The 85,068-nt window shown below is 70.7% G+C and carries 78 protein-coding genes and 1 tRNA gene (2 of these 79 running past the window's edge); 45 read left to right on the forward strand and 34 right to left on the reverse strand.

Features of this window, described 5'->3' with window-relative positions:
• Positions 1 to 23, forward strand: a tRNA-Leu gene (locus tag OG584_RS21615) (it extends 60 nt beyond the left edge of the window).
• 131 nt (positions 24 to 154) lie between these two features.
• Entirely contained in the window at positions 155 to 1,024 is an 870-nt protein-coding gene (locus OG584_RS21620) for a Bax inhibitor-1/YccA family protein (RefSeq protein WP_405780157.1), read from the forward strand.
• A 148-nt stretch (positions 1,025 to 1,172) separates the two neighbouring features.
• On the opposite strand, the gene OG584_RS21625 is transcribed toward OG584_RS21620, so the two are convergent.
• On the reverse strand, positions 1,173 to 1,403 hold the full coding sequence (locus OG584_RS21625) for a DUF4287 domain-containing protein (protein ID WP_405780159.1): 231 nt from the start codon (positions 1,401 to 1,403) through the stop codon (positions 1,173 to 1,175).
• 138 nt (positions 1,404 to 1,541) lie between these two features.
• Here OG584_RS21625 and OG584_RS21630 point away from each other — a divergent pair, with 138 nt between their 5' ends.
• Positions 1,542 to 1,859, forward strand: a complete 318-nt coding sequence (locus OG584_RS21630) for a hypothetical protein (protein ID WP_405780160.1) — start codon at positions 1,542 to 1,544, stop codon at positions 1,857 to 1,859.
• 27 nt (positions 1,860 to 1,886) lie between these two features.
• Here the strand turns inward: OG584_RS21630 and OG584_RS21635 are convergent, their stop codons facing one another.
• From OG584_RS21635 to OG584_RS21645, 3 genes are all read right to left on the reverse strand, one after another.
• Complete coding sequence (locus tag OG584_RS21635; protein WP_405784210.1) at positions 1,887 to 2,726, reverse strand: hypothetical protein; 840 nt, start codon at positions 2,724 to 2,726, stop codon at positions 1,887 to 1,889.
• A 387-nt stretch (positions 2,727 to 3,113) separates the two neighbouring features.
• Complete coding sequence (locus OG584_RS21640; protein WP_405780162.1) at positions 3,114 to 4,334, reverse strand: acetyl-CoA C-acetyltransferase; 1,221 nt, start codon at positions 4,332 to 4,334, stop codon at positions 3,114 to 3,116.
• A gap of 378 nt (positions 4,335 to 4,712) precedes the next feature.
• A complete protein-coding gene (locus OG584_RS21645) occupies positions 4,713 to 5,714 on the reverse strand; it encodes an SGNH/GDSL hydrolase family protein (protein ID WP_405784211.1) in 1,002 nt (333 codons plus the stop codon).
• A 187-nt stretch (positions 5,715 to 5,901) separates the two neighbouring features.
• On the opposite strand from OG584_RS21645, the gene OG584_RS21650 reads away from it, so the two are divergent.
• Entirely contained in the window at positions 5,902 to 7,284 is a 1,383-nt protein-coding gene (locus OG584_RS21650; protein WP_405784213.1) for a cystathionine beta-synthase, read from the forward strand.
• A 467-nt stretch (positions 7,285 to 7,751) separates the two neighbouring features.
• On the opposite strand, the gene OG584_RS21655 is transcribed toward OG584_RS21650, so the two are convergent.
• The 4 genes from OG584_RS21655 to OG584_RS21670 form a co-directional block, all read right to left on the reverse strand.
• Positions 7,752 to 8,186 (reverse strand): hypothetical protein, encoded by a 435-nt coding sequence (locus OG584_RS21655; protein ID WP_405780164.1) that lies wholly within the window; start codon positions 8,184 to 8,186, stop codon positions 7,752 to 7,754.
• Between the two features lie 128 nt (positions 8,187 to 8,314).
• Positions 8,315 to 9,745: a purine-cytosine permease family protein gene (locus OG584_RS21660; RefSeq protein WP_405780165.1), complete on the reverse strand. Its 1,431-nt coding sequence runs from the start codon at positions 9,743 to 9,745 to the stop codon at positions 8,315 to 8,317.
• 132 nt (positions 9,746 to 9,877) lie between these two features.
• On the reverse strand, positions 9,878 to 10,381 hold the full coding sequence (locus OG584_RS21665) for a cysteine dioxygenase (RefSeq protein WP_405780166.1): 504 nt from the start codon (positions 10,379 to 10,381) through the stop codon (positions 9,878 to 9,880).
• Positions 10,378 to 11,292, reverse strand: coding sequence for an amidohydrolase (locus OG584_RS21670; RefSeq protein ID WP_405780167.1), 915 nt, complete (start codon positions 11,290 to 11,292; stop codon positions 10,378 to 10,380). Before OG584_RS21670 ends, OG584_RS21665 begins: the two co-directional genes overlap by 4 nt.
• A gap of 168 nt (positions 11,293 to 11,460) precedes the next feature.
• Between OG584_RS21670 and OG584_RS21675 the strand changes: the two genes are divergently transcribed.
• On the forward strand, positions 11,461 to 12,498 hold the full coding sequence (locus tag OG584_RS21675; RefSeq protein WP_405780169.1) for a LacI family DNA-binding transcriptional regulator: 1,038 nt from the start codon (positions 11,461 to 11,463) through the stop codon (positions 12,496 to 12,498).
• Positions 12,499 to 12,550: 52 nt separating this feature from the next.
• On the opposite strand, the gene OG584_RS21680 is transcribed toward OG584_RS21675, so the two are convergent.
• From OG584_RS21680 to OG584_RS21695, 4 genes are read right to left on the reverse strand one after another with little or no spacing between them, the layout of a single operon-like run.
• Complete coding sequence (locus tag OG584_RS21680; RefSeq protein WP_405780170.1) at positions 12,551 to 13,480, reverse strand: ABC transporter substrate-binding protein; 930 nt, start codon at positions 13,478 to 13,480, stop codon at positions 12,551 to 12,553.
• 16 nt (positions 13,481 to 13,496) lie between these two features.
• A complete protein-coding gene (locus OG584_RS21685) occupies positions 13,497 to 14,168 on the reverse strand; it encodes an ABC transporter permease (protein WP_405780172.1) in 672 nt (223 codons plus the stop codon).
• A gap of 3 nt (positions 14,169 to 14,171) precedes the next feature.
• Positions 14,172 to 14,831, reverse strand: coding sequence for an ABC transporter permease (locus OG584_RS21690; RefSeq protein WP_405780174.1), 660 nt, complete (start codon positions 14,829 to 14,831; stop codon positions 14,172 to 14,174).
• The gene (locus OG584_RS21695) at positions 14,828 to 15,970 is read right to left on the reverse strand and encodes an ABC transporter ATP-binding protein (protein WP_405780176.1); all 1,143 of its coding nucleotides are present in this window, start codon (positions 15,968 to 15,970) and stop codon (positions 14,828 to 14,830) included. The genes OG584_RS21690 and OG584_RS21695 overlap by 4 nt, the downstream gene beginning before the upstream one ends.
• 141 nt (positions 15,971 to 16,111) lie before the next feature.
• On the opposite strand from OG584_RS21695, the gene OG584_RS21700 reads away from it, so the two are divergent.
• From OG584_RS21700 to OG584_RS21710, 3 genes are all read left to right on the forward strand, one after another.
• Positions 16,112 to 17,590 carry an aromatic amino acid ammonia-lyase gene (locus OG584_RS21700; RefSeq protein ID WP_405780178.1) on the forward strand — a complete coding sequence of 493 codons (1,479 nt, stop codon included), beginning with the start codon at positions 16,112 to 16,114 and terminating at the stop codon, positions 17,588 to 17,590.
• Between the two features lie 93 nt (positions 17,591 to 17,683).
• Entirely contained in the window at positions 17,684 to 18,520 is an 837-nt protein-coding gene (locus tag OG584_RS21705) for a MurR/RpiR family transcriptional regulator (protein WP_405780180.1), read from the forward strand.
• 225 nt (positions 18,521 to 18,745) lie between these two features.
• Positions 18,746 to 19,399 carry a hypothetical protein gene (locus OG584_RS21710; RefSeq protein WP_405780182.1) on the forward strand — a complete coding sequence of 218 codons (654 nt, stop codon included), beginning with the start codon at positions 18,746 to 18,748 and terminating at the stop codon, positions 19,397 to 19,399.
• A 36-nt stretch (positions 19,400 to 19,435) separates the two neighbouring features.
• Here OG584_RS21710 and OG584_RS21715 read toward each other — a convergent pair whose 3' ends face one another.
• The 5 genes from OG584_RS21715 to OG584_RS21735 form a co-directional block, all read right to left on the reverse strand.
• Positions 19,436 to 19,810, reverse strand: a complete 375-nt coding sequence (locus OG584_RS21715) for a hypothetical protein (protein WP_405780184.1) — start codon at positions 19,808 to 19,810, stop codon at positions 19,436 to 19,438.
• 143 nt (positions 19,811 to 19,953) lie between these two features.
• The gene (locus OG584_RS21720) at positions 19,954 to 20,346 is read right to left on the reverse strand and encodes a roadblock/LC7 domain-containing protein (RefSeq protein WP_405780186.1); all 393 of its coding nucleotides are present in this window, start codon (positions 20,344 to 20,346) and stop codon (positions 19,954 to 19,956) included.
• A gap of 38 nt (positions 20,347 to 20,384) precedes the next feature.
• Positions 20,385 to 21,173, reverse strand: coding sequence for a transcriptional regulator (locus tag OG584_RS21725; protein ID WP_405780187.1), 789 nt, complete (start codon positions 21,171 to 21,173; stop codon positions 20,385 to 20,387).
• A complete protein-coding gene (locus OG584_RS21730) occupies positions 21,173 to 21,595 on the reverse strand; it encodes a hypothetical protein (protein WP_405780189.1) in 423 nt (140 codons plus the stop codon). Before OG584_RS21730 ends, OG584_RS21725 begins: the two co-directional genes overlap by 1 nt.
• Positions 21,596 to 21,913: 318 nt before the next feature.
• Entirely contained in the window at positions 21,914 to 23,305 is a 1,392-nt protein-coding gene (locus OG584_RS21735; RefSeq protein WP_405780190.1) for a diaminopimelate decarboxylase, read from the reverse strand.
• Between the two features lie 120 nt (positions 23,306 to 23,425).
• On the opposite strand from OG584_RS21735, the gene hutU reads away from it, so the two are divergent.
• Genes hutU through hutI form a run of 4 tightly spaced genes read left to right on the forward strand, consistent with a single transcriptional unit; the run spans position 23,426 to position 28,894 of the window.
• Positions 23,426 to 25,126, forward strand: a complete 1,701-nt coding sequence (gene hutU, locus OG584_RS21740; RefSeq protein WP_405780192.1) for a urocanate hydratase — start codon at positions 23,426 to 23,428, stop codon at positions 25,124 to 25,126.
• 17 nt (positions 25,127 to 25,143) lie between these two features.
• Complete coding sequence (locus OG584_RS21745; protein ID WP_405784215.1) at positions 25,144 to 26,343, forward strand: allantoate amidohydrolase; 1,200 nt, start codon at positions 25,144 to 25,146, stop codon at positions 26,341 to 26,343.
• Positions 26,334 to 27,683, forward strand: coding sequence for a formimidoylglutamate deiminase (locus tag OG584_RS21750; protein WP_405780194.1), 1,350 nt, complete (start codon positions 26,334 to 26,336; stop codon positions 27,681 to 27,683). Before OG584_RS21745 ends, OG584_RS21750 begins: the two co-directional genes overlap by 10 nt.
• A gap of 32 nt (positions 27,684 to 27,715) precedes the next feature.
• Positions 27,716 to 28,894, forward strand: coding sequence for an imidazolonepropionase (gene hutI / locus OG584_RS21755; RefSeq protein ID WP_405780196.1), 1,179 nt, complete (start codon positions 27,716 to 27,718; stop codon positions 28,892 to 28,894).
• 152 nt (positions 28,895 to 29,046) lie between these two features.
• On the opposite strand, the gene OG584_RS21760 is transcribed toward hutI, so the two are convergent.
• Complete coding sequence (locus tag OG584_RS21760; RefSeq protein WP_405784217.1) at positions 29,047 to 29,928, reverse strand: RNA polymerase sigma factor SigF; 882 nt, start codon at positions 29,926 to 29,928, stop codon at positions 29,047 to 29,049.
• 247 nt (positions 29,929 to 30,175) lie between these two features.
• On the opposite strand from OG584_RS21760, the gene OG584_RS21765 reads away from it, so the two are divergent.
• The 6 genes from OG584_RS21765 (at position 30,176) to OG584_RS21790 (ending at position 35,847) form a co-directional block, all read left to right on the forward strand.
• Positions 30,176 to 30,544, forward strand: coding sequence for an STAS domain-containing protein (locus tag OG584_RS21765; protein ID WP_405780198.1), 369 nt, complete (start codon positions 30,176 to 30,178; stop codon positions 30,542 to 30,544).
• 117 nt (positions 30,545 to 30,661) lie between these two features.
• The gene (locus OG584_RS21770) at positions 30,662 to 31,153 is read left to right on the forward strand and encodes an ATP-binding protein (protein WP_405780200.1); all 492 of its coding nucleotides are present in this window, start codon (positions 30,662 to 30,664) and stop codon (positions 31,151 to 31,153) included.
• A gap of 326 nt (positions 31,154 to 31,479) precedes the next feature.
• Complete coding sequence (locus OG584_RS21775; RefSeq protein WP_405780201.1) at positions 31,480 to 32,211, forward strand: peptidase; 732 nt, start codon at positions 31,480 to 31,482, stop codon at positions 32,209 to 32,211.
• A 107-nt stretch (positions 32,212 to 32,318) separates the two neighbouring features.
• Positions 32,319 to 33,320 carry a hypothetical protein gene (locus OG584_RS21780; protein WP_405780203.1) on the forward strand — a complete coding sequence of 334 codons (1,002 nt, stop codon included), beginning with the start codon at positions 32,319 to 32,321 and terminating at the stop codon, positions 33,318 to 33,320.
• Complete coding sequence (locus OG584_RS21785; protein WP_405780205.1) at positions 33,317 to 34,426, forward strand: hypothetical protein; 1,110 nt, start codon at positions 33,317 to 33,319, stop codon at positions 34,424 to 34,426. Before OG584_RS21780 ends, OG584_RS21785 begins: the two co-directional genes overlap by 4 nt.
• A 14-nt stretch (positions 34,427 to 34,440) precedes the next feature.
• Entirely contained in the window at positions 34,441 to 35,847 is a 1,407-nt protein-coding gene (locus tag OG584_RS21790) for a hypothetical protein (RefSeq protein ID WP_405780207.1), read from the forward strand.
• Positions 35,848 to 36,011: 164 nt separating this feature from the next.
• Here OG584_RS21790 and OG584_RS21795 read toward each other — a convergent pair whose 3' ends face one another.
• The gene (locus tag OG584_RS21795; protein WP_405780209.1) at positions 36,012 to 37,493 is read right to left on the reverse strand and encodes a peptide MFS transporter; all 1,482 of its coding nucleotides are present in this window, start codon (positions 37,491 to 37,493) and stop codon (positions 36,012 to 36,014) included.
• Between the two features lie 462 nt (positions 37,494 to 37,955).
• Here OG584_RS21795 and OG584_RS21800 point away from each other — a divergent pair, with 462 nt between their 5' ends.
• Both OG584_RS21800 and OG584_RS21805 read left to right on the forward strand, forming a co-directional pair.
• On the forward strand, positions 37,956 to 38,633 hold the full coding sequence (locus OG584_RS21800) for a response regulator transcription factor (protein ID WP_405780211.1): 678 nt from the start codon (positions 37,956 to 37,958) through the stop codon (positions 38,631 to 38,633).
• 46 nt (positions 38,634 to 38,679) lie between these two features.
• Positions 38,680 to 39,972 (forward strand): ATP-binding protein, encoded by a 1,293-nt coding sequence (locus tag OG584_RS21805; protein ID WP_405780213.1) that lies wholly within the window; start codon positions 38,680 to 38,682, stop codon positions 39,970 to 39,972.
• A 31-nt stretch (positions 39,973 to 40,003) separates the two neighbouring features.
• On the opposite strand, the gene OG584_RS21810 is transcribed toward OG584_RS21805, so the two are convergent.
• A complete protein-coding gene (locus OG584_RS21810; protein ID WP_405780215.1) occupies positions 40,004 to 40,492 on the reverse strand; it encodes a GtrA family protein in 489 nt (162 codons plus the stop codon).
• Between the two features lie 129 nt (positions 40,493 to 40,621).
• Here OG584_RS21810 and OG584_RS21815 point away from each other — a divergent pair, with 129 nt between their 5' ends.
• The 3 genes from OG584_RS21815 to OG584_RS21825 are packed head-to-tail and all read left to right on the forward strand — an operon-like array spanning position 40,622 to position 43,527.
• Complete coding sequence (locus OG584_RS21815) at positions 40,622 to 41,773, forward strand: 5-(carboxyamino)imidazole ribonucleotide synthase (protein WP_405780217.1); 1,152 nt, start codon at positions 40,622 to 40,624, stop codon at positions 41,771 to 41,773.
• The gene (gene purE, locus OG584_RS21820) at positions 41,770 to 42,330 is read left to right on the forward strand and encodes a 5-(carboxyamino)imidazole ribonucleotide mutase (RefSeq protein WP_405780219.1); all 561 of its coding nucleotides are present in this window, start codon (positions 41,770 to 41,772) and stop codon (positions 42,328 to 42,330) included. The genes OG584_RS21815 and purE overlap by 4 nt, the downstream gene beginning before the upstream one ends.
• Positions 42,331 to 42,339: 9 nt before the next feature.
• Entirely contained in the window at positions 42,340 to 43,527 is a 1,188-nt protein-coding gene (locus OG584_RS21825; RefSeq protein ID WP_405780220.1) for a dipeptidase, read from the forward strand.
• Between the two features lie 99 nt (positions 43,528 to 43,626).
• On the opposite strand, the gene OG584_RS21830 is transcribed toward OG584_RS21825, so the two are convergent.
• Positions 43,627 to 44,610, reverse strand: a complete 984-nt coding sequence (locus tag OG584_RS21830) for an SDR family NAD(P)-dependent oxidoreductase (RefSeq protein ID WP_405780222.1) — start codon at positions 44,608 to 44,610, stop codon at positions 43,627 to 43,629.
• Positions 44,611 to 44,673: 63 nt separating this feature from the next.
• Between OG584_RS21830 and OG584_RS21835 the strand changes: the two genes are divergently transcribed.
• Positions 44,674 to 45,246: a TetR/AcrR family transcriptional regulator gene (locus tag OG584_RS21835; protein WP_405780224.1), complete on the forward strand. Its 573-nt coding sequence runs from the start codon at positions 44,674 to 44,676 to the stop codon at positions 45,244 to 45,246.
• A 102-nt stretch (positions 45,247 to 45,348) separates the two neighbouring features.
• On the opposite strand, the gene OG584_RS21840 is transcribed toward OG584_RS21835, so the two are convergent.
• Complete coding sequence (locus tag OG584_RS21840) at positions 45,349 to 46,692, reverse strand: UDP-glucose dehydrogenase family protein (protein WP_405780225.1); 1,344 nt, start codon at positions 46,690 to 46,692, stop codon at positions 45,349 to 45,351.
• Between the two features lie 166 nt (positions 46,693 to 46,858).
• Between OG584_RS21840 and OG584_RS21845 the strand changes: the two genes are divergently transcribed.
• Positions 46,859 to 48,016, forward strand: a complete 1,158-nt coding sequence (locus tag OG584_RS21845; RefSeq protein WP_405780227.1) for an acyl-CoA dehydrogenase family protein — start codon at positions 46,859 to 46,861, stop codon at positions 48,014 to 48,016.
• A 464-nt stretch (positions 48,017 to 48,480) separates the two neighbouring features.
• Here the strand turns inward: OG584_RS21845 and OG584_RS21850 are convergent, their stop codons facing one another.
• Positions 48,481 to 48,714: a hypothetical protein gene (locus tag OG584_RS21850; RefSeq protein WP_405780229.1), complete on the reverse strand. Its 234-nt coding sequence runs from the start codon at positions 48,712 to 48,714 to the stop codon at positions 48,481 to 48,483.
• A 33-nt stretch (positions 48,715 to 48,747) separates the two neighbouring features.
• A complete protein-coding gene (locus OG584_RS21855) occupies positions 48,748 to 49,218 on the reverse strand; it encodes a glycine-rich domain-containing protein (protein WP_405780231.1) in 471 nt (156 codons plus the stop codon).
• 697 nt (positions 49,219 to 49,915) lie between these two features.
• Between OG584_RS21855 and OG584_RS21860 the strand changes: the two genes are divergently transcribed.
• From OG584_RS21860 to OG584_RS21875, 4 genes are all read left to right on the forward strand, one after another.
• Entirely contained in the window at positions 49,916 to 50,170 is a 255-nt protein-coding gene (locus tag OG584_RS21860; protein ID WP_405780233.1) for a hypothetical protein, read from the forward strand.
• A complete protein-coding gene (locus OG584_RS21865; protein WP_405780234.1) occupies positions 50,142 to 50,657 on the forward strand; it encodes a DUF6879 family protein in 516 nt (171 codons plus the stop codon). The genes OG584_RS21860 and OG584_RS21865 overlap by 29 nt, the downstream gene beginning before the upstream one ends.
• A gap of 14 nt (positions 50,658 to 50,671) precedes the next feature.
• Positions 50,672 to 51,547, forward strand: coding sequence for a helix-turn-helix domain-containing protein (locus OG584_RS21870; RefSeq protein ID WP_405784219.1), 876 nt, complete (start codon positions 50,672 to 50,674; stop codon positions 51,545 to 51,547).
• Positions 51,548 to 51,664: 117 nt separating this feature from the next.
• A complete protein-coding gene (locus OG584_RS21875; protein WP_405780236.1) occupies positions 51,665 to 52,261 on the forward strand; it encodes a GrpB family protein in 597 nt (198 codons plus the stop codon).
• Positions 52,262 to 52,334: 73 nt separating this feature from the next.
• Here OG584_RS21875 and OG584_RS21880 read toward each other — a convergent pair whose 3' ends face one another.
• A complete protein-coding gene (locus tag OG584_RS21880) occupies positions 52,335 to 53,600 on the reverse strand; it encodes an LCP family protein (RefSeq protein ID WP_405780237.1) in 1,266 nt (421 codons plus the stop codon).
• Positions 53,601 to 53,676: 76 nt separating this feature from the next.
• On the opposite strand from OG584_RS21880, the gene OG584_RS21885 reads away from it, so the two are divergent.
• Positions 53,677 to 54,243 (forward strand): acyl-CoA thioesterase, encoded by a 567-nt coding sequence (locus tag OG584_RS21885; protein ID WP_405780239.1) that lies wholly within the window; start codon positions 53,677 to 53,679, stop codon positions 54,241 to 54,243.
• Between the two features lie 58 nt (positions 54,244 to 54,301).
• Here the strand turns inward: OG584_RS21885 and OG584_RS21890 are convergent, their stop codons facing one another.
• A complete protein-coding gene (locus OG584_RS21890) occupies positions 54,302 to 55,672 on the reverse strand; it encodes an LCP family protein (RefSeq protein ID WP_405780241.1) in 1,371 nt (456 codons plus the stop codon).
• 191 nt (positions 55,673 to 55,863) lie between these two features.
• Between OG584_RS21890 and OG584_RS21895 the strand changes: the two genes are divergently transcribed.
• A complete protein-coding gene (locus OG584_RS21895; RefSeq protein WP_405780242.1) occupies positions 55,864 to 56,886 on the forward strand; it encodes a glycosyltransferase family 2 protein in 1,023 nt (340 codons plus the stop codon).
• A gap of 74 nt (positions 56,887 to 56,960) precedes the next feature.
• Here the strand turns inward: OG584_RS21895 and OG584_RS21900 are convergent, their stop codons facing one another.
• The 4 genes from OG584_RS21900 to OG584_RS21915 all read right to left on the reverse strand — a co-directional run bounded on the left by OG584_RS21900 (position 56,961) and on the right by OG584_RS21915 (position 62,789).
• Entirely contained in the window at positions 56,961 to 58,625 is a 1,665-nt protein-coding gene (locus OG584_RS21900; protein ID WP_405780244.1) for an LCP family protein, read from the reverse strand.
• A gap of 48 nt (positions 58,626 to 58,673) precedes the next feature.
• Complete coding sequence (locus OG584_RS21905) at positions 58,674 to 60,437, reverse strand: LCP family protein (protein ID WP_405780246.1); 1,764 nt, start codon at positions 60,435 to 60,437, stop codon at positions 58,674 to 58,676.
• 220 nt (positions 60,438 to 60,657) lie between these two features.
• Complete coding sequence (locus tag OG584_RS21910) at positions 60,658 to 61,884, reverse strand: LCP family protein (protein WP_405780248.1); 1,227 nt, start codon at positions 61,882 to 61,884, stop codon at positions 60,658 to 60,660.
• 149 nt (positions 61,885 to 62,033) lie between these two features.
• Positions 62,034 to 62,789 (reverse strand): TIGR03089 family protein, encoded by a 756-nt coding sequence (locus OG584_RS21915; protein ID WP_405780249.1) that lies wholly within the window; start codon positions 62,787 to 62,789, stop codon positions 62,034 to 62,036.
• Positions 62,790 to 62,937: 148 nt separating this feature from the next.
• On the opposite strand from OG584_RS21915, the gene OG584_RS21920 reads away from it, so the two are divergent.
• The 3 genes from OG584_RS21920 to OG584_RS21930 all read left to right on the forward strand — a co-directional run bounded on the left by OG584_RS21920 (position 62,938) and on the right by OG584_RS21930 (position 66,439).
• Positions 62,938 to 64,347 carry an N-acetylmuramoyl-L-alanine amidase gene (locus OG584_RS21920; RefSeq protein WP_405780251.1) on the forward strand — a complete coding sequence of 470 codons (1,410 nt, stop codon included), beginning with the start codon at positions 62,938 to 62,940 and terminating at the stop codon, positions 64,345 to 64,347.
• Between the two features lie 105 nt (positions 64,348 to 64,452).
• The gene (locus OG584_RS21925) at positions 64,453 to 65,535 is read left to right on the forward strand and encodes a sugar phosphate nucleotidyltransferase (RefSeq protein WP_405780252.1); all 1,083 of its coding nucleotides are present in this window, start codon (positions 64,453 to 64,455) and stop codon (positions 65,533 to 65,535) included.
• Between the two features lie 10 nt (positions 65,536 to 65,545).
• Positions 65,546 to 66,439, forward strand: a complete 894-nt coding sequence (locus OG584_RS21930; RefSeq protein WP_405780253.1) for a DNA-3-methyladenine glycosylase family protein — start codon at positions 65,546 to 65,548, stop codon at positions 66,437 to 66,439.
• A gap of 39 nt (positions 66,440 to 66,478) precedes the next feature.
• On the opposite strand, the gene OG584_RS21935 is transcribed toward OG584_RS21930, so the two are convergent.
• From OG584_RS21935 to OG584_RS21945, 3 genes are all read right to left on the reverse strand, one after another.
• A complete protein-coding gene (locus OG584_RS21935; protein ID WP_405780255.1) occupies positions 66,479 to 67,789 on the reverse strand; it encodes a coenzyme F420-0:L-glutamate ligase in 1,311 nt (436 codons plus the stop codon).
• Positions 67,786 to 68,742 carry a 2-phospho-L-lactate transferase gene (gene cofD, locus OG584_RS21940; protein WP_405780257.1) on the reverse strand — a complete coding sequence of 319 codons (957 nt, stop codon included), beginning with the start codon at positions 68,740 to 68,742 and terminating at the stop codon, positions 67,786 to 67,788. The genes OG584_RS21935 and cofD overlap by 4 nt, the downstream gene beginning before the upstream one ends.
• A 112-nt stretch (positions 68,743 to 68,854) precedes the next feature.
• Positions 68,855 to 69,397 (reverse strand): cysteine dioxygenase, encoded by a 543-nt coding sequence (locus OG584_RS21945; protein ID WP_405780259.1) that lies wholly within the window; start codon positions 69,395 to 69,397, stop codon positions 68,855 to 68,857.
• A 664-nt stretch (positions 69,398 to 70,061) separates the two neighbouring features.
• Between OG584_RS21945 and OG584_RS21950 the strand changes: the two genes are divergently transcribed.
• The 3 genes from OG584_RS21950 (at position 70,062) to OG584_RS21960 (ending at position 75,965) form a co-directional block, all read left to right on the forward strand.
• A complete protein-coding gene (locus OG584_RS21950; RefSeq protein WP_405780260.1) occupies positions 70,062 to 70,325 on the forward strand; it encodes a WhiB family transcriptional regulator in 264 nt (87 codons plus the stop codon).
• A 244-nt stretch (positions 70,326 to 70,569) separates the two neighbouring features.
• Positions 70,570 to 74,424, forward strand: coding sequence for a glycosyltransferase (locus tag OG584_RS21955; protein ID WP_405780262.1), 3,855 nt, complete (start codon positions 70,570 to 70,572; stop codon positions 74,422 to 74,424).
• Entirely contained in the window at positions 74,421 to 75,965 is a 1,545-nt protein-coding gene (locus OG584_RS21960) for a DUF5719 family protein (protein WP_405780264.1), read from the forward strand. The genes OG584_RS21955 and OG584_RS21960 overlap by 4 nt, the downstream gene beginning before the upstream one ends.
• Before the next feature lie 83 nt (positions 75,966 to 76,048).
• On the opposite strand, the gene OG584_RS21965 is transcribed toward OG584_RS21960, so the two are convergent.
• Positions 76,049 to 76,507 (reverse strand): metallopeptidase family protein, encoded by a 459-nt coding sequence (locus tag OG584_RS21965; protein ID WP_405780266.1) that lies wholly within the window; start codon positions 76,505 to 76,507, stop codon positions 76,049 to 76,051.
• A gap of 319 nt (positions 76,508 to 76,826) precedes the next feature.
• Between OG584_RS21965 and OG584_RS21970 the strand changes: the two genes are divergently transcribed.
• The 8 genes from OG584_RS21970 to ahcY all read left to right on the forward strand — a co-directional run.
• Positions 76,827 to 77,198, forward strand: coding sequence for a DUF3499 domain-containing protein (locus tag OG584_RS21970; protein ID WP_405780267.1), 372 nt, complete (start codon positions 76,827 to 76,829; stop codon positions 77,196 to 77,198).
• Between the two features lie 197 nt (positions 77,199 to 77,395).
• Entirely contained in the window at positions 77,396 to 79,012 is a 1,617-nt protein-coding gene (locus OG584_RS21975) for an L-lactate permease (RefSeq protein ID WP_405780269.1), read from the forward strand.
• Between the two features lie 145 nt (positions 79,013 to 79,157).
• Positions 79,158 to 80,531 carry a phosphomannomutase/phosphoglucomutase gene (locus OG584_RS21980; protein ID WP_405780271.1) on the forward strand — a complete coding sequence of 458 codons (1,374 nt, stop codon included), beginning with the start codon at positions 79,158 to 79,160 and terminating at the stop codon, positions 80,529 to 80,531.
• A gap of 113 nt (positions 80,532 to 80,644) precedes the next feature.
• A complete protein-coding gene (locus OG584_RS21985; protein ID WP_405780273.1) occupies positions 80,645 to 80,830 on the forward strand; it encodes a Trm112 family protein in 186 nt (61 codons plus the stop codon).
• Positions 80,831 to 80,942: 112 nt separating this feature from the next.
• Positions 80,943 to 82,073, forward strand: coding sequence for an SIS domain-containing protein (locus OG584_RS21990; RefSeq protein ID WP_405780275.1), 1,131 nt, complete (start codon positions 80,943 to 80,945; stop codon positions 82,071 to 82,073).
• Between the two features lie 135 nt (positions 82,074 to 82,208).
• Positions 82,209 to 83,372, forward strand: a complete 1,164-nt coding sequence (manA, locus tag OG584_RS21995) for a mannose-6-phosphate isomerase, class I (RefSeq protein WP_405780276.1) — start codon at positions 82,209 to 82,211, stop codon at positions 83,370 to 83,372.
• Positions 83,373 to 83,438: 66 nt separating this feature from the next.
• The gene (locus tag OG584_RS22000) at positions 83,439 to 84,416 is read left to right on the forward strand and encodes a cation diffusion facilitator family transporter (protein WP_405780277.1); all 978 of its coding nucleotides are present in this window, start codon (positions 83,439 to 83,441) and stop codon (positions 84,414 to 84,416) included.
• Between the two features lie 295 nt (positions 84,417 to 84,711).
• Positions 84,712 to 85,068: the start of an adenosylhomocysteinase gene (gene ahcY, locus OG584_RS22005; RefSeq protein ID WP_405780279.1), read on the forward strand. 1,101 nt of this gene lie beyond the right edge of the window; 357 of the gene's 1,458 nt are visible here — the first part of the coding sequence; it begins with the start codon at positions 84,712 to 84,714; the stop codon falls past the right edge of the window.

The raw sequence follows: 85,068 nt of genomic DNA on the forward strand, positions 1-85,068 counted from the left end.
CGGTTCAAGTCCGGTTCCGGGCACCTCGGGCCCCGGCTGTCCCCTGTGTCCGTCGACAGGATCGCGAAAGATCCTTCCCAGGCACTACGGCCTTCTCTTTGCTGTCCCATTACTCTGGTGACGAGGCCACGCACCGTGGCCACTGAGGAGTGAGATGAGGAGCAGCAACCCGGTCTTCTCGCGACGGGGCTTCAGCCGCGACAACGGCTACGCGGGATTCAACGCGGCGCCGCAGGCCGGGGGCCAGGCGGTAGGGGCCAACCCGTACGCGCAGAGCCCGTCCGGTCAGAACCCGTACGCGGCCAACCCGTACTCGACCGACCCCTACGGGCCGCAGGCGCCCGCCCGTGCCAACGCGATGACCATGGACGACGTCGTCTCGCGCACGGCCATCACCCTTGGCACCGTCGCCGTCGGGGCGGCCCTGGCCTGGGTGCTGCTGCCGGTCTCCACGACCAGCTACGGGCTGGCCTTCGGCTCCGCGCTGGTGGCGTTCGTGCTGGCGATGGTGCAGTCCTTCAAGCGGACACCGGCGCCCGCCCTGATCCTCGGCTACGCGTTCTTCGAGGGCATCTTCCTCGGCGTGATCAGCGAGATGTACAACAGCCAGTGGTCGGGCGCGCCCTTCCAGGCCGTGCTCGGCACCATGGCGGTGTCGGCCGCCACCTTGGTGGCGTACAAGCAGCGCTGGATCCGTGTCACCGCGCGATACGCCCGGATCGGCATGACCATCGCCATGGCGTTCCTCATGGTGATGGTGGTCAATCTGCTGCTGGTCGCCTTCGGCGTCGCCGGTGACGGCGGGCTGCGCGACTTCGGCCCGCTCGGTGCGCTCGTCGGGGTGCTGGCGATCCTGATCGGCTGCTTCTTCCTGACGCTGGACTTCAAGCAGATCGAGGACGGCATCACCTACGGCGCTCCGCGTGAGGAGTCGTGGCTGGCGGCGTTCGGTCTGACGATGTCGCTCGTCTGGATCTACCTGGAGATGCTGCGGCTGGTCGCGATCTTCAGCGGCAACGACTGAGCCCGGCCGTCCCGCCATCAGCGAGGGGCCCGTCCGGACGCCTGTCCGGACGGGCCCCTTCGCGTTCCCCGGCCAGGTACTCCGGAGGGGGATGCGGATGCGGATGAGGGAAGCGGGGCGCGGATGGGGGTGGGCGCCGGGGGCGGGCCTAGAGCAGCCGCCGCGCGGCTCGTCTCAGGTCGTACTCGTGGATGATCGCCTTGGCGTGGCCGTAGGCGAGGTGGTGTTCGGTCCTGAGCCAGCTGACCTTCTCGTCGAAACGGACGAGTGCGGGCCCTTCGTCGACGGCGCGGAGCCAGTCGGACACTTCACGCCCCGTGCACTCGGGGATGCGTGAGAGCAGATTGCGATGGGTCTCTTCGGAGAAGACTTGGGACATCGGCGCCTCCGGAGGCATTGCGCAGAGTCGGTCCTGGGAGCCTCGCCCTGCGGGCGGACTCCTTCTGTGCCTTCACTGCACCGTGCCTCAGCGTCGGCCCGTTGGCAACAGTCCGGGAAGGGCGCGTAGGGTCGCGGCGTGCTCGATACGACGCCCCTCACCGCCGCGGCCGACCGCTTCGCCGGACGGCTGCGCTCCGCCCCGCAGAGCCGGCTCGGGCGCGGCGCCGCGGCCGCCGGGCTGGCGCTGGCCAGGGAACTGTCGTCGCGTGCCCAGCGCCTGGAGAATCCGGCCGCCGCCGTACGGGTCATGCCGGACGCCGGGATGTTCGTGGTGGCTGATCAACTCTCCGTCGCTGCCCACGATTTGGCCGAAGAGCTGCGAACGGCCCCGTCCGCTGAGCTGGACGAGGCCGTGAAGTCGGTGGAAGCGGCCGAGGCCGGGTCGGGGCTGTGAGGACCGGGGCTGTGAGGACCGGAACCGTCAGAGCGACGCTATGACCCGGTCGGCGAGGATGTAGACGTTCTCCTCGCCGCAGGTGAAGGTCAGCGCGTAGGCGCCGGAGACTCCTGAGCCGCCGAGCAGAAACGGGTTGTCGCCCGCGCGCAGGGCCTCGGAGAGCCGCTCGGCGGTCTCACGGTGGCCCGGCGTCATACAGAGCGTGGTGCCGTCCGCGAAGACGTAGACATCGAGTGTGCCGAGCGGACCCGGGCGGACGTCCGAGAGCGCGGTGCGGGTCTCGGCGAGCTCTTCGAGGCGCGTCACCATGCGCTCGTGCTCGGTCACCACCGGTGTCTGCACCGGGACGAAGTCGGGGTGCGAGGGGTGCCGGCGGCGGGCCGCGGCCAGTTCTGCGCTGTCGGGCGCGTACTCGTCGATGCCCGGCTCGTCGTCCGCGTCGACGACCGATTCCACAGCCGGTTCCAGCTCGGGTCCGAAAGCGGTCTCGAAGGCCGGGTCGATACCGGTGAAGTCGGTCTGTCGGGGCAGGAAGAACGCGGCGTCCTCGCCGAGCCCGGCAAGACCGCCCAGCATGGACGGGGCGTCCGCCGCGTCGCGCGATTCCTGCGCGGCCCAGAAGGCGCGGGCCTCGGCCAGTTCACGTTCACGTTCCTCGGCCAGCGCTTCCGCGACGGCCGCTCGTATCTCGGCCGCCGGCGTCTCGCGGGCGGCCGGGACGGTGGCGCCCCGGGTGCCGCGGTCCGTACCGGCGAGGTCGTCGCGCAGGGCGGCGACCTGGCGGCGCAGGCCGTGTGCGGCATGCAGGGACGCAGCGCCGACGGCCGTGGCGGTGGCCGTCGTCAGCAGCAGGGCAATCGACATAGTGCTCACTGACTTACTCCCGGATTCAATCGGTCCCCCCGACTTCCTACATCAGCTTGTCGTGAGAGAGCTCCCGCTGTCAGTGCATTACGTCATGAATTGGACAGGTCTTTGGGCCCTGGTTTTCTTGCTGATGCGGCTGTGACCTGCGGGAATGAAGTTCCCCCAGGAGATAGGTCACATCCTGGGGGAGATTCGGTCACGACTGAGCGGCGAGACGGGCGCCGGAGGCCAAGTTGTGACAGGGGCGGTATCGACCGTACCTGTGGGTAACGGATTCGGGAACGCCCCGGCCCCTCCGGTGGAGGGGCCGGGGCGTTCCGGCCGACGCGCGGTGATCGGCCCGATCCGCAGCGTGCCTGCCCTTTGCGGTGCTGGGGCCCGAGGTCAGCTGAGGCGCTCGATGACCATGGCCATGCCCTGGCCGCCGCCCACGCACATCGTCTCCAGGCCGAACTGCTTGTCGTGGAACTGCAGGCTGTTGATCAGCGTGCCGGTGATGCGCGCACCCGTCATGCCGAAGGGGTGGCCGACGGCGATGGCGCCGCCGTTGACGTTCACCTTGTCCAGGTCCAGGCCGAGATCCTGGTAGGACGGGATGACCTGGGCGGCGAACGCCTCGTTCAGCTCGGCCAGGTCGATGTCACCGATCGTCAGGCCGGCCCGCTTCAGCGCCTGCTTCGACGCCTCGACGGGGCCGTATCCCATGATCTCCGGGGAGAGGCCGGTGACGCCGGTGGAGACGATCCGGGCCAGCGGGGTCAGACCCAGCTCGCGAGCCTTGGTGTCGCTCATGATGACCAGGGCCGCGGCGCCGTCGTTGAGCGGGCAGCAGTTGCCCGCGGTGACGCGGCCGTCGGGTCGGAAGACCGGCTTCAGGCCCTGTACGCCTTCGAGGGTCACGCCCGCACGCGGGCCGTCGTCCGCGGAGACGACCGTGCCGTCCGGGAGCGTCACAGGGGTGATCTCGCGGGCCCAGAAGCCGTTCTTGATCGCTTCCTCGGCGAGGTTCTGCGACCGCACGCCGAACTCGTCCATGTCCTGACGGCTGATGCCCTTGATGCCGGCCAGGTTCTCCGCGGTCTGGCCCATCGAGATGTACGCGTCCGGGACAAGACCGTCCTCGCGGGGGTCGTGCCAGGAGGCGCCCTCGCTCTTCGCGACGGCCTCGGTGCGCGCCTCGGCATCGGCGAAGAGCGGGTTGTGCGTGTCGGGAAGGCTGTCGGAGTTGCCCTTCGTGAACCGCGACACCATCTCGACACCGGCCGAGATGAAGACGTCGCCCTCACCGGCCTTGATGGCGTGCAGCGCCATCCGCGAGGTCTGCAGGGAGGACGAGCAGTAGCGGGTGACCGTACAGCCGGGGAGGTGGTCCATCCCCATCGCCACGGCGACGATGCGGCCCAGGTTGTTGCCCTGCTCCCCGCCGGGCAGCCCGCAGCCGAGCATCAGATCGTCGATGTCCCGGGGGTCCAGCTCGGGGACCTTGGCGAGGGCGGCCTGGATGATGGTGGCGGTGAGGTCGTCGGCGCGCAGGTCCTTCAGCGAGCCCTTGAAGGCGCGGCCGATGGGGGAGCGGGCGGTCGAGACGATGACGGCTTCGGGCATCACGGCTCCAGAGGGGTGAGGTCGGGCGTGTCGGGGTCGGACGTCGGGGGTGTCGGCATGACGGGGCGGGAGGGGTGGTGCGCAGCGCCTCAGTGAGGGGCGGTGGTCGGGTGACGGGGTGGGAGGGGTGGTGCGCAGCGCCTCGGTGGGGGGTGGTGGTCGGGTGACGGTCGGGAGGGGTGGTGCGCAGCGCCTCGGTGAGGGGTGGTGGTCGGGCGACGGGCGGGCAGGGCTGATTGGAAGTTACCCGTACGTACCGCCGAGGTCACCGGGGTCGGCATGTGATGCGGGACTCTTTTCTAAGCGACCGCTCAGGATGGCCGGCCCGGAGCGGTGTTGCACCGCTCCGGGCCCCGGTCTTCCCCGGCCGTGCGCTTCCTATCCCGGTGGCGCGGTGTCCGCCGGCTCCGGTGACTCTGGCGACTCCGGCAGCCGGCGGCGGCGCCGGTGTTTCAGCAGCGCCCAGGGCGCGCGGGCACCCGTGACCTCGGTGCCCGCCTCCGACGCCGCGGCGGACGCGGCCTTGGCCACCGGCAGGATGTCCTCGTCGCGGGCGGCGTCCAGGCGGTCGGTCTCCGGCCACAGGCCCAGCACCGCGCAGAGCGTGGGCAGTACCGCCATCGCGGCCGTCGCGTAACCCTCGGCCGACGGGTGGTAGTTGTCCGGGCCGAACAGCTCGCGGGGGTTCGCCGCGAACTCCGGGCCGAGCATCTCGCCCAGCGACACCGTCCGCCCGCCCTGCTCGATCACCCCGATCGTCTGAGCCGCGGCCAGCTGCCGGGAGACCCGCCGGGCCAGCCACCGGAGCGGCTGGTAGACGGGCTCGACCGTGCCGAGGTCGGGGCAGGTCCCGACGACGACCTCGGCCCCGGCCGTACGCAGTCTGCGGACGGTGGTGGCCAGGTGGCGTACGGACTGCGTGGCGGGCATCCGGTGGGTCACATCGTTCGCGCCGATCATGATCACGCAGACCTCGGGCAGCCGGCCGGGGTCGGCGAGCACCAGCTCCACCTGCCGGTCCAGATCGTCCGACATCGCGCCGGGCAGCGCGACATTGCGCAGGTCGACCGGTCGCTCCGCCACTGCGGCGAGCCCGGATGCGAGCAGCGCCGCCGGTGTCTCTCCTGCCCGCCGTACGCCCTGGCCCGCCGCCGTCGAGTCGCCGAGCATGGCGAGACGTAACGGCTCCAGATGACCCGTACGGCCCGCGAATGCCAGCCCGTACCGCCCGTCCGCGCTCGGCGCCTGAGGGGCCCGCCCACCTCCCACGGAATGTTTCGCCAGCTGTACCTCCGCCAGCAGCACACCCACCGCGGCCGCCCCGACCAGCCCGATGCTGCCGCCTCCGTACGCCGCGCCCGCAGCGATCCGTCGCGCCACCCTCGCCCTCGACACTGCCACCTCCTCATAGCCGTGCACCCGCTGGGCGGTGTCCGGCCGACCGGGCCGCACACCACCGGCGGGCGGTGTCCGGCCTGCCGGGCCGTACACCACCTACAAGCCGTACATCACCTAACTGCCCGGAGACCGGTGCCGCTCAATCTTGTCCAATACGCTGACCGCCATGGTGCACTTCCACGACTCGATGATCAGCCTCGTAGGCAACACCCCGCTGGTGAGGCTCAACAATGTGACCGCAGGTATCAGGGCGACCGTCCTGGCCAAGGTCGAATACTTCAACCCGGGCGGCTCCGTGAAGGACCGTATCGCCGTCCGCATGATCGAGGCGGCCGAGCAGAGCGGCGAGCTGCTGCCCGGCGGCACGATCGTGGAGCCGACCAGTGGGAACACTGGTGTCGGACTGGCGATCGTGGCCCAGCAGAAGGGCTACAAGTGCATCTTCGTCTGCCCGGACAAGGTGTCCACGGACAAGATCAACGTGCTCCGGGCGTACGGAGCCGACGTCGTCGTCTGCCCCACGGCCGTCGACCCCGACCACCCCGACTCGTACTACAACGTCTCCGACCGCCTGGTCAGGGAGACGCCGGGCGCGTGGAAGCCCGACCAGTACAGCAACCCGAACAACCCGCGCTCGCACTACGAGACCACCGGCCCCGAGCTGTGGGAGCAGACGGACGGGCGGATCACCCACTTCGTCGCGGGTGTCGGCACCGGTGGCACGATCAGCGGGACCGGGCGGTATCTCAAGGACATGTCCGACGGCCGGGTCCAGGTCATCGGCGCCGACCCGGAAGGCTCCGTGTACTCGGGCGGGTCGGGGCGGCCCTACCTCGTCGAAGGCGTCGGTGAGGACTTCTGGCCGTCCGCGTACGACAGGACCGTCACCGACGGGATCGTCGCCGTGTCCGACAAGGACTCCTTCCAGATGACGCGCAGGCTCGCCAAGGAGGAGGGCCTGCTTGTCGGCGGCTCCTGCGGCATGGCGGTCGTGGCGGCGCTGCGCGTGGCCGAGGACCTCGGGCCGGACGACATCGTGGTCGTGCTGCTGCCGGACAGCGGGCGCGGGTACCTTTCAAAGATTTTCAATGACGAGTGGATGAACGACTACGGGTTCCTGGAGCAGCCCGGCACCGCACCGCGCGTGTCCGACGTGCTGCTGGGGAAGGCGGACGGTATGCCCCATCTGGTGCACATGCATCCGGAGGAGACCGTCGGTGACGCGATCGCCGTGCTGCGCGAGTACGGCGTGTCCCAGATGCCCATCGTGAAGCCGGGGGCCGGTCACCCGGACGTGATGGCCGCCGAGGTCATCGGTTCGGTGGTGGAGCGCGAACTGCTCGACGCGCTCTTCACCCAGCGGGCCTCCCTGGGGGACGCGCTGGAGAAGCACATGTCGTCACCGCTGCCGCTGGTCGGCTCGGGCGAGCCGGTCGCGGACCTGATGGCCGTACTCGGCAAGGCGGACGCGGCGATCGTGCTGGTGGAGGGGAAGCCGACGGGCGTGGTCAGCCGGCAGGACCTGCTGTCGTATCTGGCGCGCACCGCTTAGGGGTCCTTGCGCTGTGCCTGCCCGGGTCGCGTTCTCCGGGAGCACGTCTCGCGGCGTTCGGTGACCCGTCGGCCTGAGGGCCCGTGCCGGGGCGGGGTCGCGGGGTACGGGCCCGCCGGCAGGCGTCGCCCAAGTGGTACGCAGGTGACACGCGGACGCAGCACCGTCTTAACACGGCTGCGGCAGATTGGTGGGTGCCGGAAGGGAAACCCTCCGGCACCACGGACGGCGTCAAGGAACTCCGGAGCGGCTCCCGGCCTCCAGGACGCCACGGACGCGGCACCCCGGCCCTGACCCGGGCCCGCGTCCCTCGCGGGGACCGCCGTCGTCCCGCCCCCCGGTTCGCCGGGGGTGCGGCGGTCCCCGCGATCACCGTGCCGCGCGTCGGCCCTGGCGGTGAGGTCCCGCACAGGGTAGGAGGCCCGCGGCCGGTCCCTGCTCCAGCCGTCCCGGTCCCCCGGGTCCTCTCAGTCCTCCCAGCCGGAATCCGACGAGGACTTCGCGCGTGAGCGCAGGTGCTGGAACAGGCCGCCGTCGCGAGCGGCGTGCACCATGTTGACCCCCACGATCCCGCCCCACGTGACGATGAGACCGGCGAGGCCCGCGTTGATCACGCCGATCGCCGACAGCGGGACGGCGAGGATCATCGTGACGATCCCGAACCCGAACCGCTCGCCGAACCCGCTCTCCGGCTGCTGCGGGCGGCTGCTGCCCCGGGCGACGACCATCTGCTGCTCGGCCATCTGCCGGCGCACCCGCCGGTCCACGGTGCCGTCGAGACGCTGTTCGACCTTCTCCAGGAACGACTCGACCAGGGCCGAGTCGTAGTCCTCGCCGAGCTCCCTGCGGGCGTGCAGGGCGGCGTCCAGTTCCTTCTTCAGCTCTTGGTCGCTGGCTTCCATGGTGTACACGGTACGAATTCACGGACCGCGGAGCAGTGGGGCTAACCCCCCAATCCGATGGGGGGCTTCCGGCTCCCGGCTCCCGGACGGCCCGTAGCCGGACCGCACCCCGCGACGGGCCCCAAGTCCTACGCGGACGTCACCTGCTGCGGTACGGGCTGCTCGGTGGTGCCGGAGGCGCTGAGGATGGTGGCCGCCGGGATGTGCGAGGTGTTCCGCCGGGCCAGTGTCCAGTACAGCGCCGCCGGGACGACGAGACCCACGATCCAGGAGATGTCGGCGCCGCCGAGCGGAGCGACCAGTGGTCCGGTGTAGAAGGACGTGGCCAGGAAGGGGAACTGGGCCACAAGGCCGATTCCGTAGACCAGCAGGGCGTCCCAGCGCCAGGCGCCGTAGCGGCCCGCCGGATCGGAGAGGGCGGGGATGTCGTAGCGCTCGCGGGAGATCAGGTAGTAGTCGACCAGGTTGATCGCCGACCACGGGGTGAAGAAGGCCAGCAGGAAGAGCAGGAAGTCCTTGAACGAGTCGAGGAAGCTGTCCTTGCCCGCGAGGGCCACCACCGTGCCGGCCACCATGATGACCAGGATGTAGAGGGTGCGGCCGCGTGCGGTGAGGGTTTTCTGGCCGCGGAAGCCGCTGATGCTCGTCACCATCGACATGAAGCCGCCGTAGGTGTTGAGCACGTTGATCGTGAGCTTGCCCAGCGCGATGACGAAGTAGAGCACCGAGGCCATCAGTCCGGTGCCGCCGAGCCCGACCACGTAGCCGACCTGGCTGTTCAGGAAGGCGTCGCCCGCCGTGGCCGCCACCAGGACACCGAAGGTCATCGACCACTGCGAGCCCAGCGCCGTGCCGCCGAGCGTCCACCAGAAGGTGGCGCGGCCGCTGGTCGTACGGGGCAGGTAGCGCGAGTAGTCCGCCACGTACGGGCCGAACGCCAGCTGCCAGGAGGCCGAGAGCGAGACCGCGAGCAGGAACAGCGGGAAGGAGAAGGCGTGGTCGTGCAGGACGGTGCCCAGGTCGATCCGGTCGAGCAGCCGGATCCCGAGGTAGATGAAGGCGACGGCGCAGATGACGCTCGCCACCCGGCCGAGCGTGTGGATGACCCGGTATCCGATCACGGCCACCGCAGCGGTGATCACGGCGAAGACGATGATGCCCGTGGTGTCGCCGAGGTGGGTCAGCTTGCCCACCGCCTGGCCCGCCAGGACGGTGCCGCTGGCGAAGAACCCGACGTACATCAGGATCACCAGGGCCAGCGGGACCACCGCGCCCTTGACCCCGAACTGGGCGCGGGACGAGATCATCTGGGGCAGCCCGAGCCGCGGGCCCTGTGCGGAGTGGAGCGCCATCACCGTCCCGCCCAGCAGGTTGCCGAGCAGCAGGCCCACGATCGACCAGAGCGCGCCGCCGCCGAAGACCACGGCGAGCGCGCCCGTCACGACCGCCGTGATGTGGAGGTTGGCGCCCACCCAGAGCGTGAACTGGGAGAAGGCGCTGCCGTGGCGCTCCTCGTCGGGGACTACATCGATCGACCGTTGTTCCACCAGGCCTGCCACTGGACGGCCTCCCTCTCACGCTGCGCTGCCATCACCGGCACGGCGGGCGGGCCGACCGGCGATGTATCGATCTATGCAGAGTGTGCCGTGATGAATGGAAGGTCAATAGGGGCAGGTTGATTTGCTGCTTCTTCAGGCCGCCGAGCTGTCCATTGGGCGAAGTTCATCCGCATATGAGACGGAAATCCGGCGCATCAGGCCGTCATCGCTGATGTCGTACTGGCCGAGCCGCCAGAGCGGCGGTGAGTACGCGTGGATCGAGACCGCGTCGTCCGTCGCCCCGGTCAGGCGGTGGATGTGGTCCGGGCCGAAGCAGAAGGAGGTCTCCGCGCCCACGGCCGTCGCGAGGTGCCGGCCGCCGATGCGCGGATTCGACTCGGTCAGCACGCCCTGCACCACCCTGACCGCGCCGGACGAGATGTCGTGGTCGTGCCAGCCGGTGTCGTTCTGCCGGGTCCAGCAGAGCAGCCAGATGTCGACGTACTCGTCGCGGTGCAGTGAGGCGTAGTGGCGGTCGGTGTCCGAGAAGGCGACATCGGAGCGCCAGAGCTCCGGTCGTGCGGCCAAGTCGTCGACCAGCGACTGGAGTTCACGCTTGTCGAGGTTGCGGTCGGGCAGCGCGGCGTCGTACGTCACGGGGTTGCTCCTTCCAGGGGGCGGACGGGTTTCAGGAGGCGGGCGGGGTTGGTGGCGCGCAGCGCGTGGACGGCCGCTTCGGCGCCGAGGTCGGGGATGGCGGGCAGGGCGTACGGGCGGTCGCTGCCGGTCACGACCACGTCGATGCCGACCGCGCGGACCAGGGCGTCCACGGCCCTGGTGCCGTACGAGGAGGTCTCGTAGAAGACGTCGGAATCGACCGTGCCCCGGCCGCCGCCGCGGGCCGCGAGCCGCTCGCCGTGCAGCGGGGCGAGCCCCGCGAGGGCGGCGAAGCAGACCCGCAGCCGGGGGTGGCGGGAGCGGCCGAACGCCCGGAAGGCGAACCAGGAGGCATGCAGCTGCTGGACGTACGGCACCAGCGCGGGCCACCACGGCGGCGTGCCCGGACCGGCGGGCGGGGCCGCGCCGGGATGGACGAAGAGCGGCTTGTCCGCGCGGGCGAGGGCGTCGATCAGCGGTGCGCAGTGGGTCCAGCCCGCCTCGTCGAGCAGTGCGGTGGCGGGCAGTTGGAGCCCCGCGCACCCCTGGTCCAGGGCGTGGGTCAGCGCTGCCGGGTCCGGTGCGGCGAGCCCCGCCGACGCCCAGGCGCCGAAGGGGGCGGGAAGCGCCAGCGCGCCTTCGTGGAAGGCGTCGAGGAGGGGGGCCGCTTCGTCCGGCGGCAGGTACTCGATGCCCAGTGGGCTGGAGAGCGAGACGAGCGCCAGGTCCAGTCCGTCGGTGCGGGCCAGCGCGGTGCGGGCCTCGATGTCGTGATCGGCCGGGTCGACCGCGTACGGCGGCTCTCCGTGCAGGTGGAGCGTCCAGCCGTCGAGGTGCGGGGCGGAGGTGCGGGCGCGCAGCAGCTCGGTGAAGGCCGGCGGCCAGAGGTGCTGGTGGACGTCTGCGAGCAAGATTCACCTTGATGTCGGGCGGGATGCCGGGCGTGGTGCAGGGTGATGCCCGATGGCTGGTTAAGCGATTAACTGACGCGCTTAAGTGAAGCGGTTAACCGAGTTGGCTGTCAAGGCTGAGGGGAAGAGCCCGGGTCGCGGGGCCGGGTGGCCGGTAGGCTTTCCGCCATGGCCAGGCCGAGCAAGCGCACCACCCTCCGCGAGGTGGCAGAGGCCACCGGCCTCTCCACTGCCGCCGTCTCGTACGCTCTGCGCGGCAAGCAGGTCTCCAAGGAGACCGAGGAGCGGGTCCGCAGGGCCGCGGCGGAGCTGGGCTACGAGGCGGACCCCATCGCCCGCGCTCTGGCCAGTGGGCGTACGAGCATGGTCGGCGTCCTCGCGGGTGACCTCCAGGACCTCTGGCAGCAGCAGTTGATGGCGGCCATAGGGCGCGAGCTCCTGGCCGGAGACCGGTATGCGCTGATCCTCGACGCGGGAGGTGACCCCGCACGGGAACTCGCCCTCGCCAAGCAGCTCCGCGACCAGCGCGTGGACGGGCTCCTGGTCTCGCCCGTCGACCCGTCGGCCGAGGGCTGGGCGAAGATCGCCGACGCGGTGCCCGTGGTCTCCATCGGCGACTCGCTCCAGCAGGCCAGGACCGCCGGGGAGGTGCTCTTCGACAACCGGGCCGGCATCGACGCGGTGCTCGCCTATCTGGCGGGGCTCGGCCACCGGCGCGTGACCGTGCTGACCCCGACGGGTCCGAGCACCCCCGACCGGCCCGCCGACGTCTATGTGCGTGAGGCTGCCGACCGGCTCGGTCTCGATGTCGAAGTGGTGCCTTGCGCACAGGAGTTGGGCGAGGCGACCGCGGTGGCGCGCGGGGTGGTGGGCGGCCGTTCGACCGCGGTCTTCTGCTTCTCGGACTCGATCGCGTACGGGGTGTACGCGGCGGCCGCGGAGGCGGGCCTGACGATCGGCCGCGACCTGTCGGTGGTCGGCTTCGACGACCACCCGGTCTCCCGGGTCCTGACACCGGCGCTGACGACCCTGGACTGGGGGCTCGCGGAGATCGCCGCCGAGGCTGCACGGCTGGCCGTGGCGGCGATCGAGGGGCGGCGGGTGCGGCGCAAGCGGATTCTCTGTGCGCCGCGGCTGGTGGAGCGCGGGTCGGCGGCGGCTGCGCTGCCGCCCGGCCCCGGCTCTCCGGGCCCCGGACGGGCTTGAGGACCAAGCCCGTCCGGCGCTTGAGGGCACCGGGACCCAGGCGGCAGCCCCGCTACGCGGTCACCTTGTGCTGCTTCAGCCAGGCGTCCGCGACCCGGTCCGGGTCCTTCTTGTCCTTGTCGACCAGGCGGTTCAGCTTCGTCAGCTCCTCCGTCGACAGCACGTTGCCCAGCAGGGCCAGGGCCTTGCGGACCTTGCCGTCGGCCTTGCGTGCGGCGATCAGCGGGACGATGTGCTGCGCGGGCACCAGGTTCTTCGGGTCCTCGAGCACGACCCACTTGTTCGCCGCGACATCCACATCCGTGGTGAAGACGTTGGCGACATCCACATCGCCCTTCTTCAGTGCACCCTTGACCAGGGGACCCGACGAGTCGAGCGCCTTGAACTCCTTGAACTCCACGCCGTACACGTTCTTCAGGCCGACCACTCCGACGACCCGCTTCTTCATCTCGGCAGCGGCGCCGAACACCAGCTTTCCGTTGGCCTTCTTCAGGTCGGCGAGGGTCTTCAGGCCGTACTTGTCGGCGGTCTCGCGGGTCACGGCGAAGCTGTCGCGGTCCTCGGCCGCCGCGTACGGCAGCACCTCCAGGCTCGCGGGCAGCACGGCGGCCAGCGCGTTCTGCATCGCGCCCGCCTCCGTCTCGGTGGCCTTCTGGTTCAGGTAGAGCAGCAGGCTGCCCTGATACTCCGGGAGCAGATCGATGTCGCCCCCCTTCAGCGCGGGGACGATGATCTCGCGGGAGCCCAGGTTGGGCTTGACGGTGGCCTTGATACCGGCGGCCTTGAGCGCCCCCGCGTAGAGGTAGCCGAGTATCTGGTTCTCGGTGAAGTTGGCGGTGCCGATGACCAGGCCGCCGGAGCTGCTCCCGGCGTCGCCGCCGGAGCCGCCCCCGTTGAGGGACGTGATGCCGGACGAGCAGGCGGCGAGGACGGGCGCCGATGCGCCGGCCAGCAGGGCGGTGAGTGCGGTACGTCGGTTCATCTCGGGTCTCCAGAAGTCATCGGGCGGTGTCGGGCCGGCCGCGCAGCAGCAGCCGCTGCACCCCGCCCAGCGCCAGGTCGGCGAGTACGGCGAGGACGGCGACGAGCACCGCGCCGCCGAGCACCTGTACCAGGTCGCGCTGGGCGAGCCCGTCGAATACGTACCGGCCCAGACCGCCGAAGCTGACGTAGGCGGCGATGGTGGCGGTGGCCACGACCTGCACGGTCGCCAGCCGGATGCCCGTCATGATCAGGGGCAGTGCGAGGGGGAGTTCGACCTGCCAGAGGACCTGGTGGCCGCGGAGCCCCACGCCCTTCGCCGCGTCCTTGACCTCGGGGTCGACGGCGGCCATGCCGGCGTAGGTGTTGGTGATGATCACCGGCACGGCGAGTGCGACCAGTGAGACGTACACCGGCCAGATGGACAGCCCGCCCGCGAGGAAGACCAGGGTCACCAGTCCGACGGTGGGCAGCGCGCGGCCGAAGGACGCCAGGTTGACCGCGATGAACGCGCCGCGCCCGGTGTGGCCGATGAGCATCCCGATGGGGAGCGCGATGACGGCCGCGACAAGGGTCGCGAGCAGCGAGTACTGCACGTGCTCGACGAGCCGGTGCGCGATGCCGTCCGGGCCGGACCACTGGGCGGAGCTGGTCAGCCAGGAAGCGAGGTTCTTGAGGAGTTCCAGCATGGGTCAGGCGCCCCTCTTCATGGAATGGCGCTGCCTGGTCCAGGGCGTGCACAGCCACTGGACGGTGACGAGCAGCGCGTCCGCCACCAGGGCGAGCAGCAGGGTCAGGATCACACCGGCGACGACCGGGGTGGGGTAGTTGCGCTGGAAGCCGTCGGTGAAGAGCTGGCCGAGGCCGCCGTAACCGATGTAGCTGGCGACGCTCACCAGCGAGATCGACATGACGGTGGAGACCCGCACACCGGCCATGATCACCGGGAGCGCGAGCGGCAGTTCGACGGTGAGCAGGGTGCGCAGCGGCCGGGTGCCCATGGCGGTGGACGCCTCGCGCACCTTGGCGGGCACCGCGTCCAGGCCCTCGACGGTGTTCCGTACGAGGACGACGAGGGTGTACGCGGTCAGACCGGTGATCGCCGTCGTCCGGGTCAGGCCTGTGATGGGCAGCAGCAGGACGAAGAAGGCAAGCGACGGGATTGTGTAGAGGATGTTGGAGAGCCCGAGGACGAAGCCGCGAAGCGGCCGTACCCGGTGGGCGAGGACCGCGAGGGGGAGCGCGATCAGCAGGCCGAGCAGGACGGCGGGCACCGCGGTGGACAGGTGGTCCGCGGTGAGATGTGCCATCTCCCCGGTGTGGTCGGGGAACCAGCCCCAGTCGACGGTCATGCGGCGGTGCCGGTCTCGGCGCCGGACTTCGCGGGGGTGGTGGCTCCCGCGCTCGTGTGGGCCTCGCCCGCACGGTCGTGGATGGCGTCGCGCGATGTGACGCCGGTCAGTACACCGTCGGCGTCCACCCGGGCCACCAGGCCGGCCGGGGACGCGACCGACTCGTTGAGCGCGGAGAGCAGCGAGTCGGTGTCGCGCAGTGCCCGCACGGGCAGGAGCGGGGCGTCGCCCGCGGTCCCGTCCGCCGGGGCGGAGCCGGTGTCGAGCCAGCCGAGCGGTCTGTTGTCGGCCGATGCCACCAGCTGCCAGCGGCTCGCGGGGGCTTTCGCCGCGGATATCTTCGCGTCGGCGCGTATGAGCGGGGCGGGCGTCTGCGGGATGCCGGCGAGCGTGGAGAGGGACAGCAGCTTCAGCCCGCGCTCCGCGCCCAGGAAGTCCGCCACGAAGTCGTCGGAAGGCCGGGCGAGCAGTTCAGCCGGCTCGGCGCACTGGACGAGGTGGCCGCCGGTACGGAAGACCGCGATGCGGTCGCCGAGCCGGACGGCCTCGTCTATGTCGTGGGTGACGAAGACGATGGTCTTGTTGAGGTCCTTCTGCAGCCGCAGCAGTTCGTCCTGGAGCTGGGTGCGGACCACCGGGTCCACCGCGCCGAACGGCTCGTCCATCAGGAGCACCGGCGGATCGGCCGCGAGCGCGCGGGCCACCCCGACGCGCTGCTGCTGGCCGCCGGAGAGCTGGTGCGGGTAGCGCTTGGCGGTCTCGCTGGTGAGTCCGACCGTCTCCAGGAGCTCCGCCGCGCGGGCACGGGCCTTCTTGCGGCCCCAGCCGAGGAGCAGCGGGACGGTCGCCACGTTGTCCAGGATCGTCCGGTGCGGGAAGAGCCCGGACTGCTGGATGACGTACCCGATGCCGCGCCGCAGCTCAGCGGCGTCCGCTTCGAGGATGTCCTTGCCCGCGAGGCGGATGGTGCCGGACGACGGGTCGACCATGCGGTTGATCATCCGGAGGGTGGTGGTCTTGCCGCACCCCGAGGAGCCGACGAGGACCGTGATCTGCCCCTCCGGCATGTCCAGAGTGAGGTCGTGGACCGCTGTGGTGCCGTTCGGGAAGCGTTTGTGCACGGCGTCGAATTTGATCATCGGTCATCCCTTGCCCGGCTGCATATGGTCATGCAGAGTTCTTGTTGTCTGAATAATTTGTCAATGGGCTGCGGTAAAACACTGGTGACGCCGGTCCATCAGGCAAGACCGAATGTCGGAAAAAGGAGGCGTTCGCGCATAATGTCGTACCGCACTGTGGACACCCAGACCGGCATCGTGGTCCTCGACGGTGAGTCCCTTCCGGTCGCCGATGTGGTCCGGCTCGCCCGCGGTACGGCCAGGCCCGTACCCGGAACCGAGGCGATGAAGCGTGCCGAACAGTCGTGGGACGCGGCGCGGGAGCTCGCCGCGTCGGGCCGCGTGTACGGCCGCTCCACCGGTGTCGGCGCCAACCGTAACGAGTCGGTGCCCTCCGGCGCAGCCGCCGACCACGGACTGCGGCTGCTGCGCTCGCACGCCGGGGCCATCGGCGACCCACTCCCGGCCCACGAGGTCAGGGCCATGCTCGCAGTACGCGCCAACCAGCTGCTCGCCGGAGGTGCCGGACTGCGGCCCACCGTCGTCACCGCGCTCTGCGAAGCCCTGGCGTCGGGCGCCCACCCCGTCGTCAACGCGTTCGGCTCGGTCGGTACGGGCGACATCGCCGCCCTTGCCCAGATGGGGCTCGCGCTGGCCGGCGAACACCCCTGGCGGGGCGGCGAGCCGCCCGAGGCGCTGCGCCTCGACAACAACGACGCACTCGCCCTGATCAGCAGCAACGCCCTCACTCTCGGCCAGGCCGCGCTCGCGCTCGACGAGCTGCGCGGGCTGGTCGACGCGACCCAGGTGGTCGCCGCGCTGTCGCTGCTCGCCGTGGACGGGTCGTTCGAGGCGTACGCGGAGCCGGTGCACGCCGCCCGACCGCACCCCGGCTCGTACGCCGTCGCGGCCCGCAGCCGCCGCCTCCTCGGCGCTGCCGAGCGGCCCACCCCGCCGCTGGGCCGCATCCAGGACCCGTACGGCTTCCGCTGTGTCCCGCAGATCCACGGACCCGCGCAGGACGCGGCCGACCTGCTGGAGCGCACCATCGCCGTCGAGATCAACGCCGCGGCCGAGAATCCTCTGATCCGCGCGGACGACATGGCGGCCTACCACCACGGCGGTTTCTACATGGCCCAGGTGGTCCTCGCACTCGACCACTTCCGGCTGGCCCTCACCCAGACCGCCCGGCTCTCCACCTCCCGGCTCTCCGCGCTGAACGAACCCGGATTCACCCGGCTCAGGCCGTTCCTCGCCGATGGTGAGGCCGCTTCGTCGGGCGTGATGATCCTGGAGTACGCGGCCGGGGCGGCACTCGGCGAGCTGAGCGCCCTCTCCGCGCCCGCCTCCCTCGGACACGCCGTACTCTCCCGTGGCGTCGAGGAACAGGCGAGCTTCGCCTCGCTGGCTGCCCGGCAGGCGCTGCGGGCCGGACGCGCTTACCGCTACGTCGTCGGATGTGAACTCGTCGCCTCCATCAGGGCGTTGCGCCAGCGCGAACTGCGGATCGACCCGGATCTGCCGGTGGGCCGCGCCTTCGCCCTGGCGGACGAGGCCCTCGACCCGGATGTCGCGGACCGGCCGCTCACCGACGACGTGGAGACGGCAGCCGCGCTGCTCGACCGGTTCAATGACCTCTGAGACGGGCGGCCCCGGGGACGCGGCGAGTGCCTCCCCGATGCGGGCGGTTGAATGAACTCCGATGTGGATGTGGAACTTGAGGGGGACGACGGCATGAGTGACAGCCCGGCCGCACGACTGCAACAGCTCTTCGAAGGGCACCGGCTGACACCGACCCAGCGGCGGATCGCGCACTGCATGGTGCGCCAGGCCGCCGAGGCGCCCTTCCTCTCCTCCGTCGAGCTGGCCGAGCTCGCCGGGGTCAGCCAGCCGTCGGTCACGCGTTTCGCGGTGGCGCTCGGCTTCGACGGCTACCCCGCGCTGCGCAGGCACCTGCGGGAGGTGGCCCCGGCCGGGCGCGAGGCGGACGACGACAGCCTCAACGAGTACCAGCAGGCCGTGCAGGCCGAGATGGAGAATCTGCGCCGGCTCGCCGAAGTGCTGGCCGACCCCTCACTGGTGGAGCGCGCGGGACGGCTGCTCGCGGAGTCGCCGGCCCTGCCGGTGCTGGGGCTGCGGGCCGCCTCGTCGCAGGCCAGGGGCTTCGCGTACTTCGCCGCGAAGGTCCACCGCGATGTCCGGCTGCTCGACGAGGGCGGCACGATGCTGGCCGACCGTATCGACGCCTCCGTACGGGCGGGCGCCACGGTGCTCCTCTGTTTCGCGCTGCCCCGCCACCCGCGTGAGGTGGTCGAGGCGCTCGCCTACGCGCAGTCGGCCGGGCTGACCGTGGTGACGGTCGCCGACTCCGCGTTCGCACCGGTCGCCCGGCACAGCGACATCCTGATCCCCGCCGCTGTCGGCACCGGGCTGGCTTTCGACACGGCGTGCGGGCCGATGCTGCTGGGGCGGGTGCTGCTCGAAGCGATGTGCGACGACCTGCCGCAAGCGCAGTCGCGCCTGGAGGAGTTCGACGCACGGGCCGCGGCGCGGGGGCTGTTCGTGGAGTAGCCGCCGGGAGCGGTCCACACGCCTCCCGTCGTTTCCGTCCCCTGTCCTTTCCGTCCTCGTCGCATACGGCCGTGTCGCGTCCGCGGCTCGGCGGCTTCTCACGGCGTACTCAGAATCCGTCGCTAATCTCCGCCCGGTCCGGAGCAGGTGCGCGGAGGGAGCAGGGACGTGGGGCGCGGCAGAGCGCATACGCAGCAGACACAGCGGCAGACACCGGGGACAGGGATGCAGCAGACGCAGCGGACCCAGACGCGGGAGCAGCGGAAGGTCCGGGACCCGCGGTCGGAGCGGTCGGACCGGCCCGGGAAGGAGCGGCCGGGGAAGGACCGGCCGCGGACCGTGGCGAGGGTCGCGGTGCTGGTACGGGCCGGGGCCGCTCCGCTGTGGTGGCTCGGTGTGGTGGCCGCGGCGGCCGGTGCGGCGCTGCCCGGACCGGCCGGGCGCAGGATCGGCCTCCTGGCGGGTGCGGCGCTCTTCCTGATCACCTGCGCGGCAGTGGTACTGGTCCGCAGGCGCAGGTTCGTCCATCTGTCGAAGACGCCTTCGCGGGCGGGCCGGGCCGACTTCCTCCAGGACCGGGCCGTGACGGTACGGAACTGGCGCCGGGCCCACCGCTGGTGGCTGACGGCAGCCTTCGCCGCGGCGCTCGGCTCGTCCTTCGCCGTTCCCGCCGCGGGCGGGCTGGCCCTCGCAGGGGCGGGCGCCGGACTCTGGCTCAAGGCGGTACGGCTCGGCCGCCGCGAACACGCGGAGGACCAGCTCTTCTGGGTCCGTACCGACTGGATCGGCCGGGGCCCCGCCGGGAAGCCGGTCAAGGGCTACCGCTCCACGGGGGTACTCGCGGGCGACGCCGCGCCCGGCGGGGCGCGGCGTCGCTGACGGGGGCCGGGGCCGTGCGGTGCGGGCCCGGCCGGCTCACACCTCCAGCTCGGTCTCCACTCTCTTCAGCTGGTGACGGGCCATCGCGAGGTTCGCCCGTGACTTGTCCAGCGCCAGATAGAGGAACAGGCCGTTGTTCCCGCGCCCCTTGAGCAGCCGGATCAGGTGGTACTGCTCGCCCAGGGTGATCAGGATGTCCTCGATCTCGTCCTTCAGGCCGAGGTGTTCCATGGTCCGCACCTTGGCGCGCACCACGTCCGTGTTCCCGGCGGCGGCGACCGCCAGATCGAGGTCCTTGCCGCCGCCGAGCGTGCCGAGGGCCATGCCGCTGGTGTAGTCGACCAGAGCCACGCCGATGGCGCCCTCGATCGAGGCCATCGCGTCCTTGAGTGCGGTTTCGGTGTTCGCCATGGGAGGTGCACTTCCTTTCTTCCGGGTGGTGCCAGACGGGGTGGTGCGGGTGGTGCTGGAGCGGGTGGTGTCGGGGCCGGGTGTTTCCGGTGCCGTGCGGCTGCGGGCGGCCCGGGAGTGGGCGCCGTGCGAAGGGGGGTTGGTCATGGGCTCTCCGGACGGTCGAGGGCGCCGTCGACCAGCTCGCCGATCCGGGTGCTCGACCGGCGGGCCTCCAGATGGAGTCGGCCCACATTGATGCGCGGCTGGGCGAGCAGGGTGAGCACGGCGGACGGGCCCGCCGCGTACGTCGCCACATAGCCGTGCTCGCCCCGGACCAGCAGTTCGCGGAAGGCGCCCTGTCCCGTTGTCTCGGTCAGCCGCTGCGCGACGCCGAGGGCCGCCGCGGTGAGCGCGGCGACGGACTCGCCCTCGGCCGATGTGGTGTCCTGCGCCAGTACCAGGCCGTCGGCGCTGGCCGCCAGCGCCCCGCTGATCTGCGGCACGCGGGCTCTCAACCGTCTCAGCTCGTCGAGCACTTCGGCCTCCGCGGACATCAGTAGTCTCCTCTCGGCGCGCTGCCGCAGAGCGCGGATCACAGCGTGGCCTCCAATGCGTCGCGCAGCCGGCGGAGCAGGGCGACATCCGGGTCGGGTGACACGTCGGCGACCGCCTCGGCGAACCGGGCGGGGATCGCGGACCTCTGCGGTGCGGGGGTGTGCGGGTTCTCGACGGCACCGGCGGCTGCCAGCCTGCGTACGTCGATGAGGGTGTGGAAGGCCGGGCGGCCCAGGACCCGGGCGATGCCGGGCGGGGTGAGTTCCCCGTCCGCCAGGTCGAGCACCGCCCGCTGCCTCGGGGTGACCGGGATGTCCGGCCGGCTCGGGGCCCGCACCACCGGCGCCGTGTCGACGTCCGGGTACGGCCAGAGCCGGTCGAGCAGTTCCCGGCGGCGGGCGGCCTCCCGCTCCACCGCGTCGGCCGGAACCGGGAGCACGGTGCCGATCCAGTGCGCCACGCCGTAGCGGAAGCGGGTGGGGCCGCTGCTGGGCGCCAGGGCGAAGTACGCCGCGTCGTGCAGGGCACCGAGATGGCAGATCTCCAGTTCGCCGTCCGCCACCTGGCCGCTCTCGACGAGGAACCGGCCGACGCGGCCATGGGCCCCGGCCCGGTCCAGAGCCTGCTGCCAGCCTTCGGGGCGCAGCCGCCCCGAGGCGGTCAGCAGGATGTCTATCCCGGGCGCCGCCGGGCTCTCGGCGTGCACCACCTGGCCGTCGACCAGATAGAGCGTGCCGCGGTCACGCAGCAGGGCTCCGGTGGCGCGTTCACCGGCGAGGCGGACGAGCATGGGGGAGACGCCCGAGGGTCTCGCCGCTGTGGTCATCACAGCACCAGTCGTTCGGCGATGTCCCGCAGCCGTAATCGGGCGAGCGCCAGATTGCCCTCGTCGCGGTCGAGCCAGAGGTGCAGGAAGACGCTGCTGTCGAAGGTCGTCTCGACGAAGCGCAGGACGTGGTAGCCGGTGCGGGTGGTGACGATGACGTCCTCCACCGGAAGTCCCTTCGGGGGAGCGGCCGTTGACGCTCCGGCCTGCTTGCCCGCGCCCGGTTCCGACGGGGCGAACGCGGGGTGTTCGGCAGCCATCCGGGCCAGCTCCGCGGTCTCGGCCGCGGTCGCCTCGTGGTCGTTGTTCGGCGAGTCGCCGATGGTGCCGAGTGCGAGGCCGCTGGTCCAGTCGACCACGGCCGCACCGAGGGAGCCGGGCAGCCGCATGGCTTCCAGCAGACACTCGTCGATTCCGGGCACGCGGAACTCCCCTCCCAGCGTGGTGCGCCTGGCCGCGGGGGCGGCCGTGCTGCAGTGACCGCCAAGTTACGCAACGCTCCCTCTGCTGGTGGGAGTTCTGGCATTTTCCAGCGGAACATGCGCGACGGGTCTAGGGTCTGCGTTCTGCCCGTGTCCCGGGCCGTGACCGTGCCTGTGCACGCACCTCCGGACGGCCGGGACGGCCGGGGTGCCCGCGGGCCGGATGATCAGCTGGTGCTGGTGCTGGTGCTGGTGCTGGTGGCTGAGGCTCGCGGCGGTGTCTCGTGATCCGTGTCCGGCGCCCGGGTCCCGCAGCCGTCAGAGCAGTGCGTCCGCGTGGGACCCGCCCGCCTCGGCCACGATCTCCCGCACGCTCTGCGCGTCCCGTACGGTCGCGAACCTGACCCCTCGCCCGTCGGGTGCCGGACCCTGCCCGGCGCCTTCCGTGAACCCGTAAACGGCCGGCCTGGCAAGGCTGTTGTACGCGTAGTGGTGCGCGAAGTAGTACGCACCGGTGTCCAGTACCGCCACGTAGTCGCCCTGGCCGAGCCGCGGCAGCTCGCGGTTCTCCGCCAGCAGGTCGCCCGCGAAGCAGGCGGGGCCCGCGATGTCCTGGGCGACGACGGGGGCCGTGCTGGGGCGGCCTTCCCCGTCGTACGCGGCGATCCGCAGCGGCCAGGACGCGGGCGCGTACACCGTGCGGGTCGCCACCTGCACCCCGGCGTGAGTGACCGCGATGGCCCGGCCGCCCGCCGACTTGGCGTACTCGACGCGGGCCAGGATCGTGCCGTGCTTGGCGAGCAGCGAGCGGCCGAATTCGGTGACCAGGCCGTAGCGGCCGTCGAACAGGCCCGGCGCCGCCGACTTCAGGAGCCGCGCGTACTCGGCGTACGTGGGTGTCTCGTCGTCCGACGAGAAGTTGACCGGCAGCCCGCCGCCGATGTCGACGGTGTCGATCTGCTGACGGCCGGCCGCCGCGTTGATCTCCTCGGCGAGTTCGTACACGGCCCGTACGCCGTCCGCCATCAGCGCCAGCGGGACACCCTGCGAGCCCGAGTGGGTGTGCAGCCTGTTCAGCCACGGGCGGTCCAGGAAGGCGCGGACGACCCAGGCGCGGGCGCCCTCGTCGCGCAGCGCCACCCCGAACTTCGAGGTCGCGGTGGCTGTCGACAGCGCGCCGATGGAGCCGCCGCCGATCTGCGGATTGACCCGCAGGCCCAGGGGGGAGGAGGTCGGGGCCGACCGGACCAGGGCGTCGAGCCGTGTCAGCTCCTGCGGATTGTCGGCGTTCACCGCGATCCCGATGGCGAGCGCCTCGCGCAGCTCGGCGGGCGTCTTGGCGGGGGAGTCCAGGACGGTGTGCGCCGGGCTCACACCCGCGGCGCGGGCCAGCGCGAGCTCGCCGGGGCTCGCGACCTCCGCGCCGATGCCCTCCGTGGCGAGCAGCCGTAGGACGGGCACGAGCGGGGCAGCCTTCACGGCGAAAGCGTGCAGAACGGGCGTACCCGGCGGAGTGACCTCCTCGAACGCGGCCCGCAGTGCGGCGGCACCGCCGCGGATGCCGTGGATGTCCAGCAGCCCGACGACGGGGGACTCCGGGCCGGTGAGCCCGGTGGCCACCGCGGCCCGTACTGCCTGCTCGCGCCGCGTGGCGGCGGCCGTCTCGGAACCCGTGCCGTAGACCGTTCCAGAACCCGTTTCAGAAGCCATGTGATCCAGCCAATCATCCGCCGGGACGAGGTGGGGTTGCCGCAGTGTATTGACTAGTTCTATTCAGCTCGTCAAGATGTGAATAGTTCATGTAACAGTGTGGGATCGAGGAGGCAGACCATGTCAGGACCCCGGCCGGTACGGGCCCCCCGCGGTACGGAGCTGAGCGCCCTGGGGTGGCAGCAGGAGGCCGCCCTGCGCATGCTCCAGAACAACCTGGACCCCGAGGTCGCCGAGCACCCCGACAAGCTCGTCGTCTACGGCGGCACCGGTAAGGCCGCCCGCGACTGGCGCTCCTTCGACGCGATGGTGCGCACGCTGCAGACCCTCAAGCAGGACGAGACGATGCTCGTCCAGTCGGGCCGCCCGGTCGGCGTGATGCAGACCCACGAGTGGGCGCCGCGCGTGCTGATCGCCAACTCCAACCTGGTGGGCGACTGGGCCAACTGGGAGGAGTTCCGGCGGCTCGAATCGCTCGGGCTCACCATGTACGGCCAGATGACGGCCGGCTCCTGGATCTACATCGGCACCCAGGGCATCCTCCAGGGCACCTACGAGACCTTCGCCGCTGTCGCCGCCAAGCGCTTCGACGGCACGCTCGCCGGGACGATCACGCTCACCGCCGGACTCGGCGGCATGGGCGGCGCCCAGCCGCTCGCGGTGACGATGAACGACGGTGTCGCGATCTGTATCGACGTCGACCCGCGCGCCATCGAGCGCCGTATCGAGCACCGCTACCTGGACGTCCGGGCGAACTCGCTGGAGCACGCGCTGCAGCTCGCCACCGAGGCGCGCGACGCCCGCAAGCCGCTCTCCATCGGCCTCCTGGGCAACGCCGCCGAGCTGCTGCCCCGGATGCTCGCCGAGGGCGCGCCGATCGACATCGTGACGGACCAGACGTCCGCGCACGACCCGCTCGCCTACCTGCCGCTCGGTATCGACTTCGACGACATGGCCGCGTACGCCGCCGAGAAGCCCGCCGACTTCACGGTGCGCGCCCGTGAGTCCATGGCCCGGCACGTCGAGGCCATGGTCGGCTTCATGGACGCGGGGGCCGAGGTCTTCGACTACGGCAACTCCATCCGCGGTGAGGCCCAGTTGGCCGGATACAGCCGGGCGTTCGACTTCCCCGGCTTCGTGCCCGCCTATATCCGCCCGCTCTTCTGCGAGGGCAAGGGCCCGTTCCGCTGGGCCGCGCTCTCCGGAGAGGCCGCGGACATCCACAAGACCGACAAGGCGCTCCTGAAGCTCTTCCCGGAGAACGAGTCGCTGCACCGCTGGATCAAGATGGCCGGTGAGCGCGTCCACTTCCAGGGCCTGCCCGCCCGGATCTGCTGGCTGGGCCAGGGCGAGCGCGACAAGGCCGGCGCCCTCTTCAACGACATGGTCGCGGACGGCACGCTCGCCGCCCCGCTCGTCATCGGCCGCGACCACCTCGACTGCGGTTCGGTCGCCTCTCCGTACCGCGAGACGGAGGCCATGCTCGACGGCTCCGACGCCATCGCCGACTGGCCGCTCCTCAACGCCATGGTCAATGTCGCGTCCGGTGCGTCCTGGGTCTCCATCCACCACGGCGGCGGGGTCGGCATGGGCCGCTCCATCCACGCCGGACAGGTGTCGGTGGCCGACGGCACTCCGCTCGCGGGCGAGAAGATCCGCCGGGTGCTCACCAACGACCCCGGCATGGGCGTCATCCGGCACGTCGACGCCGGGTACGACATCGCCGAGCGGGTCGCCGACGAGCGCGGCGTCCGGGTGCCGATGCGTGAGGGCGACGACGCCACCGCGGCCACCACCGGCGGCGAGGGCGATCCCAAGTGACCACCTCGTTCCACGAGATGTGGGCGGAGCTGCTGCCGGTCGGCCGCAGCTCCGCCTCCGGCGGGTACCGCAGGTACGCCTGGACCGCCGCCGACGCCGACTGCCGCGCCTGGTTCAAGGACCAGGCGCTGGCCCGCGGCCTCACGTACGAGCTCGACCGCAACGGCAACCAGTGGGCGTGGCTGGGTGATCCGCTGGGTACCGACGCGGTCGTCACGGGCTCGCACCTGGACTCCGTACCGGACGGCGGCGCCTTCGACGGGCCCCTCGGCGTGGTCTCCTCCTTCGCCGCCCTCGATGAACTCCGCGGCAGAGGGGCCGAGTTCACCAGGCCGCTCGCGATCAGCAACTTCGGGGACGAGGAAGGCGCCCGCTTCGGGCTCGCCTGCGTCGGCTCCCGGCTCGCTGCCGGACAGCTCACCGTCGACAAGGCCCGGCTGCTCCGTGACGGCGACGGTGTCGCACTGCCCGACGCCATGGAGCAGGCCGGGTACGACCCCGCCACCATCGGCCCGGACCCGCAGCGGCTCGCCAGGATCGGCGCGTTCGTCGAGCTCCACGTGGAGCAGGGGCGCGCCCTCGACCTCAGCGGCGACCCGGTCGGTATCGCCTCCGCGATCTGGCCGCACGGCCGTTGGCGGTACGACTTCCACGGCGAGGCGAACCACGCGGGGACCACCCGTCTCGTGGACCGCCGCGACCCGATGCTGACGTACGCCGAGACGGTCATCGCCGCCCGGCGCGAGGCGGAACTCGCGGGCGCGGTGGCCACCTTCGGCAAGATCTCCGTCGAGCCGAACGGCGTCAACGCGATCCCCTCGCTGGTCCGTGGCTGGCTCGACTCGCGCGCAGCCGACCAGGCCACCCTGGACACCGTCATCGCGGGTATCGAACGGGCGGCGAGGGAACGGGGCGAGCGGGACGGCGTGGACGTCCGCGTCACCCGGGAGTCCTTCACCCCCGTCGTCGAGTTCGAGCACGCCCTGCGTGACGAGCTCCGCAAGATCCTCGGCGGCGACGGGACCGGTGTGCCCGTTCTCGGAACGGGCGCGGGACACGACGCCGGGATCCTCTCCGCGTCGGTCCCGACCGCCATGCTGTTCGTACGCAACCCCACAGGTGTCTCGCACTCACCGGCGGAGACCGCCGGTGAGGACGACTGCCTGGCCGGGGTGACCGCACTCGCCGACGTACTGGAGGGCCTGGCGTGCAGGTGACCTACTGGCTGGAACACGCCTGGCTCGACACCCATGTCGAGCCGGGCGTCGTCCTGGAGACCGACCGGGGCCGGATCACGGCCGTCCGCAAGGAGGTGCCGGCGCCGCCGCCCGGTGCGACGGCCCTGCGCGGACTGACCGTCCCGGGCCTGGCCAACGCCCACAGCCACGCCTTCCACCGCGCCCTGCGCTCCACCGCCCAGGTCGGCTCCGGCACCTTCTGGACCTGGCGCGACGTCATGTACGGCGTCGCTACCCGGCTCACGCCGGACTCCTACCACGCGCTCGCCCGCGCGGTGTACGCGGAGATGGCGCTGGCCGGGATCACCGTGGTCGGTGAGTTCCACTACGTGCATCACGCCCCGGGCGGGACGCCCTACGACGACCCGAACGCGATGGGCGAGGCGCTGATCGCGGCGGCCGCCGACGCGGGCATCCGCATCACGCTCCTGGACACCGCCTACCTGGCGTCCGGCATGATCGACAGATACCGCAGCGCGGAGCCGGAGAAGCACCAGCGGCGCTTCTCCGACGGATCGGCGCAGAGCTGGGCCGAGCGGGCCTCCCTGCTGAAGGACCGCGAGCACGCCCGGATCGGAGCGGCCGTCCACTCCGTGCGCGCCGTCCCCGCGGGGCAGCTCGCCACCGTGGCCGAATGGGCCGAGGCCCGCCGGGCCCCGCTCCATGTGCATCTCTCCGAGCAGACCGCCGAGAACGAGTCCTGTCTGACGGCGCACGGCTGCACGCCGACCCGGCTCCTCGCCGACCACGGCATCCTGGGCCCCCGCACCACGGGCGTCCACAACACCCACCTCACCGACGAGGACATCAGCCTCCTCGGCTCCACGGCTACCGGCACCTGTATGTGCCCCACCACCGAACGCGACCTGGCCGACGGCATCGGCCCCGCCGTCCGGCTCCAGCACGCGGGCAGCCCGCTCTCGCTGGGCAGCGACAGCCACGCCGTGATCGACATCCTCGAAGAGGCGCGCGCCCTGGAGCTGAACGAACGGCTGCGCTCGCGCACCCGCGGCCACTGGACGGCAGCGGCCCTGCTGCGCGCCGCCACCGCAGGGGGGCACCACGCGCTCGGCTGGCCCGAAGGAGGCGTCATCGAGAGCGGCGCGCTCGCCGATCTCACCACCATCGCCCTCGACTCGGTCAGAACAGCGGGTCCGGTACCGCGCCTCGGAGCGGAGACCGCGGTATTCGCCGCATCCGCCGCTGACGTGCGCCATACGGTCGTGGGCGGCCGCCATGTCGTACGCGACGGGGTCCATGCCCTGGTCCCGGACGTCCCGCAGGCGCTGGCCGAGACGATCGCGGCGCTGCGACCCTGATCCCGTACCCGTATCCGTAGGAGCACACCGCGATGACGAACGCCGCCACCGCCCTCACCCACATCGGCAGTCTGGTCACCAACGACCCCTCCCTCGGGGACGGATCCCCGCTCGGTCTGATCCAGGACGCGGCGCTCGTCATCGACGGCGACCGCATCGCCTGGGTCGGTGAATCCAGCAAAGCACCCGCCACTGACAACGCGGTCGACGCGGGCGGCCGGGCGGTGATCCCGGGGTTCGTCGACTCGCACTCGCACCTGGTCTTCGCGGGCGACCGGACGGCCGAGTTCAACGCGCGCATGTCAGGCCGCAGTTACTCGGCCGGCGGTATCCGCACCACGGTCGCTGCGACCCGCACGGCCACCGACGAGGAACTCTCGGCGAACGTCGCGGCGTACCTCCACGAGGCGCTCCGCCAGGGCACCACCACGCTGGAGACGAAGTCCGGCTACGGGCTGACCGTCCACGACGAGGCACGGGCCCTGCGCGTCGCGGCGGCCCACACCGAAGAGGTCACCTACCTGGGTGCCCACATCGTCGCGCCCGAGTACGCCGACGACCCCGCCGGGTACGTCGCCCTGGTGACCGGCGAGATGCTGGACGCCTGCGCGCCGCACGCCCGCTGGATCGACGTGTTCTGCGAGAAGGGCGCCTTCGACGGCGACCAGGCCCGCGCGATCCTCACCGCGGGGCGGGCCAGGGGTCTGCATCCGCGCGTCCACGCCAATCAGCTGAGCTACGGTCCGGGCGTCCAGCTCGCCGTCGAACTGGACGCCGCCTCCGCCGACCACTGCACCCATCTCACCGACGAGGACGTCACAGCCCTGGCCGACGGCGACACCGTCGCCACCCTGCTGCCGGGGGCCGAGTTCTCCACCCGTGCCACCTGGCCGGACGCCCGCCGCCTCCTCGACGCGGGCGCCACGGTCGCGCTCTCCACCGACTGCAACCCGGGCTCGTCGTTCACGTCGTCCATGCCGTTCTGCATCGCCCTGGCGGTGCGGGACATGGGGATGAGCCCGGACGAGGCGCTCTGGTCCGCCACAGCGGGCGGGGCGCGGGCGCTGCGCCGCACGGACATCGGCCGTCTCGCACCGGGCGCCAGGGCCGACCTGGCCCTCCTCGAAGCGCCGTCCCACGTCCACCTCGCCTACCGTCCCGGCGTCCCGCTGGTCTCGGGGGTGTGGCAGCGCGGAGTCCGCGTGCTCTGAGGGGCATCGCGTGACGTACGGCGCGCACGGGGCTGCGGGAATGTGCCCGCGGTCCCGCGCACGCTGAAGAGCCGGTCCCGGCGGGCGGGACCGGCTCTTCCGCCGAGGTGCGGTCCGGCCGGTGTGCCGGGCGGACGCTCCTCGTGGCGGTCTCACTGCTCCAGGGTCAGCCCCTTACGGAGCTTCACCAGGGTGCGCGACAGCAGCCGCGACACGTGCATCTGCGAGATGCCCAGCTCTTCGCCGATCTCCGACTGCGTCATATTGGCGACGAAGCGCAGGGACAGGATCTGCCGGTCGCGCGAGGGGAGCCCGGCGATCAGGGGCTTCAGCGACTCGATGTACTCGACGCCTTCGAGGTCGTGGTCCTCGTAGCCGATCCGGTCGGCCAGCGCGCCCTCGGAGTCGTCCTCCTCGGGCTGGGCGTCCAGCGAGCTCGCGGTGTACGCGTTGCTCGCCGCCATCCCTTCGACGACCTCTTCCTTGGTCAGGTCGAGGCGCGCTGCGAGTTCCGCCACGGTCGGGGCGCGGTCGAGCTGCTGAGCGAGCTCGTCGCCCGCCTTGGCGAGGTCGAGACGGAGCTCCTGGAGCCGGCGCGGGACCCGCACCGACCAGGACGTGTCACGGAAGAAGCGCTTGACCTCACCGATGATCGTCGGCATGGCGAACGTGGGGAATTCGACGCCCCTGCTGAGCTCGAAGCGGTCGATCGCCTTGATCAGGCCGATCGTGCCGACCTGGATGATGTCTTCCATCGGTTCGCTGCGGGAGCGGAACCGGGAGGCGGCGAACTTGACCAGGGCCAGGTTGAGCTCGACAAGCGTGTTGCGTACGTAGGCGTGCTCGTGCGTGCCCTCTTCAAGGGACTCCAGCCGCGCGAAGAGCGTCTTCGACAGGGCCCTGGCGTCCAGCGGCCCCACTTCGTCGTACGGCGGAATCTCAGGAAAGTCCTCGATTCCGGAGTCGATCCGGTCGGGCGGGGTAGGCCGTGCAGTCGACGCATCGCTGCGAGATTCGTCGAGCCGGGGTGACATGGTGTCCTCCATGGTTCTCGGCATATGGCTGCCGATGCCTGTGTCAGCGGTGTAGCGGCGCCTCCGAAGCCGGCCGTGTTCGAATGCTGTCGCTACTACCCCTATCGGCTCGGGATGGACAAGCGCAAGTGTTAAATGTCCGTATTGCTACGTTTCGTTGGGGTTGTTCGGGTACCGGTCGGCGTGTGGAAGGCGTAGTCTTCGTCGCACGTCAGCCACATCTCCAACACGGCGAAGAGGGACGGACATGGACCGCGGGACGGTCGGCAGTGCGAACCGGGGTCGGCTTCTGGTCGAAGTCAGGTCCGCGGGCCGGAGTGAGGTCGTGACTCCAGCAGGTGAGCTCGATCACCACACTGCCGAATTGCTGAGCGAGCCGTTGGACAAGGCTCTGGAGCGGGGCCGGTCGAGGCTGGTCATCGACTGCTCCCGGCTGGAATTCTGCGACTCCACCGGACTGAACGTGCTGCTCGGGGCCCGCCTCAAGGCGGAGGCCGCGGGGGGCGGGGTGCATCTCGCGGGGATGCTCCCCGTGGTGGCCAGGGTGTTTGAGATCACAGGCGCCGAGGCCGTCTTCACCGTGCACGATTGCCTGGAAGATGCGCTGCGCGACTGATCGGCACACTCTGTTGAAAGAAAATGAGTGTTGTCACCATTAGGCAGGGCAGGAGTCCCTCCGCAATCTCTGTACCGCTGACTTTTTGAACTGGTGAATCGGTGAGGTGAAGCGCTGATGAGCACCACCCGGCAGCAGCCGCCGGGGGACCTCGGCCCCGAGCGCGACGGCGCCGGACCAGCCTTTACCGTGTCCGCCGAAGGCCGCAGTCGCACGCTCTCCCTGTTGAGCGCGAGCGGCATTGTCCCGCTGGCGCGTGATTTCACGCGTCAGGCACTGTACGACTGGGCCTGGCTGCCGGCGGAGAGCGCCGACCGGCGCGCCGCGGCGGAGGATGTCCTGCTGGTCGTGTCCGAGCTGGTCACCAACGCGTGCCTGCACGCCGAGGGCCCCGAGGAGCTGCGCGTCTCGTACGGGCAGAAAGTGCTCCGTCTTGAGGTCGCCGACCGCGGTGCGGGACAGCCCGCGCCGCGCAGCCCGCACCGGGCCGGCCGGCCCGGTGGGCACGGCATGTTCATCGTGGAGCGGCTCTGCCTCGACTGGGGTGTGGTCCGTACGCCGGGCAGTCCCGGCAAGATGGTCTGGGCCGAGCTGGCCGCGCCCGCATAGCGGGACGGCCCGTCGGCGCCGGCCCGCCCGGTCCCCGTGGGCGGTTTCTGCCGGACGGGGGCCCGGCCTGCCGGGCGCGGTCCGCACGGCATGGGACGGCCCGTCCGTCCTGCCCCCGGTCCGGGGCGGTAGGGCCCGGCAGGCGTTGGCGGCGCACTGGCTGCCCCTCGCGCCACTCCTCTCTCCTCTTTCTCCTGTTCCCCCTGAGCGCACCGATCCGGTGCGCTCTTTGTCTTCCCTCGGCAAGGGCTCCGGCGTACCTTGAGCGCCAAATCTGATGTGTCGTCAGTAACTTAGCGGCGGCATCCGGCATAAGGGGTTTCGAGGTGTCGTACCAGAAGCGGACAGCGTTTGCGCTGGCGGCGGCCGTCGCGGGCTCGGTGGTGCTGATGACCGCACCGGCGGCCCAGGCCGACGTCGTGGACGTCAACTACCAGTGCAAGACGCCGATCGGGAGCAAGGGAGCCGTCTCGCCCATCGACATCAAGGGCGTCAAGAGCGGCAGCGGCTACACCCTCACCATGTCCTTCCAGAAGGGCGTCTCGTCCAGCCCGGTCGAACTGGGCAAGGGGGCCATGAAGCCCAGTGCGCTCATCAGGCTGGGAGGCGCCGAGAGCGGTACGGTCCCCGTTTCGGGGGCGACCAACTCGGCCGCGATACCCGCCAATTCACCCATCAAGATCAGTGACCTGTCGGGCACCTACACGCCCAAGAAGACCGGCAAGGTCACCTTTACCGCGTCGACGCTGACCATCAAGGCGCTCGGCACGACCACCACCTGCACTCCGTCCAACAGCCCCAAGCCCTCACTGGAGCTGACGGTCGCGGGATCGGGCGGCGGCGGTACGAGCGGGGGCAGTGGCTCCACGGGCGGCTCCACCGGCTCCACCGGCAGTACCGGCGGCTCCGGCACGTCGCAGAGCACGTCGGGCGGCAGCCTGCCGAAGACCGGGCCGCTCGACTCCACGATGGCGCTCGGCACGCTCGGCGGGACGGTGCTGCTGAGCGGGGCCGCCGGAGTGCTGTGGCTGACCCGGCGGGGCCAGCGGTCCGCGTAGGCCGTGTCCGCAGCACCGGCCGGGCCGGACCGTCAGGCCGGGCGGGAAGTGAGGCGGGCCGGGACATGAGGCAGAGCTGGGACGTAGGACAGACCGGGAGTTGTTCCATGCGCACGCGCATCATCCGTTCCGTCGTGCTCACGGCAGGCGTGCTGCTCTGCGCCGCCGTACCCGCGCTCGTACCCGCGTCCGCTGCGGAACCGGCGGCCGGCGGGCCCGGCTGGACGGCGGCACCCGCGAGCGGCGGGGGCACCAGGCCCAGCACGGCCGGCCGGCCGTACTTCTACCTGGAGGGCGCGCCCGGGACCGTGCTGGAGGACACCCTGGCGCTGACCAATCCGGGGAAGAACGCGCTCACGGTACGACTGGGCGGCGCCGAGGCGTACAACACGGCCTCGGGCGGGTTCGCTCTGCGCACCACGGGCAACAGCTGGATCACCCCGGCCGCCCGCACGGTGAAGGTCCCGGCGCGTACCAGCGCCCGTGTCCCCTTCAGCGTCACGGTCCCGGCCGACGCCGAGCCGGGTGACCACCCGGCTGCGATCGTGGCGGCGGCCGGAGGGCACCGGACCGGAGTGCGCGTGCAGTTGAGGGTGAGCGGACCGACGCTCTCGGCGCTGACCGTCGAGGACGTCCGCGCCGACAAGGGTGCGGGGCTGATCCGCTACACGGTCGTGAACCGCGGCAACACCTCACTCACCCCGCACCTCGATGTCCGGGTCTCCGGGCTCATCGGCGGTGGTCACCGCATCGCCGGGCGCACGCTGCCGGTCGATGTACTGCCCGGACGGCGCGTACGGCTCACGGCGGAGTGGCCGCATCCGCCGGTGCTCGGTCCGGCAGCCGTCCACCTCGTGGTGACGGCCGGGGGCGGGGCCCGCGGGGCGGGAAGCGCCTCGGCTGTGTTCCTCCCGTGGTGGTCCGTGGCGGGGCTCGCGTCTCTGGCGGCGGCCGGCGCGGGCGGGTGGTTCGTCGTACGGCGCAGACGCGCGTCGGCGACGGGGCCCGGACCGTACGCGAGGAGCAGCCCCGGCGCCGGCCCCGGCGGCAGTACCGGACCCGACAGTGAATCCGACAGTGAACCGGCGACGGCGGGAGCGGCAACGTGAAGACTGAACCCGGCCGTTGGCTGTGGCCCTTCGGCGTCTGGGGGGCCGCCCTGGCCTTCCTCGCCGCCCTGGTCCTGTCCCCGGCCGCCGGCGCCGCGGCGGCGGACAAGCCCGGCGCCACACTCTCCCAGCAACAGGGCGGCAAGGGCGGCGACATCACCGTCACGGGCACGGGCTGGCGCCCCGACGCGCTGCTCATGATGCTGATCTGCGGTCAGGCCTCGCCGGCCCGCGGCGTGATCGGCGGCACCAACTCCTGTGCCAACGCCGACGGACGCGCCGTCACCACCGGTTCCAAGGGCACCTTCAGCAAGAAGCTGCCGGTCGCCGAGCCGCCCCAACCCTGCCCCTGCGTGGTGCACATCGCCACAGTGACCGGCGAACAGGCCACCGCCGACGTCGTGTTCAAGGTGGCGGGCCATCCGGTCGCGGCGCTGCCGAAGCCCGCGCCCGGCGGACGCCTCGCGGTCCTGTCCGGCGCCCGCCTCGAGGGATCCAGCGGCGTCCTCACCTGGTTCGGGGCGCCGCCCAGCCGGAAGATCGTCTTCACCGTGGGCAATCTCGGCTCGACGCCCGTCAAGGACCCGCTCTTCTCCCTCGGCACGGCGCACGGTGTGTTCGCCCCGCAGTGGGAGGACCGGCAGTGGCACGGCACGGTCGCACCCGGCAGGAAGGCGCGGATCAAGCTGGACGCCGAACTGTCGGCGGGCGCCCACGGCGACTACCAGGTCGCGGTGAAGTACGCGGGCAAGACGCTGATCGAGCAGCCCTGGGGGGTGGGGCGCCCGTGGGGTGTCACGTTCTTCTGGCTGCTGCTGTGCGTGGTCGTACCGGCCGCGGTGTTCCGTATCGGCATGGCCGTCGTCGACAAGGTCAGGCCGCGTACCGCGCGCGCTACGGGCGTCGGGGCCGGGCGCCACCGGAACACGCTGCTGCTGGGACTCACCGCGAGGACGTCCGCGCTCCGCAGGCCCGACCGGGCGGCCGGGCCGCCCGGTGACGGGCCCCCACCTACGGCCACGGTTCTGCCGTGGTTCACCCCGGACACCGCACCGTCTGAGAACCACCCGGCCGAGAAGCACCCGACGACGAAGGGAAACTCGTGATCAGACAACGGAGGATGAGCGCGGCAGGATTCGCGCTGATGCTCGGCGGTGCGGGGATCATGCTGGCGGCGGGCCCCGCCCAGGCCGCTGACGTCTCGTACAAGACCGAGTGCATACCGCCCGCGATCTCAGGTCTGCCGCCCATCGAGGGCACGACCCAGGTGGCTATCACGGCGCCCGCCACCGCGAAGGTGGGCGACGAGGTCGACGTGGTGTGGAAGACGGTCTCGGCCGCCTCCAAGAACCCCGACATCCTCGACCTGGACTCCAACACCGTGCAGCCCACCGGCACGGTCAAGGTCGGCGGGGCGCAGACCGCGGATCTCGCCGTGCAGGGGCCCCGGACGAATCCGCCCATCCCCAAGGGCGCCCCGATGGTCCTCTCCGACATGACGGCCAAACTGAAGCTGACCAAGGCCGGGGACGTCACGCTCACGGCCGACAAGTACAGCATCAACGTAAGCAAGCCGATCTCCACCGACACCAAGTGCTCGCCCAAGGAGACGGTGAAGTCGTCGGCCACCATCAAGGTCACGGACGGCAGCGGCACGACGACCGGCGGCACCACCACGGGCGGCACCACCACCGGCGGCACCACCACGGGCGGCACCACCACCGGCGGCACCACCACCGGTGGCACGACCGCGGGTACGACCACGGGCGGCACCACCACGGGCGGGGCGACCACCGGTGGTACGGCGACGGGTGGCACGACGGCGGGTACGACGACCGGCGGGACCACCACATCAGGGGGTACCGGCGGAGGCTCGACCGACTTCCCGGGCAAGGAGGTCTCCGTCGCCTACGCCTGCAAGACGCCCATCGGCAACAAGAGCGCCACTTCGCCGGTGAAGATCAGCGCGAAGAAGAGCGGTGGGGACTACGGCCTCACCGTCAAGTTCAGCAAGTCCGTGATGGACAGCCCGGCCGACATCCCGGCCGGTTCCGTCGTGCCGTCCATGGACGTCAAGCTCGGTGGCGCGGACAAGGGCACGGTCCATGTGGCGGGCCCGGCCAACAAGTCGGCCATCAAGTCGGGCGCCCCCATCGAGATCCCCGACCTCTCCGGTACGTACAAGCCGGGGGCCGACGGCAAGACGACGCTCAGCCCCGGCGTGCTGACGGTCAAGGCGCTCGGCACGACCACGACCTGCACCCCGCCGGCGAACGTCGCCGTCTCGCTGGAGCTCGACACGTCCGCCCAGCCGGGCGGCGCTGCGGGCGGCACATCGACCGGCGGCACCACCGGGGGCACCGCGACGGGCGGCTCGGCCACCGGCACCAGCGGCGGCCTCGCCGAAACCGGTGCGAGCGACAACGGCGGCCTGCGGGCGCTCGGTCTGGTGGCCGGCACGGTGATCCTGCTGGGCGGCGCGGTGTTCACCTTCACCCCGTGGAGGAGGCTGCGCGGCACCCGCTGACCCCGGGCGTACGGCTCCTCCCCAGCATCAGCATCAGCACCGGCACCGGGGAGGGGTTCCCGTGCACGACGAAGCCCCCGCCGCACCTGACCTTCGGTGCGGCGGGGGCTTCGTACCGGACCGGACAGGCCCGGCGGTACAGCTGCGGAGCGGTGCGGACAGCGTCAGCGGACGTCGCCCATGAGCTCCTTGACCTTGCCGCGGTACATCCAGACCGCTATCGCCGCGACCACCGCGAGCGCCGCTTCAAGGCCGACCATGCCGGACTTGTTGAGGTTCACACCGGAGAGCGACAACAGGCTGGTGACGCAGTCGCCTGCCGTGACGGCGAGGAACCACACACCCATCATCTGGCTGGCGTACTTCGCCGGAGCCATCTTCGTGGTCACCGAGAGGCCGACGGGGGAGAGGCACAGCTCACCGACGGTCTGGACGAAGTAGATCGCCACCAGCCACATCGGGCTGACCTTGGAGCCGTCCGTCGTCGACATCAGCGGCAGCATGAACACGAAGAAGGAGACGCCGACCAGGAAGAGACCCGAGACGAACTTGACGACCGTGCTCGGCTCCTTGCCCCTCTTGTTGAGGGCCAGCCAGATCCAGGCGACGACCGGGGCCAGCGCCATGACGAACACCGGGTTCACCGACTGGTACCAGGACGTCGGGAAGTGGAAGCCGAGCAGGCTGTTCGTCGTGGAGTTCTCGCCGAAGAGCGACATCGTGGAGCCGCCCTGGTCGTAGATCATCCAGAAGATGGCAGCGGCCACGAAGAACCAGATGTACCCGGAGATCTTCTTCTGCTCCAGGCCGGACAGCTCCCGGTCGCGCTTCATGCGCACCAGGACGCCGATCGGGATCAGCAGGCCGAGCACGGTGATCGGGTAGAGCGCCCAGTTCTCCGTGAAGAGACCGCCGAAGACCACGATGCCGTAGAAGACCGCGGCGATGATCAGGCAGATCACGCCCTTGGTCAGGACGGAGCTGCGCTCCTGCGCCGACAGGGGCTTCGGGACGATGGAGCTGCGCTCGTTCAGGTGGCGCGTGCCGAGGAGGAACTGGAGCAGACCCAGGCCCATGCCGACGGCCGCGAGGGCGAAGCCGAGGTGCCAGTTGACGTTCTCGCCGACGGTGCCGATGACCAGCGGGGCGAAGAACGACCCGATGTTGATGCCCATGTAGAAGACGGTGAAGCCACCGTCCCGGCGGGGGTCGTCGGGGCCCTTGTACAGGTGCCCGACCATGGTGGAGATGTTGGCCTTCAGCAGTCCGGAACCGAACGCGACGAGTGCCAGACCAGCGAAGAACGTGCCCGTGCCGGGCAGCGCCAGAACGAGATGCCCGACCATGATGACCGAGGCCGCGATGGTGACCGTCTTGCGGGCCCCCCAGACGCGGTCACCGAACCAGCCGCCCGGCATGGTGAGCAGATAGACCATCGCCAGGTAGATCGAGTAGATCGCCGTGGCGGTGGCCGCGCTCAGATGCGGGCCGGTGCTGGACACCAGGTACAGCGGGAGCAGCGCCCTCATGCCGTAGAAGCTGAAACGCTCCCACATCTCCGTCATGAAGAGCGGTGCCAGGCCGCGGGGGTGGCCGAAGAAGGTCTTTTCCGGGGTGGCCGGATCCTTCGTCAGGCTTGACGCCATGGTCGTTCCTTGCTTTTCGGGACGCGTCCGGGATCGGTGACGCGCCCGGTGGGGGGTGGCCGGCACCGGCGTGGTCCGTCCCCGCCCCACGCCTGAGGGGCCAGCCGGATGGTTTCCGGACCGAGGGGGGAGACCACACCGGGATCCACGCTCCGTGCGCTGTGTCGCGCACGGGGCCCGGTCGCTAGGTCATTCACTGTTCGCGCGGCCGGGAGGACCGCGCACAGAGTAAGAGGGTCTTTGCCGCACCATGGCAGGCCAAAGAGCCCCAAGTACTGCTACAGGCGTATCGCCACCATAAAGAGCCAGCTGCGGCATTTGAAAGGGCTTGAGACATGGATCACAGGTGAACGCCGGAACCGGGCAACGTATTCGAAGGTAGCAATCCGTATGGGTGCCCATACCCGCAGCCCTTGGCGATCACCTCACGAGCACGACCCGTCGCGGTCTACCATCACCTTCATGACCCGTGTACTGCTCGCCGAGGACGACGCATCCATCTCGGAGCCGCTGGCCCGCGCACTGCGTCGGGAGGGTTACGAGGTCGAGGTGCGGGAAGACGGCCCGACCGCGCTCGACGCCGGCCTCCAAGGAGGGATCGACCTGGTCGTCCTGGACCTGGGCCTGCCAGGCATGGACGGCCTCGAGGTGGCCAGGCGGCTGCGCGCCGACGGGCACACCGTGCCCGTCCTGGTGCTCACCGCCCGCGCCGACGAGGTCGACACGGTGGTCGGTCTGGACGCCGGCGCCGACGACTACGTCACCAAGCCCTTCCGGCTCGCCGAACTGCTGGCGCGCGTACGGGCGCTGCTGCGGCGCGGCGCCACCGACACCGCCCCGCAGCCCGCCACCCACGGCGTACGGATCGACGTCGAGTCGCACCGCGCCTGGATGGGGGACGAGGAACTCCAGCTCACGGCAAAGGAGTTCGACCTGCTGCGGGTGCTGGTGAGGGACGCGGGCCGGGTCGTCACCCGGGACCAGCTGATGCGCGAGGTCTGGGACACCACCTGGTGGTCCTCCACCAAGACGCTCGACATGCACATCTCCTGGCTGCGCAAGAAGCTCGGTGACGACGCGGCGAACCCGCGCTACATCGCCACCGTGCGGGGCGTCGGCTTCCGCTTCGAGAAGAGCTGAGCAGCACAGTCCCGTCCCCGCACGCGCCGACTGCGACACTTGCGGCATGCGCCGCCGACTCATCAACTCCACGCTCGCCGTCGTGCTCGTCGTGATCGCCGTCTTCGGCGTCTCGCTGGTCATCGTCGAGACGCGCACCATCAGCAGCAGCGCCCAGGAGAGCGTGGACTCCGAGGCGCTGCGCCTCGCGAGCATCGTCGAGAGCCGCATCGTCGGGGACGAGCGGGTCACCACGGCGATCCTGCACGACCAGGTGGACGCCGACCGCTACGCGGTGATCAGGGTCCCCGGCCGGGACACCATCAGGCTCGGCACCGAGCCCGACGGCGGAGTCATCCGGTCCACGGCGACCGGCGCCCACGGCGAGCGGGTCTCGGTCGAGGAGGCGGGCTCCACCGTCACCCGCGAGGTCGGCAGGACGCTGCTGATCATCGGGGCTGTGGCCCTCCTCGCGATCGTCTCGGCCGTGCTGCTGGCCGTACGCCAGGCCAACAAACTCGCCTCGCCGCTCACCGACCTGGCCGAGACCGCGGAACGCCTCGGCTCCGGTGACCCGCGCCCCCGGCACAAGCGGTACGCGGTGCCGGAGCTGGACCGGGTCGCCGATGTGCTGGACTCGTCGGCCGAGCGGATCACCAGGATGCTGACCGCCGAGCGGCGGCTGGCCGCGGACGCCTCGCACCAGCTCCGTACGCCGCTGACCGCGCTGTCCATGCGGCTGGAGGAGATCACCCTCACCGGGGACCTGGACACGGTGAAGGAGGAGGCGACCATCGCACTGACCCAGGTCGAACGGCTTACGGACGTGGTGGAGCGGCTGCTCACGAACTCCCGCGACCCGCGCACCGGCTCGGCCGTCACCTTCGACCTGGACGAGGTGGTCACCCAGCAGCTCCAGGAGTGGCGCCCGGCCTACCGCAGCGCGGGGCGCGCGATCGTGCGGTCGGGGAAGCGCGGGCTGCGGGCCATCGGCACGCCCGGTGCGGTGGCCCAGGTGATGGCCGCCCTGATCGAGAACTCGCTGATGCACGGAGGCGGCACCGTCGCGCTCCGTACGAGGGTCACCGGCACCCAGACAGTCGTCGAGGTGACGGACGAGGGACCCGGAGTGCCGCCCGACCTCGGGGCGCGCATCTTCGAGCGGACCATCAGCGGCCGTAACTCCACCGGCATCGGTCTGGCCGTGGCCCGTGACCTCGCCGAGGCGGACGGCGGACGGCTCGAAATGCTCCAGCAGCACCCGCCGGTATTCGCTCTCTTCCTGAGCCGGGTGTCGAAGGACCCGGCGAAGCAGGACATGCTCCCGGACCCCGGGGGCCCGGAACCGACGATCAGGTGACGGGAGGGCTGTCAGGTCCCTGGGCGCGCCGTCAGTCCCGGCGGGCCTTCACCAGGGACGAGGGGGCCGGGGCGCGCTCCGGCGGGGCCGGCAGCGTGCGGAACACCCAGGTGCGGTACGACCAGAAGCGGAAGAGCGTCGCGACGGCAATACCGAAGAACTTGAAGAAGTTGCTCTCCAGGGACGAGTTCCAGCCGGCGCCGTAGGTCGCCGCGTAGAGGATCCCGTTCTCGATGACCGCTCCGACCAGGCTGAACAGCAGGAACAGACCCATCTCCCGGGCCCGGCCGCTCTTCTCGCGGTCCCGGTAGGCGAAGTACCGCAGACCGATGTAGTTGAAGACCACCGCTATGACGGTCGCCAGCACACTGGCCCGTACCACCGGCAGTGAGGTCGAGTGGCGGAGCAGATTGAACGCCACCATGTTGACCAGCAGACCCAGCCCGCCGACCACCCCGAACTTGGCGACCTCGCGCCACAGGCGCTGCACCCGCGTCCGCATCCCGCCGGAATCGCTCATGGTGGTCGCAGGCCCCGTTCGGTCGATTGTGTCAACGCGACCATGCTAACCAGTGGGCCGTTCGGGTGCCTGCTCAAGGCTGTGACGTGCTGGCATGCGGGCCATGGGCCTGCGGATACCCTGGTGTACGTGACGTTCCCCGTAGTCGGCATGGTCGGTGGCGGACAGCTCGCCCGGATGACCCACGAGGCGGGTATCCCCCTCGGCCTCAGATTCAAGCTGCTCAGTGACACCCCGCAGGACTCGGCGGCCCAGGTGGTCAGCGAAGTCGTCATCGGCGACTACCGCGACCTGGACACGCTGCGCGACTTCGCGCGCGGCTGCGATGTGATCACCTTCGACCACGAACATGTGCCCACCGCGCATCTGCGGGCCCTGGAGGCGGACGGCATCCCCGTCCGGCCCGGCCCCGACGCGCTGGTGCACGCCCAGGACAAGGGGGTGATGCGCGAGAGGCTCACCGCGATCGGCGCCCCCTGCCCCCGCCACCGCATCGTCTCCGACCCGGCCGACGCGGTCGCCTTCGCGGACGAGGTGGGTGGCTTCCCCGTGATCCTAAAGACGGTCCGGGGCGGCTACGACGGCAAGGGTGTCTGGTTCGTACGCTCCCTCGCGGACGCCGAAGCGCCCTTCAGGGCGGGCGTCCCGGTCCTGGCCGAGGAGAAGGTCGACTTCGTACGGGAGCTCGCGGCGAACGTCGTGCGCTCCCCGCACGGGCAGGCGGTGGCCTACCCGGTGGTCGAGTCCCAGCAGGTCGACGGGGTCTGCGACACGGTGATCGCCCCCGCGCCCGGCATCGACGAGGAGCTGGCGGGCACAGCCCAGCAGCTCGCCCTGCGGATCGCCGCCGAGCTGGACGTGACGGGACACCTCGCGGTCGAGCTCTTCGAGACCCGCGGCCCCGACGGCACCCCGGGCATCCTCGTCAACGAGCTGGCGATGCGCCCGCACAACTCCGGCCACTGGACCCAGGACGGCGCGATCACCTCGCAGTTCGCCAACCATGTGCGCGCGGTCCTCGACCTCCCACTGGGCGACCCGCGCCCGCGGGCCGGCTGGACGGTCATGTGCAACGTCCTGGGCGGCGACTTCCCCGACATGTACCAGGCGTATCTGCACTGCATGGCCCGCGATCCACAGCTCAAGATCCACATGTACGGCAAGGACGTGAAGCCGGGGCGCAAGGTCGGCCACGTCAACACCTACGGCGACGACCTCGACGACGTGCTGGACCGCGCCCGTCACGCCGCCGGATATCTGCGAGGGACGATCACCGAATGACCTCTCCGTCAGCTCCTGAGGCATCTGTTCCTTCCGGGTCTCCCCTCATCGGCATCGTGATGGGTTCGGACTCCGACTGGCCCGTCATGGAGGCGGCGGCCAAGGTCCTCGACGAGTTCGGTGTGGCGTACGAGGCGGATGTCGTCTCCGCGCACCGGATGCCGCGCGAGATGATCTCGTACGGCGAACAGGCCGCGGACCGCGGGCTCAAGGCGGTCATCGCGGGCGCCGGGGGAGCGGCCCACCTGCCGGGCATGCTGGCATCGGTCACCCCGCTGCCGGTCATCGGTGTCCCGGTACCGCTCAAGTACCTGGACGGCATGGACTCGCTGCTCTCCATCGTGCAGATGCCCGCCGGTGTCCCCGTGGCGACGGTCTCGGTGGCCGGCGCGCGCAACGCGGGACTGCTCGCCGTCCGCATCCTGGCCGCGTCCGACGCCGGGCTCCAGGCGAAGATGCGGAAGTTCCAGCAGGAACTGAACGACGAGGCGACGGAGAAGGGGACCCGGCTGCGCGCCAAGGTGGCGGGCGCGGGCTCCTTCGGATTCGGAAAGTAGAGGCCTCCCATGAGCAAGCACCTCACCGAAGCGCTGGATCTGCTCGCCGAGTACCCGGTCGTGGACGGCCACAACGACCTGCCCTGGGCGCTGCGCGAGAACGTCCGGTACGACCTCGACGCGCTCGACATCGCCCGCGACCAGACGGGCCATCTGCACACCGACATCCACCGGCTGCGCAAGGGCGGCGTCGGCGCGCAGTTCTGGTCGGTCTACGTCCGCAGTGACATGGCGGGTGAGGACGCGGTCAGCGCGACGCTGGAGCAGATCGACGTGGTGGACCAGCTGCTCACCCGCTACCCGAACGACCTGGTCCGGGCGCTGACCGCCGACGACATGGAGAAGGCCAGGAGCCAGGGCCGCATCGGCTCGCTGATGGGGGCCGAGGGCGGGCACTCCATCAACAACTCGCTCGGCACGCTGCGCGCCCTGCACGCGCTGGGCGTGCGCTACATGACGCTCACGCACAACGACAACATCGCCTGGGCGGACTCGGCGACCGACGTCGTGAAGGCCCGGGGGCTGACCGCCTTCGGCCACGAGGTCGTCCGCGAGATGAACCGCACCGGCATGCTGGTGGACCTCTCGCACGTGGCGGCATCCACGATGCGCGACGCGCTGGCGACCTCGACCGCGCCCGTGATCTTCTCGCACTCCTCGTCCCGCGCGGTCTGTGACCACCCGCGCAACATCCCGGACGACGTCCTCGCGCAGCTCCCGGCCAACGGCGGCATCGCGATGGCCACGTTCGTGCCGAAGTTCATCCTCCCCGAGGCGGTCGCCTGGACCGCCCGCGCGGACGAGAACATGCGCACTCACGGGCTGCACCACCTGAACACCACCCCTGCCGGGCTGAAGGTCCAGCGCGCCTTCGAGGAGGCGCACCCGCGTCCGATGGCCACGGCGTCGACGGTCGCCGACCACCTCGACCACATGCGCGAGGTCGCCGGGGTCGACCACATCGGCATCGGCGGCGACTACGACGGCACGGCCTTCACCCCGGCGGGCCTGGAGGACGTGGCGGGCTACCCGAACCTGATCGGTGAGCTGATCGGGCGCGGCTGGTCGAAGCCCGACCTGGCCAAGCTGACCTGGCTCAACGCCGTACGGGTGCTGCGCGCGGCGGAGGACGTGGCCCGCGGGCTCCAGGCCGAGCGCGGTCCGTCCAACGCGACCCTGGCCGAGCTCGACGGCTGAGGCGCACCCCGCCGCGCACCCCCGTTCCGGGCCTTCCGCGCCCCGCAGGCGCAGAGGGCCCGGAACGGGGGTGCGCCGCCAGGGATTACGGAGCAGCCCTCAAGCGCGCAGCAGATCGGTCGAGACTGCCCAGAGGCGCTCGGCGAGGGCGGGATCGAGCGCCCATTCCTTGACACCGTGGGGATGCTGCGCGAGGTCGGCGTCGTTCGGGACGGTGTATGCCTCTTGCGCGTCATCGAGGTAATGGCCGCCCGAGTGGGCGAGGGCGGGGAAGACGGCCGCGACGATGCTGGTCGCGGCCCCCTGCTCGACCGTCTTGTACGTGAAGACGCCCGCGGCCTCGGCCGCGTCGAGCGACTGCCTCTGCTGCGCGGTGAAGTTCCGTTGCAGCCCCGTGGCGACGCCGCCGGGGTTCACGGTATTGGTCACGATCCCATCCGGTGCCCACAGACGGGTGGCCTCCACCGCGAACAGGGAATTCGCTGTCTTCGACTGCGCGTAGGCGATCTGCGGGTCGTAGCCGCGGCGCTCGAGGTGAAGGTCTCCGAAGTCGATGCCGGAACGCATGTGCGCCGTCGAACTCACCGAGACGATCCGGGATCCGGCGCCGTCGGACGCTCCCCGGGCCAGGGCGCCGTGCAGGCCGGTGGCGAGGGCGAAATGGCCGAGATGGTTGGTCGCGAACTGCAGCTCCCAGCCCTCAGGGGTCCGTTCGAGGCCGCCGGTGACCACGCCTGCGTTGTTGATCAGCAGGTGCAGCGGGCCACGCCACGCGTCGGTGAACCGCGCGACGGCCGTCCTGTCCGCGAGGTCGAGCCGGGCGACTCGGGGCCGGGCTCTCCCGGTGGACTTCCCGATTGCCTCGGCGACAGCGTTGCCCGCCGTGGTGTTCCGGACGGCGAGGGTGACCTCGGACCCGGCAGCGGTCAACGCCCGAGCGGTCTCGGCGCCGATACCTGAGGAGCCTCCCGTCACGATCGTGCGGAGGCCGGTCAGGTCGAGGCCCCGGAGTACGTCGTCGGCGGTGCTGGCGGCGGTGAAGGGAGTGGAGACGGGCGGGGGGACGGGCGCGGGCTCAGCCATGACCGGCACTATACGCAGTAGACGGTATTTGTATAGTTCGAAGGCTTCTCCTACGCTCGGCCCATGAGCAGTCCTGATGTCGGCCGCCCTTCCTCCGCGGTCGTCGATACCAGTCGGCGGACCGCGGTCCTGGACGCGGCCCTGACCACGTTCGCGCGATTCGGTTACCGGAAGACCTCGATGGAGGAGGTGGCACAGGCGGCGCGAATCTCCCGGCCGGGGCTCTACTTCCTCTTCTCCTCGAAAGAGCTCCTGTTCCGTGCCGCGGTCACCCAGGCCCTGGAACATGACATCGGGGCGGTCGAAGACGTCCTGGCCGACACCGCGCGTCCCCTGCCGGAGCGTCTCGTCGAGGCGTTCGACCGGTGGGCGGGCCGGTACATCGGCCCGCTGACCCGCGACGTCACGGCGGTCATCGAAGCCAACCCGGAGCTTCTCGGTGAGCTGACCGAGACCGCGCCGCGGCGTTTCGAGGAGCTGATCACCGACGCCATCGCCGTGGAGTCAGGGCGCGGGGAGCCGCTCGCTGTCGCGCGGACGATGATCAGCGCGTCGATCGGCCTCAAGCATCAGGCACCGTCACGGGAGTTCTTCCTCGGACGGCTGGAAGTCGCTGTCGATCTCCTGATGCGCTGAGTGGGGGCCCGCCTGCCGGTCGCACTGTGATGTGAAGGGCGAACTCCCCGAGGGCCGTCCCGTAACCCTGGCGGGCGTGGGGGGTTACGGGACGGACGCCCCTCAGGCCCGGGGCCGCCCCATCGCCCGGTACGTCCACCCGGCCTCCCGCCACGCCACCGCGTCCAGTGCGTTGCGGCCGTCCAGCAGTATCCGCTCGGATGCCACCGCGCCCAGCGCGGCCGGGTCCAGCTCGCGGAACTCGCGCCACTCGGTGAGGTGCAGGACGACGTCCGCCCCGCGCACCGCGTCCAGCGCCGTCTCCGCGTAGCCGAGCGTCGGGAAGAGGCGGCGGGCGTTCTCCATGCCCTTGGGGTCGTAGACCGTGACCTGGCCGCCCTGGAGGTGGATCTGGCCCGCGACGTTCAAGGCGGGGGAGTCCCGTACGTCGTCGGAGTCCGGCTTGAAGGTCGCGCCGAGCACCGCCACCCGCTTGCCCAGGAACGAGCCGCCGCCCACGGCCTCCCGCGCCAGCTCCACCATGTGTCCGCGGCGCCGCATGTTGATCGAGTCGACCTCGCGGAGGAAGGTCAGCGCCTGGTCGGCGCCGAGCTCACCCGCGCGGGCCATGAAGGCCCTGATGTCCTTGGGCAGGCAGCCGCCGCCGAAGCCGATCCCGGCCCGCAGGAACTTGTTGCCGATGCGCTCGTCGTGCCCGAGTGCTTCGGCGAGCTTCGCGACGTCGCCGTCGGCGGCCTCGCAGACCTCGGCCATCGCGTTGATGAAGGAGATCTTCGTGGCGAGGAAGGAGTTCGCCGCGGTCTTGACCAGCTCGGCCGTGGGGAAGTCGGTCACCACGAACGGCGACCCCTCGCCCACCGGCCCCGCGTACACCTCGCGCAGCAGCTTCTCGGCCCTCTCGCTCTCCACGCCGACGACGATCCGGTCGGGGTGCAGAGTGTCCTTGACGGCGAAGCCCTCGCGCAGGAATTCCGGGTTCCAGGCCAGCTCCACACTGTCCCCGGCGGGCGCCAGCTCCCGCAGCACCCCGGCGAGCCTGGCCGCACTGCCGACCGGCACGGTCGACTTGCCGACGACCAGTGCTTCCCGCTTCAGGTGCGGGGCGAGCCAGCGGAAAGCGTTGTCGACGTACGACATGTCGCAGGCGTACTCGCCGTGCTTCTGCGGGGTGTTGCAGCACACGAAGTGGACATCGCCGAACTCGCCGGCCTCCTCCCACGACGTGGTGAAGCGCAGCCGTCCGGTCGACCCCTCGATCCCCGCGACGTGGCGCTGCAGGATCTCTTCGAGACCGGGCTCGTACATGGGGACGCGGCCCTGCGAGAGCATCTCGATCTTCTCGGGGACGATGTCGAGCCCGAGCACCTCGAATCCCAGCTCAGCCATGGCCGCGGCGTGGGTGGCACCGAGATAGCCGGTACCGATCACGGTGATTTTCAGGGCCATCGATTAGCTCCAGGAGGCGTACGGGATCGGGTGCGCGCCCGAGCATAGTCGGGCTGTTCGACCCCCTGCTTTACCCCTGTCGCCAACCTCACGTATCCCTGGGCGCGGGCAGCCCCTAAAATTGGGTTACTTAACGGTAGTTAGCATCCTTGGGGAGTGAGTGACCTTGGCAGGTTCGCCCGATTTCGACCTGTACCGCCCGGCCGAAGAGCACGACATGCTCCGCGACTCGGTCCGCGCCCTGGCCGAGGCGAAGATCGCACCCTTCGCCGCCGCGGTCGATGAGGAGGCCCGCTTCCCGCAGGAGGCGCTGGACGCGCTGACCGCCGCCGACCTGCACGCCGTCCACGTGCCCGAGGAGTACGGCGGCGCCGGGGCCGACGCGCTCGCCATGGTCATCGTCATCGAGGAGGTGGCCCGCGTCTGCGCGTCCTCCTCCCTCATCCCGGCCGTGAACAAGCTGGGCTCGCTCCCGGTGATCCTCTCGGGCTCCGAGGACCTCAAGAAGAAGTACATGAGCCGCCTCGCCAAGGGCGACGGCATGTTCTCGTACTGCCTGAGCGAGCCCGACGCGGGTTCGGACGCGGCCGGCATGAAGACCAGGGCCGTGCGCGACGGTGACTTCTGGGTGCTCAACGGCGTGAAGCGCTGGATCACCAACGCCGGTGTCTCCGAGTACTACACGGTCATGGCCGTCACCGACCCCGCCAAGCGCTCGAAGGGCATCAGCGCCTTCGTGGTCGAGAAGTCCGACGAGGGCGTCTCCTTCGGTGCCCCCGAGAAGAAGCTCGGCATCAAGGGCTCCCCGACGCGCGAGGTCTACCTGGACAACGTCCGGATCCCCGCCGACCGCATGATCGGCGAGGAGGGCACCGGCTTCGCCACGGCGATGAAGACCCTGGACCACACCCGCATCACGATCGCCGCCCAGGCCATCGGCATCGCGCAGGGCGCACTCGACTACGCCAAGGGCTACGTCCAGGAGCGCAAGCAGTTCGGCAAGCCGATCGGCGACTTCCAGGGCATCCAGTTCATGCTCGCGGACATGGCGATGAAGCTCGAAGCGGCCCGCCAGCTCACCTACTCGGCCGCCGCGAAGTCGGAGCGCCTCGACGGCGACCTGACCTTCTTCGGCGCGGCTGCCAAGTGCTTCGCGTCCGACGTCGCCATGGAGGTCACGACGGACGCAGTCCAGCTCCTCGGCGGATACGGCTACACGCGCGACTACCCGGTGGAGCGCATGATGCGCGACGCGAAGATCACGCAGATTTATGAGGGTACGAATCAGGTGCAGCGGATCGTGATGGCGCGCAACCTGCCGTAGCAAGGTTTCCGCAGACCGGCGGCTGTTTGCGATGGCTCGCGGGCAGCGGTCCGGGCGGGTCCGTTTCGGGCTGATCATAGGCATCATGCTGGGCGAATCCTGGGCCGGTACCGGGCTCCGGACCGCTTCTGGACTGCACAAACACGACGGCCCCCGGCATCATGCCGGGGGCCGCTCGCATGCCTCTGTCAGGCGACTTCGTATGGCGCTCCGTGCAGGACGCTCTTCGGATCCCCAAGTGCGCCAACGCACCCGGGGCGAAGCCTCAGCCGCTCAGCCTCGTGGACAAGGTTCGGGCTCGAACCGAGAGGCACGGCGGTCGTGCCACGTCCTCTCAGGTGCAACCCGTTCCGTACACTGCTCCGAACCCCTCGAACAAACCAAAGAACGCCCCTGCTGATTAATACAGGGGCGTTCGGTTGCCGGTCCCACATCATTCCAAGCCGTTCAGGCGGTCTGCCCTCTCAGGGCGGGATGATGAACCCGCGCGTCGGACTGGTTCCGGGTTTGTCGTCAGGGAACTTGGCGGCCACAGCCGCCAGCGTGTCAGCAGTCACGTCCCTGCGTGAATCGAGGTCGTCCTTGTCATACACACGCCATGCCCCCGCCGTGCGTTCCGGGGCCTCCGGAGCGACCACGCCGAGAACGCCCAATCGCCGCAACAGAGCGTCAACTTGTCGGGCCTGCTCTGAATCCACGCGTCCACCTTCCCTCTTCTCGGGCCGGCGTAGCTACCCGCCGGATGCGCACTTGCCAGGATTGATCGGGCCGCAGCCGCCGGGCTTTGGCGTGTGGGAGCAGCTGGCCGCCACCGGGACCAGGGCCTTGGCCGGGCCCGTCCACAGTCCGCCGTCCACGGTGTGCCCGGCCTGCTCGACGACAGCCACGGTCCGCGTGAGCGCGTGTTCATCGTGCCGTCCGGCGTCGGGCCGCTCCGGCCAGTGATGCACGAACCGGCCCAGGCGTTCACACAGCTTCTCGTACAGGTTCGTGTGCAAGACCAGGGCATGCCATCCCTCGTCCACGACGTTGGACGGCGTGATCTTGACGCTGGGGAACTGCGCGGCAGCATCCACGAACTTGAGTGCTTCCGTGACGATCCGCTCCGCCGTAGCCTCGTCCAAGTCGGGGTTGTTGTCGATGACTGTTGCGACGACACCGTCGAACGCGGCAGGGGTGAGTAATGCGCGTACATCGTGCATGTTCGTTTCCTCCTTGTTGTGGCACTTCACAGCCCACCCCGGTAGCTCGACTGTCCAAGGTTTTCGCTACCGGGGTGGTGTCTCTACTCGGCGCGGACCACCATCGCGAACGACGTACGAATACGCCGGAAACCTGTGTGGCCTGACCGGCCCGTGTGGCTCAGGCACTCCGTGTCGACGGGCGACGAGTCATCGGCCGGCGCAGCTTTCCAGTTGCAGTGCAGGCACTCGGCCCCGAAGGCCACGTCAGTATCCGGGTGGGTATCCGGGTGCTCCGTGATGCGGTGCTGCACATAGCGCAGGACAGGCCGCGTCATCTCCGCCCTCGCGTCCTGTGCGGGTGATTTCTGATCTCCGCATCGGCATCCGCCGCCGCCGACAGGTCGCCCCTGTCCCGTGCCGTCTGGCGTTGCGAGACCAGCGCCCCACAAACCCCACACCCCGGCGCAGGCTTCGGGAACGGTAGGGGAGGAGCCAGATGTACCGGACCGCTCAAAATTCTCGGACAGCTCACGTTGCCGCCTCCCTGTCGAACCGCGTCGATGTGGTGACTGTAGGGAGCAGAGGGGAACGGTCTCCACGAACTTGCATGAGCTTGCACGGGAATTGGCATGGCTTGATGGGGTATTGACGCTCTTCCCGCAGTTCAAAGATGCTGGTGCAAGTCCGAGCAAGTACCTGGAACCGGGAGCCTGTCATGGCCGTAGAGTTCATTGGGATCGACCCCAACACCGACCGGGACCACTGCCCTACCGTGTGGGCTGACCCGGAGGCGCAGGAGGTTTTGTTCCAGGGGTGGAAGCCGAGCCCCATGACTCAGGCGGCGTGCGAAGGAAGTAGCCCCGCGAATGGGCCGATGCCCGACAGCGAGGGCATCGTCAGGATTCCGGCCCGGATGATTTCGATGGTCAGGGAGGCTTGTGATGCCGTCGAGCGTGCCCAGCTTCGCTGAGCTGCTTGGCCAGTGTGAGCGGTCCGCCGTCCATCTGGAATTGCGCGACTCATACGCTGCCACCGCGCGTTTCGAGGCCTGGAAGCGTGGAGAGCGAATCAACTGGGAGACCCGCGAATCCTGGTGGCATCCGTATGACCAATTGATCGCTGACACGGTGGCGAGGGGTGTGGTGATCCAAAGGGCGCGCGTGGTCTCCGAACCGGTATCGGAGTACATCCGCTGGGAGCACTACGTCACCCATGCCAACGTTACGGCGGGGGAGCAGGTCCGCTGGTTGCCCCGGCGACAGGCCACGACTATCCCCCTGCCGGGCAATGACTTCTGGCTCTTCGATGATGCGTTGCTCCGGGTCCATCACTTCTCAGGTGATGGCGCGGTTGTGGATGATGAGATCACGGACGATCCGGAGACGGTGAAACTGTGCTCCGCTGCGTTTGCAGGAGTTTGGGACAGAGCGATCCCGCACCACCAGTACAAGGTCTGACGAAAGCCGGCTCAGTGTCCCCACACCCTTCCTCACGCGTGCAGAGAGTTCGCGAAGTCCTGGCCGGCCGTCTTCGTGACATCCGGAAAGACGCGGGGATCAGCGGGCGGGAGCTGGCTGTCAGGTGCGGTTGGTCCGAGTCGAAGTCGTCCCGCATCGAGAATGCCAGGACTCCTCCGTCCGATGCCGATATACGGGCGTGGTGCCGGGCCTGTGCCGTTGAGGACCAGGCCCCGGACCTGATCGCAGCCAATCGGCAGTCCGCCGAAGCGCATGTGGAGTGGAAGCGGCTCCAGCGGACCGGCCTCCGGAGACTCCAAGAGAGCACCGGCGACCTGTACCAGCGAACCAAGACCTTTCGCGTCTATGTATCCGACGTGATCCCTGGTTTCCTTCAGACAGCGGCGTACGCCTCCGCCCTCCTGTCCTCCATTGCGGACTTCCGAGGGACACCGGACGACGTGAGCGACGCCGTGGCGGCCCGAATGAGGCGAAACGGGGTGCTCCACAAGGGCGGGCGCCGGTTCTCGTTCGTGTTGGAGGAGTCAGTGTTGCGCTATCGGCTGTGCAGCTCCGAGGCAATGGCGGCGCAGCTCGGCCACCTGCTCGGGGTCATGGAGCTTCAGAACGTCGCAGTGGGCGTTGTCCCGTTCTTGGAGCAACGGGTCGTGTGGCCCATGCCCACCTTCACGATCTTCGATGACAGAAGGGTGCACGCCGACACCCTGGACGCCGCCTCCACGCTCACCCAGCCCGGCCAGGTCGAGCTGTACGCCCGCGCCTTTGAACGTCTCTCGCAGCAGGCCGTACGGGGAGCATCGGCCCGGTCCCTCATCGCGGGTTCGGTTGCGTCCCTGGGCTGGCCAGCGACGCCGATGCCTTACGCGTGATGGCGCGCCCCCGTAGCCACCCCGGTTATCGCATGGCCCGGCGGGGGGAGCCCCGGCACGGCGCCGGGGCCTCCTCCGGCTTCACCGCACGGCCGCGCGGTCCGTACACTCGGCCGGATGGTCCATGACGCCACCACCGCATCCGACCGGCCGGTCGTACTCCCGCCGGATCCCGCCTGGCAGTCACGTGGCCCCGCCATCGCCGCCGAACTGTCCGAAGCGCTCGGCCCCTCGGCGCTGCGCGTCGAGCACATCGGCTCCACCGCGATCCCCGGCATGGCGGCGAAACCGGTCTTCGACCTCCAGGTGAGTGTCGACGACCTGGCGGCGGCGGCCGACGCGTTCGCCGGGCCGCTGGCGGACCGGGGCTTCCGGCGCTCCCCGTACGAACGCGACCACGTCCCGGCCGGTTCCGGCGACGATCCCGCCCGCTGGGGGAAGCGGATGTGGTGGCTGCGTCCGGTGGGTGGCGCCGATGCGGACGTCAACCTCCATGTACGGGTGGCCGGTTCGCCCAATGAGCGGCTGGCGCTGCTGTTCCGCGACTGGTTCCGGGCGCATCCCGGCGCGGTGCCCGGATACGCCGCGTTCAAGCGGACGCTGGCCGGCGCGGTCCCGGACGTGGGGACGTACGCGGATGTGAAGGACCCGGTGGTCGACCTGATCGTCGCGGTCGCGGAGCCCTGGGCGGCGGAGACCGGCTGGCGGCCGTAGAGAGCCACGCAACAGGCCCCCCGGAGCTGCGCGTTCGCGCGTTCCGGGGGGCCTGTTGCAGGACGAGGGGGTCTCAGTTGCCCGAGACCGTCACCGTGTCGTCGTCCTTCAGCTCCTGCACCAGCTGCTTGACCTTGGTCTTGTCCCAGACCAGGTTGCCGCCGGTGGAGCCCGAGATGGGCATGTTCATCTGCTTGCCGTCGCCGCCCGACACACCCTTCATCGCCCAGAACATGGACGCCAGGTTCCACAGGCTCATGTCCTTGTCCACGATCACCGTGTCCAGGCCGGCGCCCATCACCGGGTAGAGCTTGAAGGGGTTCAGAACGGTGGACGGGGTGGCTGTCTGGGAGGCCAGGGCCGCGAGGAACTTCTGCTGGTTCTTCGTGCGCTGCAGGTCGCTGGCCGCGAACGCGTGCCGGGTGCGGACGAAGGCGAGGGCCTGGCCGCCGTTGAGGGTCTGCTTGCCCGCCGGGAAGTCGGCGCCCGAGTCCTTGTCCTTGAACGCCTGCGGGATGTCCAGCTGCACACCGCCGACCGCGTCCACGATGCTCGCGAAGCCGTCGAAGCCGATCTCCGCGTAGTGGTCGATGTGCAGACCGGTGTTGTACTCGATGGTGCGCACCAGCAGCTCCGGGCCGTCCTCCGCGTACGCGGCGTTCAGCTTCGTCTGGCGGCCCGTGTTCGGGTAGAGCTTGCCGGACTGGGACCCCTTGTAGGACGGGATCGTGACGTTCGAGTCGCGGGGCAGCGAGACCATCGTGTTCCCGTTGTCACCGACGTGCAGAATGATCATGGAGTCGGTGCGCTTGCCCTCGGCGGAGCCGGTGTGCAGCTTCTGCTTGTCGGCCGCCGACATGCCGTCGCGGCTGTCGGAGCCCACGATCAGGTAGTTCGTGCCCTTGCCCGTGTCCGGCCTGTCGATGACCTTGGACAGGTCGACCTCGCGCCGCAGCTTCCCGTCGGCCCAGAAGTACGTGCCGATGGAGACGCCGAGGATCGCGACGACCAGGACGAGCGCACCGATCTTGATGCGGCGGCGCCAGTTCGGCGGGGTGCCCGGACGCGCTGCGGGACGCGGGCCTCCGGTGCCCTGGCCGCCCCCCTGGCCGCCACCGCGGCTGCCGGGTCCGCTGGGGCCGCCCTGCCCGTAGACCTGGCCCGTGTTGTAGCCGCTGTCGTACGGGGTGTCGTAGCCGTCGTCGTATCCCTGGTCCTGCTGCTGCCCGCCGTACTGCCGCTGGGCAGGTGGCGTCGAACGCTGCACGTGCCGCATGACCCGAGCGCCCTCGGGCTGCACGTTCTCGCTGCCGCGTCCGTAGCGGTCCCTGTCGTCCATGCAGACCAGTGTGCCGTCACGGTGCGTATGTATCACAGGGCGGGTATGGAATCGGGGCAGTGCTGTTGCAGAGCTGATGCAAAGTGCCGGCGCGCGCGCCCCGCATAAGCTGGCACGTATGACAGATCTTCCGGGCAAGCCCACCTCGGCCTCTCGTACCACCCTGAGTCACATCATGACGGGCAACGACACCAATCTCCTCGGTACGGTGCACGGTGGCGTGATCATGAAACTGGTGGACGACGCGGCGGGCGCCGTGGCGGGCCGGCACTCCGGCGGGCCCGCGGTCACCGCGTCGATGGACGAGATGGTCTTCCTGGAGCCGGTCCGCGTCGGTGACCTGGTGCATGTGAAGGCCCAGGTGAACTGGACGGGCCGGTCCTCCATGGAGGTCGGCGTGCGGGTCCTGGCCGAGCGGTGGAACGAGTCGTCACCGGCCCAGCAGGTCGGCAGCGCGTACCTCGTCTTCGCCGCGGTCGACGCGGACGGCAAGCCCCGCGTCGTACCGCCGGTGATCCCCGGGAGCGAGCGCGACAACCGCCGCTACCAGGAGGCGCAGATCCGGCGCACCCACCGGCTGGCCAGGCGTCGCGCGATCAAGGAGCTCAGGGAGCAGCGCATCGCCGACGGCATCGACGACTGAGCGCCTGAGGCCTGCGCGGAGGCGCCGGGAAGCACCCGGCGGACCGGACCGGGCCGGCCTACTTGCAGACGACCTGGTCGCCCGTGACCGCGGCGAACTTGCCCGGATCGGGCTCGTCCGCCCGTACCGGTGTCACCTTCTTGAAGTCCCGGCCGAGCGTCACCTTCAGCGTGGAGCCGAGCCCCGCCACCGACCGCAGCTCCGCGTGCGGCAGCGCCGCGGCCAGCGAACGCACCGACCGGTTCCAGCGAGGGTCGTACTCGATGACCGTGCGCGCCGTGTTCGTGGCCACCGGCCGGCCGAGGACGTCGGGGGCCACCGCCGAGAGGAAGCCGGTGGCGCGCAGGCCCTTGTCCGCGCGGGCTGCCAGACCAGTGGTCGATGTGCCGTTGGCGACCTGCACCCGGATCTGGTTCGGGGGCACGTCGACCTTCGCGGCCTGCGTCGCGGACAACCGGTGCTCCGCGATCGGTACGTCCTCGCGGATCGCCCTGAAGAGCTTCCCGGCCTTCGCCGGGTCCCATTTCACCGTCGAGCCGATGCCCTTGACCTGGTAGTTCATCTGCCCGAGGGGCACGGAGGTGAACTCCGACGACGCCGGGGTGAATCCCCGCATCGCCTGTCCCAGGGAGAGCATCTCGTCCGGCCCGAAGCCCTTGTCCGCGCGGACGGCGCTGAAGACCGTGGACGCGACGTCGCGGAACTTGACCGGGTTCAGCAGGACACCGCTGCTGGTCGCCTTGGAGATGAGCGACGCCATGAACCGCTGCTGGCGCTGCATCCGTCCCAGGTCGGACGCCGCGTCGAGGTGCCGGGAGCGTACGTACTGGAGTGCCTGCCCGCCGTTGAGCTTGCTGGTCCCCACCGGCAGGTCGAGCCCGGTGTAGGAGTCCTTCAGCGGGCGCGCGGTGCAGATGTCGACCCCGCCGAGCACGTCCACCGTCTTCATGAAGCTCGTGAAGTCGACTTCCAGGTAGTGGTTGATCTGCACACCGGTCATGTTCTCCACGGTCTGCACCGTGAGCTGGGGGCCGCCCTGGGCGTACGCCGCGTTGAGCCGCACCGGGTGGGCGCTGAAGCGCTTCCTGGTGGCGGGATCGGTGCGCGCGGGCACGACCGCGTAACTGTCCCGCGGCAGACTCACGACGCTCACCCGCGAACGGTCCGCCGAGACGTGAACGAGCATGACGGTGTCGGTGCAGTGACAGGGGGCGCCGCCCAGGTGGTACTTCTTCTTCTCCGCCGGTGTGATCTTGTCGCGGCCGTCGGTACCGACGAGGAGCACGTTCATGCCGCGGCCGGGTGCCGGACGGTTCTTCATGTCCTTGAACGGATCGACGCGGCCGATGCCGTCCAGCTCGCCGAGGAGCGCGTGACCGATTCCACCGGCGCCCAGCACCAGGACGGACACGGTGGTGGTGATACGCATACCCCAGCGGGGTTTGGGCGGACGGGGTGGCGGCCTTCTGCGGCGGGGCGGCGGGGGCACGGGGGAAACTGGGACACCTCCGTGAGCGACTTGGGCGAAGCGACCACGGTAGGCCGCTGTGATCAACATCCCGGGTACGCCACCCGGCCGCCGCGCCCGGCGTCCCCCGTTCGCGGTAACGTGACCGTCCTATGGACGCCACGCACGCCACGCCCGCCGTTTCCGTGATCATGCCGGTCCTCAATGAGGAGCGGCACCTGCGCAACTCGGTCCGCCACATCCTGGAGCAGGAGTACGACGGCGAGATGGAGGTGGTGATCGCCATCGGTCCCTCGTCGGACCGCACCGAGGAGATCGCCGCCGAACTCGTGCGGGAGGACCCCCGGGTCCACACCGTCGCCAACCCCACCGGCCGTACGCCCGCGGCGCTCAACGCCGCCATCAAGGCGTCCAGCCACCCCGTCGTGGTGCGGGTCGACGGGCACGGCATGCTCTCGCCGAACTACATCGCCACCGCGGTCCGCCTCCTCGAGGAGACCGGCGCGATGAACGTCGGCGGGATCATGCACGCCGAGGGCGAGAACGCCTGGGAGGACGCGGTCGCCGCCGCGATGACCTCCAAGATCGGTGTCGGCAACGCGGCGTTCCACACCGGCGGCAAGGCGGCCCCCGCCGAGACCGTCTACCTGGGTGTCTTCCGGCGTGAGGCGCTGGAGCGGCAGGGCGGGTACAACGAGGAGTTCATCCGCGCCCAGGACTGGGAGCTGAACTTCCGGATCCGCGAGGCCGGCGGCCTGATCTGGTTCTCGCCCGAGCTGCGCGTCCAGTACCGCCCCCGCCCCTCCGTCCGGGCGCTCGCCAAGCAGTACAAGGACTACGGCCGCTGGCGCCACGTCGTCGCCCGCTACCACGAGGGCTCGATCAACCTGCGCTACCTCGCTCCGCCGACCGCGGTCTGCGCGATAGCGGCCGGCATCGTGGTCGGCGCCGCCGTCACCCCGTGGGCCTTCCTGGTTCCGGCCGGTTACGCCGCGGCCATCGTGGCGGGGTCGCTGCCGGCCGGCAAGGGGCTGTCGGCGAAGGCCCGGATGCAGATCCCGGTGGCCCTGGCCACCATGCACATGTGCTGGGGCTTCGGCTTCCTGACCAGCCCGCGCGCGCTGGCCCGCAAGGTCATCGCCAGCCGGCGCCCGGCGGTCCGCACCGCCGTCTGAGGTTCGTGGAAGGGCCGGACCCGGCTGCCGTGAGGCGACCGGGTCCGGCCCTTCTCCGTGTGCCGTGCGTGAACCTACGTGGTCCAGGTGTACGCCTTGTCGACGTTCATGCACGCCGACTTGTCGTCCCCGTGCAGTGCGTTGGCGGAGTCCGGCGTCTTCCCGTCGTCAGCCGTGGACTTGGGGTACGCCGTGCCCGTGCGCCAGTCGCTTCCCACGACCACCGTGACGGCGCTGACCTGGGTGGACTTCTTCACGGACTTCAGCGGCACACCCATGGACTTCGCCACCGACTGGGCGTCGCCCTCGAGATCGGCGCTGGGGAAGAGCACCTCGGTCGTCTTCTGCGGGTCCAGCGTCTGATCGGCCATGGCGTGTGCGAAGCCCTGCCCGGTCAGCAGCGCGGCGACCTCGCCGGCCCGGCCCTTCGACGGCAGCCCGCCGTCGCCGCCCGTGCCGTTCCGCACGGTGACACCGATGTCGGCCTTGGGCGCCGCCGGGTCGTCGGAGACCTTCTCGGCGGGCTTCTTCTTCACGCCCTTGCCGTCCAGCGGGGTGTCGTTCCTGACCATGGCGAACAGCTTGTCCGCGTCACCCGGCTTCGGATCGACCTTCTCCCCGAACCCGGGCCGTACGGAGTTCACATTCGGCATGGTCGTCATGGTGATCCGCGACGTGGGGACCTTCTGGAGCTCCCCGGCGAGGTCGTACAGCTTCTTGATGTCGCGGATCCCGCTGTCGACCTTGAGCGCGTTGGTGGCCGCCTCTGCGAGGTCCATGAGCTTGCCGGGGTCGGTGAGCTTGGTGCCCTTGCGCAGCTGGCGGACCATGGAATTCATGTACTCGTGCTGGGCCTTGGTCCGTACGACGTCGGTGTCCGGCCAGAACCCGTACCGCGTCCGCAGCCACTGGAGCGCCTGCTGCCCCTTGACCGACGTGGTGCCCTTCTTGAGCTTGAGCCCCGAGCCGTGGCCGTCACGGGTGTGCGAGTACACATTGGCGTCCACACAGACCGGCACCCCGCCGATCGCGTCGGCCATGGAGACCACACCGGAGAAATCGATCCTCATGAAGTGGTCGATGTGGATGCCGGTGAGGGATTCCCACGTGGCGACGGTGCAGCCGGCGCCGCCGCGGCCGAGCGACTCGTTGGCCAGGGTCCAGCCCGTCGCCGGGTAGGTCTTGCCGTTCTCGTCCGTGCACTTGGGGATCTTCAGCACGGTGTCGCGCGGCAGGCTGACGACCGACATGTTGGTGCGGTCGGCCGAGACGTGCAGCAGCATCTGCACATCCGCCAGGGGAGGGGAGCCGAAGGTGTCCTTGGCGCCGCCGAGCTTCTGGTTCTCCTTGGAGTCCCGTGCGTCCGAGCCGATGAGCAGGATGTTCAGCGGGATCTGGCCCGCCGCGTTGGCCTTCGACTTCGGGGCCCGGTGGTCGCCGAGGTTGAGGGCGCTCTTCTGCAGATTGCCGTTCAGGTGGCGGTAGTAGAGATATCCCGCGCCCGCGGTGCCGATGACCAGCAGCGCCACGGTCCCCGCCACCCAGCGGAGTATTCGGCGTTTCCCGCGCGGGGCGCGCCGCCGCGACGTGTGCTGTCTGCGGTTCCCGCCACCGCCCGGCGCGCCGGCGGGGGCCGGAACTGTGGCCCCCGCCTCGTACAGGCTGTCGTCCCAGCCGAGTTGGCCCGCGCGTGAATCCCGAGGTCGCGTACCCTCCCCCCGCGTACTTCTCTGTCCCACCAGGTCCCCCCTGCTACTCAGGTATGCGTATTCCCCGGTGACCTGGCGTCACTTGGAGCACACGGTCTTGTCGGCTTCCACCTTCTGGATGTCCGCCGGCGCCTTTGCCGGAGCGGTGATCGGTGTGCCTGCAGCCTTGAAGTCGGCACCGAGGACGAGTGTCATCGGAGTGAGGCCCACGGAGTCCTTCGTGCCGGGCTTCAGCGCTGACGCGGGCAGCCCCATGAGGTCCGCGAGCTTGCGGGCCTGATCGGCCTGGTTGGGCGCGTACGTGAGGGTCGTCTTGGCCAGATCGGGCTTGTAGTTGCCGCCGTTCTCCGACTTCAGTACGCCCTCGGTGTTCTGCAGCCAGGTCAGCGTGGTCTGCGCCGAGCCCGCCACGGCCCCGCCGTTGAGCACCTTGACCCGCACGTCGGACGCGTTGGCCTGCTTGCCCTTGAGGAGCGCCGCCTGCTTGCTCGCTGCCTCGCTCTTCTTCTTCTTGACCTCGGTGAGGGAGACGTCGTCGCGCATCATCGAGAACAGCGGGTCCGCCTGGGCGTGGTTCACGACGACGGTGGCGTGGACCTTCTCCGCGGGGTTGTCGAGGACCGGCAGCGTGGTGAAGGTGACGTTCTTCGGGTTCACCGACTTCAGGTCCATCGCGAGGCTCTTGAGGTGGTCGATGCTCCCGATGCCGCTGTCGACGGTGAGCGCCTTCGTCGCCGAGTTCGCCAGGCTGTAGAGCTTCGTGGGGCTGCTGAGTGTGTCGCCCGAAGTCATCTTGCGTATCAGCGAGGCCAGGAACTGCTGCTGCACCTTGATCCGGTCCAGGTCGCCCTGGTTGCCGAAGCTGTGCCGGGTCCTGACGAAGGCCAGCGCCTGCTCGCCCTCGACCTTGGACTTGCCCGCCGGGAGCTTGAGGTGGGACTCCTTGTCGTCCACGGGGTGCGCCACACAGACGTCGACACCGCCGACCGCGCTGCTCAGCGTCTTGATGGCGTTGAAGTCGGCCATCATGAAGTGATCGACCGTCAGGCCCGTTATGGCCTTCACCGTCTTCATCGTGCAGCCGGGGTCGCGGGAGTCCTGGCCCAGGCTGGTGTTGAAGCGGACCTGCGGGGTGCCGGGGATCGTCTTCGTCGACCCGTCGGGCTGCTTGATCTGGCAGTCCGGGATGTCGGTGATCAGGTCGCGCGGGATGGAGAGCGCGGTCGCGTTCGTCCGGTCCTTGGAGACGTGGAAGAGGATGTTCGTGTCGGCGTGGCCGACGCTCCCCTTGTCGCCGTACCCCTCGTTGCCCTTGCCGGTCCGCTTGTCCGTGCCGATCAGCAGGATGTTGACGGCCCGGTTCTTGGTGGAGCCCGAGGTGCCGCCGACCACATCGATCTTGTTGATGTTGGCGTTGAAGTGCTGGTACAGCAGGTACGCCCCGGTGGAGCCGGCGACGAGGACGAAGGCGGTCACGCCGCCGGTCCACAGCAGCGCTTTCTTCCTGCGCGACTTCTGCTGCTTGCGCTTACGGCGGCCCGGCGCCGTCTGCGGTGCGCCGCGGAGGTTTTCCGGACCGCTGCCCGGCGCCCGGCGGCTGCGCTGGCCGGGCACATCGCGGCTCGGGGTCTGCGGCTGCGAACGCCTGCGGGAGGCCTGCGGGGGCACCGAGTCCATGCGCCGTGTGCGGCTGGAATCGGAATCGGAATCCGACGGCGATCTGTCCCGTGATTGCGGTCCGGAGGGGTTCAGTCGCAGTTCGTAATTGCCGGTTTCCGGGTTGAGCACCCACTGGTCTGCGGGGTCCATATCTTCCGCCCGCCCACGGCTATGCGCGTCCACGGTTTCCTGTGTCCTCCGTCGGTGCCACGCGAGGCGCCCTCCCCCCGGGCGCTCGGTCTTTCGTCGTTCAGTGCACGACCGCATGGCCGTATGCACCGGATCGCGTCACACTATCTGCCCGGATCAATGTCCAGCGACGGGCGGGACGGATTCCTTGCTGCTTACAACTGGGCATACCACCCAATCCACATGTCCTGCGGTTACCGGTTTGAGAATTGTTTTACCCGCAGGCCGCGGCAGCCGCGTTCGTCCCCGGGAAAGTCTCCTGCGGAGAGGGCGACGGCTTGCCCTTCCCGCCGGTGCCCGAAGTGCCTCCGGTGCTCTCCGCCCCCGGTGCGCCCTTGCCGCCCTTCGTCACGGTGACCGGGTCGTCGTCACGCAGCCGCTTGAAGAGCCTGTCGGCGTCCGGCTGGACGAGTTGGTCGCGGTTGCGGTTGTTGACGTACGGCTCGCGCGGCACCGTGAGGAACTGGATCTTGTCGGTGGGGATGTCGCGCATCCGGCGCGTCAGGTCGTACAGGTCCTTGAGGGTGTCCAGGCCGGGGTCCGTGGTCAGCGACTTGGTGGCCGCGTCCAGAACCGGATAGAGCCGCGTCGGGTTCAGCAGTACGCCGTTGCTCTGCACCTTCTTGACCAGCGAGCCGAGGAACTCCTGCTGTCGCCGCATGCGTTCGGTGTCGCTGCCGTTGCCGATGGAGTGCCGGACGCGTACGTATCCGAGCGCCTGTTCCCCGTTGAGCGTCTGGCGGCCCGCGGGCAGCTTGAGATGCGCGTCCTTGTCGTCGACCGGCTTCTTGAGGCATACCTCGACGCCGTCGACCGCGTCGACCATGCCCTTGAACCCGTTGAAGTCGACCACCATGTAGTGGCTGATCCGGATCCCGGTCATGTTCTCCACGGTGCGGACGGTGCAGGCTGTCCCGCCGAACTCGTACGCCCAGTTGAACTGCACGAATTGTTTCTTCGTGCGCTTCTTGTCCGCCTTGATGCAGCTCGGTACGTGCGACATCAGGTCGCGCGGCAGTGAGACCGCTGTCGCGCTCTTCCTGTCCGCGGCGAGGTGCAGCAGGATCGTGGTGTCGGATCGCTGCGACCCCTCGTCCCTGCCGTACTTCTTGTTGTCGCCCGAGCGCGAGTCGGACCCGATGAGCAGGATGTTCTCGGCGTTGACCGCGACGGGTGTGGGCCGTTCCTTCTCGTACGTCCGGAGCTCGGCGGTCGCGGTGTTGTCCGTCTTGATGTTGTGGTCGAGCTTGTTGTAGAACCACCAGCCGACACCCGCGGCGACGAGGACGACGAGCGAGACCCCGAGCGCGGTCCAGCGCACCCAGTGCCGTTTGCGCCGGGCCGGGGGCTCGGGAGCGGCATTCGACGGGTCCGTGTCGGGGGCGTCGTTCTGCGGCTCGTCGTCGGGCGTGCCGGCACTGTCGCTCACGTCTGCGTCCATCCTTCACGGAGTCGGCGACGCGCTGGGCCGCCGATCGAACGGATAGACGACTGAACCGCGCGCTTGGTTGTGCTCTCTCCTGATCATGTACCGCGGACGGTGTGTGTTCCCGGGGGCTCGTCCAGGGGTGGGCCAGACGGGTGTCCGGGTCAGTGCGCGACGGAGTGGGTGACTCGCTCGCTCTCCACGCGCTTTTCGAGGCCGCCGTCGGCCAGCCGGCCGAGGTTGCGGCAGAGCACCACGGAGGCGCCCGCGGCGAGCGGGGCGTACAGCCCGTTCGAGAGGCCGTCCCAGCTGTCGTACGCCTGCCCCGACAGCAGCCGCGCGCCGGGGGCGAGCCCGACACCCGCCGCGTCGTGCAAGGCCCGCTCCACCACTTGCGTCCCCGACAGCTCGGTACCGGCGACCGCGAGCGCCGCCGCGTGTGGGTCGACGGGGGCGTACGGCACGAACTGGTCACCCTGGCCGGGGACCTCGACCGCGTAGTCGGCGAATCCGGCGGGCGGCTGCGGGAAGCGGCCGCCGAGCGGGCGCAGCGCCAGCGCCACCCGCTCGCCGCTGCAGGCCCGCGCCTCCTCCAGCGTGTCCGGTCCGCTGACCACCAGGTCGGCCCGGGAGGCGTCGCCGCCGACATCGGCGACCACGCCGACGGACGAACAGGCGAGCAGCCAGACCGCGCTCTGCCAGTGCGCGGGGAGCAGCAGCGCGAGCCTGTCGCCCGGCTCCGCCGACAGCTCGCCCTGGAGCAGATTCGCGGTCTTGGCCACCCAATTGGCGAACGTCGCCACGGAAAGTTCGACCCGCTCGCCGGTCGCGTCGTCGTAGAACGTGACGAGGGGGCGTGCGGGTTCCTGGGCGAGTGCGGATCGCAGCAGGTCGGCGGGGGTGCGGTCGCTGGCAGTCATGTGCGCAGCGTACGTCGCGGGGCCCGGCGGGGGGCCGCTGTCGCGGCGGATGCCCCGGCCGGGTGGTCGCACGGGCGGCCGATACCCCGTCAGGTTCTGGTGGACAGCGATAGGGGGGTATGTCCAAATCGTAACTATGCGTGCACCTATGACTGCCTCCCTGCTCTCCACTTCGATCGCCGTGGCCTGCGCCGCCGCGCTCGCTCTCCCGATGGCCGCGCCGGCCGGGGCGGCGACGCCGGGGGTCGGGTCCCCGGCCACACCGTTCCCCGGCTCCACCCAGTCGCTGCGGCTCACCCCGGCCGCCGACCGGTCCACGGACACCACCTCGTCGGCCGTGCTGTCCAGGCAGAAGGTCAAGCCCTTCTCGCTGGTAGGTGTGGTCTGGAACGACAAGAAGGCCCACCTCGACGGCACCGTCCAGGTGCGGACCCGCCCGGTGGGCTCGAAAGTCTGGACCGGCTGGCAGGCCGTCGAGACCGACAACGACGACCACGCGGCCGATCCCGGCACGGCGGAGGCCGCGTCGTCGGCCGTGCGCGGCTCCACCGCACCGCTCTGGGTGGGCAACTCGGACGGTGTCCAGGTCCGCGTCCGCTCCAAGGCGCCCGCCGGTTCCGACCGCGCCGCGGCCACCCCGCTCCCCAAGGGGCTCCGGCTGGACCTCGTCGACCCCGGCCCGGACCCGCAGCCGGCCGATCCGACGGCGGCCGATCCGACGGCGGCTGACCCGACGGCGGCCGATCCGACGGCTGCCGATCCGACGGCGGCCGACCCCACGGCGGCTGACCCCACGGCGGCTGATCCGACGGCGGCCGACCCCACCGCGGCCGACCACGCCACCTCAGGCCCCCAGTCAGGGGCCCAGCCGGACCCCACCGAACTGCCCGCCCTCAGCAAGGAAGCCACCGCGGCCGAACTGGAGAAGTCCACGGGAGCGAAGGCCAGCCCCTTCGTCGCGCCCCAGCCGCGCATCGTCACCCGCAAGGGCTGGGGAGCCGACGAGAGCGTCCGCGAGTCGGACTTCCTCTACACGAAGACCGTGAAGGCCGCCTTCGTCCACCACACCGCGACGGGCAACAACTACACGTGCGCGCAGTCCCCCTCGCTCCTGCGCAGCATGTACCGCTACCACGTGAAGAGCCTCGGCTGGCGGGACATCGGCTACAACTTCGTCATCGACAAGTGCGGCACCCTCTACGAGGGCCGCGCGGGCGGGGTGACCAAGCCGGTCCAGGGCGCCCACACCCTCGGCTTCAACGCCGACAGCACGGGTGTCGCCGTGCTCGGCACCTTCTCGAAGTCCGACCCGCCCGCCGCCGTCATCACCGCGCTCTCCCGCTTCACCGCCTGGAAGCTCGGGCTGACCGGCGCCGATCCGGCGGGGAAGACCACCCTGGTCTCCGACGGGGGCAACCGCTACGAGAAGGGCACCCGGGTGACGCTGAACCGGATCTCCGGACACCGCGACGGTTTCGCCACCGAGTGCCCGGGGGCCCGCCTCTATGCCAAGCTCGGCACGATCCGCAGCGAGGCCGCCCGGATCCAGGGCCGCTGAGCACCCGCCGGCTCCCGTACGGCCTGCCCGCACCCGCGCCTCACCTTCTGCATACACTGGCCAGCCCGTTGCAGGACCGCCACAGCAGGAAGCAGAGACGTCAAGGTGACAGAAGCGATTCTCCTGGTCGGCGGCAAGGGCACGCGGCTGCGGCCGCTCACGGTCAACACCCCCAAACCCATGGTCCCGGCGGCGGGAGTCCCCTTCCTCACCCACCAGCTCGTCCGCGCGCGGGCCGCCGGGGTCGACCACATCGTGCTCGCCACGTCGTACCTAGCGGAGGTCTTCGAACCGTACTTCGGCGACGGGTCCGACCTGGGCCTGCATCTGGAGTACGTCACCGAGGAAGAGCCCCTGGGCACGGGCGGAGCCATCCGCAACGTGGCGGACCGCCTGAGCTCGGGGCCCGGTGACCCCGTCCTCATCTTCAACGGGGACATCCTCACCGGCCTCGACATCGAGGCGCTCGTCACCACCCACGAGACCTCCGGCGCCGATGTCTCGCTCCATCTGACGCGGGTGGACGACCCACGCGCCTTCGGCCTCGTCCCCACGGACGCCTCCGGCCGGGTGACCGCCTTCCTGGAGAAGCCGCAGACTCCCGAGGAGATCGTCACCGACCAGATCAACGCGGGCGCGTACGTCTTCACGCGTTCGGTCATCGACACCATCCCCGCGGGGCGCCCCGTCTCGGTGGAACGGGAGACCTTCCCCGGCCTGCTCGGCTCGGGCGCCCACCTTCAGGGCATGGTCGACTCGACCTACTGGCTCGACCTGGGGACCCCGCAGGCCTTCGTGCGCGGCTCGGCCGACCTCGTTCTCGGCCACGCCCCGTCGCCGGCGGTCCCGGGCCGCTGCGGCGACCGGCTGATCCTGGACAGCGCCGATGTGGCTCCCGACGCCAAGGTGACGGGCGGCACAGTGATCGGAGCGGGAGCCGTCGTCGGCGAGGGCGCCAGGATCGACGGCAGCACCGTCCTCGACAACGCCGTCGTCGAGGCGGGCGCGGTGATCACCGACTCGCTGATCGGGGCCGGCGCCCGGATCGGGGCCCGCTCGGTCCTGACCGGCGCGGTGATCGGCGACGGCGCGCGGGTGGGCGCGGACAACGAGCTGCGCGCCGGGATACGGATCTGGTGCGGGGCCGTGCTGCCGGACGGTTCCGTGCGTTTCTCGTCGGACCAGTAGCCTCTACGGCGTGGCAGGACGTTTCATCGCGAGGGGCGCCCCCGTCGACCTCTCCCTGGTCCTCGGGGTGCTCCGCCGTGGCCCGTGGGACCCCACGTACCGGGCGACGCCGGACGGGGCGGTGTGGCGGGCCAGCCGTACACCGCAGGGGCCGGGCACGCTCCGGATCACACCGGACGGCGCGGAGGCCTGGGGCCCCGGAGCGGACTGGCTGCTCGCCGGGGTCCCGGCCCTGCTGGGTGAGCTGGACGACCCCTCGGAATTCGTACCGCGCCACCGGCTGGTCGCCGACATGCACCGCCGCCGCCCCCACCTCAGGCTCTGCCGCACTAATCTGGTGCTGGAGTCGCTGATCCCCTCGGTCCTGGAGCAGAAGGTCACGGCCGACGAGGCGTACCGCGGCTGGCGCCGGCTGCTCCGTACGTCCGGCACGCCCGCGCCCGGCCCTGCGCCCGAGCACATGTACGTCATGCCTGATCCGCGCGGCTGGTCGCTGATCCCGTCGTGGGAGTGGCACCGCGCGGGCGTCGACAACAAGCGCGCATCGACGATCCTGCGCGCGGTACGGGTGGCCCGCCGCCTGGAGGAGGCGGCGGCGATGGCGCCCGCGGACGCCGCCCGCCGGCTGGAGCTGATCCCCGGTGTCGGCCCCTGGACGTCGGCGGAGACGATCCAGCGCGCCATCGGGGCGCCGGACGCCGTCACGGTGGGCGACCTGCATCTGCCGGGAATCATCGGCTACGCGCTGACCGGGCGCCGGGGCGTGGACGACGACGGGATGCTGGAACTCCTGGAACCGTACGCGGGCCAGCGCCACCGTGCGGTCCGGCTGATCCTGCTGGCGGGCCGGGTGCCGCAGCGACGCGCGCCGAAGATGCCACGGACGGACATCGCCCGGCTGTGATCCGGGGCCCAGACTCGCGTACCGGCCCCGCCCGCACCCTCACCGCACCGCGATGAACCCCTCGACCCCTCGCTCGGCCCGCTCCGCAGCGGGCGCGGCCGGATGGCCGATCGCCACAGCCCCCATCGGCTCCCACTCCGGGGGCAGCGCCAGCACATCGCGCACCACGTCCCGGCAGAACATCGTCGACGAGACCCACGCCGACCCCAGCCGCTCACCCGCGAGCGCCACCAGGAAGTTCTGCACACCGGCACCGGTCGCGACCGTGAACATCTCGCGCTCCGCAGCGTCGCGCCGGAGATCCCCGTAGGTGTGCGCGCCGTCGAGCACCATGCACGGAACCGCCAAGTACGGTGCCCGTCGCAGCACTTCACCGCGGCGTACCCGCTTGGCGATGGACTCCTCCGACTTGCCGTCGCGCCGCAGATCCGCGATCCACGCCTCCCGCATCGCGTCCAGCAGCCGGGTGCGCGCGGTGGCCGACTCGAGCAGGACGAAACGCCACGGCGTCGTGTGGTGCGGGGCCGGCGCGGTCACGGCGGCCGCGACCGCGCGGCGCACCGCGCCCGGGTCCACCGGGTCGTCGGTGAAGTCGCGGACGGTGCGCCGCAGGGTGACCGCTTCGCGTACCGCCTCGGACGTGCCGAGCCGGAACATGTCGTCGGCGGCGACGCGCACCATCGCGCGGGCGCCCGGGTCGGAGCCGCCGTCCGCACGGGGCGCTGTGACGGCGTGCGGCAGGCCACGGACCACCGCGACCGGCAGGCCGGCGGCCTTGCCCTTCACCAGGTCCCCCGCCGCGGCCAGTTCGTCGGCGGTGGCGACGACCGTGGCGCTCAGCGGGTTGCCGTGCGCGTCCGTGCCGCCGCGCAGGTCGTCGAGGACGCGCACCCCGGCGGCGCCGATGGCCACATCGGTGAGGCCGTTGCGCCACGGCCGCCCGAAGGTGTCCGTGACGACCACGCCCACCTCCACGCCCAGGGCGTCCCGCAGTCCTTCGCGGATCGCGCGGGCCGAGCTGTCGGAGTCCTCGGGAAGCAACAGCACAGTCCCGGCAGGGGTGTTGGACGCGTCGACGCCGGCGGCGGCCATCACGAGGCCCTGCCGGTTCTCGACGATACGGAGCGTGCCGCGCCGCGCCACCACCCGTACCGTCTCCGCGTCGATGGCCGCCTCACGGTCCTCGGCCCGCTGGAGCCGGCCCTCGGCCTTGGAGACGATCTTGGACGTCACGAGGACGACATCACCGTCCACCAGCTCGGGAGCGGCGCTCGCGATCAGCTTCCCCAGGTCGTCGCCCTGCCGTACCTCGGGCAGGCCGGGCACGGCCCAGACGCGGTAGGACGTCACGCCTGTACCTCTTCGGCCAGGGTGAGTGCCTCGCGGGCCATCGCCGCGGTCGCGTCCAGGTCGGTCATCATCAGCGGCACGGCGCGGCAGCGGATACCCGCCTCCTCGACCCGCGCGACGGACGCGGCGTCGACGGTGTCGACCAGCCAGCCGTCGAGGAGGCCCGAACCGTAGTGCTCGGCGACCGCGGCGGCAGTCGACTCGACGCCCACGGCGGCGAGGACCTTGTCGGCCATCCCGCGCACGGGGGCGTCGCCGACGATGGGCGACAGTCCGACGACCGGCACGCCCGCGTCGGCGATCGCCTCGCGGATGCCGGGCACGGCGAGGATGGTGCCGACCGAGACCACCGGGTTGGACGGCGGGAAGATGATGACGTCGGCGGACGCGATGGCGTCGAGGACGCCGGGAGCCGGCTTCGCCTGGTCGGCCCCGACCGGCACGACGGCCGCTGCATCGACCGACGCGCGCAGCCGCACCCAGTACTCCTGGAAGTGGATGGCCTTGCGCTCGCCGTCGGCATCGACGGCCACATGGGTCTCGACGCGGTCGTCGGACATCGGGATGAGCCGCACACCGGGCTTCCACCGCTCGCAGAGGGCCTCGGTGACGGCGCTCAGCGGATAGCCCGCCCCGAGCATCTGCGTACGGACGATGTGGGTGGCGAAGTCGCGGTCGCCGAGCCCGAACCACTCGGGGCCCACGCCGTACGCGGCGAGCTCGTCCTTCACCGTGAAGGACTCGTCGGTACGCCCCCAGCCCTGCTCCTCGTTGATGCCACCGCCGAGGGTGTACATCACCGTGTCGAGGTCGGGGCAGACCTTCAGCCCGAACAGATGGATGTCGTCACCGGTGTTGCCGATGACTGTGATGTCCGCGTCAGGCGCGGCCTGCTTGAGGCCGCGCAGGAATCGGGCACCACCGATACCGCCGGCCAGAACCACAATGCGCATGCAGACAGTCTGTCAGGCGGAGCCTGAATCCTTGAGGGGCGGTGGTCGGGCGGTGGCCGGGTGGGGGCAACGGCCAGCGGTAGCTGGGGGAGGGCTGGGGAGGGCGGGGCTGTCAGGCGGGTACGGCGTTCTGGGCGGCCGGGACCGCGCACTGCGGGCTGTGCATCGGCATCTCGGTCAGGCCCGGGTAGTAGACATGCAGGCTGACGGCCGGTTCGAGCGAGTCGTTGACGACCTCGTGCGTGTATCCGGGCGCGAAGACGCGCTGAGCACCTGCTTCCAGCGTCCGCACGCCGCGCTCGGTCCGCTCGGTCAGGGTGCCTTCGAGGACGGTCAGGACGCCGGACGAGCGCCCGTGGTCATGCGGTCCGCTGCCCTGGCCCGGCACCCAGCTGAGCAGCCAGATCTCGTAGCCGAGCGGGGTCACGCCTGCCCGAGCCGGGCCGGGGCCCTGGGGGACGGTGCGCAGCCGGTGGTACCAGCGGGAGACGGCGTCGTACTCGACGAGGTGCGCCCACCGGCCGCGGTCGGCGGCGATTGAGCGCGCGAGGCCGGCGAACTCGGCGACCGTGGCCGGGTGCTCGCGAGCGGGCTGGAGCAGGTGCTGGACGGCGAGGATGTCGCCTGCGATCTGGAGGTCGCTGTCGCTGTTCATGGTGCGGGGGTTCCTCGGCAGTGAAGTGCTGGGGTGTCGCAGGAAGGGTGCAGTCAGGACTGCGGAGAGACGCTGGAGCTCGGTGGCATCAACAGCTGGAACAGCAACAGCACGCCTGGGCAGCGCTGCGGAACCCACGGGCGTGGGTCACGGAGAACGCTGCGGTCGCTGGCATGAGAACTAGAAGAACGGCTCTCGCGTCGACTGTCAACCCAATACCCGATTTGGGCGCATTGTTTCACCTCATCCGGTTACTCCGCCGGGAGAAAGGTTTGTTCGCTCGTTGGCAGGGAGATGTGGCGCAGCAAGCCCCACCGCAAACGCCGCTGGGATCTCGTGACCGGAATGTGATCTGGGTCGCTTCGGCGTGCGGAGCGAACGAAACCGGCCTCGGCGGAGTCTCAGTTCAGGAGGGCGTCGCCTCAGGCAGGCGTCGTCCCGCCGGGACCGGGAAGGCGCAGGTATGGGCCAGTGGCATGTGTCAGATTTTTAGTGATTTGAACACTTTCCGCATAGCCTTGGTTCCGCAGAGTGAATAAGGGGCCCAATAGCAGATCTCGGCTTGACTGCCTCGGATCCGCACACTTGTAATTTCACTCGTGTCGTTCGGCCGAAATCGGTAGCGACTGCAACACGGGGACGCAAAGACGGACAAGGGGCGCACATGACCGAGCTGTTCCAGCAACTGCTGGTCGAGGACGCGGATGAGGAATTCGGCTGGCAGGAGCGCGCGCTGTGCGCCCAGACCGACCCCGAGTCCTTCTTCCCCGAGAAGGGCGGTTCCACCCGGGAGGCCAAGAAGGTCTGCCTGGCCTGTGAGGTCCGCTCCGAGTGTCTTGAGTACGCCCTCGCCAACGACGAGCGATTCGGGATCTGGGGCGGCCTGTCGGAGCGCGAGCGCCGGCGGCTGAAAAAGGCCGCCATCTAGGCCCTGTCCAGCGGCCTGACCGGCCGCTCGGCCGCGGAACCGGCACAAGTCCGTACGCGTCATCCGCTCCGCCGTCCGTCGCCCCGCGACGGGCGGCGGACCGCTGTCCCGGGCAGCCGTTAGTGTGGGGCCCCGTCCGCGATGCACCAACGCCCCCAGGGGGCGCGTGCGTCCACCGCATCCGCACACCAGCCTTCCGGGGGGCCACGCCACCCGGACTCCGGCCGGAGGGGCCCGTACCTCGATGTCCGTGCACAGCCAATCGACGGCCCCTTACGAGGCCGCAACGCCTGCGTTCGCTCCCGCCCACCCACCCGAATTCCCGCGTCATGTCGTCACCGCCGTGCTCGTCACCCACGACGGCGCCCGCTGGCTGCCCGACGCGCTCGCCGGACTGCTCGGGCAGGAACGGCCCGTGCAGAACGCCGTCGCGGCCGACACCGGCAGCGCCGACGCGTCCGCGAGCCTGGTCACCGAAGCGCTCGGCGCCGAGCGGGTGTTGCACCTCGCACGCCGCACCGGATTCGGAACCGCCGTCGACGAGGCGGCCCGCACCGCCGGAGTCCTCACCCCCGAGGAGCTGCCGTACCTGAAGCGGCCCAGCGGCTGGGACCCGGTGAGCCGCAGCTGGCGCGACGAGACCTACGACATGCCAGAACTGCCGCACGGTGAACCGGTGCAGTGGCTCTGGCTGCTCCACGACGACTGCGCCCCCGACCCCGACGCGCTCACCGAGCTGCTGCGCGTGGTCGACAACGACCCCAGCGCCGTCATCGTCGGACCCAAGCTGCGCGGCTGGTACGACCGCAAGCAACTGCTCGAAGTCGGCGTGTCGATCGCCAACAGCGGTCGGCGCTGGACCGGCCTCGACCGCCGCGAGCAGGACCAGGGCCAGCACGACCAGGTGCGGCCCGTCCTGTCCGTCTCGACCGCCGGAATGCTCATCAGACGTGACGTCTGGGAGGAACTGGGCGGATTCGACCGCAGACTGCCGCTCATGCGCGACGACGTCGACCTGTGCTGGCGGGCCCATGCCGCAGGCCACGGGGTCGTCGTCGCACCCGACGCCGTGCTGCGGCACGCGGAGGCCTCGGCCCGCGAACGCAGGCCCATCGACTGCGTGGGCCGCTCCGTCGCCAGCCCGCACCGCGTCGACAAGGCGGGCGCCGTCTACGCGCTGCTCGTCAACACCCGCGGCCGCGGGCTCCCGTACGTCATGCTGCGACTGGTCCTCGGCACGCTGCTGAGAGTCTTCGCCTATCTCGTCGGCAAGGCGCCGGGACAGGCGCTCGACGAGGTGGCAGGCTTCGCCGGCACCCTGCTGCGCCCCGAACGGATCCTCGCCGCACGGCGCGCCCGCGGAAAGGGCAAGGTCGAGGCGGGCGAGCTGCGGCCCCTCTTCCCGCCTCCCGGGGCCACCGTCAAGGCCACCGCCGAGCAGGTGGTCGGCCATTTCGGCGGTAGCTCCGACGTAGAGGCCGGTTCGCGGCACGGCGCCGTCGAATCCGGTCCGGGCGGAGACGACGCCGACTTCCTGGAGATCGAGCAGTTCGCCCGGCTGAAGCGGATAGCCCGCAAGCCGGGCCCCGTGCTGTTCGCCGTTCTCCTGCTGGTGTCGCTCGTCGCCTGCCGGGCGCTGCTGGGCGGAGGCGCCCTCTCGGGCGGCGCCCTGCTCCCCGCGCCCGATCACGTATCGGAGCTGTGGAACCGCTACGCCGACGCGTGGCACCCCCTCGGCACCGGCGGCACCCAGACCGCCCCGCCGTATCTCGGCATCCTCGCCGTGTTCTCCTTCGTCCTGCTCGGCCACACCGGACTCGCGCTCACCCTGCTGCTGGTCTGCTCGGTCCCGCTGGCCGGTCTCACCGCGTACTTCGTCTCCCGCCCGCTCACCGGATCACGCCTGCTGCGGGCCTGGGGAAGCATCGCGTACGCCTTCCTGCCCGCCGCGACCGGAGCCCTGGCCGCCGGGCGGCTCGGCACGGCCGTGCTCGCCGTGCTGCTGCCACTGATCGCCCGTTGCGCCGTCTCCGCCGCCGGAGTGCGCGGGGAGCGCGGAAGCTGGCGGGCCACCTGGGCCTACGCGTTCCTGCTCACCCTCACCATGGCCTTCACGCCCGTCGTGTGGCCGCTCGCCGTGGTCATCGGGATCGCGGTCCTGGCGCTGCACCGCGACGAGATCACCGCGTACGGGCTGCGCTTCCTCGCAGTCGCCGGCACGCCCCTGCTGCTGCTCGCGCCCTGGTCGCTCTCGCTGCTCGCCGGACCCTCGGGCTTCTTCCGCGAAGCGGGCATGGAGTTCGGCAAGGGCTCGGCATCCGCACTCGACCTGCTCGGCATGAGCCCCGGTGGTCCCAAGACCGCGGGCGGCGTGCTGCTCATCGGCGTGGTGCTCGCAGCGCTGGCGGCCCTGCTGCGCGGGGAGCGGCAGTTCGCTGTCCGCGGCGCGTGGGCGGTGGCCCTGCTGGGTCTTGTCTTCTCGGTTCTGGCCAACAGGTCGGGCTGGGCCGGTCCCACCACGCTCGTCTACGGGCTGGCGCTGCTGGCGGCCGCTGTGCTGGGCGCGGAGGGCGCACGCGGGCGCGTGGCCACCCAGAGCTTCGGATGGCGGCAGCCGGTCGCAGGACTGATCGCCGTCGCCGCGCTGCTCGCCCCGGTGGTCGCCGCCTTCAGCTGGATGATCAGCGGGGCGGACGGGCCGCTGGAGCGGCGCGACCCGGTGCAGGTTCCCGCGTTCGTCGCCGAGGAGAGCGGCACCCGCGACCAGGCCCGCACCCTGATCCTCGGCGGGACGTCACCCGCGGAGGTCTCGTACACACTGGTGCGCGGCTCGGGCGGCAGGCTCGGTGACGCGGAGCTGGCCCGCGCGGGTGGCAGCAGTCCCCGGCTCGACAAGATCGTTTCCAATCTGGTCGCGGGCTCCGGCGCCGACCAGTCCAGCCAGCTCAGCGGGTATGCCATCCGCTATCTGCTGGTCAGGGACGGTGCCCCGCGCGCGATGAGCCGGGTGCTCGACGCCACCCCCGGACTGAGCCGGCTGAGCCAGCTGGACGGCAGCGAGCTGTGGCGCGTCGACCGGCAGGTCGCTCGGGCCACGATCGTCTCCGGTACGTCGCCGGACGCGAGTTCCGAGCCGCAGTCCGTCGCCGCGGGCCCGGTCGGCATCCACACCACGGTGCAGGCCGGGAAGGCGGGCCGGGTCCTGCGGCTCGCGGACGCCACAGCTCCGGGCTGGCAGGCCACCCTGGACGGACGCTCGCTCACCAGGACGACCGTCGACGGCTGGGCCCAGGGATTCCAGCTTCCCGCCCAGGGCGGGAAACTGGATGTCAGCTACAGCGAGCCCTTCACCCACACCCTCTGGATCTGGGCGCAGGTGGCACTCGCGGTCGTCCTGCTGGTCCTCGCACTCCCCGGCCGCCGCAAGCGTATCGACGACGACCTCCCCGACGAGGAACTCCCCGTACCCGCCGAGCCGGTGGCGGGCGAGGGCCGCAGGGCCCGCAGACTGCGTGCCGCCGCCCAGGCCGAAGCGGCCGGGGCAGCGGGGGACACCGACGGCCCGGAGGCCGCGGACGCCGCGGATGACGGGGCGGCCGGCGAACCCGGCGAACCGGGTCCGTACGCGCCCGCCGGTGCCCCTCCGGGGGAGCCCGGGGGCCCTGCCGCCGACGACGACGCCTTCGCGCCGCAGTACGGCGCGCAGGTGCCGCACCAGGCCGGCTACGGCGAGTGGGAGCAGAGCGCATACACGACGGGCGACTACCACCAGTACCCGGCGGGGCAGTACGGCGGCGAGCAGTACCAGGGAGACCCCTACGCCCCCGGCCCGTACGGCGGCGCGCAGTACGGCAGTGAGCAGTACGGCGACGGCACGGTCCAGGGCGATCAGGTCCAGGGCGACCATGCCCACGGCGAGCAGACCGGTGGCGGCTCGGCCGGTGCGTATCCCGAGGGGCAGCCGCAGTACGACCCGTACCAGCAGCAGCCTCCGCTGGAGGGCCAGTACGACCCGTACGGCTATGTCCAGCAGCCGCACCAGGAGCAGCCGCCCTACCCCGACGAGAACGAGCACCGCCCCGACGGGAGCAACCAGTGAACCGCACCGCCATCACCCTCGCGGCGGCCGTCGCGGCCCTCGCGGCCGTCACGGGCTTCGCGGTGGTCGCCGCCCCGTCGTCGGACGGCGCCACCACGCGGCAGGCCGCAGCCCGGCTGCCCGTCGAGCGCTCCAGCCTGGTCTGCCCGGCGCCCAGCACGTCCGACATCGCCGAGACGCGGTACACCGCCTTCACCCCGGCCGGGAAGGGCGGCGGCACCGCCGGTGGCGCGCGGCTGCTGCCCTCCGGCACCGGTCCCGGCACGGACGCGAAGAAGGACGGCAAGGACGGCAAGGACAGCAAGGACGGCAAGACCAAGGGAGGCGCACCGGACTCGGGGAAGCCGGTGGCCGAGCTCAAGCAGCCGGGCAAGCCCGTCACGGCCGACGCGTCCGGCGGCGACTCGCCGGCCCTGATCGGTTCGGCCGACGGCCCCCTGGCCCCCGGCTGGACCGCGCAGCAGACCACCACGGTGGACGCCGGCGGCTCGCGCGGGGTCCTCGGCACCAACTGCACCGCTCCGGACACCGACTTCTGGTTTCCCGGCGCCAGCACGGCGGCATCCCGGCAGGACTACGTGCACCTCACCAACCCCGATGACAGCGCGGCCGTCGCCGACATCGAGTTGTACGGCAAGGACGGCGCCATCAAGTCCGAGGTGGGGGAGGGCATCACGGTCCCCGCCAGGTCGACGGTTCCGGTGCTGCTCTCGACGCTGACGCCCGATCCCGCCGAGAACCTCACCGTCCATGTCAGCACCCGCAGCGGCCGGGTCGGCGCCGTGGTGCAGTCCCTGGACGACAAGCTCGGCAGTGACTGGATCCCCGCTTCGGTGGCCCCGGCCCGCAGTCTTGTCCTCCCCGGAATCCCCGCGGACGCCACGTCCGTACGGCTGGTGGCGTTCGCCCCCGGTTCCGACGACGTGGATCTGAAGGTCCGGCTGGCCGGCGCTGACGGCACCATCACCCCGGCCGGCCACGAGACGCTGCACGTCAAGGCGGGCATGACGGCATCCGCCGACCTGGGTGACGTGACCAAGGGCGCTGCGGGGTCGCTGGTGCTCTCCCAGTCCGGTGGCGGCCGGGCCACCCCCGTGGCGGCCGCCCTGCGCGTCGTGCGCGGCAAGGGCAGCAAGCAGGAGGTCGCCTTCATCCCGGCGACCGGGCAGGTGGGCGAGCGGGCGTCGGTGGCCGACAACCGCTCGAAGGGCTCGGTGCTGTCACTGACCGCCCCGGGCGCCACCGGCAAGGTGAAGGTCACCTCGTCGCCGGGCAGCGGAGGCGGCGAGCAGGTCGTCAAGACGTACACGGTCAAGGGCGGTACGACCCTCGCGGTGAAGCCGGCCGCACCGTCCGGGCTCAAGGGCTCGTACGCGTTGACGGTCGAGCCGGAGGCCGGAAGCGGTCAGGTCTACGCGTCGCGCGCGCTCGAACTCCCGCAGGACGGCGTCCCGATGTTCACGGTGCAGACGCTCCCCGACGACCGCGGAACGGTCTCGGTGCCGCGGGCCCGGCAGGACCTCTCCCTCCTGGACGACTGACCGGGACGGCACGGCGGGAGGTCTCGCCGTGCCGGGCCGGGCGGAGGATGCCGCGCAGCGGGTACGGCCATCTGCCGCCGGGCTCAGTCCTGTCCGTACCGCGGATCGACCGACTCCGGGGCCAGGCCGAGCAGTTCGGCGACCTGTTCCACCACGACCTCGTGCACCAGCAGCGCCCGCTCGTCGCGGTTCTTGGAGCGGATCTCGACAGGGCGCCGGAAGACGACGATCCGCGCGGGCCGTTCCTTCTCCGCGGAGGACGAGCTGCCGAGTGGCACGGATGTCTCGCCGGGCCACTCGTCGCCACCGTCGCCGCTGTCGACCCGGGGGACGTCGAGTACCAGGAAGTCGACTTCGGAGAGTTGGGGCCAGCGCCGTTCCAGACGCTCGACGGAGTCCGCCACGAGATCGCGGAAGGAGTCCGACCGGCTGGTCGAGAGCGGAACCTGCGGTGGGGCCACGGGGCCGCGCATGCCCCGGCCGTGCCGGTCGCGGCGGCGTGGCCGGGGCTCGCCGGGCTCGGGCGGAAGTGAGCTGTCCATCACTGACGCAGGGTAGCTCTCCGCGGGGCGCCGCGAGGACGACCGCCGCGGCACACCCCGCATGTCGCCGAATGAGCGTTCAGGGCAGGTTCACCGACCGCGGTCAGGCTGCTTCCGATCGGTGATCTCACGTCGGTTGACTGGATATCGACGCATGGTGACTGGATTCATTTCGTCACTCGCTGTATTCGCCTGCACCCGTGCAGGTCAAGCGAGTTGCCGCCGGGCCGGGCCGGGTCCGGTTCCTGCCACGACACGGCGGAGTGACGCCGGGGCGAGTCGTCGCGGCCCGCTCAAGAGTGCGGTACGGTCCCATACCGTGAGCCCTGTACGTCGCTGTTCTCGCACTGCGTGCGGCCGCCCCGCCGTCGCGACGCTGACGTACGTCTACGCCGACTCGACCGCGGTTCTCGGTCCGCTCGCCACTTACGCTGAGCCCCACTGCTACGACCTGTGCGCCGAGCACGGCCAGCGGCTGACCGCCCCGCGCGGCTGGGAGGTCGTCCGTCTCACCGACGGCTCTGCGCCCGCCGGGCCCAGCGGTGACGATCTCGAAGCGCTCGCCAACGCCGTACGGGAAGCCGCCAGGCCGCACGAGCGCGCCCCCGAGGCCAGCGGGGCACGCTCGGCCAATCCGGCCGAGGCCGGGCGCCGGGGGCATCTCCGCGTACTGCGCTCTCCGGACTCCTGACCCCGCACCCCTGCACCCCCGCACTCGCGGGACCTCGGGCCGGGAACGCCGGGCTCTCGAACACCCGGCCCCCGGATCGCCCGGACTGCTGAATTCCGACGTCCGCATCCCGGCGCCCGCATCCTGTCCGGAGCATTGACTTCCGGTTGCCATGAACATGAGCATTCGTTTCCTCCGCCCGTGAGGATCGAGGCCCCGTGTTTGTGCAGCAGCTGGAACCCGTAGCCGATTCGCTCGCTCTGTCCGCCCTCGTCGCCGCTCTGCCACTGCTCACCGTCCTCGTGCTGCTCGGTGCCGTACGGATGAGAGCCCACTGGGCCGGTCCTGCCGGGCTGGCCGTCGCGGTCCTGGTCGCCCTTCTCGCCTACGGGATGCCGCTGGGCCAGACACTCTCCGCCGGCGCACAGGGAGCGCTCTTCGGCGTCTTCCCCATCCTGTGGATCGTCGTCAACGCCCTCTGGGTGTACCGGATGACGGTCCGCACCCGGCACTTCGACATCCTGCGGCGCTCCTTCGGCCGGTTCTCCGACGACCCGCGTATCCAGGCCCTCGTCATCGGCTTCTGCTTCGGTGCGCTGCTCGAAGCGCTCGCCGGATTCGGGGCCCCGGTGGCGATCTGCGCGGTGATGATGGTGGCGCTCGGCTTCGACCCGGTACGCGCGGCTGTCGTCGCGCTCGTCGCCAACACCGCACCCGTCGCCTTCGGCGCCATGGGTACCCCCGTGGTGACGCTCGCACAGGTCAGCGGGGTGCCGCTGGACACGGTCGCCTCGGTCGTCGGCCGGCAGACCCCGCTGCTCGCCGTCGTAGTACCGCTGCTGCTCGTCGTGATCGTGGACGGCCGGCGCGGGCTCCGCGAGACCTGGGCGCCGGCGCTCGTCTGCGGATTCGCTTTCGCCGCCGCCCAGTTCGCCGCGTCGAACTTCGTCTCCGTCCAGCTCGCCGACATCCTGGCCGCGCTCGTCGGAGCCGCGGCCCTGATGGCGGTGCCGGGCGCCCGCAGCCCGGTCGCGGAACCGGTGCGCGCCGCCGTGCTCACCGGTGAACGCAGCGAGGACCTGGACGAACGGGACCCGCGGCGTGAGGTGGTGCGGGCCTACGCTCCGTACGGGCTGATCGTCGTGATCTTCTCGGTCGCGCAGATCCCGCCCGTGAAGAGCCTGTTCGACGGTGCGACCAGGCTCCTCGACTGGCCGTTCCTCGATGTCGCGGGCCCCGACGGCAAACCGGTCTCCGGCAACGTCTTCTCGCTGCCCCTGATCTCGACCGGCGGGACACTGGTCCTCTTCGCGGGGGTGCTGACGGCGGTGGTCATCGGGGTGCGGGCCGGGGACGCGCTCCGCGAATGGGCGGCGACCGTGCACGAACTGCGGTACGCCATCCTCACGGTCACCTCGGTCCTGGCACTCGCGTACGTCATGAACCTCTCCGGACAGGCCGCCACCATCGGCCACTTCGTCGCCGCGGCGGGCGCGGGACTCGCCTTCCTCTCACCCGTGCTCGGCTGGTTCGGAGTCGCCGTCTCCGGATCCGACACCTCCTCCAACGCGCTCTTCGGCGCCCTGCAGGTCTCCGCCGCCCACGAGTCGGGGCTCCCGCCCGAGCTGCTGGCGGCCGCCAACAGCTCGGGCGGAGTCCTCGGCAAGATGATCTCTCCGCAGAACCTGACGATCGCCTGCGCCGCAGTGGGGCTGAAGGGACAGGAGGGAGACCTGCTGCGCAAGGTGCTGCCGTGGAGTCTGGGGCTGCTCCTGGTGATGTGCCTGATCGTCATGGCGCAGAGCACACCGCTGCTGGACTGGATGCTGCCGTGAGGCCTGTTCCCGCGCCGGCCGCCGCCGGCACGGCCCGGCGGGAAGCGGCGCCGCCTTCCGGCGCCGCCGTGTGCGAGGGATCCCGATACCGCCAGGTGGTTTGATGGGCCCGTAGCGGACAGAGCGGATATACAGGAGGACCGACGTGGCTGGTGCTGTCGATTTGTCACAGGTCGTGAAGGCGTACGACGTGCGAGGTGTCGTGCCCGACCAGTGGGACGAGTCGCTGGCCGAGCTGTTCGGCGCCGCCTTCGTGCAGGTGACCGACGCGTCGGCGATCGTCGTCGGCCACGACATGCGCCCGTCGTCGCCCGGCCTGTCCGGGGCCTTCGCGCGGGGCGCGGCAGCACGGGGCGCGGACGTCACCCTCATCGGCCTCTGCTCCACGGACCAGTTGTACTTCGCATCCGGGCAATTCGACCTGCCCGGAGCGATGTTCACCGCCTCGCACAACCCGGCCCGGTACAACGGCATCAAGATGTGCCGGGCCGGAGCCGCACCGGTCGGGCAGGACACGGGCCTCGCGGAGATCCGTACGCTCGTCGAGACCTGGTCGGCGACGGGCGCCCCGGCAGCCGCGCCGCGTCCGGGAACCGTCACCGAGCGTGACACGTTGAAGGAGTACGCGGCCCACCTCCTCTCCCTGGTCGACCTCTCGGCGATCCGCCCGCTGAAGGTCGTCGTGGACGCGGGAAACGGCATGGGCGGCCACACGGTCCCCACCGTGCTCGCCCCGCTCCCGCTCGACGTCGTCCCCCTCTACTTCGAGCTGGACGGGACGTTCCCCAACCACGAGGCCAACCCGCTCGACCCGGCGAACCTCGTCGACCTCCAGGCGAAGGTCCGCGAGACCGGCGCCGACCTGGGCCTGGCCTTCGACGGTGACGCGGACCGCTGCTTCGTCATCGACGAGCGCGGCGAAGGCGTCTCTCCGTCCGTCATCACCGCCCTGGTGGCCGCCCGCGAACTGGCGGCACACCCCGGCGGCACGGTGATCCACAACCTGATCACCTCCTGGTCGGTGCCCGAGGTCGTACGGGAGAACGGCGGCACCCCGGTCCGTACTCGGGTGGGGCACTCCTTCATCAAGCAGGAGATGGCCACCACCGGAGCCGTTTTCGGCGGCGAACACTCGGCGCACTACTACTTCAGCGAGTTCTGGAACGCCGACACCGGGATGCTCGCCGCGCTGCACGTCCTGGCCGCCCTGGGCAACCAGCCGGGCACGCTCTCGGAGCTCGTAGCCCCGTACGACCGCTACACCGGCTCGGGCGAGATCAACTCCACAGTCACCGACCAGGCGGCCAGCACGGCCCTGGTACGAGCGGCCTACGAACACCTGGACGGCATCACCACGGACAGCCTGGACGGTCTGACGGTGACGTCGGCGGACTGGTGGTTCAACCTCCGCCCGTCCAACACGGAACCGCTGCTGCGGCTCAACGTGGAGGCAAGGGACAAGGCCACGATGACGAAGGTCCGCGACGGAGTCCTCCGCCTCGTGCGCGGGACCGGCTGACGGGGCGTGCGCAGGCCGCGCACGCGCCACCCGAAGCGCCCGATGCTCCGCACCCGCCCCGCCCCGGCGGTACGCTGACCTGGCCCAAACCGTATGTTCGAAGGGACCACCCCATGCCGCTCGAAGCCGGTCTCCTGGAGATCCTCGCCTGCCCGGTCTGCCACGCCCCGCTCAACGACCAGTCGGCAGCGGAGGAGAACCCGGAGCTGATCTGTACCGGTAAGGACTGCGGCCTCGCGTACCCCGTCCGCGACGGCATCCCGGTCCTTCTCGTCGACGAGGCCCGCCGACCCGCCTGAGGGACCGCCTTTCAGGTCCCGTCCGGCCCCAGGGGCGGGCGCCGTGCGGCAACCGTCGCACCCCAACGCCCGCACCCGCACACGCAAGGCGAATCGGAGGAGGCAGACCCCGATGCTCGACGAGTCGTTGCTCGACGCCCCGGAAGCCCTGGCCCGAGCCGACCGCAGCGGACTCCTCCGCGGCGCAGCCGAGGCCGGAGCCCGCGTCCGCACCGCCGCCCGGTACGCGGCCGAGGCCGGCCTCGCCGACCTGAAACCGGAAGGACGGCCCCGCGCCGTACTCTTCGCCGGATCCGGCACCGCGGCGACCGGCGTGGCCGACCTGCTCAGCGCCCTGGCGGGTGCCGCCGCCCCGGTCACCCGGCTGCGCCCCACCGGGGTGGCCCCCGCGGCGGGCGCCCTGCGCTGGACCCTCCCCGGCTGGGCCGGCTCCGTGGACCTGCTGCTCATCGCCACTGCCGACGGTTCGGAACCGGGCCTCGCGCTCCTCGCGGAGCAGGCCTACCGGCGTGGCTGCACCGTCGTCGGTGTCGCCCCGCGCCGCTCACCGCTGACCGAAGCGGTCAACGGGGCACACGGGCTGGTCGTGCCGATGGCCGAGGCGCCGTACGAGGAGGAGCCCGAGGTGCCGTCCACCGAGGCCGGCCCCGGCACCCTGTGGGCCCTGCTCACCCCGCTGCTCGTCCTGCTCGACCGGGCCGGTCTGGCCACCGCGCCGCCCGAGACCGTCCAACGCGTGGCGGACCGGCTGGACGCCACGGCGGAACGCTGCGGGCCCGCCGTCGCCACCTACAGCAACCCGGCCAAGACCCTCGCATCGGAGCTCGCCGACTCCCTCCCGCTCATCTGGACCGAGGGCACCGGCGCGGCCCCCGCCGGTCGCCGGTTCGCCGCCGTACTGGCCGAACTGGCGGGCCGCCCCGCGCTCGCCGCCGAACTGCCCGAGGCCCTGCCCTCGCACGGCGCGCTGCTCGCCGGCCCCTTCGCGGGCGACACCGACCCCGACGACTTCTTCCGTGACCGGGTGGACGACGCGCAGGCGCTGCACGCCCGACTGGTGCTCCTCCGCGACCGCCCGGCGGGCGGACTCACCGCGGCCCCGGCGGCCCGCGAGCTCGCGAACGGCCAGGACACCCCCGTCAGCGAGCTCGAACCAGGGGAGGGCAACGAGCTGGAATGCCTCGCGGAACTCCTGGCGGTCACCGACTTCGCCGCTGCGTACGTCGCCCTCGTCACGGCCTGAACCAGAACCGCACCCCGGCCCGAGCCCACCCCGAGCACCAGACACCGCCCCACCACACACGTCCCGCACCGCACCGGCCGCCACCACCGACGCCCCGACCCGAACCGCCGCCCCAGCAGCCCGGAAAGTAGCTTCATGGACCGCCTCGCCAACACCGTGCGCCCCTACGCCTGGGGCTCGACCACCGCCATCCCGGCCCTCATCGGCGCCGAGCCCACCGGCCGGCCACAGGCCGAGATGTGGCTGGGCGCACACCCCGGGGCCCCGTCCCGCGTCGACCGCGGTACCGGCGACCAGGCGCTGTCCGCGGTCATCGACGCGGCCCCCGAGACCGAACTGGGCGCACCGGCGGTAGCGAAGTTCGGCCCGCGACTGCCCTTCCTGCTCAAGCTCCTCGCGGCCGGAGCCCCCCTCTCCCTCCAGGTCCACCCCGACCTGGCCCAGGCGAAGGAGGGGTACGCGGACGAGGAGCGCCGCGGCGTACCGATCGACGCCCCGCACCGCAACTACAAGGACGCCAACCACAAGCCCGAACTCATCTGTGCGCTCACGCCCTTCGACGGCCTGTGCGGATTCCGGGACCCCGCCGAATCGGCCGACCTGCTCGCCGCCCTGGACGTGGACTCGCTCAAGCCGTACGTCGACCTCCTGCGCGCCCACCCCGAGGAAGCGGCACTGCGCGAGGTCCTGACGGCCGTCCTGTCCGCGGACCCCGCCGAGATGAAGGCCACAGTCACGGAGGCCGCCGCTGCGGCCGAACGGCTCGGCGGCGCCCACGCCCCGTACGCATCGATCGCCCACCACTACCCCGGCGACCCGGGCGTCATCGCCGCGATGCTGCTCAACTACGTCCAACTTCAACCCGGCGAGGCACTGTTCCTCGGCGCGGGCATCCCGCACGCGTACCTCAACGGCCTCGGTGTGGAAATCATGGCCAACTCGGACAACGTGCTCCGCTGCGGTCTGACCCCGAAGCACGTGGACGTCCCTGAACTGCTCCGTATCGTCCGGTTCGAGGCCACCGAGCCGGGCATCCTGCGCCCGGAGGCGGACCCGGACGGTGAGGAGCTGTACGACACCCCCATCGACGAGTTCCGGCTCTCGCGCTACGCACGCCCCGAGGACGCCCGGCCCCTCCAGCTGCCCGCCACCACCCCGCAGATCCTGCTCTGCACAGCCGGGGCCCCGCGTGCGGGCGAACTGGCCCTCGCACCAGGGGATTCGGTCTTCGTTCCGGCCGGCGAGAGCGTGACCCTGACCGGTACGGGTACGGTCTTCCGCGCCACCGTTGTGGCCTGATGCAACAATGTCCGGCCGAATAGCGGCACCAATGCCGCGGCACCGACGAAGGGAACACGTCCACCCATGAGTGCGTCAGGTGGAACCAAGGCGATCGTGGCGGCGCTCGGCGCCAACCTCTCGATCGCGGTAGCGAAGTTCGTGGCGTTCCTCTTCAGCGGCTCGTCGTCGATGCTCGCGGAGAGCGTCCACTCACTCGCCGACTCGGGCAACCAGGGGCTGCTGCTCCTCGGCGGCAAGAAGGCCCAGCGCGAGGCAACCCCGCAACACCCCTTCGGCTACGGCCGTGAGCGGTACATCTACGCCTTCCTCGTCTCCATCGTGCTCTTCTCGGTCGGCGGAATGTTCGCGGTCTACGAGGGCTACGAGAAGGTCAAGCACCCGCACTCCCTGGACAACTGGTACTGGCCGGTCGGCGTCCTGGTCTTCGCGCTCATCGCGGAGGGTTACTCCTTCCGCACGGCGATCAAGGAGTCCAACCAGACGCGCGGTGTTCTCTCCTGGACCCAGTTCATCCGCCGGGCCAAGGCTCCCGAGCTTCCGGTGGTACTCCTCGAGGACTTCGGCGCGCTGATCGGCCTGGTCCTCGCGCTCGGCGGCGTCGGACTGGCCGTGGCCACGGACAACGGCGTCTGGGACGGCATCGGCACCCTCTGCATCGGCACCCTGCTCATCCTTATCGCGCTCGTCCTGGCCGCGGAGACGAAGTCGCTGCTGCTCGGCGAGTCGGCGGGCACCGAAGAGGTCGACAAGATCAAGGAAGCCATCGTCGACCACACCACCGTCACGTCCGTGATCCACATGCGTACGCTCCACCTCGGCCCCGAGGAGCTGCTGGTGGCTGCCAAGATCGCGGTCCAGCACGACGACACGGCGGCGGAGGTGGCCCGTGCGATCAACGCTGCGGAGGTCCGTATCCGCGAAGCCGTCCCCATCGTCCGGGTGATCTACCTGGAACCGGACATCTACAGCGAGGCCGAAGCCGCAGCCGGCGAAGACCCAAGGGCCACCCCGGGCGGCCCTTCCCCGGTACCGGACCACTGACGCGGACACCTGCCGTCAGTGCCCCGCCCCGCCCCGCTGCCCCTTTCCTGACCGGTCCGAAATCGGCCCGATCCGCCTGGCGGGCTGGGGTCGGCCGGGCCGGTCGGTGTAGATTCGGCACGAGCCAGACGTCGCTGCTGATGGCGGTCGGGCGGTCCGCTCTGCGGACCGGCCGAGGGAGAGAGGGCCTCCGACGGACTGCGCCGCGAGCGCTCGGGCATTCGTGTGCCTTTCCGCCCGTCGCCGCAGCATCCAGCCCGTACACCCTCGACCAACCTTCCGAGGAGCAGCTCGTATGACGACTGACGCCATCACCCAGGACTTCAAGGTCGCGGACCTTTCCCTGGCCGCTTTCGGGCGTAAGGAGATCACGCTGGCCGAGCATGAGATGCCCGGTCTGATGTCGATCCGTAAGGAGTACGCCGCGGCGCAGCCGCTCGCCGGCGCCCGGGTCACCGGTTCGCTGCACATGACCGTGCAGACGGCTGTGCTGATCGAGACTCTGGTTGCTCTCGGTGCGCAGGTCCGCTGGGCGTCCTGCAACATCTTCTCCACTCAGGACCATGCGGCCGCGGCTATTGCTGTCGGCCCCAAGGGCACTGCGGAGGCCCCGGCCGGGGTGCCGGTCTTCGCGTGGAAGGGCGAGAGCCTG

Source organism: Streptomyces sp. NBC_00859, assembly GCF_045161865.1.
Lineage (GTDB): Bacteria > Actinomycetota > Actinomycetes > Streptomycetales > Streptomycetaceae > Streptomyces.

Coding starts and splice junctions, on each gene's coding strand:
- OG584_RS21620 (WP_405780157.1), top strand. CDS start 155: ATGAGGAGCAGCAACCCGGTCTTCTCGCGACGGGGCTTCAGCCGCGAC.
- OG584_RS21625 (WP_405780159.1), bottom strand. CDS start 1,403: ATGTCCCAAGTCTTCTCCGAAGAGACCCATCGCAATCTGCTCTCACGC.
- OG584_RS21635 (WP_405784210.1), bottom strand. CDS start 2,726: ATGTCGATTGCCCTGCTGCTGACGACGGCCACCGCCACGGCCGTCGGC.
- OG584_RS21640 (WP_405780162.1), bottom strand. CDS start 4,334: ATGCCCGAAGCCGTCATCGTCTCGACCGCCCGCTCCCCCATCGGCCGC.
- OG584_RS21655 (WP_405780164.1), bottom strand. CDS start 8,186: ATGGAAGCCAGCGACCAAGAGCTGAAGAAGGAACTGGACGCCGCCCTG.
- OG584_RS21675 (WP_405780169.1), top strand. CDS start 11,461: ATGGCCAGGCCGAGCAAGCGCACCACCCTCCGCGAGGTGGCAGAGGCC.
- OG584_RS21680 (WP_405780170.1), bottom strand. CDS start 13,480: ATGAACCGACGTACCGCACTCACCGCCCTGCTGGCCGGCGCATCGGCG.
- OG584_RS21685 (WP_405780172.1), bottom strand. CDS start 14,168: ATGCTGGAACTCCTCAAGAACCTCGCTTCCTGGCTGACCAGCTCCGCC.
- OG584_RS21690 (WP_405780174.1), bottom strand. CDS start 14,831: ATGACCGTCGACTGGGGCTGGTTCCCCGACCACACCGGGGAGATGGCA.
- OG584_RS21695 (WP_405780176.1), bottom strand. CDS start 15,970: ATGATCAAATTCGACGCCGTGCACAAACGCTTCCCGAACGGCACCACA.
- OG584_RS21700 (WP_405780178.1), top strand. CDS start 16,112: ATGTCGTACCGCACTGTGGACACCCAGACCGGCATCGTGGTCCTCGAC.
- OG584_RS21705 (WP_405780180.1), top strand. CDS start 17,684: ATGAGTGACAGCCCGGCCGCACGACTGCAACAGCTCTTCGAAGGGCAC.
- OG584_RS21710 (WP_405780182.1), top strand. CDS start 18,746: ATGCAGCAGACGCAGCGGACCCAGACGCGGGAGCAGCGGAAGGTCCGG.
- OG584_RS21715 (WP_405780184.1), bottom strand. CDS start 19,810: ATGGCGAACACCGAAACCGCACTCAAGGACGCGATGGCCTCGATCGAG.
- OG584_RS21720 (WP_405780186.1), bottom strand. CDS start 20,346: ATGTCCGCGGAGGCCGAAGTGCTCGACGAGCTGAGACGGTTGAGAGCC.
- OG584_RS21725 (WP_405780187.1), bottom strand. CDS start 21,173: ATGACCACAGCGGCGAGACCCTCGGGCGTCTCCCCCATGCTCGTCCGC.
- OG584_RS21735 (WP_405780190.1), bottom strand. CDS start 23,305: ATGGCTTCTGAAACGGGTTCTGGAACGGTCTACGGCACGGGTTCCGAG.
- hutU (WP_405780192.1), top strand. CDS start 23,426: ATGTCAGGACCCCGGCCGGTACGGGCCCCCCGCGGTACGGAGCTGAGC.
- OG584_RS21745 (WP_405784215.1), top strand. CDS start 25,144: ATGTGGGCGGAGCTGCTGCCGGTCGGCCGCAGCTCCGCCTCCGGCGGG.
- hutI (WP_405780196.1), top strand. CDS start 27,716: ATGACGAACGCCGCCACCGCCCTCACCCACATCGGCAGTCTGGTCACC.
- OG584_RS21760 (WP_405784217.1), bottom strand. CDS start 29,928: ATGTCACCCCGGCTCGACGAATCTCGCAGCGATGCGTCGACTGCACGG.
- OG584_RS21765 (WP_405780198.1), top strand. CDS start 30,176: ATGGACCGCGGGACGGTCGGCAGTGCGAACCGGGGTCGGCTTCTGGTC.
- OG584_RS21770 (WP_405780200.1), top strand. CDS start 30,662: ATGAGCACCACCCGGCAGCAGCCGCCGGGGGACCTCGGCCCCGAGCGC.
- OG584_RS21780 (WP_405780203.1), top strand. CDS start 32,319: ATGCGCACGCGCATCATCCGTTCCGTCGTGCTCACGGCAGGCGTGCTG.
- OG584_RS21790 (WP_405780207.1), top strand. CDS start 34,441: ATGAGCGCGGCAGGATTCGCGCTGATGCTCGGCGGTGCGGGGATCATG.
- OG584_RS21795 (WP_405780209.1), bottom strand. CDS start 37,493: ATGGCGTCAAGCCTGACGAAGGATCCGGCCACCCCGGAAAAGACCTTC.
- OG584_RS21800 (WP_405780211.1), top strand. CDS start 37,956: ATGACCCGTGTACTGCTCGCCGAGGACGACGCATCCATCTCGGAGCCG.
- OG584_RS21805 (WP_405780213.1), top strand. CDS start 38,680: ATGCGCCGCCGACTCATCAACTCCACGCTCGCCGTCGTGCTCGTCGTG.
- OG584_RS21810 (WP_405780215.1), bottom strand. CDS start 40,492: ATGAGCGATTCCGGCGGGATGCGGACGCGGGTGCAGCGCCTGTGGCGC.
- purE (WP_405780219.1), top strand. CDS start 41,770: ATGACCTCTCCGTCAGCTCCTGAGGCATCTGTTCCTTCCGGGTCTCCC.
- OG584_RS21825 (WP_405780220.1), top strand. CDS start 42,340: ATGAGCAAGCACCTCACCGAAGCGCTGGATCTGCTCGCCGAGTACCCG.
- OG584_RS21830 (WP_405780222.1), bottom strand. CDS start 44,610: ATGGCTGAGCCCGCGCCCGTCCCCCCGCCCGTCTCCACTCCCTTCACC.
- OG584_RS21835 (WP_405780224.1), top strand. CDS start 44,674: ATGAGCAGTCCTGATGTCGGCCGCCCTTCCTCCGCGGTCGTCGATACC.
- OG584_RS21840 (WP_405780225.1), bottom strand. CDS start 46,692: ATGGCCCTGAAAATCACCGTGATCGGTACCGGCTATCTCGGTGCCACC.
- OG584_RS21855 (WP_405780231.1), bottom strand. CDS start 49,218: ATGCACGATGTACGCGCATTACTCACCCCTGCCGCGTTCGACGGTGTC.
- OG584_RS21860 (WP_405780233.1), top strand. CDS start 49,916: ATGGCCGTAGAGTTCATTGGGATCGACCCCAACACCGACCGGGACCAC.
- OG584_RS21865 (WP_405780234.1), top strand. CDS start 50,142: ATGCCGTCGAGCGTGCCCAGCTTCGCTGAGCTGCTTGGCCAGTGTGAG.
- OG584_RS21875 (WP_405780236.1), top strand. CDS start 51,665: ATGGTCCATGACGCCACCACCGCATCCGACCGGCCGGTCGTACTCCCG.
- OG584_RS21880 (WP_405780237.1), bottom strand. CDS start 53,600: ATGGACGACAGGGACCGCTACGGACGCGGCAGCGAGAACGTGCAGCCC.
- OG584_RS21885 (WP_405780239.1), top strand. CDS start 53,677: ATGCAAAGTGCCGGCGCGCGCGCCCCGCATAAGCTGGCACGTATGACA.
- OG584_RS21890 (WP_405780241.1), bottom strand. CDS start 55,672: ATGCGTATCACCACCACCGTGTCCGTCCTGGTGCTGGGCGCCGGTGGA.
- OG584_RS21895 (WP_405780242.1), top strand. CDS start 55,864: ATGGACGCCACGCACGCCACGCCCGCCGTTTCCGTGATCATGCCGGTC.
- OG584_RS21910 (WP_405780248.1), bottom strand. CDS start 61,884: ATGGACGCAGACGTGAGCGACAGTGCCGGCACGCCCGACGACGAGCCG.
- OG584_RS21915 (WP_405780249.1), bottom strand. CDS start 62,789: ATGACTGCCAGCGACCGCACCCCCGCCGACCTGCTGCGATCCGCACTC.
- OG584_RS21920 (WP_405780251.1), top strand. CDS start 62,938: ATGACTGCCTCCCTGCTCTCCACTTCGATCGCCGTGGCCTGCGCCGCC.
- cofD (WP_405780257.1), bottom strand. CDS start 68,742: ATGCGCATTGTGGTTCTGGCCGGCGGTATCGGTGGTGCCCGATTCCTG.
- OG584_RS21945 (WP_405780259.1), bottom strand. CDS start 69,397: ATGAACAGCGACAGCGACCTCCAGATCGCAGGCGACATCCTCGCCGTC.
- OG584_RS21950 (WP_405780260.1), top strand. CDS start 70,062: ATGACCGAGCTGTTCCAGCAACTGCTGGTCGAGGACGCGGATGAGGAA.
- OG584_RS21955 (WP_405780262.1), top strand. CDS start 70,570: ATGTCCGTGCACAGCCAATCGACGGCCCCTTACGAGGCCGCAACGCCT.
- OG584_RS21965 (WP_405780266.1), bottom strand. CDS start 76,507: ATGGACAGCTCACTTCCGCCCGAGCCCGGCGAGCCCCGGCCACGCCGC.
- OG584_RS21985 (WP_405780273.1), top strand. CDS start 80,645: ATGCCGCTCGAAGCCGGTCTCCTGGAGATCCTCGCCTGCCCGGTCTGC.
- OG584_RS21990 (WP_405780275.1), top strand. CDS start 80,943: ATGCTCGACGAGTCGTTGCTCGACGCCCCGGAAGCCCTGGCCCGAGCC.
- manA (WP_405780276.1), top strand. CDS start 82,209: ATGGACCGCCTCGCCAACACCGTGCGCCCCTACGCCTGGGGCTCGACC.
- OG584_RS22000 (WP_405780277.1), top strand. CDS start 83,439: ATGAGTGCGTCAGGTGGAACCAAGGCGATCGTGGCGGCGCTCGGCGCC.